Source organism: Streptomyces sp. RKAG293 (assembly GCF_023701745.1).
Lineage (GTDB): Bacteria > Actinomycetota > Actinomycetes > Streptomycetales > Streptomycetaceae > Actinacidiphila.
In genome coordinates this window covers 7354397-7467525 of record NZ_JAJOZB010000001.1, presented here as the reverse complement: position 1 = coordinate 7467525, position 113129 = coordinate 7354397, and the positions used below count along the sequence as shown (strand labels likewise).

The 113129-nt window shown below is 69.6% G+C and carries 103 protein-coding genes and 8 pseudogenes (2 of these 111 running past the window's edge); 60 read left to right on the top strand and 51 right to left on the bottom strand.

Going from position 1 to position 113129, the window contains the following annotated elements; all coding sequences use genetic code 11:
- Together LNW72_RS33150 and LNW72_RS33145 are read left to right on the top strand one after the other, a co-directional pair.
- A protein-coding gene (locus tag LNW72_RS33150; protein WP_250978736.1) for an NAD(P)/FAD-dependent oxidoreductase crosses the window boundary here: on the top strand, positions 1-630 show its 3' end. 945 nt of this gene lie to the left of the window's left edge; the window shows 630 of its 1575 coding nt (coding positions 946-1575); the start codon falls outside the window, past its left edge; it ends in the stop codon at positions 628-630.
- Between the two features lie 110 nt (positions 631-740).
- Complete coding sequence (locus LNW72_RS33145; RefSeq protein WP_250978735.1) at positions 741-1976, top strand: amidohydrolase family protein; 1236 nt, start codon at positions 741-743, stop codon at positions 1974-1976.
- Positions 1977-2059: 83 nt separating this feature from the next.
- Here LNW72_RS33145 and LNW72_RS33140 read toward each other — a convergent pair whose 3' ends face one another.
- The 6 genes from LNW72_RS33140 to LNW72_RS33115 all read right to left on the bottom strand — a co-directional run bounded on the left by LNW72_RS33140 (position 2060) and on the right by LNW72_RS33115 (position 8558).
- On the bottom strand, positions 2060-3052 hold the full coding sequence (locus LNW72_RS33140) for a DMT family transporter (RefSeq protein ID WP_250978734.1): 993 nt from the start codon (positions 3050-3052) through the stop codon (positions 2060-2062).
- A 203-nt stretch (positions 3053-3255) separates the two neighbouring features.
- Positions 3256-3894: a TetR/AcrR family transcriptional regulator gene (locus LNW72_RS33135; protein ID WP_250978733.1), complete on the bottom strand. Its 639-nt coding sequence runs from the start codon at positions 3892-3894 to the stop codon at positions 3256-3258.
- 75 nt (positions 3895-3969) lie between these two features.
- On the bottom strand, positions 3970-5097 hold the full coding sequence (locus tag LNW72_RS33130) for an FAD-dependent oxidoreductase (RefSeq protein WP_250978732.1): 1128 nt from the start codon (positions 5095-5097) through the stop codon (positions 3970-3972).
- Positions 5081-6361 carry a Glu/Leu/Phe/Val dehydrogenase dimerization domain-containing protein gene (locus tag LNW72_RS33125; protein ID WP_250978731.1) on the bottom strand — a complete coding sequence of 427 codons (1281 nt, stop codon included), beginning with the start codon at positions 6359-6361 and terminating at the stop codon, positions 5081-5083. The genes LNW72_RS33130 and LNW72_RS33125 overlap by 17 nt, the downstream gene beginning before the upstream one ends.
- 125 nt (positions 6362-6486) lie before the next feature.
- A complete protein-coding gene (gene solA / locus LNW72_RS33120) occupies positions 6487-7668 on the bottom strand; it encodes an N-methyl-L-tryptophan oxidase (RefSeq protein ID WP_250978730.1) in 1182 nt (393 codons plus the stop codon).
- 275 nt (positions 7669-7943) lie between these two features.
- Positions 7944-8558 (bottom strand): TetR/AcrR family transcriptional regulator, encoded by a 615-nt coding sequence (locus LNW72_RS33115; protein WP_250978729.1) that lies wholly within the window; start codon positions 8556-8558, stop codon positions 7944-7946.
- A 393-nt stretch (positions 8559-8951) separates the two neighbouring features.
- Between LNW72_RS33115 and LNW72_RS33110 the strand changes: the two genes are divergently transcribed.
- The 6 genes from LNW72_RS33110 (at position 8952) to LNW72_RS33085 (ending at position 16486) form a co-directional block, all read left to right on the top strand.
- A complete protein-coding gene (locus LNW72_RS33110) occupies positions 8952-11060 on the top strand; it encodes an acetate--CoA ligase family protein (RefSeq protein ID WP_250978728.1) in 2109 nt (702 codons plus the stop codon).
- Positions 11057-11863, top strand: a complete 807-nt coding sequence (locus LNW72_RS33105) for an SDR family oxidoreductase (protein ID WP_250978727.1) — start codon at positions 11057-11059, stop codon at positions 11861-11863. Before LNW72_RS33110 ends, LNW72_RS33105 begins: the two co-directional genes overlap by 4 nt.
- The gene (locus LNW72_RS33100; protein WP_250978726.1) at positions 11860-13455 is read left to right on the top strand and encodes a 5-guanidino-2-oxopentanoate decarboxylase; all 1596 of its coding nucleotides are present in this window, start codon (positions 11860-11862) and stop codon (positions 13453-13455) included. The genes LNW72_RS33105 and LNW72_RS33100 overlap by 4 nt, the downstream gene beginning before the upstream one ends.
- Before the next feature lie 76 nt (positions 13456-13531).
- A complete protein-coding gene (locus LNW72_RS33095; RefSeq protein WP_250978725.1) occupies positions 13532-14689 on the top strand; it encodes an acyl-CoA dehydrogenase family protein in 1158 nt (385 codons plus the stop codon).
- Positions 14690-14771: 82 nt separating this feature from the next.
- Entirely contained in the window at positions 14772-15857 is a 1086-nt protein-coding gene (locus LNW72_RS33090; RefSeq protein WP_250980412.1) for an S-(hydroxymethyl)mycothiol dehydrogenase, read from the top strand.
- A complete protein-coding gene (locus LNW72_RS33085; protein WP_250978724.1) occupies positions 15854-16486 on the top strand; it encodes an MBL fold metallo-hydrolase in 633 nt (210 codons plus the stop codon). Before LNW72_RS33090 ends, LNW72_RS33085 begins: the two co-directional genes overlap by 4 nt.
- A 151-nt stretch (positions 16487-16637) precedes the next feature.
- On the opposite strand, the gene LNW72_RS33080 is transcribed toward LNW72_RS33085, so the two are convergent.
- Both LNW72_RS33080 and LNW72_RS33075 read right to left on the bottom strand, forming a co-directional pair.
- Positions 16638-17066 carry an ATP-binding protein gene (locus tag LNW72_RS33080; RefSeq protein WP_250978723.1) on the bottom strand — a complete coding sequence of 143 codons (429 nt, stop codon included), beginning with the start codon at positions 17064-17066 and terminating at the stop codon, positions 16638-16640.
- A gap of 141 nt (positions 17067-17207) precedes the next feature.
- Entirely contained in the window at positions 17208-18485 is a 1278-nt protein-coding gene (locus LNW72_RS33075) for an ABC transporter substrate-binding protein (RefSeq protein WP_250978722.1), read from the bottom strand.
- A 364-nt stretch (positions 18486-18849) separates the two neighbouring features.
- Between LNW72_RS33075 and LNW72_RS33070 the strand changes: the two genes are divergently transcribed.
- Positions 18850-19656, top strand: coding sequence for a DeoR/GlpR family DNA-binding transcription regulator (locus tag LNW72_RS33070; protein ID WP_250978721.1), 807 nt, complete (start codon positions 18850-18852; stop codon positions 19654-19656).
- A 44-nt stretch (positions 19657-19700) separates the two neighbouring features.
- Here the strand turns inward: LNW72_RS33070 and LNW72_RS33065 are convergent, their stop codons facing one another.
- The gene (locus tag LNW72_RS33065; protein WP_250978720.1) at positions 19701-20507 is read right to left on the bottom strand and encodes a DeoR/GlpR family DNA-binding transcription regulator; all 807 of its coding nucleotides are present in this window, start codon (positions 20505-20507) and stop codon (positions 19701-19703) included.
- Between the two features lie 249 nt (positions 20508-20756).
- On the opposite strand from LNW72_RS33065, the gene LNW72_RS33060 reads away from it, so the two are divergent.
- The 8 genes from LNW72_RS33060 (at position 20757) to LNW72_RS33015 (ending at position 31274) form a co-directional block, all read left to right on the top strand.
- Positions 20757-22094 (top strand): ABC transporter substrate-binding protein, encoded by a 1338-nt coding sequence (locus LNW72_RS33060; RefSeq protein WP_250978719.1) that lies wholly within the window; start codon positions 20757-20759, stop codon positions 22092-22094.
- On the top strand, positions 22094-23083 hold the full coding sequence (locus LNW72_RS33055) for a carbohydrate ABC transporter permease (RefSeq protein ID WP_250978718.1): 990 nt from the start codon (positions 22094-22096) through the stop codon (positions 23081-23083). The genes LNW72_RS33060 and LNW72_RS33055 overlap by 1 nt, the downstream gene beginning before the upstream one ends.
- Positions 23083-23958: a carbohydrate ABC transporter permease gene (locus LNW72_RS33050; RefSeq protein WP_250978717.1), complete on the top strand. Its 876-nt coding sequence runs from the start codon at positions 23083-23085 to the stop codon at positions 23956-23958. Before LNW72_RS33055 ends, LNW72_RS33050 begins: the two co-directional genes overlap by 1 nt.
- A 62-nt stretch (positions 23959-24020) precedes the next feature.
- Positions 24021-24920, top strand: coding sequence for a sugar isomerase (locus LNW72_RS33045; protein ID WP_250978716.1), 900 nt, complete (start codon positions 24021-24023; stop codon positions 24918-24920).
- Between the two features lie 137 nt (positions 24921-25057).
- Complete coding sequence (locus LNW72_RS33040) at positions 25058-26380, top strand: alpha-glucosidase/alpha-galactosidase (RefSeq protein WP_250978715.1); 1323 nt, start codon at positions 25058-25060, stop codon at positions 26378-26380.
- Positions 26380-27330, top strand: coding sequence for a carbohydrate kinase family protein (locus LNW72_RS33035; protein WP_250978714.1), 951 nt, complete (start codon positions 26380-26382; stop codon positions 27328-27330). Before LNW72_RS33040 ends, LNW72_RS33035 begins: the two co-directional genes overlap by 1 nt.
- Before the next feature lie 167 nt (positions 27331-27497).
- On the top strand, positions 27498-30371 hold the full coding sequence (locus tag LNW72_RS41345; protein WP_285369852.1) for an AAA family ATPase: 2874 nt from the start codon (positions 27498-27500) through the stop codon (positions 30369-30371).
- Positions 30372-30467: 96 nt separating this feature from the next.
- Positions 30468-31274 (top strand): DeoR/GlpR family DNA-binding transcription regulator, encoded by an 807-nt coding sequence (locus LNW72_RS33015; RefSeq protein WP_250978713.1) that lies wholly within the window; start codon positions 30468-30470, stop codon positions 31272-31274.
- A gap of 118 nt (positions 31275-31392) precedes the next feature.
- On the opposite strand, the gene LNW72_RS33010 is transcribed toward LNW72_RS33015, so the two are convergent.
- From LNW72_RS33010 to LNW72_RS33000, 3 genes are all read right to left on the bottom strand, one after another.
- Positions 31393-33534 (bottom strand): hypothetical protein, encoded by a 2142-nt coding sequence (locus LNW72_RS33010; RefSeq protein ID WP_250978712.1) that lies wholly within the window; start codon positions 33532-33534, stop codon positions 31393-31395.
- Between the two features lie 95 nt (positions 33535-33629).
- Entirely contained in the window at positions 33630-35003 is a 1374-nt protein-coding gene (locus LNW72_RS33005; RefSeq protein ID WP_250978711.1) for a ricin-type beta-trefoil lectin domain protein, read from the bottom strand.
- Between the two features lie 85 nt (positions 35004-35088).
- Complete coding sequence (locus tag LNW72_RS33000; RefSeq protein WP_250978710.1) at positions 35089-36375, bottom strand: spherulation-specific family 4 protein; 1287 nt, start codon at positions 36373-36375, stop codon at positions 35089-35091.
- Between the two features lie 476 nt (positions 36376-36851).
- On the opposite strand from LNW72_RS33000, the gene LNW72_RS32995 reads away from it, so the two are divergent.
- Positions 36852-37217, top strand: coding sequence for a hypothetical protein (locus LNW72_RS32995; protein WP_250978709.1), 366 nt, complete (start codon positions 36852-36854; stop codon positions 37215-37217).
- Positions 37218-37540: 323 nt separating this feature from the next.
- On the opposite strand, the pseudogene LNW72_RS32990 reads toward LNW72_RS32995, so the two are convergent.
- A pseudogene (locus LNW72_RS32990) lies at positions 37541-38488 on the bottom strand (IS630 family transposase); the annotation flags it as partial.
- Between the two features lie 335 nt (positions 38489-38823).
- Here LNW72_RS32990 and LNW72_RS32985 point away from each other — a divergent pair.
- Positions 38824-39537 (top strand): histone-like nucleoid-structuring protein Lsr2, encoded by a 714-nt coding sequence (locus LNW72_RS32985; RefSeq protein WP_250978708.1) that lies wholly within the window; start codon positions 38824-38826, stop codon positions 39535-39537.
- A 40-nt stretch (positions 39538-39577) separates the two neighbouring features.
- On the opposite strand, the pseudogene LNW72_RS32980 reads toward LNW72_RS32985, so the two are convergent.
- From LNW72_RS32980 to LNW72_RS32950, 7 genes and pseudogenes are all read right to left on the bottom strand, one after another.
- Positions 39578-40198 (bottom strand): annotated as a pseudogene (locus tag LNW72_RS32980) (transposase).
- Positions 40199-40862: 664 nt separating this feature from the next.
- Positions 40863-41687 carry an alpha/beta fold hydrolase gene (locus LNW72_RS32975; protein WP_250978707.1) on the bottom strand — a complete coding sequence of 275 codons (825 nt, stop codon included), beginning with the start codon at positions 41685-41687 and terminating at the stop codon, positions 40863-40865.
- Between the two features lie 147 nt (positions 41688-41834).
- A complete protein-coding gene (locus LNW72_RS32970; protein ID WP_250978706.1) occupies positions 41835-42605 on the bottom strand; it encodes a HAMP domain-containing sensor histidine kinase in 771 nt (256 codons plus the stop codon).
- 4 nt (positions 42606-42609) lie between these two features.
- Positions 42610-43458 (bottom strand): hypothetical protein, encoded by an 849-nt coding sequence (locus LNW72_RS32965; RefSeq protein ID WP_250978705.1) that lies wholly within the window; start codon positions 43456-43458, stop codon positions 42610-42612.
- A 160-nt stretch (positions 43459-43618) separates the two neighbouring features.
- Entirely contained in the window at positions 43619-45439 is a 1821-nt protein-coding gene (locus LNW72_RS41340; protein WP_285369851.1) for a glycosyltransferase family 39 protein, read from the bottom strand.
- Between the two features lie 971 nt (positions 45440-46410).
- A complete protein-coding gene (locus tag LNW72_RS32955; protein WP_250978704.1) occupies positions 46411-46761 on the bottom strand; it encodes a PRC-barrel domain-containing protein in 351 nt (116 codons plus the stop codon).
- Positions 46762-47111: 350 nt separating this feature from the next.
- The gene (locus LNW72_RS32950) at positions 47112-47285 is read right to left on the bottom strand and encodes a CsbD family protein (RefSeq protein WP_250978703.1); all 174 of its coding nucleotides are present in this window, start codon (positions 47283-47285) and stop codon (positions 47112-47114) included.
- A 200-nt stretch (positions 47286-47485) separates the two neighbouring features.
- Here LNW72_RS32950 and LNW72_RS32945 point away from each other — a divergent pair, with 200 nt between their 5' ends.
- Positions 47486-47656, top strand: a complete 171-nt coding sequence (locus tag LNW72_RS32945) for a hydrophobic protein (RefSeq protein ID WP_138355290.1) — start codon at positions 47486-47488, stop codon at positions 47654-47656.
- Positions 47657-48225: 569 nt separating this feature from the next.
- Here the strand turns inward: LNW72_RS32945 and LNW72_RS32940 are convergent.
- Positions 48226-48576, bottom strand: coding sequence for a MerR family transcriptional regulator (locus LNW72_RS32940; RefSeq protein WP_250978702.1), 351 nt, complete (start codon positions 48574-48576; stop codon positions 48226-48228).
- A 971-nt stretch (positions 48577-49547) separates the two neighbouring features.
- Complete coding sequence (locus tag LNW72_RS32935; protein ID WP_250978701.1) at positions 49548-50018, bottom strand: SRPBCC family protein; 471 nt, start codon at positions 50016-50018, stop codon at positions 49548-49550.
- Positions 50019-50814: 796 nt separating this feature from the next.
- On the opposite strand from LNW72_RS32935, the gene LNW72_RS32930 reads away from it, so the two are divergent.
- Positions 50815-50985, top strand: a complete 171-nt coding sequence (locus LNW72_RS32930) for a hydrophobic protein (RefSeq protein WP_250978700.1) — start codon at positions 50815-50817, stop codon at positions 50983-50985.
- Positions 50986-51236: 251 nt separating this feature from the next.
- Here the strand turns inward: LNW72_RS32930 and LNW72_RS32925 are convergent, their stop codons facing one another.
- The 3 genes from LNW72_RS32925 to LNW72_RS32915 all read right to left on the bottom strand — a co-directional run bounded on the left by LNW72_RS32925 (position 51237) and on the right by LNW72_RS32915 (position 53953).
- Positions 51237-52526 carry a SpoIIE family protein phosphatase gene (locus LNW72_RS32925; protein WP_250978699.1) on the bottom strand — a complete coding sequence of 430 codons (1290 nt, stop codon included), beginning with the start codon at positions 52524-52526 and terminating at the stop codon, positions 51237-51239.
- Positions 52526-53326, bottom strand: coding sequence for an alpha/beta fold hydrolase (locus LNW72_RS32920; protein ID WP_250978698.1), 801 nt, complete (start codon positions 53324-53326; stop codon positions 52526-52528). The genes LNW72_RS32925 and LNW72_RS32920 overlap by 1 nt, the downstream gene beginning before the upstream one ends.
- A 423-nt stretch (positions 53327-53749) precedes the next feature.
- Positions 53750-53953: a cold-shock protein gene (locus LNW72_RS32915; RefSeq protein WP_250978697.1), complete on the bottom strand. Its 204-nt coding sequence runs from the start codon at positions 53951-53953 to the stop codon at positions 53750-53752.
- Between the two features lie 411 nt (positions 53954-54364).
- Between LNW72_RS32915 and LNW72_RS32910 the strand changes: the two are divergent.
- Positions 54365-54511, top strand: a pseudogene (locus LNW72_RS32910) (DUF2267 domain-containing protein); the annotation flags it as partial.
- An 85-nt stretch (positions 54512-54596) separates the two neighbouring features.
- Here the strand turns inward: LNW72_RS32910 and LNW72_RS32905 are convergent.
- Positions 54597-54821: a DUF5133 domain-containing protein gene (locus LNW72_RS32905; RefSeq protein WP_250978696.1), complete on the bottom strand. Its 225-nt coding sequence runs from the start codon at positions 54819-54821 to the stop codon at positions 54597-54599.
- Positions 54822-55206: 385 nt separating this feature from the next.
- Here LNW72_RS32905 and LNW72_RS32900 point away from each other — a divergent pair, with 385 nt between their 5' ends.
- The 5 genes from LNW72_RS32900 to LNW72_RS32880 all read left to right on the top strand — a co-directional run bounded on the left by LNW72_RS32900 (position 55207) and on the right by LNW72_RS32880 (position 59537).
- Positions 55207-56070 (top strand): RNA polymerase sigma factor SigF, encoded by an 864-nt coding sequence (locus LNW72_RS32900; protein ID WP_250978695.1) that lies wholly within the window; start codon positions 55207-55209, stop codon positions 56068-56070.
- Positions 56071-56366: 296 nt separating this feature from the next.
- Positions 56367-57422, top strand: a complete 1056-nt coding sequence (locus tag LNW72_RS32895; protein ID WP_250978694.1) for an acyl-CoA dehydrogenase — start codon at positions 56367-56369, stop codon at positions 57420-57422.
- Positions 57419-58183: a PIG-L deacetylase family protein gene (locus LNW72_RS32890; RefSeq protein ID WP_250978693.1), complete on the top strand. Its 765-nt coding sequence runs from the start codon at positions 57419-57421 to the stop codon at positions 58181-58183. The genes LNW72_RS32895 and LNW72_RS32890 overlap by 4 nt, the downstream gene beginning before the upstream one ends.
- Positions 58180-58797: a trans-aconitate 2-methyltransferase gene (locus LNW72_RS32885; protein ID WP_250978692.1), complete on the top strand. Its 618-nt coding sequence runs from the start codon at positions 58180-58182 to the stop codon at positions 58795-58797. The genes LNW72_RS32890 and LNW72_RS32885 overlap by 4 nt, the downstream gene beginning before the upstream one ends.
- Positions 58794-59537: a glycosyltransferase gene (locus tag LNW72_RS32880; RefSeq protein ID WP_250978691.1), complete on the top strand. Its 744-nt coding sequence runs from the start codon at positions 58794-58796 to the stop codon at positions 59535-59537. Before LNW72_RS32885 ends, LNW72_RS32880 begins: the two co-directional genes overlap by 4 nt.
- A gap of 28 nt (positions 59538-59565) precedes the next feature.
- Here the strand turns inward: LNW72_RS32880 and LNW72_RS32875 are convergent, their stop codons facing one another.
- The 3 genes from LNW72_RS32875 to LNW72_RS32865 all read right to left on the bottom strand — a co-directional run bounded on the left by LNW72_RS32875 (position 59566) and on the right by LNW72_RS32865 (position 62294).
- Positions 59566-60588 carry an AI-2E family transporter gene (locus LNW72_RS32875; protein WP_250978690.1) on the bottom strand — a complete coding sequence of 341 codons (1023 nt, stop codon included), beginning with the start codon at positions 60586-60588 and terminating at the stop codon, positions 59566-59568.
- A gap of 298 nt (positions 60589-60886) precedes the next feature.
- On the bottom strand, positions 60887-61573 hold the full coding sequence (locus tag LNW72_RS32870) for an HAD family hydrolase (RefSeq protein ID WP_308402063.1): 687 nt from the start codon (positions 61571-61573) through the stop codon (positions 60887-60889).
- A gap of 346 nt (positions 61574-61919) precedes the next feature.
- Positions 61920-62294 (bottom strand): SH3 domain-containing protein, encoded by a 375-nt coding sequence (locus LNW72_RS32865; RefSeq protein ID WP_250978689.1) that lies wholly within the window; start codon positions 62292-62294, stop codon positions 61920-61922.
- Between the two features lie 264 nt (positions 62295-62558).
- Between LNW72_RS32865 and LNW72_RS32860 the strand changes: the two genes are divergently transcribed.
- Entirely contained in the window at positions 62559-62897 is a 339-nt protein-coding gene (locus LNW72_RS32860) for a cation-translocating P-type ATPase C-terminal domain-containing protein (protein ID WP_250978688.1), read from the top strand.
- A 397-nt stretch (positions 62898-63294) separates the two neighbouring features.
- Here the strand turns inward: LNW72_RS32860 and LNW72_RS32855 are convergent, their stop codons facing one another.
- On the bottom strand, positions 63295-63498 hold the full coding sequence (locus tag LNW72_RS32855) for a hypothetical protein (RefSeq protein WP_250978687.1): 204 nt from the start codon (positions 63496-63498) through the stop codon (positions 63295-63297).
- 211 nt (positions 63499-63709) lie between these two features.
- On the opposite strand from LNW72_RS32855, the gene LNW72_RS32850 reads away from it, so the two are divergent.
- Both LNW72_RS32850 and LNW72_RS32845 read left to right on the top strand, forming a co-directional pair.
- The gene (locus tag LNW72_RS32850) at positions 63710-64150 is read left to right on the top strand and encodes an Hsp20/alpha crystallin family protein (RefSeq protein ID WP_250978686.1); all 441 of its coding nucleotides are present in this window, start codon (positions 63710-63712) and stop codon (positions 64148-64150) included.
- A 154-nt stretch (positions 64151-64304) separates the two neighbouring features.
- Positions 64305-66020 carry a sulfate permease gene (locus LNW72_RS32845; RefSeq protein WP_250978685.1) on the top strand — a complete coding sequence of 572 codons (1716 nt, stop codon included), beginning with the start codon at positions 64305-64307 and terminating at the stop codon, positions 66018-66020.
- 336 nt (positions 66021-66356) lie between these two features.
- Here LNW72_RS32845 and LNW72_RS41335 read toward each other — a convergent pair whose 3' ends face one another.
- The 4 genes and pseudogenes from LNW72_RS41335 to LNW72_RS32830 all read right to left on the bottom strand — a co-directional run bounded on the left by LNW72_RS41335 (position 66357) and on the right by LNW72_RS32830 (position 70577).
- Positions 66357-66491 carry a hypothetical protein gene (locus LNW72_RS41335; protein ID WP_285369850.1) on the bottom strand — a complete coding sequence of 45 codons (135 nt, stop codon included), beginning with the start codon at positions 66489-66491 and terminating at the stop codon, positions 66357-66359.
- A 728-nt stretch (positions 66492-67219) separates the two neighbouring features.
- A complete protein-coding gene (locus LNW72_RS32840) occupies positions 67220-67669 on the bottom strand; it encodes an STAS domain-containing protein (protein ID WP_250978684.1) in 450 nt (149 codons plus the stop codon).
- Between the two features lie 209 nt (positions 67670-67878).
- Positions 67879-69459: pseudogene (locus tag LNW72_RS32835) on the bottom strand (oleate hydratase); the annotation flags it as partial.
- 215 nt (positions 69460-69674) lie between these two features.
- Positions 69675-70577: a universal stress protein gene (locus tag LNW72_RS32830; protein WP_308402152.1), complete on the bottom strand. Its 903-nt coding sequence runs from the start codon at positions 70575-70577 to the stop codon at positions 69675-69677.
- 331 nt (positions 70578-70908) lie between these two features.
- Here LNW72_RS32830 and LNW72_RS32825 point away from each other — a divergent pair, with 331 nt between their 5' ends.
- Positions 70909-71367 carry a pyridoxamine 5'-phosphate oxidase family protein gene (locus tag LNW72_RS32825; protein WP_250978681.1) on the top strand — a complete coding sequence of 153 codons (459 nt, stop codon included), beginning with the start codon at positions 70909-70911 and terminating at the stop codon, positions 71365-71367.
- A gap of 33 nt (positions 71368-71400) precedes the next feature.
- On the opposite strand, the gene LNW72_RS32820 is transcribed toward LNW72_RS32825, so the two are convergent.
- Complete coding sequence (locus tag LNW72_RS32820) at positions 71401-73116, bottom strand: GAF domain-containing sensor histidine kinase (protein ID WP_250978680.1); 1716 nt, start codon at positions 73114-73116, stop codon at positions 71401-71403.
- 366 nt (positions 73117-73482) lie between these two features.
- Between LNW72_RS32820 and LNW72_RS32815 the strand changes: the two genes are divergently transcribed.
- The 4 genes and pseudogenes from LNW72_RS32815 (at position 73483) to LNW72_RS32800 (ending at position 75883) form a co-directional block, all read left to right on the top strand.
- Complete coding sequence (locus LNW72_RS32815; RefSeq protein WP_250978679.1) at positions 73483-74340, top strand: universal stress protein; 858 nt, start codon at positions 73483-73485, stop codon at positions 74338-74340.
- 254 nt (positions 74341-74594) lie between these two features.
- A pseudogene (locus LNW72_RS32810) lies at positions 74595-74774 on the top strand (DUF5133 domain-containing protein); the annotation flags it as partial.
- A 50-nt stretch (positions 74775-74824) separates the two neighbouring features.
- Positions 74825-75280: a universal stress protein gene (locus LNW72_RS32805; RefSeq protein ID WP_250978678.1), complete on the top strand. Its 456-nt coding sequence runs from the start codon at positions 74825-74827 to the stop codon at positions 75278-75280.
- Positions 75281-75397: 117 nt separating this feature from the next.
- Complete coding sequence (locus LNW72_RS32800; RefSeq protein ID WP_250978677.1) at positions 75398-75883, top strand: general stress protein; 486 nt, start codon at positions 75398-75400, stop codon at positions 75881-75883.
- Here LNW72_RS32800 and LNW72_RS32795 read toward each other — a convergent pair.
- Positions 75870-76013 (bottom strand): hypothetical protein, encoded by a 144-nt coding sequence (locus LNW72_RS32795; protein WP_250978676.1) that lies wholly within the window; start codon positions 76011-76013, stop codon positions 75870-75872. The two genes, LNW72_RS32800 and LNW72_RS32795, sit on opposite strands and share 14 nt — an antisense overlap.
- A 717-nt stretch (positions 76014-76730) precedes the next feature.
- Here LNW72_RS32795 and LNW72_RS32790 point away from each other — a divergent pair.
- From LNW72_RS32790 to LNW72_RS32765, 6 genes are all read left to right on the top strand, one after another.
- Positions 76731-77600: a universal stress protein gene (locus tag LNW72_RS32790; protein ID WP_250978675.1), complete on the top strand. Its 870-nt coding sequence runs from the start codon at positions 76731-76733 to the stop codon at positions 77598-77600.
- Between the two features lie 233 nt (positions 77601-77833).
- Positions 77834-78175, top strand: coding sequence for a metalloregulator ArsR/SmtB family transcription factor (locus tag LNW72_RS32785; protein ID WP_250978674.1), 342 nt, complete (start codon positions 77834-77836; stop codon positions 78173-78175).
- 68 nt (positions 78176-78243) lie between these two features.
- Complete coding sequence (locus tag LNW72_RS32780) at positions 78244-79899, top strand: SulP family inorganic anion transporter (protein WP_250980409.1); 1656 nt, start codon at positions 78244-78246, stop codon at positions 79897-79899.
- Positions 79896-80345, top strand: coding sequence for a pyridoxamine 5'-phosphate oxidase family protein (locus tag LNW72_RS32775; protein ID WP_250978673.1), 450 nt, complete (start codon positions 79896-79898; stop codon positions 80343-80345). The genes LNW72_RS32780 and LNW72_RS32775 overlap by 4 nt, the downstream gene beginning before the upstream one ends.
- Before the next feature lie 32 nt (positions 80346-80377).
- Positions 80378-80758, top strand: a complete 381-nt coding sequence (locus LNW72_RS32770; RefSeq protein WP_138351967.1) for an ATP-binding protein — start codon at positions 80378-80380, stop codon at positions 80756-80758.
- Positions 80759-80805: 47 nt separating this feature from the next.
- Entirely contained in the window at positions 80806-81219 is a 414-nt protein-coding gene (locus LNW72_RS32765) for an anti-sigma factor antagonist (protein WP_250978672.1), read from the top strand.
- Between the two features lie 16 nt (positions 81220-81235).
- Here the strand turns inward: LNW72_RS32765 and LNW72_RS32760 are convergent, their stop codons facing one another.
- From LNW72_RS32760 to LNW72_RS32750, 3 genes are all read right to left on the bottom strand, one after another.
- Positions 81236-82450: a pyridoxal phosphate-dependent aminotransferase gene (locus LNW72_RS32760; protein ID WP_250980408.1), complete on the bottom strand. Its 1215-nt coding sequence runs from the start codon at positions 82448-82450 to the stop codon at positions 81236-81238.
- 187 nt (positions 82451-82637) lie between these two features.
- Complete coding sequence (locus LNW72_RS32755) at positions 82638-83048, bottom strand: pyridoxamine 5'-phosphate oxidase family protein (protein WP_250978671.1); 411 nt, start codon at positions 83046-83048, stop codon at positions 82638-82640.
- A 240-nt stretch (positions 83049-83288) separates the two neighbouring features.
- Positions 83289-83486 carry a hypothetical protein gene (locus tag LNW72_RS32750; RefSeq protein ID WP_250978670.1) on the bottom strand — a complete coding sequence of 66 codons (198 nt, stop codon included), beginning with the start codon at positions 83484-83486 and terminating at the stop codon, positions 83289-83291.
- A 1050-nt stretch (positions 83487-84536) separates the two neighbouring features.
- Between LNW72_RS32750 and LNW72_RS32745 the strand changes: the two genes are divergently transcribed.
- Complete coding sequence (locus tag LNW72_RS32745) at positions 84537-84899, top strand: metalloregulator ArsR/SmtB family transcription factor (RefSeq protein ID WP_250978669.1); 363 nt, start codon at positions 84537-84539, stop codon at positions 84897-84899.
- A gap of 34 nt (positions 84900-84933) precedes the next feature.
- Positions 84934-85323, top strand: a complete 390-nt coding sequence (locus LNW72_RS32740) for a CBS domain-containing protein (RefSeq protein WP_250978668.1) — start codon at positions 84934-84936, stop codon at positions 85321-85323.
- 350 nt (positions 85324-85673) lie between these two features.
- On the opposite strand, the gene LNW72_RS32735 is transcribed toward LNW72_RS32740, so the two are convergent.
- Positions 85674-85841, bottom strand: a complete 168-nt coding sequence (locus tag LNW72_RS32735) for a DUF6126 family protein (RefSeq protein ID WP_250978667.1) — start codon at positions 85839-85841, stop codon at positions 85674-85676.
- A 286-nt stretch (positions 85842-86127) separates the two neighbouring features.
- Positions 86128-86496: a metalloregulator ArsR/SmtB family transcription factor gene (locus tag LNW72_RS32730; protein ID WP_250980407.1), complete on the bottom strand. Its 369-nt coding sequence runs from the start codon at positions 86494-86496 to the stop codon at positions 86128-86130.
- Between the two features lie 450 nt (positions 86497-86946).
- Here LNW72_RS32730 and LNW72_RS32725 point away from each other — a divergent pair, with 450 nt between their 5' ends.
- The 6 genes and pseudogenes from LNW72_RS32725 to LNW72_RS32700 form a co-directional block, all read left to right on the top strand.
- Positions 86947-87456: a flavodoxin domain-containing protein gene (locus LNW72_RS32725; protein ID WP_250978666.1), complete on the top strand. Its 510-nt coding sequence runs from the start codon at positions 86947-86949 to the stop codon at positions 87454-87456.
- Positions 87453-88034 (top strand): hypothetical protein, encoded by a 582-nt coding sequence (locus LNW72_RS32720; RefSeq protein ID WP_250978665.1) that lies wholly within the window; start codon positions 87453-87455, stop codon positions 88032-88034. Before LNW72_RS32725 ends, LNW72_RS32720 begins: the two co-directional genes overlap by 4 nt.
- A 198-nt stretch (positions 88035-88232) precedes the next feature.
- The gene (locus LNW72_RS32715) at positions 88233-88856 is read left to right on the top strand and encodes a hypothetical protein (protein ID WP_250978664.1); all 624 of its coding nucleotides are present in this window, start codon (positions 88233-88235) and stop codon (positions 88854-88856) included.
- 99 nt (positions 88857-88955) lie between these two features.
- A complete protein-coding gene (gene gap, locus LNW72_RS32710) occupies positions 88956-89972 on the top strand; it encodes a type I glyceraldehyde-3-phosphate dehydrogenase (RefSeq protein WP_250978663.1) in 1017 nt (338 codons plus the stop codon).
- A gap of 77 nt (positions 89973-90049) precedes the next feature.
- Positions 90050-90793 carry an HAD-IA family hydrolase gene (locus LNW72_RS32705; protein WP_250980406.1) on the top strand — a complete coding sequence of 248 codons (744 nt, stop codon included), beginning with the start codon at positions 90050-90052 and terminating at the stop codon, positions 90791-90793.
- A gap of 59 nt (positions 90794-90852) precedes the next feature.
- Positions 90853-91332, top strand: a pseudogene (locus LNW72_RS32700) (putative PEP-binding protein); the annotation flags it as partial.
- A gap of 67 nt (positions 91333-91399) precedes the next feature.
- Here the strand turns inward: LNW72_RS32700 and LNW72_RS32695 are convergent.
- From LNW72_RS32695 to pflB, 4 genes are all read right to left on the bottom strand, one after another.
- Entirely contained in the window at positions 91400-91891 is a 492-nt protein-coding gene (locus LNW72_RS32695) for a DUF5994 family protein (RefSeq protein WP_250978662.1), read from the bottom strand.
- 49 nt (positions 91892-91940) lie between these two features.
- Positions 91941-92429, bottom strand: coding sequence for a universal stress protein (locus LNW72_RS32690; RefSeq protein ID WP_250978661.1), 489 nt, complete (start codon positions 92427-92429; stop codon positions 91941-91943).
- A 161-nt stretch (positions 92430-92590) separates the two neighbouring features.
- Positions 92591-93319 carry a pyruvate formate-lyase-activating protein gene (pflA, locus tag LNW72_RS32685; RefSeq protein ID WP_250978660.1) on the bottom strand — a complete coding sequence of 243 codons (729 nt, stop codon included), beginning with the start codon at positions 93317-93319 and terminating at the stop codon, positions 92591-92593.
- Complete coding sequence (pflB, locus tag LNW72_RS32680; RefSeq protein ID WP_250978659.1) at positions 93316-95577, bottom strand: formate C-acetyltransferase; 2262 nt, start codon at positions 95575-95577, stop codon at positions 93316-93318. Before pflB ends, pflA begins: the two co-directional genes overlap by 4 nt.
- A gap of 232 nt (positions 95578-95809) precedes the next feature.
- Between pflB and LNW72_RS41770 the strand changes: the two genes are divergently transcribed.
- Together LNW72_RS41770 and LNW72_RS41765 are read left to right on the top strand one after the other, a co-directional pair.
- Complete coding sequence (locus tag LNW72_RS41770) at positions 95810-96307, top strand: GNAT family N-acetyltransferase (protein ID WP_250978658.1); 498 nt, start codon at positions 95810-95812, stop codon at positions 96305-96307.
- Between the two features lie 108 nt (positions 96308-96415).
- A pseudogene (locus LNW72_RS41765) lies at positions 96416-96955 on the top strand (CoA-binding protein); the annotation flags it as partial.
- 443 nt (positions 96956-97398) lie between these two features.
- On the opposite strand, the pseudogene LNW72_RS32665 reads toward LNW72_RS41765, so the two are convergent.
- Together LNW72_RS32665 and LNW72_RS32660 are read right to left on the bottom strand one after the other, a co-directional pair.
- Positions 97399-98111: pseudogene (locus LNW72_RS32665) on the bottom strand (flavodoxin family protein).
- Between the two features lie 191 nt (positions 98112-98302).
- On the bottom strand, positions 98303-98899 hold the full coding sequence (locus tag LNW72_RS32660; RefSeq protein ID WP_250978657.1) for an ABATE domain-containing protein: 597 nt from the start codon (positions 98897-98899) through the stop codon (positions 98303-98305).
- Between the two features lie 109 nt (positions 98900-99008).
- Between LNW72_RS32660 and LNW72_RS32655 the strand changes: the two genes are divergently transcribed.
- Complete coding sequence (locus LNW72_RS32655) at positions 99009-99551, top strand: carboxymuconolactone decarboxylase family protein (RefSeq protein ID WP_250978656.1); 543 nt, start codon at positions 99009-99011, stop codon at positions 99549-99551.
- Positions 99552-100726: 1175 nt separating this feature from the next.
- A complete protein-coding gene (locus LNW72_RS32650) occupies positions 100727-101113 on the top strand; it encodes a ketosteroid isomerase family protein (protein WP_250978655.1) in 387 nt (128 codons plus the stop codon).
- 177 nt (positions 101114-101290) lie between these two features.
- On the opposite strand, the gene LNW72_RS32645 is transcribed toward LNW72_RS32650, so the two are convergent.
- Positions 101291-102490, bottom strand: coding sequence for a hypothetical protein (locus LNW72_RS32645; RefSeq protein WP_250980405.1), 1200 nt, complete (start codon positions 102488-102490; stop codon positions 101291-101293).
- A gap of 249 nt (positions 102491-102739) precedes the next feature.
- Here LNW72_RS32645 and LNW72_RS32640 point away from each other — a divergent pair, with 249 nt between their 5' ends.
- The 3 genes from LNW72_RS32640 (at position 102740) to LNW72_RS32630 (ending at position 105726) form a co-directional block, all read left to right on the top strand.
- Complete coding sequence (locus LNW72_RS32640; protein ID WP_250978654.1) at positions 102740-103966, top strand: glycoside hydrolase family 3 N-terminal domain-containing protein; 1227 nt, start codon at positions 102740-102742, stop codon at positions 103964-103966.
- Between the two features lie 172 nt (positions 103967-104138).
- Positions 104139-104921 (top strand): DUF1906 domain-containing protein, encoded by a 783-nt coding sequence (locus LNW72_RS32635; protein ID WP_250978653.1) that lies wholly within the window; start codon positions 104139-104141, stop codon positions 104919-104921.
- Positions 104922-105243: 322 nt separating this feature from the next.
- A complete protein-coding gene (locus LNW72_RS32630; RefSeq protein ID WP_250978652.1) occupies positions 105244-105726 on the top strand; it encodes a hypothetical protein in 483 nt (160 codons plus the stop codon).
- 241 nt (positions 105727-105967) lie between these two features.
- Here LNW72_RS32630 and LNW72_RS32625 read toward each other — a convergent pair whose 3' ends face one another.
- Together LNW72_RS32625 and LNW72_RS32620 are read right to left on the bottom strand one after the other, a co-directional pair.
- Complete coding sequence (locus tag LNW72_RS32625) at positions 105968-106624, bottom strand: C40 family peptidase (RefSeq protein WP_250978651.1); 657 nt, start codon at positions 106622-106624, stop codon at positions 105968-105970.
- Positions 106625-106991: 367 nt separating this feature from the next.
- Positions 106992-107696, bottom strand: a complete 705-nt coding sequence (locus tag LNW72_RS32620) for a serine hydrolase (protein WP_250978650.1) — start codon at positions 107694-107696, stop codon at positions 106992-106994.
- A 781-nt stretch (positions 107697-108477) separates the two neighbouring features.
- Between LNW72_RS32620 and LNW72_RS32615 the strand changes: the two genes are divergently transcribed.
- Complete coding sequence (locus tag LNW72_RS32615; protein ID WP_374117367.1) at positions 108478-109086, top strand: polysaccharide deacetylase family protein; 609 nt, start codon at positions 108478-108480, stop codon at positions 109084-109086.
- Between the two features lie 437 nt (positions 109087-109523).
- Positions 109524-110921 (top strand): N,N-dimethylformamidase beta subunit family domain-containing protein, encoded by a 1398-nt coding sequence (locus LNW72_RS32610; protein ID WP_250978649.1) that lies wholly within the window; start codon positions 109524-109526, stop codon positions 110919-110921.
- A 312-nt stretch (positions 110922-111233) separates the two neighbouring features.
- Here LNW72_RS32610 and LNW72_RS32605 read toward each other — a convergent pair whose 3' ends face one another.
- Complete coding sequence (locus tag LNW72_RS32605) at positions 111234-111869, bottom strand: TetR/AcrR family transcriptional regulator (RefSeq protein WP_250978648.1); 636 nt, start codon at positions 111867-111869, stop codon at positions 111234-111236.
- Positions 111870-112019: 150 nt separating this feature from the next.
- Between LNW72_RS32605 and LNW72_RS32600 the strand changes: the two genes are divergently transcribed.
- Positions 112020-112778 (top strand): SDR family oxidoreductase, encoded by a 759-nt coding sequence (locus LNW72_RS32600; protein ID WP_250978647.1) that lies wholly within the window; start codon positions 112020-112022, stop codon positions 112776-112778.
- Between the two features lie 195 nt (positions 112779-112973).
- On the top strand, positions 112974-113129 hold the 5' end (the start) of the coding sequence (locus tag LNW72_RS32595) for an IS630 family transposase (protein WP_250973875.1). 936 nt of this gene lie beyond the right edge of the window; only the first 156 of its 1092 coding nucleotides appear in the window; it begins with the start codon at positions 112974-112976; its stop codon lies beyond the right edge, outside the window.

Below are 113129 nucleotides of genomic sequence, written 5' to 3'. Positions count from 1 at the left end.
CAGCTCAAGGTCAACATGCTGCTGAGCCGACTGCCGCGGCTGCGCGACACCTCCATCGACCCGCGCGAGGCGTTCTCCGGCACCTTCCACATCGCCGAGGGCTACGGTCAGCTGGAGACGGCCTACCGGGAGGCCGCCGGGGGCGCGCTGCCGTCCGCGCCGCCCTCGGAGATCTACTGTCACTCGCTCACCGACCCGACCATCCTCGCCCCGGAACTGGTCGAGCGCGGCTACCAGACGCTGACGATGTTCGCGCTCCACACCCCCGCGCGGCTGTTCGCCGAGGGCAACGACGCGAAGCGCGAGGCCCTGCTCAAGGCGGCGCTCGCGGAACTCGACGCGGTGCTGGACGAGCCGATCGCCGACTGCCTGGCGCTCGACGGCGACGGCCGGCCGTGTGTCGAGGCCAAGACCCCGCTGGACCTGGAGCGCGAATTGCGGCTGCCCCGGGGGAACATCTTCCACCGGTCGCTGGCCTTTCCGTTCATCGACGAGTCCAGGAGCACCGGCCGCTGGGGAGTCGAGACCGCGCATCAGAACGTGCTGCTCTGCGGCGCCGGCGCGGTGCGGGGCGGCGGGGTGAGCGGGATCCCCGGCCACAACGCGGCCATGGCCGTGCTGGAACAGTGAACCGCCCCGGATCCGTGGCGACTTGAGGAAGCCCGGCCGGGGCGATCCGGACCGTGCCCCGCGCGGCCCGGACCGTCCCGGCCGCGAGACCGACCCGTCGAGGAGGACTGATGGCCCTCGCACTGCGATGCGCCCGCATGTTCGATGTCGAAGCAGGTGAGGTGCTCACCGACCGGATCGTCCTGGTGGAAGGGGAGCGGATCACCGCGGTGCGGCCCGCCGCGGCGGGGGTTCCCGAAGGAGTGGAGGTCATCGATCTGGGGGATGCCTCGCTCAGCCCCGGCCTGGTCGATCTGCACACCCACCTGATCGGCATCGCCGCCTGCGGCGATCCCGCACAGGAGATCAAGCAGAGTGCCGCGCAGCAGGCGTTCGAGTCGATCGGCCATGCGCGCGACACGCTGCTGGCAGGTTTCACCACGGTCCGGGACCTCGGCACCTACCGGGCGTTCATCGACACCGCCCTGCGCGACGCCATCGACAACGGCACCGTCATCGGACCCCGCATGGCGGTCGCCGGCGCCTATGTCACCGCCTCCACGGGCGGCGGGATGATCACTGGACTCGCGCACGACGTCCAACTGCCCAGGGAATTCCGCTTCGGCTCCGTGCGCGGGGTGGACGACACGCGGGAACGGGTCCGGGAGATCCTGCACGGCGGCGCCGATGTGATCAAGCTGATCGGCACCGGTGCCGTCATGGCCGCGGGCACCGTCCCCGGCGCCCCGGAGCTCACGGAGGCGCAGGTGCGGGCCGCCGTTGAGGAGGCGTCGTACTACGGTGCGCACGTCGCCGTCCACGCGCACGGCACCGAGGGCATCAACAGGGCGGTCCGGGCCGGCGTCCGCTCCATCGAGCACGGCTGCTACCTCGACGACGAGGGCATCGAGCTCATGCTCCGGCACGGCACGTACCTCTCGGCCGACATCTGGTGGAGCGACTGGCTCGCCGAGAACGCGGACGCCGCGGGGTTCGACAAGGAGACCCAGGCCAAGAACGACCACGCCACCGAAGCGCAGCGCGAGGCGTTCACCAAGGCGGTGCGCGCCGGGGTGAAGATCGGCTTCGGTAGCGACGCCGGCGCCTTCCCGCACGGTCTGCAGACCCGTCAGCTCGCCACCCTGTGCGCCTACGGGATGACTCCGCTGGGGGCGCTGCGCGCGGCCACGCTCACCAGCGCGGAGTGCATGGGCTGGGAGGACCGGATCGGCTCGATCGCGCCGGGCAAGTACGCCGACCTCATCGCCGTGCCCGGGACCTCCGGCGACATGGCCGCGTTCACGGACGTCCGCTTCGTCATGAAGGGTGGGCAGGTCGTCAGGAACGAGCTGACGGCAGGGCGCTGAACCCGGTGGGCCGGCCCGCCGCGGAGCGACCGCGGCGGGCCGGCCCATGTCCGGGTGCGCGCCGGTACCTGCTGGGGCGGGTTCTACGGCGCGCGGGGTCCGGGCACGTCCGCGTGGCCCACCTGGTCCGGGTGGCCGGGGGCCGCGGATGGCTCGGGAATCGCGAGCGGGTCGGCGAGCGGCGGCGGGACGGCGCGGTCGGCGGAGACCACGAGGTACATCGCCACCAGGATCAGGGCGCCGCCGATGATCGTCCGGCCTGCCAGGGAGGACCCGGTGAGCAGGCTGAAGACGGCCACGAACAGCGGTTCGCAGGCCAGCACGACCGCCGCGCTGGCGGCGCTGACACGGGACTGCGCCCAGGTCTGCACCGCGTACATGCCGAGTGTCGCCAGGAGGGTGGAGTAGGTGAGCCAGCCCCATCCGGCCGGGGTGTCCGGAAGGTCGATCCCGGCAGGTATTGCCCAGCAGGCGGCGATCAGACCGGTGCCGAGGATCTGCAGGGTGGCCAGGCCGTACACCTTGTCGGGCGAGGAGTACTCCGACAGCAGCGACACCTGGATCGAGTACGAGAGCGCGGCGGCCAGGGTCAGCCAGCTGCCAATGCTCAGCGCGACCCCGCTGAAGGAGATCACGGCCAGGCCCGCTGTCGCGGCGACCACGCCGCCCCAGACTCCCCTGGTCACCTTGGTCCTGAACAGGATCCGTGCCACCAGCGGCGTCAGGACCACGAAGAGCGAGACGAGGAATCCGGACTGGGACGCCGGGATGTAGTGCTGGCCCTGGACCTGGAGGAGTGTGCCGGAGCCCAGGAAGAACGCGAGGCCCAGCCCGGCGAGGGTGTGGCGGCGGCCGAGCGAGAGGATCGCGCGGGGCCGTACCGCCACCATGAGGAGACCGGCGAGCACGAAGCGGACCGCGACCAGGCTCGCCGTGCCCATCTCGGGCAGCAGCCAGACCGTCGCCATGTAGCTCCAGCCCCAGACGGCGGTGGCGCAGGTCAGGGCCGCGATGGCGATGCGCCGCCCCGAACCCGCGCGGCCGTTGAGCCGCACTGCGCGCTGGGTGATGGTCACGGTTGCCCCCCTCTGCTGGGTCCGACGGCTGTCCGGGCGTCGAAGGGCCGGCTCACGGTAGCGTACGTATTGACTGACACGTCAGTCAATACGTAGCCGCCGGGCCGGCCGGTTCGGTGCCGCGGGGGCAGGCTTCTCCGAGGCCAGGACGGGGCCGGGCCGCGCCTCAGGGCCGGGGTGGGACAGCCGGGGTGGGACGCGTCTCAGGACGTGACGGGCTGCTGCGGCGCGGCGCGGCGCGCTGCCAGGTCCGCCGGGTCGATGCCGAGCTGCGCGGCGACGTGCTCGCGCACCCAGCGCGCGGCCTCCGCCTTCTGCAGGGCGCCGCGCCGGGCGACGAGCTGCACCGCGAGCCCGTCCAGGAAGAGGGTGATCCGCCAGGCGGCCTCCCGCGGGTCGGCGCAGCGGAACTCGCCGCTGTCCGTCCCCTCCTGGATCAGCTGCACCATGGCGGACTTCCACTCCTCGTCCATGGTGCGCATGACGTCGTGGAGTCCCGTGTCCCGCATACCGGCCGACCAGCCGTCGATCCACAGCCGCCAGCCGGCGGCCTGTCCCGTCGGCGCGTACAGCCGCAGCAGCGCCTTCATGCGCGTCAGCGCGGGTGAGGACCGGGCGACGGTGGCCCGCAGGACTTCCATCTCCCGCTGCGCCGCGTAGGAAAAGGCTTCCTCGACCAGCAGTTCCTTCGTCGCGAAGTGGTAGTGGAGCAGGCCGCTGCTCACGCCGAGCGCGTCCGCGACATCCGCGACGCGCGTCGTCGCGATGCCGCGCTGCTTGATCTGCTCCACCGTCGCGTCGAGGATTTCCTCTCGCCGCAGGACTACTTGTTTGCGAACCACGAGGGACACCTTACCCGTGTTCCTGACCGGCGTGTCAGCAAGCCCGGGGGTTCGCGCGCCGCGGCGGCGGTCCCGTCAGTGCGCGCCGGACGCGCGTGGGACATGGGCGGCGAGCCGGAAGGGCTCGGGCACCGTCGCGTCCCCGGTGACCAGACCGGTGGCGAGTTCCCCGATGAGCGGCGCGAACTTCGCCCCGTGTCCCGAGCAGGGCGAGCAGACGACGAACGGCCCGGCCCGGTCGAGCAGGAAGTCCTCGCTCGGGGTGAAGGTGAACAGGCAGCTGGTCTCGGTGCGGGGTGTGGGGTCCAGTCCCGGCAGCCACCGCTTCACATAGGCGACGACCCTCGCCCGCGACTCCGCGGTGATCACGCCGTCCCGGCCGGCGGCCGTCGTCTCCCGGCCCGCGTAGTGCTCGCCGACCTTGCGGTCGTCGGCCGGGCCGCCGTCCCGGCCGCCCGCCAGGTGGTAGATCCCGGCGCCCTGCTCGTGGAGCACGCTGGGCCATGCGGGCGCCGCCGGGTCCAGCCGCGGGAAGTGGAAGGTGTCCTGCTGGGTGACGGTCAGCGGCGGCAGCTCGACGTGTCCGGCGAGCAGCCCGGCGGTCCAGCCGCCGGCCGCGACGACGACGTGATCGGCGAGGACCGTGCCGCCGTCGGCCAGGTGGACCCGGGCGCCGTCCTTCGTCGCCTCCAGCGCTGCCACGGCGGCCCCGTAGCGGACGACCGCGCCCCGCCGGACCGCGGCGCCGGTGAACGCGGTCACCGCCGAGGCGGCGTCGACGGTACCGCCCTGCGCGTGGTGGACGACCGGGCCCTCGAAGCGCATGCCGGGCCAGCGGCGTTCGGCCTCGTCCGGGCGGAGCACCTCGTGTGCCACGCCCGCGGTCGCGAGCTGGGCGGCGACCGACCCGGCGTACTGGCGCGTCCCGAAGTCCACGCTGCCCAGCATGCGCAGCAGTGAGGTGCCGGAGTCCGACTCCAGCTCGCGCCACAGCTCAAACGACCGCCCGGTCAGCTGCGTGTACAACGGGTCCTCGTAGCCGCGCCGCACGATGCGGGAGCTGCCGTGCGAACTGCCCAGGGCGTGGCCGGGGGCGAACTGCTCCAGCAGGAGGACCGACAGGCCGCGGCGGGAGGCGGCCCAGGCGGTGGCGGCGCCCATCAGTCCGCCGCCGATCACGACGAGTTCAGCGCGGGTCGCCATGGCGGCCCCCGTCCGTGTGCGCCGCGGCGGGTTCGCCCGGCCGGCCGAACCGGGCCTCGATGTCGCCGATCTTGCGGTCGACCACGCCCAGGGCGGCCTCCCGCGGGGTGCTGCCGTACCGCGCGGCGTCGGTGAGCATGTCGGCGGTCAGCCGGCCCATGGCGTCCCGGACCTTGCGGTGCGCCTGTTCCGCGTCGGCTCCGATGTCGCCGAAGAGCGTCCACCACCACCAGGCGTTGGTGGCCGAGTTGGCCACGAAGTCCGGCAGGACGAGCGTGCCGCGTGCGTGCAGCGCGGCTTCCGCTGCGGGGAGCGTGGGCATGTTGGCGGCCTCGGCGATGATCCGGGCCGTGATTCGCGCCTGCTCGGGCACGCCGATGCAGTAGGAGACGGCCGCCGGGACGAGGATCTCGCAGTCGATGTCGAGCCACGCGTCCCCGTCCGCCTCGGTGTCGCCGGGGCGCAGTTGGGAACGGTCGATGCCGCCCAGGCCGTCGCGGGTGCGGAGGAACCGTTCCACGTCCAGGCCGTCCGGATTGACGATCACGCCACGGGCGTCGGCCAGTCCGACCACGCTCACGCCCGCGCGGGCGAGATAGCGGGCGGTGGCGCCGCCCATCGATCCGAATCCCTGGACGACGGCACGTGCCGACGTACGGCTGATGCCGAGGTGGTCGAGTGCGGTGAGCGCTGATTCCGCGACGCCGAGGCCGCCGACGAGTTCGGCGAGCAGGACGCCGTCCACCTCGACGGCGAACGCGTCCGCCAGCCGCGACCGGGCCTCGGCGGCATCGTCCAGCAGCGGGTAGATGGCCTCGATGGAGCTGTCCATGCCGAGTTCGGCGAGCACCTCGTCGATGGTGTCCTGACGCAGCCCGAGGTCCTCGCCGGTGGTCCAGTGGTGCTTGAGCAGGGACCGGACGGCGTCGAGGAAGCGGCTGAGAACGGCGCGCGCCTGCGGGTCGTGCGGGCTGCAGTCGATGCCGCCCTTCGCGCCGCCGAGCGGGATGTAGCGGTTGGCCGGGTCGTAGTGGAGTGCTTCCTTGCGGCTCATTCCGGCGGCCAGTCCGCGGACCTCGTCGAGGGTGCACCCCTCGCGCATGCGCAGGCCGCCGCTGGAGACGCCTCTGACCAGCCGGTCGATGACGACGTACCCTTCGCGCCCGGTGACGGGATCGGTCCAGACGACCTGGAGATGGGGCGCTGGGGCTGGTGCTGTCGTGGAGGGGGAAGGGCGGGGGACGCTCAGGGGGCTCGCTGTCATGGCTTCCGTCCAATGCGGGCACGCGTCACCGACGGTGCGTTCTCGGGGGTTTACGGGACGGCCGGTGCCGCCGTCCCGCGGTCGGCGTGGCGGCCGTGCGCGGGAGCGGGACGGCGGGGCGGCCGTCAGGTCATCCAGTTGACCGGGTGGTCGCGGTCGGTCAGCGCGGGACGGTCGAGCCGGAACGTGGTGTAGGGCTCGGCCGTGGCGAGCGAGGCGTCCTGCACGAGTGCGGAGAGCATCCGGCCGAGGGTCGGCGCGAACTTGAAGGCGTGGGCCGCGCCGAGGCCGACCAGCACCCGTTCGGCGCCCGGCACCGGTCCGAGGACGAAGTCGCGGTCGGGTGTCAGGGTGTACAGGCAGCGCTTGGACCGGATCGCCCGGCCGCTCTGCGGGAACCGCTCGCCCATGAAGCGGGACAGCCGGTCGAGCAGGGCAGGGTCGGTGATCCCGGAGCGCCGGTCAGGGCCGACCTCGGGGCCTCCGCAGTCCTGCCCGGCCTTCACCGTGGCCTCGCCGTAGGTCGGGAAGCCGTAGAAGCAGGGGTCGTCCAGCCAGATCCAGACGGGGAAGACCTCCGGTGCGAAGCGGGAGGGGTCCGCGGGTTCGAAGTAGGTGACCTGCTCCTCCAGCGTCGTGAGGGGAATGTCCCATCCCAGCGGTCGCAGCAGGGTGTTGGCCCACGCGTCGGTGCACAGGACGACCTTCCCGGCGGAGTAGCGCGCCTGCTCCGTGACGACCTCCACCCCGTTCGCGCCGTGCCGGATGCCGGTGACCGGGGTGTTGTCGCGCAGCTGGGCGCCGGCCGCCACGGCCAGTCGCTGCATGGCCGCCGTGGACCGCGCCGCGGGGACGATGGAGGTGCGTTCCTGGTACAGCGCCGTCGTGCCGTCGGGTACGGAGAGCTGGGACCAGCGGCCGCGCACCTCGTCCGCGTCCAGGAGCTCGTAGGAGATCCCCTCGGCGGACAGACTGCGCCAGTAGTCGTCCAGCGGCAGTGACGAGTCCGGGGGGCACAGGTCGATGCCGCCGGTTCGCGTGACGAACTGCCGGCCGGTTTCCTGTTCCAGGTGGGCCCAGTCCTCATACGCGTCCTTGGTCAGCCGTACGTAGTCGGGGCGGTGGTAGCTGTGCCGCAGGATGCGCGAGGTGTCGTGGGACGCCCCGCGGTCGTGGCCGAACTCGAACTGCTCCAGTCCGAGCACCCGCTGTCCGGCGGCGGCGAGCCGCCACGCGGTGGCGGAGCCGAGTCCTCCCAGACCGACGACGATGACGTCGAACGTCTCGGTCCCTGTGTTCACGTTCATGGAATGGGCCTCTCGACGCGGAGCTCGGCGTCGCGCGTCCGGCAGGTGGCCGGAGGGGAGGCGACGACGGAAGAGCTCGGGAACCACTCTCGGTGGTCGGATCAGCGCCCGGCGGACCGCGTGCGGCGGCCCGGAGAAGGGGTCGATACTGAATGACGATGCAGTAGCGGCTTCGCGCCTGTCAAGGGCCGGAGTCGGTCCACCCGCTGCCGGCGCGGGACCGCGGACCGTACGGACACGGCGGCGGGAGCACGGACTCCGCGGCATCCGGCCGGTCAGCCGCGCTCCAGCGCGGCCGCCCGCAGCCCCAGCTCGCGGGCGATGATCTGGCGTGCCCAGGCGGCGGTCTGCTCGCGGTCACGGGTCTCGCGGTGGACCACGGTCTGCACCGCGACCCCGTCCAGCAGGGCGGTGATCCGCCACGCGGCTCCGCTCGGGTCGTCCGCCGCGAACTCCCCCAGGTCCACCCCTTCCTGGATGATCGCGGTCAGCGCCTCCTTCCAGCGCAGGTCCAGTTCCCTGCCGACGGTGCGCATGGCGGGTTCGCGCAGCGCGGCGGCCCAGCCCTCGATCCACAGCGTCCACCCCTTGGCGCCCTTGGTCGGTGCGTACCAGTCGAGCGCGGTGGTCAGGCGGTCCAGTGCGGTGACGGAGCCGGCGGTCAGCTGGGCGAGGCGGTCCAGGTCCCGCTGCACCGCCCAGGTGAAGGCCGCGCCGATGAGCGCCTCCTTGGTGCGGAAGTGGTAGATCACCAGCGCGGGGCTGACGGCGAGATCACCGGCCACGTCGGAGATCCGCAGCGGGTGGATGCCCTGCTTCTCTATCTGGGCGACGGTGGCGCGGAGGATCTCCCCGCGCCGCAGGCCTGCGTCCTTACGGTTTCGGGTCACCCCCCGAGCGTAGGCCACCCCGGCCGGCCCGGAGGGCCCCCGACAGCACCGTCCCGCCGGCTCCGCCATCGCCGTCATGTACTGACGCATCAGTCAGTAAAATCGCACGGAAGGCATTGACAAAGCCTCGTTGGCCGACGCAGGCTACCGAGTATTCAACTGTACGGCTGGTCAGTAAGAGCCGGTCGGCAAGCCCGTGACCGGTCGGCCGGGACACCAGGACCGCACTCGTCGCCCGGGGTACGGCATCCGAGCCGGCCCACGGACCGCACCGGCCCGATCCGCGGCCGCCGCACCCCGCCGGAGACCCACCCCACCGGACGCCCGCCTCGCCGGCACGCGGCCGGTCGGGACCCCCACCCGCCCTCTTCGCCCAGAGGAGATGCCACCACGATGTCTGAGATCCCCCGCCGCTCCCCCGGAACCCGGGACAGCGGCCTCGCCGTCTTCCGCGACCCGGCCTCCGTGGCCGTCGTCGGGGCCTCGGCCAACCCGGCCAAGTGGGGGTACTGGCTGGCCCGCGGCGCCCTCACGGGCCGCGACCGGCGTGTCGTGCACCTGGTCACGCGCGGCGGCGGCGAGATCCTCGGACACCCCACCGCCGCCTCACTGGACGACCTGCCCGGCGTACCCGAACTCGTCGCCTTCTGCGTTCCCGCCTCCGAGGTGCCCGGCGTGGTCGGCCAGGCCCTCGCCCTCGGGGTGCGCGGGCTGCTGGGCATCACCACCGGAGTGCCCGACGAGCCCGCGCTCGCCGCCCGGGTCGCCGCCGCCGGCGCCCGGATGATCGGACCCGGCAGCCTCGGGCTGTACGACGCCGAGTCCTCCCTCCAGATCGCCTGGGGCGACTTCCCGCCCGGCCGGCTGGCCGTGGTCTCCCAGAGCGGTCAGGTGGGCAGCGAGATCGCCCTGCTCGCCCAACGGGCCGGCCTCGGCATCTCCCGCTTCGTCTCCGTGGGCAGCCAGCTCGACGTCAGCACGGCCGACCTGCTGGAGGACCTCGTCGACCACCCCATGACCCGCGCCGTCGGCGTCTACCTCGAAAGCTTCCAGCACGGCCGGCGGATCTTCGACGCGATAGGGGCCCTGCGCGCCGCGGGCAAGCCCGTCATCCTGCTCGCCGTCGGCAGCAGCGACGCCGGCGCCCGCGCCGCCCGCTCCCACACCAGCGCCCTCACCTCCCCGATGGAACTCGTCGACGCCGCCTGCCGGGCCGCCGGCGCGCTGCGGGTGGGCACCCCGTCCGCCCTGGTCGACGTGGCCGCCTGTCTGCTGGGGGGCGGCCTGCCGGCCGGGCCCCGGGTCGGGATCGTCAGCGACAGCGGCGGACAGGGGGCGCTCGCGGCGGACCGCGCGAGCCGCCGTGGCATCCGGGTACCGGAGCTGAGCGCACCGCTGGCCGCCGAGCTCGCCGCCTTCCTGCCCGCAGGAGCCGCCACCGCCAACCCCGTCGACCTGGCGGGCGCGGGCGAACGGGACCTCGGCACGTACCGCGAGGCGGCCGTCGGGCTGCTCCGGTCGGGAGAGGTCGACAGCGTCCTGCTGTCCGGGTATTTCGGCCGGTACGGCCTCGACAGCCCGGCGCTCGCCGAGGCGGAGCAGCGCGTCGCGGCCGAACTGGCCGAAGCCGCCCGCGCGAGTGGCCGGCCGCTGCTGCTGCACTCCATGGGCGCCGACGGCGACACGACCCGCGTCCTGCGCGACGCCGGGGTTCCCGTCTTCCCCACCATCGACGCCGCCACCGACGCGCTCGCCGGCGCGGTCGCGCTGCGGGCACATCCTGGCCGCCCCCTCGCCGCCGCCGAGGAGTCCGTCGCACCGGCGGCGGGCGCCGGATACTGGCCGGCCCGCGCCCTGCTGTGCGGCGCGGGCATCACCTTCCCGGCGGCACGCCAGGTCGCCGACGCCCGGCAGGTCGCCGACGCCGCGCTGGAACTCCGTGCGCCCTACGTCCTCAAGGCCGGCTGGCTGGAGCACAAGAGCGAGGCCGGCGGCGTGCGCACCGGCCTCACGGACGGGCCGGGCGCCGTCCTGGCCTTCACCGATATGCACGCCCGGCTCGGCGACGGACCGTACGTACTGGAGGAACAGGACGTGCGGCCCGGCGTGATCGAGGTGATCGTCGGCGGACGGCGCGACGCCCACCTCGGGCCGATGGTCACCCTCGGCGCCGGTGGCACCGAGGCCGAACTGCACCGCGACACCGTCACCGAATGCGCGCCCGTGGACCGGGAACAGGCGCACGCGATGCTCCGCGCCCTGCGCTGCGCGCCACTCCTCGCCGGGTGGCGCGGACGGCCGGCGGTGGACACCGAATCCCTGGCCGCCGCCGTGGTCGCGGTGTCCCGCCTGGTCGCACGGCTGTCCGGCGACGGCACCGAACTGGAGATCAATCCCCTGCGCGCCGGTGCCGACGGTGCGATCGCCGTCGACGCGCTGCTCGTCACGCGCCGGGACGACCACGCCCCCGACACCGACCCCGACACCCAGGGAGAGTCATGACCTACCACGTACAGCCCGACGAGTTCAGCGGCCGGGTGGCCCTGGTCACCGGGGGCGGATCGGGCATCGGCCGGGCCGTGGCCCGGCGTTGGGCGGCCGGCGGCGGGCAGGTGACGGTCCTCGGCCGGCGCGAAGACGCGCTGCTGGGCACCGTCGAGCTCATCGAGGCGGCCGGCGGAAAGGCCGACGCGGTGCCATGCGACGTACGCGACGCCGCCGCCGTGGACGCCGCCGTGGACGAAGTGGCCGCACGGCACGGCCGCCTCGACGCTCTGGTGAACAACGCCGCGGGCAACTTCGTCCTGCCGGGCGAGCACCTGTCGCCGAACGGCTGGAAGGCGGTCATCGACATCGTCCTCAACGGAACCTTCCACTGCACCCGGGCCGCCGCCCGGCACATGCTGCCGCAGGGCAGCGGCGCGATCCTCAACGTCATCGCCAGCTACGCCTGGCACGGACACCCGGGCACCGTGCACAGCGCCGCCGCCAAGGCGGGCGTGCTCGCCATGACGCGGACGCTGGCGGTGGAGTGGGCGCCGCGCGGCGTCCGCCTCAACTGCATCGCCCCCGGCCCCACCGAGACCGAGGGCGCCGCGGCCGCGCTGTGGCCGACCGCGGCCGCCCGCGAACGCGTGCTCGGCAGCGTCCCGGCCGCCCGGTTCGCCACCCCGGAGGAAGTGGCCGAGTCCGCGGCGTTCCTCATCGGCGACCGCGCCGCCTACATCACGGGCGACGTGCTCGTCGTCGACGGCGGCCAGTGGCTCGGCAAGTCCGTCTACACCAGCGAAGAGTCCAGCGCATGACCGCCACCGTGACCGGTGGCGAAGCGCTCGTCGCCGCCCTGGAAGTCCATGGCGCCGAGACGGTCTTCGGTATCCCCGGGACCCACAACCTGCCGGTCTACGCCGCTCTAGCCCGGCACGGCATCCGGCATGTCTCGCCCCGCCACGAACAGGGCGGCGCCTTCGCCGCGGACGGCTGGGCCCGTGCCGGCGGGCAGCCCGGCGTCTGCCTCACCACGACCGGCCCGGCCCTGCTCAACGCCGCGACGGCGGCCGCCCAGGCGTACTCCGACTCGGTACCCGTGCTCCTCGTCTCCCCCGGCCTGCCGCTGCGCCACCCCGGCCGCGGCAACGGTTACCTGCACGAGGTCAAGGACCAGCGCGCCGCGATGGACGCCATCGTCGCGTACAGCCACCGTGTCACCAGCGTGGCGGAGATCCCGCTGGCCGTGGCCCAGGCGTACGCCGCGATGACGACCGGCCGGCCGCGGCCGGTACATCTGGAGATCCCGCTCGACCTGCTCGACGAGCAAGGTCCGCTCCAGCTCGTCGCGCCGGTCCCGGTGCCGCCGGCCGCGCCGGCCGCCGAACAGGCGGCGGCCGCCGCACGGGTGCTCGGCGCGGCCCTGCGGCCCGTGATCATCGCGGGCGGTGGGTGCAGCGGAGCGGCCGCCGAACTCCTCGAAGTGGCCGAACGGCTCGGCGCTCCCGTCGTCACCACCGCGAACGGCAAGGGCGTTTTCGGCGACGGACACCCGCTCGCCATCGGTGCCGGGCTGCATCACGAGGCGGTGCGCGCCCTCGTCGCCGACAGCGACGCGGTCCTCGCCGTCGGCACCGAACTCGCCCCCGCCGACCTGTGGAACGGCCCGCTCGACCTCAACGGGCCGCTGGTGCGGATCGACGTCGACGTGCGGTCCGTCATCACCAACGCCCGGCCGGACGTCGCCGTCGTCGCCGACGCCGCCCTCGCCCTGCGGGCGATCGCCGACCGGCTGCGGCCCGCGGCGCAACCCGGGCCGGGGCACGACCGTGCCGCCGCCGCCCGTACCGTGTTCGCCGCCCAGGCGCGCGCCGAGGGAGCGGACTACCTCGGACTGACCACGGCCCTCGCCGAGGCGCTCGGGCACGACGGATTCCTCGTCGGGGACTCCGCCATGGCCTGCTACTACGGCGCGCTGTCGAACCTGCCCGCCCACCACCCCCGGTCGTTCCTCTACCCGACCGGCCTGGGCACCCTCGGCTACGCGCTGCCGGCCGCCATCGGGGCCAAGCTCGCCCGCCCCGACGCACCGGTGGTGGCGCTGCACGGGGACGGCGGGGTCATGTTCACCATTCAGGAACTCGCCTCGGCGGCCCAGTTGCGCATCCCGCTGCCCGTGGTGGTCGTGGACAACGGCGGCTACGGCGAGATCCGCAACGAGATGACCGCCCGCGAGGACCCCGTCCACGCCGTCGACCTGCCCGGCCCCGACTTCCCCGCCATCGCGCGGGCCATGGGCTGCCGCGGGGTACGGGTCGACGGATCCGCCACGCTCGCCCGGTCCCTGGAGTCCGCGCTCGCCGCCGACCGCCCCACCCTCATCCACCTGCCCGAAGACGCCGCCCGATGAGACCCGGCGGGCTCAAATGCACCCCGAGCCCGCCGAACGCCGGCTCACGGCCCCACCCCAGCACCGGAGGAAGACCATGAACACCCTCGACGAACCGTGGCCGCTCACCGACGAACAGCGGGCCGTCGTCCGGTTGTGCCGTGACTTCGCCCGCAACGAGATCCGCCCGCGGGGCCGCGAGGTCGACGAGGCCGACGTCGTCACCCCCGTCGACATCTGGCGCAAGGCCGCCGAGGTCGGGATCACCGACTTCATGCTGCCCGCGGAGCTCGGCGGCGGCGGGTTCACCGACGTGTTCACCCAGTGCCTCGTGCAGGAAGAGCTCTGCTTCGGCGATCCCGGCATCGGCAACCTGATGTGTTCCAACGGCTTCTTCGCGGACCCCGTCCTGGAACTGGGCACCGAGGAGCAGAAGCAGCGCTGGCTCGGCCCGCTCACCGGCCCGGACGCGCCGATGACGGCGCTCGCCGTCACCGAGCCCGGCTCGGGCTCCGACGCCGCGTCCATCAGGACCACCGCCCGGCGCGTCGACGGCGGGTACGTCCTGAACGGCCAGAAGGCGTGGATCTCCAACGCCGGAGCGGCCCGGTTCTACGTCGTCTTCGCCAAGACCGACCCTGCCCAGCGGTCCCGGGGCGTCACCGCCTTTCTCCTGGAGGCCGGCACCGAGGGGTTCAGCACCGGCGAGCCCATGCGGAAGATGGGGCAGCGCGCGATCGTCTGCCGGGAGCTGTACTTCTCCGACGTCTTCGTGCCCGAGGCGAACCGGCTCGGCGACGAGGGCCAGGGATTCCACGGCCTGATGCGGACCTTCGACATCTCCCGCATCGTGCTGGGCGCGGCCTCCGTGGGCGCGGCGCGGGCCGCGTACGAATACGCCCGGGACTACGCCCGGACCCGCAGCCAGTTCGACAAGCCCGTCATCGAGCACCAGGCCGTCGCGTTCCGGCTGGCCGACATGGCGAACCGGATCGAGGGGTCGCGGCTGCTGGTGCTGCGCGCCGCACGGGCCGTGGACAGCGGTGCGGACGTGACCGGCCTGGCCGCCATGGCCAAGCTGACCGCCTCGTCGACCGCGATGTTCTGTGCCTGGGCCGCCGTCCAGACCCTCGGCGGATGGGGCTACTCCCGCGAGTTCCCGGTGGAACAGTGGATGCGGGACGCCAAACTCGAGGAGATCGAAGAAGGAACGTCGGACATCATGCGCCTGGTGATCTCGCGTCACCTCCCCTGACGCCGCTCAGCACTCGCGGCGGGGGATTGTGAACCCGGGCAAGGAACGGCACAAGAACCGCACCATGAGAGAGGCCCCGCACATGGCACAAGAGGTACGCGGCGTGATCGCCCGGACGAAGGGCGCGTCCGTCGAGTTGGAGACGATCGTGGTGCCGGACCCGGGCCCCGGTGAAGCCGTGGTGAAGATCCGGTCCTGCGGGGTCTGCCACACCGACCTGCACTACCGCGAGGGCGGGATCAACGACGCGTTCCCGTTCCTCCTCGGGCACGAGGCGGCCGGCACCGTCGAGTCCGTGGGCGAGGGCGTGACGGAGGTGGCCCCCGGTGACTTCGTGGTGCTCAACTGGCGTGCCGTCTGCGGCCGGTGCCGCGCCTGTCGGCGCGGCCGTCCCTGGTACTGCTTCGACACCCACAACGCGAAGCAGCGCATGACGCTGACGGACGGCACCGAGCTGTCTCCGGCCCTCGGCATCGGCGCCTTCGCCGAGAAGACGCTGGTCGCGGCCGGCCAGTGCACCAAGGTCGACCCGGCCGCCTCCCCGGCCGCCGCCGGTCTGCTCGGCTGCGGCGTGATGGCGGGCATCGGTGCCGCCATCAACACCGGCGGGGTCGGCCGCGGCGACTCGGTCGCCGTGATCGGCTGCGGCGGCGTCGGCATGGCGGCCGTCGCCGGGTCGGCGCTGGCCGGCGCGGCGGTCGTCATCGCCGTCGACATCGACGACCGCAAGTTGCAGACCGCGCGCCGGCTCGGCGCCACCCACACCGTCAACTCCCGTTCGCAGGAACCCGTGGAGGCGATCCGCGCGCTCACCGAGGGACACGGCGCCGATGTCGTCATCGAGGCCGTCGGCAGACCGGAGACGTACAAGCAGGCGTTCTACGCCCGTGACCTGGCCGGGACGGTGGTCCTCGTCGGAGTTCCGACCCCCGAGATGCGCATCGACCTGCCGCTGCAGGACGTGTTCGGGCGCGGCGGAGCGCTGAAGTCCTCCTGGTACGGCGACTGCCTGCCGTCCCGCGACTTCCCGATGCTGATCGACCTGTACCAGCAGGGACGCCTGGACCTGGACGCGTTCGTCACCGAGACCATCGAGCTGGACGGGGTCGAGGAGGCGTTCGCGCGAATGCGCGGGGGCGACGTGCTCCGATCGGTGGTGCTGCTGTGACCGGGATTCGCATCGACCATCTGATCACCTCCGGGACCTTCTCGCTGGACGGCGGCACCTGGGACGTCGACAACAACGTGTGGATCGTGGGCGACGACCACGAGGTCGTCGTCATCGACGCGGCGCACGACGCCGGCGCGATCGCCGAGGCGGTGGGCGGCCGCAGGGTGACCGCCATCGTGTGCACCCACGCCCACGACGACCACGTCAACGCCGCTCCCGCCCTGGCCGAGCGGACCGGGGCGCCGATCCTGCTGCACCCGGACGACCGGGCGCTCTGGCACATGACTCACCCCGACCGGAAGCCGGACGGTGAACTGACCGACGGGCAGGTCCTGCCCGTCGCCGGTACCGGTCTGACGGTGCTCCACACACCCGGGCACGCACCCGGCGCCGTGTGCCTGTACGCACCGGACCTGGAGACTGTCTTCACGGGAGACACCCTCTTCCGGGGCGGCCCCGGGGCGACCGGCCGGTCGTTCTCCGACTTCCCGACGATCATCGAGTCGGTCCGGGACGAGCTGCTCACCCTGCCGCCGTCGACCACGGTCCGGACCGGCCACGGAGACAGCACCACCATCGGCGACGAGGCACCGCACCTGCCGGAATGGGTGGCCCGCGGGCACTGAGCCGTGCCGCGGAGCCCCCGGGTCGCCCGTCAGCGGCGGCCCGGGGGCCGTACCTCCGGACGGGCCGATACCGGCGTCCGGCGGTCTGGGGTCTGCGGTCTGCGGTCTGCGGTCTGCGGTCTGCGGTCTGCGGTCTGCGGTCTGCGGGGCATCATCCGGTGGTCAGGCGCGCCCAGCGGGTGGTGCCCCGGGTGCCGTGGGCTTCGCTCACGGCGGCGACCAGAGTGAGGCCCCGCCCGTGTTCGTCGTCGTGGCGGGGCGCGGCACACGGGCCGGTGCGGGGCGCCGGTCCGCCGTCGGTGGCCTCGATCCAGATCTGGCGGGCGGTGGGATCGTGGCGCAGGTGCAGTTGCAGGGGCGGCAGCCCGTGTTCGATCGCGTTGGTCACCAATTCGGAGATGGCCAGCAGCGCCACGTGAACGGTCTCCTCACCGAGGTGCAGGTCGCGAAGGAACCGGCGGCCGATCCGCCGGGCGTCACCCGCGGACTCGGGGCGGTGGTCGAGCTGCCAGGTTCCGTGGTCGGCGAGCAGGCGTGTGGGTCGGCCGCCGGCACGGCGAGTCGGTCGACGGTGACGCATATGGCGAATCCCATCCGAACAGCACGGGGGTGACCCTGAAGTCCTTCCACCTTCCGGTTTACACCGATCCGCCGAGGCAAACCCCAGGGAATTACCCTAAATCCGGCCGCTCACGCCACGAATCCACACCGGGCGGCGGGGTCAGGAGTCTCCCTTGGCCAGCGCGATGTTCGACAGCCGGACCGCCTCCTGGAGCGCCTGGGCCGGATCGGCTCCACCGCGCAGCGTCAGGGCTATCGCATTTCCCAGCGCCTGGGAAAGGCCCTTGTAACCGGGAACCGTAGGGCGGCCTACCTTGGCGTTCTGCAGATTGTCGAAGAAGGTCCGCGCGCCGGGGTACTTCCGGATGAACTCAGCGAATTCGGGACTGGACGCCTCGCTGGAGCGCAGCGGCAGATTTCCGGCGGCCAGGTTGAACTCGGGGTCGACAGCGCTCGACGTGAGCCATGCGGTGAACTCGAAGGCCCAGTGGGAACGGTTCTCGTCCTGGTGATCGAAGAGTGCCCACAGATCCGGGGCGGAGATCGTCTGATGATTTCCGTCGCCGAATGACGGCAGATAGCTCACCCCGTAGTCGAGCCCGGCGCGGAGCACGTCCGCCAGCTCCCACGGACCGCTCATGACCATGCCGATCCGACCGGAGGTGAAGAGCTCGATGTATTTCTCGTCGTCGGGCGAGAGGTATACGGATCTGTCCTTGACGGCCATCGACCGGAGGAAGGTGAGCGCCGAAATCCCCGCATCGGAATCGAATACCGCTCTCTTCTCGTCTCCCGACAGCACGCTCCCGCCGTTCTGCCAGAACAGCGGCCACAGGTGCCATGTGGTGTCCTCGGAGCCCGACACGGGATAGGCCGTGCCGAAGACGTGGTGTACCGGGTCGGTGAGCTTCTTCGCGGCGGACCGGAAGTCCTCCCACGTCCAGTCGTTCGTCGGGAACGGGATGCCGGCCGCGGCGAACAGCTTCTTGTTCCACAGCAGGCCGATGTTGTCGACGACGGCCGGGAAGCCGATCACCCGGCTGCCGGGGGACGCGGTCTGCCGGGCGGCTTCCGGGAACTCCTCCCACCGCACCCTCGAGTCGGCGACCTCGCGGGTGAGGTCGAGGGTCTTGTCGCTCTGGCGCAACGCCGAGGCCCAACTGCCGTACGCGTAGGAGATGTCGGGGTAGGTTCCGGCGCCGAACGCCGCCGTCAGCCGGGGCAGCAGCTCGTCGGTGGTCGGGGCACCGCGCGACATCCTGATGGTGACGTCCGGGTGCAGGGCGTGGAACTTCGCGGCCAGCCCTTCGAGGATCTTCTCCGGCCCCGGGTCCTGCCCGGTCCAGACGGTGATGACCACCGGGCCCGCCGCCCGTGCGGCGGGGCCGCGTCCGGCGTCCGCACTCGAACAGCCGCAAGCACCGATCAGCCCGATCACGGTCCCGAGGGCCAGAAGGGCCCTCCTGCCAAAATGCCGGGTATTGCCCGATCTGGAGTCCATCAGCTGACCTTCTGGAGCGTTCCGGATGAAGCGTGCCCGCTCGGGCACCTTCGGCTTGGGACCCGTTCTATGGGCGCACCGCGCATTCGGACCGCGGAACCCTCCAAATGAACAAAATCGCTGCACACTATGCGGCCGATCGATTCGATATATCCAATTTGCCCCGGGACGGCCACGTGGTGGAGCAAATTCGGTGGCTATTTTGTGCACCGGCGTCCGCGTGAGGAATCCGTTCGGGCCGCAGCAGGCAAATACGCCCGCGTTCATTTCAGAAGTCACCGAGTAATGGTTGGAGGAGTGGATGACAGCCGTCTCCCCTTGGCCCAACGCCGCGCAGCAGTCCCGCCGGGTGAGTGCGATCCTGGCGCGCCTGGCGTCGGCGGGTTCGGTCAGCATCGGGGCGGTCGCTGCCGAGCTGGGGGTGTCCAGGGCGACGATCAGGCGCGATCTGACCGCGCTGGAGGAACAGAACCTGCTCACGCGCACCCACGGCGGAGCCGTCGCCAGGGAGGGCGCGGCCGAACTCCCGGTGCGCTACCGCACCAGCCAGGGGCAGCAGCAGAAACAGGCGATCGCGCGGGCCGCGATGCGCGGGCTGCCGGCCGGCCCCTACGTGGTCGCGGTGAACGGCGGGACCACGACGCGGGAGGTCGCGCGGCTGCTGGCGTCCCGCACCGAGCTGACCGTGGTCACGAACGCGCTGAACATCGCCATGGAACTCGCGATGCGGCCGCGGGTGCGCCTGGTCGTCACCGGCGGCCGCGCCCGCAACCGGTCCTGCGAACTCGTCGGCCCCTGGGCCGAGCGCACGCTCGGGAGCATCAACATCGGCACGGCCTTCATCGGCGTGGACGGGATCAGCGCACGGGACGGGGTGTCGACCCATGACGAGGTCGAGGCGCGGGTCAACGCGGTCATGATCGAGCGTTCCCGCCGGGTGGTGGTGGTCGCCGACGGATCCAAGATCGGCCGCAACCTCCTCGCGCACGTGGTTCCGGTCACCGCGATCGACGAACTGATCACCGACTCCGGCGCGGACGCCACCGAACTCGCCGCCATCCGGGCGCGGAACGTCACCGTCACCATCGCCGACACCCCGGTGCGCTGAACACGGCGGATCGCCCTCCGCACCACGGCAACCCGCGTTCCGGGTCAGCGGGCGGGGAGGTCCGCGACCGTCACCCTGACGCCCTGGTCCCGGACGGCGTCGAGTTCGGCCGGGTCCGCGCCGGAGTCGGTGATCAACTCGTCGACGGCCGTCAGCGCCGCGACGTGCGCGAGCAGTTTGCGGCCGACCTTGGACCCGTCCGCCACCACCACGACGCGACGGGCGCGACTGATCATGACGGCGTTGATGTGCGCCTCGATCTCGTCGTGGGTGGAGATGCCGGCCTCCGCGCTGATGCCGTCCACCCCGACGAACGCGGTGCCGACGTTGATGCCCCCCAGCGTCCGTTCCGCCCACGGGCCCACGAGTTCATAGGACTTCAAGCGCGCCACACCGCCGGTGACGACGAGCTTGACCCGTGGCCGCGTCACCAGCTCCATCGCGATGTTCAGCGCGTTGGTCACCACGGTCAGTTCGGTGCGGGAGGCCAGCAGCCGGGCAACCTCGCTGGTGGTGGTGCCCCCCGATACGGCAACGACGTAGGGGCCGCTGGGCAGCGTCCGGACCGCGGCACGGGCGATGGCCATCTTCTGCTGACGGCCACGGGTGTTCCGGTAGCGCACCGGCAGTTCGTAGGCGACGTCACAGGCGACGGCTCCGCCGTGCGTCCGGGTCAGCAGGTTCTGTTCGTCGAGCGTGCGGAGGTCCCGCCGGATCGTCGCCCGCGAAACGGAGAATTCCCTGGCGACCTCGTCCACGCTGACGGATCCCTTGGCGGCCAGTTGGTCAAGTATCGAGGTGACCCGATCGGATTGGTGCGCGGACTCAGGATTCCTGCTCGGCGTGGTCACCGGAACCTCCTTCACTCAGGTGGCGGCGAGCATACGCACACGTTCCCGCATGCGGAACGTGCGAAGGTGCGTGAATCCGGCCCCATGGACGGCAGAGCCAGGTGAAATGAGCACGAGCGCCGGAAACGCGCATCGTCCGTGCGCGTTACGAGCATTTCATTGCTCTGCCGCCGAGCTCGCACGTAGAACTGTCGTCACTTGGGGAGCAGGCATCGCTCAAGCCCAGCGGATCGTTCGGAAGGTCATTGCATGGACACCGGATCGGCAAGAACCACCGGCTTTCGCGCAGGAGGTGCGATCGCCCTGGCGACCGCCCTGGCCTGCGGAACACTCGCCGGGTGCAGCAGTTCGGGCTCCTCGTCCGGGGCCGCCCCGGACGCCACGAAGCCGGTGACCATCACCATGTGGACCGGGCAGAACCTGGGCCCGCAGAAGATACTCGAAGGTCTCGCGGCGAAATTCCACCAGCTGCATCCAAACGTGACGATCGAGATGTCGACCGGAGCACCGACGACCGATGACCTGCTGCCCAAGCTGACGGCGGCATTCATCAGCAAGACGTACCCCGACATCTCCTATACGTTCGGCAGTTGGGCCACCTCGCTCCAGGAGAGCGGAAGAACCCTCGATCTGACGAAGCAGGTCGCGGATCCCGCCGTCGAATGGAATGAGTTTCCGGGCGCGGCGCGTCAGACCGCGACACCCAACGGCCAGGTCATCGGATTCCCCGCGGTGGTCGACAATATCGGCGTCCTCTACAACAAGAAGCTGTTCGCGGCCGCCGGGCTGGCCGAGCCGAAGAACAACTGGACCTGGGACGAGTTCCGGGCCGACGCCAAGAAGCTGACCGATCCGTCCCGCAACGTGTACGGGACCGCCTACTCGGTCTCCGGGACGGAGGACACGACCTGGCACCTGTGGCCGCTGCTGTGGCAGAAGGGCGGGAACGTCCTGACGCCGGACGGCAAGAAGACGGCGTTCGCGTCGCCGGCCGGCGGCTCCGCCCTGGGTTTCCTGCAGCAGATGGCGGTGACCGACAAGTCCATGTACCTCTCCCAGGACGACCAGAAGTACGCCGACCTCTTCAAGTCCGGCCTGATCGGCATGATCATGAGCGGGCCGTGGCAGATGGCCGACAACGTGGCCGCGAAGCTCGACTACGGAGTGGCGTACCTGCCGACGTTCGACGGCACCAGCCACCAGACGATCTCCGGCCCGGACCTGTGGACCCTGTTCGACCACCAGGACGCCGATCGCGCCTACTGGTCCACCGCCTTCACCCAGTGGCTGACCTCCGCCGAGATCGACCCACAGTTCAATCTGGCGACCGGCAACCTCCCGCTGCGCAGCAGTGAGTCCGCCAGTGCGGAGTTCAAGGAGTTCACCCGCAAGTACCCCGGAGCCCAGACCTTCGTGGACAACCTGCGCAACGCCACGACGGGCCGGCCCACCGTGCCGGGCTACACCGGCCTGTCCCAGGTGGTGGGCAAGGCCGTCGCCCAGGTCCTGCAAGGCGGCGGGGACCCTGAGCAGGCGCTGCGGAAGGCGTCCGCCGCAGCCGACACCGCACTGTCCCAGGGCGACTGATGAAACTCGGCATCCTCCTCCCCGACCGCGAACGGGTGAGCCCCCGCCGGCCGCGAAGCGCGAAGTCCGCCGGCGCTGTCCCCGGCCCGCCGGGGCCCCGGCACACCCTGCGGCGCCGGCGGCTGGTCGCGAGCCTGACGGGCTGGTCCTTCGCTCTGCCGGCGACGCTGATCATCGCCGCGCTGACCCTCTTCCCGGCCGTCTGGTCCTTCCTCATCTCACGTGAGCGCTGGAACGGGTTCACGCCGCCGAAGCCGGTCGGCTGGGCCAACTACCAGGCGATGGCGCACGACCAGGACCTGCAGTCGGCGGTCAACCACACCGTGCTGTTCACCGTGCTGTACGTACCGGTCGCCCTGCTGCTGGGACTGTTCCTCGCCAGTGCCCTGAACCGCAAGATCCGCTTCATCGGGTTCTACCGGACGGCGATCTTCGTTCCGCTCGTGATGTCCGCCGCGGCCTCCGGCATCCTCGCGAAGTTCGTCTTCGACCCGCAGTTCGGCCTGGCCGACAACGGCCTGCGCGCGCTGCATCTGCCGGCGCAGGGGTTTCTCACCGACCGGCACCAGGTGATGTGGGTCATCGCCCTCATCTATCTGTGGGGAGATCTGGGCTTCTCCGTCATCGTCTACCTCGCCGCGCTGCAGGACATCCCGAAGGACATCATCGAGGCCGCCACCCTCGACGGTGCGAACCGCCGGCAGATCTTCCGGCACGTCACCCTGCCGAGCGTCGCTCCCGTCACCCTGTTCATCGGGGTCTGGGAGACCATCTCGGTCCTCCAGATCTTCGAACTGATCCTCACCACCACCAGAGGCGGCCCGCTCGGCGCCTCGCAGACCGTCGTCTACTTCATTTACAACCAGGCGTTCCAGCTCTCCCGCTACGGCTACGGCTCGGCGATCGCCTATCTCCTCTTCGCCGCCACGCTGCTCCTGACGCTCGGCCTGCTCGCCTACTCCAAGCGCACCAAGAGAGAGGCCTTCTGATGGTGCTGCCCTTCGCCGGCCGCTCAACGAAACAGGCCCCCGACTGCGCCGGCCCGCGAGCCCGGCGCCGCCCCAGTGGCTGGCACCTCCTTCTCGCCCCGCTGTCCGTGCTGTTCCTGCTGCCGCTGGCGCAGATGCTCATCACCTCGTTCACCGACAACGGGGAGATCAACCGCTACCCGCCGCGATTCCTCCCCTCGGCGCTGCACATCGCCGGTTACACCCGGTTGTTCACGGACGCGCCGGTCGCGCGCTGGATCATGAACTCGATGATCGTCTCGGGCATCGCGGTCGTCAGCCACCTGGTGCTGTGCTCACTGGGCGGCTACGCCTATGCCCGGCTGTCGTTCCGCGGCCGCACCGTGGGGTTCGTGGCGCTGCTGTCGACCATCATGATCCCGACGCAGATGCTGATGATCCCGACGTACTTCATGTTCTCCCGGCTGGGTCTGATCGACACCCTCGCCGCGGCCTTCGTGCCCTTCCTGACCTCGGCCTTCGGCGTCTTCCTGATGCGGCAGTTCTTCCTGTCGGTGCCGAAGGAACTGGAGGAGGCCGGGCGGATGGACGGTCTGTCGACGGTCGGGGTCCTGATACGGATCGTCCTGCCGCTGGCCAGGCCGGCGCTGACCACCCTGGCGATCTTCACCCTGCTGAACTCGTGGAACGACCTGCTCTGGCCGTTGATCGCGATCAACGACCCGCAGCTCTACACGATCCAGCTCGGGCTGCTCAACTTCCAGGGCGCCCACCACATCGACTGGCAGGAACTGATGGCCTGCAACGTCGTGGCCAGCGCACCGCTGATCCTGGGGTTCGTCTTCGCGCAGAAGCAGTTCGTCCAGACCATGAGCCTCAGCGGCGTCAAGGGCTGACCGCGCCCGCCCCGCGCCCGGCCGCTCTCCCCTCTCCCTCCCCCTCCACGAACGGAGTCACCGTGACGACCCATGTCGAGCGCGAGATAGCCGGGCAGCCCGCCTGCTGGCGGCAGGCCGCCGCGCCCGCCCCCGACGAGTCCGCGGGCCTGCCACGGCGCGGAGAACGGGTCGCGGTCGTCGGCTGCGGCACCTCGTACTTCGTCGCGCAGTCCTACGCCCGGCTCCGTGAGGAGGCGGGGCACGGGGAGACGGATGCGTTCGCCGCCTCCGAGCTGCCCCGGGGACGCGTGTACGACCGTTGTCTGGCCCTGTGCCGCTCGGGGACGACCACCGAGGTCGTCGACCTGTTGGGCCAGGTGTCCGCGCCGAGCACGGTGATCACCGCGGTCGCCGGTTCCCCCGCGGTCGCGGCCGCCGGCCAGGCCCTGGTCCTGGACTTCGCCGACGAGCGCTCCGTCGTGCAGACCCGGTTCGCGACCTCGACGCTGATCCTGCTGCGAGCCCACCTCGGCGACGACGTGCTCCCCGCCATCGCCGACGCGGAGGTGGCCCTCCGGCAACCGCTGCCCGACGGAGTCACCGGCAGAACCCAGTTCACCTTCCTGGGCGCCGGGTGGACGGTCGGGCTGGCCGCCGAGGCCGCGCTGAAGATGCGCGAGGCGGCACTGAGCTGGGCCGAGTCCTACCCGGCGATGGAATACCGGCACGGACCCATCGCCGTCACTGATGAGCGCTCGGCGGTCTGGATGCTCGGAACCGCCCCCGCCGGGCTGGCCGCGCAGGTCACCGCGACGGGTGGGATGTGGATCGAGCAGGATCTCGACCCGCTCGCCTCCCTGATCGGAGCACAGCGGCTCGCCGTCGCCCTCGCCCACGCCCGGGGCCTGAACCCGGACGCCCCCCGCCATCTGACCAGGTCCGTCATTCTGCCCCCGGCCGTCACCGGCCGGGATCTGTGACCGCGATCCTCAAGGACATCCATGCCATTCGCCAACACCGCGGCGACGGGCCCGCGCGGCCACCTCGGGGACGGCCGCGACGCGGTCACCGCTGACGCCCTCCGCCTCATCACCATTCTTCAGAAGGGCTGACATCCATGGTTCGCATCGCGTTCGTCGGAGCGGGTTCTGTCGTGTTCACCCGACAGCTGCTGCGCGACATCCTGTCCTATCCCGAGTTGTCGGACGTACAGCTCTCCCTTCACGACATCGACCCGGACCGGCTGGACGTCGCGGAAGGGCTGGCCCGTCTGACGGCCCGCCAGTTCGGTGCCCGGCCGGTCATCACCGCTTCCGCCGACCGCCGGAAGGCTCTGGAGGGCGCGGATGTCGTGGTCAACATGGTCGCCGTCGGCGGTCACCCGGCCACCATGACCGACTTCGACATCCCGCGCTCCTACGGCCTGCGGCAGACCATCGGGGACACCCTCGGCATCGGCGGCATCTTCCGGGCGCTGCGCACCTTCCCGCTGCTCCGCGGGCTGGCGGCGGACATGACCGCGGTCTGCCCGCAGGCGTGGCTGCTGAACTACACCAATCCCATGGCGATGAACCTCCAGTACCTGACGTCGATCGCACCGCGGCTCAGAGCCCTCGGACTGTGCCACTCGGTGTACTGGACGGTGCGCGACCTCTGCGGCATCGTCGGCGTCCCCTACGAGGAGGTCGACACCCTCTCCGCCGGCGTCAACCACCAGGGGTGGATCCTGCGCTGGGAGCACCGGGGCCGCGATCTCCACCCGGCGCTCGACGCGGCGCTGGCGTTCGATCCGCAGCTGCGCAGGCGCGTCCGGATGGACATGTACCAGCGGCTCGGGTACTTCCCGACGGAGACCAGCGAGCATTCCGCGGAGTACGTGCCCTGGTATCTGCGCGATGACGGCGAGATCGCGCGGCTCCGCATCCCCCTGGACCACTACACCCGTACCAGCGCGGCCAATCTCACCGAGTACGCCCAGGTCCGCGACAGCCTCGCGGCGGGCCGCGACCCGGAGCCGGCGCAGGAGGAGGATGCCACCGAGTACGCCCCTCAGGTCATCCACAGCCTCGTCACCGGCGAACGCCGCACCATCCAGGTGACCACGGCCAACACCGGACTGATCACCAACCTCCCCACCGGCGCGGCCGTCGAGGTTCCGGCGACGCTGGACCGTCTCGGCGTGCATCCGCACCACGTCGGCGCCCTGCCCCCACAACTCGCCGCTCTCAACCGGAGCTTCCTCAATGTGGTGGAGCTGACGGTGGCCGCCGCGGTCGAGGAGGATCCGCGGCACATCCGGCACGCGGCGATGTCCGATCCCGCCACGGCAGCCACTTTGACGGTCCCTCAGATCTGGGCGCTGTGCGACGACATGGTCGCGGCGCACGGCGGGGCACTGCCGCCCGCGCTGCGCGGCGCGCTCTCCCCTGGCGCCGGCTGATGGGGCGCCCGGACCTGCTGGTGGTGGGAGACGCCAACCCTGACGTCCTGGTCACCGGCGCTCCGCTGACGCCGCCCGGCGGCCAGGCCGAGATCCTGGTCGACGGTGCCGTCCTCGCGCTGGGCGGATCGGCCGCGATCGTCGCCCACGGCGCGGCACGGCTGGGGATGTCGACCGCGCTCGCGGCCATGGTCGGGCGGGACGCGGCGGGCGACTTCGTGCTCGACGTCCTGTCGTCGGCCGGTGTGGACATCAGCGGCTGCCTACGTCATGAGTCCCTGCCCACCGGGCTGAGCGTGTGCCTCAACCGGCCCGGCGGGGACCGGGCCATCCTGACGGCACCCGGCTGCCTGCCGCACTTCGCTCCCCGCACGCTGCCGGCCGCCCGGCACGTGCACGCCGCCTCCTACTTCCTGCAACCCGCGCTGGCCGGCCGGCTGCCGGCGCTGTTCCGTGCGGCGCGCGCCGGGGGCGCCTCCACCTCGCTGGACACCAACTACGACCCGGCCGGCTCATGGCAGCTGGCCCCCGGGCTGCTGGGGGCGTGCGACCTCGTCCTCCCCAACGCGGCGGAGGCCCTGGCCCTGACCGGCGCGGGCACGGTGCTCGGTGCCATGAGCGCGCTGGCCGGTACGGGCGCCGTCCCCGTGGTCAAGCTGGGCCGCCGGGGGGCCGTGGTACAGGACTCAGCCGGACCGCTGCTCGTCAGCGGGACCGAAGTCGACCCCGTCGACACCGTCGGCGCCGGCGACAGCTTCGACGCGGGTTTCCTCGCCGGCTGGCTGGACTCCGGCGACCTCGTCGCGGCGGCGGCGCTGGGCTGCGCCTGCGGGGCCCTGTCCACCCGCGCCGCGGGCGGCACGGCGACCCAGCCCGGCCGCCCGGAGGCCGCGGGGCCGGCCGCCCGCGCCCAGGCGGGTGCGCGGCGGATCGGAGCCCACGACATGTGAGGCCCCACAGGGCAAAGGACACCCTGACCCTCCCCCTGGGGAATGATCCCGATCGCCGCCCATGACGAGGAAGGGAAGCGGCCGAGCGCTCTCGAGCGGCGGTGGTGATCGTGGCGGGCGTATTCTTCAAGGGTGACGGTGGCGCGGCCACACGAAAGGTCCGCACTATGGGTGTCCCGCAATCCAGCGCCGGGCCCCCCGCTCCGTCCGCGAGCCAGTCCGAATTCCTCGGGCGTCGCACGGCGCTCCGCCGTCTGCGGGCCGCCGCGGCGGACGCGCGGGAGGGTGTGCCCTCGCTGCTCGTCCTCCAGGGAATGCCGGGGGTCGGCAAGACGACTCTGCTGCGACACTTTCTCGCGGAGTCCACCGATTTCTCCTCGATGACGGCGTCAGCGGTCGCGGAGGAACGGAACCAGCCCTTCGCCCTGCTGGACCGGCTCACCGCCAGGGTCGACCAGAGCGCCGGGGTCTCCCGCTCCCCCGGACCCACCTCCCGCGCCCCGGCGGACCGCACCCCGCTGAACGCCGGGGCCGACATCCTGCGGCTGATCGACGACGAACGCCGTCACGGCCCCCTCGCGGTGATCGTCGACGACGCGGACTGGGCCGATCCGATGTCGGTGCGGTCCCTGGCCTTCGCCCTGCGGCGCCTGTGGCGGGACCGGGTGCTCACCCTCATAGCGGTGCGCAACTGGCCGCCGGACTGGGACGAGTCGGCGGTGCAGGCCCTGGAAGGGGTACAGCCCTTCAGCCGTCTGACCCTGGGAGGGTTCTCCGGAGCCGACATCGCGCGGATGGCGGTCGCCGTCCGGGGCCGTCCCCTGTCGTCCGACGCGTGCGAACGCCTGCTCACCCGCACCCAGGGGCACCCCCTCTACGTACGGACCCTGCTGGCGGAGCTTCCCCCCAGCTGGGAGGACGGTCCCGTCGACGCCTTCCCGATGCCCGCGGACCTGTCGGCGGCGGTGCTGCGCCAGGTGACGGCCCTCCCGTCCACGGGCCGGCAGCTCGTCGAGGCGCTCTCCGTCCTGGACGGCGCCACGCCGCTGCGCCTGCTGGCCTCGGTCGCCGGGGTGCGGGACGCCGCGAGCGCGTTGGACGGCCCGGTCCGTGCGGGCCTCCTCGACCGGCCGGCGGACCCCGTCGACCCGGCCGGACCGGTCGCGTTCCGGCACGCCCTGCAGAGGGAGGCGGTACGCCTCTCCCTCGCTCCGGCCCTCCGACGGCGACTGCACCTCGCCGCGGCCGGTGTACTGGACCCGCAGGCGGCCCTGGTGCACCAGGTCGCGGCGGCGGACGGCCCCGACCCGGCGCTGGCCGAACGCCTGCGGGAGCTGAGCGTCCGGGAGGCCGGCGAGAGCCGGCTGGTGGCGGCTGCCACGCACCTCCTGTGGGCGGCCCAGGTGGCGGGTGCGGACCAGGAGGGCGAGGAGTTCCTGTTCCGCGCGGTGCGGCTCCTCTTCTGGGCCGGCATGGACGCCGAGCTCCTCCGCCACCGCGCCGAGGTGCTGGAGAGCCGCCCGTCGCCGCTCCGGGACGAGTCCCGGGCGCTGCTGGAGTTCGCCCTGGGCCGTCCGGTGCGAGCCCGCCCGCTGCTGATCCGGGCGCGGAACGGCCTGCCGCCGGACGCGCGGGCCGGGGACCAGGTCGCGATCGACACCGAACTCGCGGCGGTCGGCGCACTGATCGGCGACGGTGCCGAGACCGAGCGCACGGCGCGGGCGGCCCTCGACGCGGCGGCCGCCCTGCCCGTCCTTCCACCCGGCCGGCCGCGGCCCGACGCCTACGGCACCGGCATGCCGCCTGGTCTGACGGGAACGGCCGGCGGGTTCGCGGCCTACGGGCGGGCTCTGACGTCGGGCGCCGCCGCCGGTCTCACGACGCTCGCGTTCCTTCCCGAACGACCTGACGAGGTACCGGAGGAGGAGCTGCCCGGACTGGTGTACCGCGGAATTCTGCGGGGTGCCGCGGGGCGGTTCGCCGAGTGCGAGGCCGACCTGACCACCGCGATCGCCCGCGCGCGGCCGGACAGCGTGCGGATCCTCGGGCTCAGCAGCCGTATCCATCTGTGCATCTGCCATTTCATGTCGGGAAACTGGGCGCGGGCGGCACGCGACGCGGAGATCGGCCTGACCATGGTGGAGGCCCGTGGGCGCAGCTACGACCGGGCGCTGCTCTACTCGCTGGCCTCCACCCTGGCGGCCGCCCAGGGGGAATGGCGCAATGCCGAGCGGGATCTCGACCGCGGGGTCGAGGAGGCCCGGGGCCTGGACTACGAGGGGCCGTACTTCCACCTCTCCGTGGCGCGCGCCGCACTGGCCCGCTGCCGGGGTGACCACGACAGTGCGCTCGACGCGCTGCGCCGCGTCACGACCGGATCCGCGTACGCCGAACGCTCCCGGCTGTTCTCCGCCTGGTGGCAGCCCCTCCACGTGGAGGCTCTCGTCAACTGCGGACGGCCGGCGGAGGCACGGCGGGCGTTGGCGCTGCTGATCCCGGATCCCGCGTCGGTCGATCCCCGGAACGGTGCGCTGACCGTCGCGCGGGCCTGGCTGGGCGGGCGGATCCAGCAGGCGGAGGGCGACCTGCCGGGCGCCCTGGCGTGCTACTCCGCCGTCCCGCCCCCGGCCGGTGACCGGCAGGACGCTCCGCTGTACACGGCCCTGTTGCGGCAGAGCCACGGCTCCTGCCTGGCGGCCGCCGGCGAGACGGAACAGGCGGTCGCGCAACTGCGCTCGGCCGAACGGATCCTCGCCGCGCTGGGTGCCGCGCCCTTCCTCGACCGGTGCCGGGCCGACCTCGCCGCACTCGGCGGTACCGCGCGCGAGGACGGCACGGCGCTGGACGATCTCAGCGCCCGCGAGCGCGAGGTGGCACGGCTCGTGGGACGCGGACACACCAATCGCGAAATAGCCGCCGCCCTTTTCCTCAGCGCGAAGACGATCGAATACCATCTGCGAAACGTATTCGCGAAAACACGCGTGCATAACCGCAGGGAATTGCGCGACCTGGTTCAGGACGCCCCCTGGGAGAATGACTGACCGGTTGGCCTCCGGCCCAAGACTGGGGATTTTCCCTAGTTCTTCCACAGTGAATGCGCACATATGCTCGTTCAGAAGTAACTGTTGGAGGAACGGATGACGAGTGGACCGCCGTGGCCCACCGCTGTGCGGCAGTCCCACCGGGTCAGTACTCTCCTGGAGCGCCTGGCGGCCACGGGCTCCTTCAGCATCGCGGGAATCGCCGTGGAACTGGGGGTGTCCAGGGCGACGATCCGGCGTGACCTGGCCGCGCTGGAGGAACAGGGCCTGCTGACCCGTACGCACGGCGGAGCCGTAGCCCGGGGGGGCTCGGTGGAGCTGCCCGTGCGCTACCGCGCCGACCGGGATCGCGGGCAGAAGCAGGCCATCGCGCGGGCCGCGATGCGCGCACTGCCGTCCGGTCCCTGCGTGGTCGCCGTGAACGGCGGGACCACGACGCGTGAGGTGGCGCGGCTGCTGGCGAGCCGCAGCGAGCTGACCGTGGTGACGAACGCACTGGACATCGCGATGGAACTCGCGTTGCAGCCACGGGTGCGGCTGGTCGTCACCGGCGGCCGCGCCCGCAACCGGTCCTGTGAACTCGTCGGCCCCTGGGCCGAACGCACGCTGGGAAGCATCAACATCGACACGGCCTTCATCGGCGTGGACGGCATCAGCGCGCGGAACGGGGTGTCGACCCATGACGCGACGGAAGCCCACATCAACGCGATCATGATCGAACGCTCCCGCCGGGTGGTGGTCGTCGCCGACGGCACCAAGATCGGCCGCGATCTGCTCGCGCACGTCGCCCCGGCCTCCGCTGTCGACGAACTGATCACCGACTCCAGCGCGGCGGCGCCGGAACTCGCCGCCATGCGCGCCCAGGACATCACCGTCACCATCGCCGACCTGCCCGCCCACTGACATCACCGGGTTCCTCTCCCCGACGCCGGTGGGCGGGTGGCTCCGGAGTCCCCGGAACCGCCCGCCCACCGGACGTTCACCGTGCGGGCCGGCCGTCACGGGCCGTCCCGGTCTCCGCTCAGCGGGTGGTCAGGACCACCTGGCTGGAACCATTGGGCAGACCGGCGATGCCGACCTGGTCCCCGGGGAACGTTCCGGCTCCCTTGAGGCCGCTCACCGGCTGGAAGGCCGTCCAGTCACCGTTGCCGCCGCGGATCGTGTGGTAGACGTTCCCGTCGAGTCCGACCGCCAGGAGCTGGCTGTCGCCGTTGGGCATACCCGTCAGGGCGATCGAGTGCGCGCCCATCGTCGGGGTGGTGACACCGCGCGGGGCGCCCCAGCCCTGCCAGGCACCGTCGGCCCGGTGGATGGTGTGCCAGACGTTGCCGTCATTGCCGATCGCGGCGATCTGGCTGTCCCCGTTCGGCAGGGCCGCGATCGTGAGCGCCGAGCCGGAGAAGTCCGGTGCGTTGACGCCCCGCACGATGGACCAGTCGGTCCAGGATCCGCTCGCGGCGCGCGTGCTCAGCCGCATCCTGCCGTCCTTGCCGAAGACCAGGACCTGAGTGGACCCGTCCGGCATGCCCGCTGCCGCGACCCGGGTGGCCTTGAGCTGACCGGTGCCACCGTCGCCCGCCAGAACGCGCCAGCCCTGCCACGAGCCGTCCGTACGGCGGATGTTGTGGTAGACGTTGCCGTCCAGACCCACGGCCACCGTCTGCGCCTCGCCGTTCGGCATACCGGTGATGGCGGCGTCGGGGCTGCCGAAGTTCGGCTTGCCGACTCCTCCCATCCCGACCCAGCCCTGCCACGTACCGTCGGCCCGGTGGATGTTGTGGTAGATGTTGCCGTCCAGGCCCGTACCGATCAGCTGAACACCGCCGTCGGGCATCGCGGCCACGGACTCCCGCGCACCCGCGAACCGGAACGCGTCACCGACACCGGACAGCGGCGCCTCGGCGGTCCATGAACCGTCGGCGTTGCGCGCCGCGTTGTAGAACATGTGCGGGGTCGGCCGCGGAGCGTTCAGCGCGATGATCGCTCGCTGCAGCTCGCCCGCGTGCACCCGGGAGTCGTTCTGGTTGACGTCGTCGGTCATGACGATGTTCATGTTCTCCGCGATACCGGAGTAACTCCAGGCGCCCTGCATCCGCGCCAGGACACGGGCGTTGAGCTGGTCCTCCAGGAACAGCAGGTACGCGGACGACTCGGCCGTGGTTCCCAGGGCCTGGAGGAAGACCAGGTCCGGGATCGACAGGCTCGGGTCGATGATGTCCTGCAGGACGAAGAACCTGCCGGCGTCGGCACCCGGCGCCTTGTCCAGCACCCGGTCACCGCGCTTCAGCACGGCGTCGAACGTCTTGTCCAGGAGTTTCGGGTCGAAGATCGCCTTGACGAAGTCCGTCCACGCGGTCTCCGCCTGGACATAGCTTCCGCGGTAGGTCATCGCCGCGTCGTCCCAGGCCCACGGATAGGTCGAACTGTCCGTGGTGTCCATCAGGACGACGTGCTTTCCGGCGTCGACGTACTGGTTGTACGTGGAGGTCGGGCTCAGTGATCCGTCGGCTATCGCCGGGTTCCCGATCGCGCCGCCACCGAGCGCGTCCCCGAGCTGGGCGACGGCTTCATGGTTGTCGGCCGCGGCCGTGGCCGGCGACACGGCCGTCGACAGCCGGATGATGACGATCTCCTGCGGATGCCGGTCGACCCAGTCCGCGAGCTGGTCGACCTCGCCCTTGACGATGCCGTTCGGACCCTGGGTGTCGAAGAACTGAAGGGATCCCATCGGTCCGCCGTGGTAGGTGAACCACTTGTCGCCCTGCTTGCACAACCGCAGGTCCAGATACCGGGAACCGCCGTCGAGCTGCTGCACCAGGTTGCCGCTCTGGCTCTTGGAGATGCTCGTGGCGATCGACGGGAACTTACGCGCCAGGCTGGCCTGGTCCCCGTAGCTGCACACACCGCTGTTCTTGGTGATGCTCCAGGTCCCCGCGTCATGGCTGCCGGGCATGACGATCTGGTTCAACGGCCGGTCGCCGATGGTGCTCCGGAGCCCCTGCATCCAGGAGCCCAGTTGAACGTCTGTCGCCGCCGCCGGGGCGCCGACCGCTGCGGCCGGCCCGGCCGCCGCGGGTACTCCGGCGACGGCTGCGAGCCCTGCGGCGACCAGCCCCGCGACTAACCCGCCCCACCCACGGCTGATCCTGTGTCGCACACGCATGTCGGTTCCTCTCGGTTTGATGGTTTCGAACGTCCGGGGAACCTCCCGTGGGCCGCTGCCCACGGGAGTTCCCGGTTCTCGGCGGGGTCAGCTGCTCACTGGTCGTGGAAGTCGCCGTACTTGGTCCACCACTTCTCGTTCACACCGCCCCAGCAGTCGAAGAGTTCCAGGTTCGAGTAGCCGCTCTGAGCCACTGCGCCCTTGACCTCGAGGCAGCGGCCGGAGACTGGGTTGTACACCTGTCCGGACCGGCCGAGTATCCATTTCTGGTTCGCCCCCCCGTTGCAGGTGAAGAGCAGCACGTTGGTGCCGTTGGCCGTTCCGCCGCCCTGGGCGTCCAGGCAGAGGCCGTCCGCCCGCAGGGTGTTGTCCAGTCCGACGATCCAGTCCTGGGCGGTTGACAAGTTGCAGTTGTAGATCTCGACGTCGGCGGGGGACGTCCGGTTGTTGCCCGCGTCGTCCAGGCACAGGGTCCCGTGCTTGTCGCTGTAGGCGAGGGTGGTGTGGACGTCGCCGTTCGGCTTCAGGGTCGCGTCGATGTTGCTCACGGACGTCGCCGTGGAGCTACCGGAGTTGGTACTGACGATCTGGAGCGCGCGGAAGACGAAGTTGGACTTCGCCAGCCCGTCAGGATTGACGTAGGCGGCGTACTGGTCGAACAGCGCGTTGATGTCGTCGCTGACGGGGGCTTTCTGCGCGTCGGCCAGCATGGGTGTCGGGCTCTTCACCATGACCCGGCAGCCGTATCCCGCGTCACACTTCTTGGTCACCGGATCCAGGGTGCTCCACACGACCGCGGGCTTGGAGCCCGTGAAGGCGTTCTTGCCGTCGTAGTGGACGACGGAGATCAGAGCCGTCTTCCCGTGCGCCACGTCGTCGAAGATGAAGTCCGTGGTGAGGACCGCCCGCTTCTCCGGGCAGGTGAAGTCCCCCGTCTGGTGCACGGAGGCGTTGTAGGAGACGTTGACGTGCCCGTCGGCCAGGGTGAGCTTCTTGCGGTCGCTTCCGTACCGCAGCTGCGAGCTCTGGTAGGAGTAGCTGACATTGGTCTCATGGAGGGCGCAGGTGCCTCCCGCGGCGTTGTTCGTCATGTTCACCGTCTTGGACCCGGTCTGCGCCGAGAGTGAGAACCCCGGGGTGGTTCCCCACTCCGAGTTCTTCCAGCCCAGACTGCCCATGTCCCAAGTGGGCGTGGTCTGAGGGCTGTTCATGTCCCGCTGGAACTCCTTGTCCGGGGCGAAGGCGCCGCAGCCGGACGTGTTGCGGTGCGGCGCGTCGCTCGTGTCCGTGACGCCTTCGACGACTCTGCCCCAGCAGTCGTGCGAGGGGCCCGGGTCGTACAGCAGCTCGTAGGACCCGGCGTCGGCCGACGCCGGCTGGCCCACGGGAGACACGAGCGGCCACATCAGGGAGACCAGTCCCACCAGCACAAGGGTCACGGTGCGCGGTGGCGCGAGGGTGAGCTTCATCGAACGCTCCGATGGTTGGAGGAGTCGCAGGTGGGGATCCATGAGCGGTCACCGGCCGTCTCGGATCCCGGTCGCTGGACGGGTGTTACGGCAGGGTCCACTTCTGGTTGTTGCCACCGTTGCAGTCGTAGATCTCGAGCTGGTGGCCGTCGGTGAAGAACTGCGGGTCGTCCAGGCAGCGGCCGGAGCCGGCACCGACCAGGGTGCTGCCGACGACGTTCCACTTCTGGTTCGACTGGCCGTTGCAGTCGTAGAGATCGATCATGCTGCCGTTGGCGGTGGCGTTGTACCGGACGTCCAGGCACTTGTTGTTGATCTTCAGTGTGCCGTCGGTGCCGGTGGTCCACTGCTGCTCGGCCGAGCTGTTGCACGCGGCGACCGAGACGATGGCGCTGTTGCTGGCAGAGTTGCCGGGCACATCCAGGCAGTAGCCGGCGATGCCCGACTTCACGGGTCCCACCTTGCCGGTGGCGGTGCTGGTGCCGGCGGAGGCAGCGGTCACCTCGGCGGACCAGTAGGAAGGCAGGGTGTCCCACGGGTTGTCCAGCACGTCGTTGGTGACGTAGACGTAACCGGCGTTGCGCTGCTTGGACAGGGTGATGGCGGCCTGCATCTGCGACTGGCTCGTGCCGTAGACGAGGTGCCAGACCTTCTTCGGGTCCGCGGCGGCCTCCCAGTCCGGGAGGGTCGCGCCCGCGTAGTCGCTGTAGCTGCCCTCATAGGTGATCAGCGTGTCGGCGGCCTGCGTGTAGCACTGGGCGACCCATCCGCCCGGGTTGTCCACCACCATGGCGCCGGCGTGCTTGGTCTTCACGTAGGACTGCAGGGTCTTGTAGGCGTCGACCCAGGTGGTAGAGCTGGCGGAGGGTCCGCAGTCCCCGAGTACGTCGTCGAAGAAGATGCCGTCCAGCCCGGAGCCACCGTAGAAGCTGTACCAGGCGTCGACGCTCTGCTCGGCGTACGTGATCCAGTCGTTCAGGTTCGTGCTGCCGGTTCCCGGCACCTTGCGGTTGTTCGGGGAGGTGCCCAGGTAGCCCGTGTCGACGTAGCCCAGCACCTTCGTACCGGCACCGTGCGTCGTCTGGATGGCACTGGCGTAGCCGCTGTCCTTGCTGCCGCCCGCACCGTTCGAGGGGTTGGCTACGGCAAGCCCGGCGCGGGACGTCGCACTCGACAGCTGAGTCCACGCACTGCCCGGCCCGAAGTACGCGGGCACCGCGACACTCTGCTTGATGGGCGTGCCGGCCGCGGACGCCTGACCGGTAGGTATCGCGGCGAAGACACCTGCGGCCAGGGCGACACCTCCGGCGACGGCGCCCAGCCGCCGCCACGCGCGATCTCTGCCCCGGCCGGTGTGCGCTGTTCTTCTCATGGCGAATGTTCCTCCGCTTTCACGTGCTGAGCTTGCAATCTCGCACCCGGCTGACCGCACGAAGATGCGGCGGCGTGAGAACCGGATCGCTCCCACACGACGGACGATGTGGGGTAGATCAGATCTAGCTCCTCGGCGCACGACGGGGTCAAGGTGCGGGACGCGAAGTGCGCACGTCGACTGAGCGTTTTCCGCACTCGACCAGGGGTGCTCCGTGCTTCCCGAGCTGGCCGAAAACCGCGCCGGCCCGGCCTCGTCCGGCCTGCTCCAGGGTGCGGATGAGGTGAGCTCGTGGTCGGCTCTGGTGGGAGCCGGCCGTGCTCCGCCGCGTGCCGGGTGGCCCATCGCCTGCCGCGTCGCTGCGGGCCCGTTCTGTGCGGCTCCGAGTGTGGTTCTGCTTCCGGTTCTGCTGTCCGGTTCCGATTCCGGTTCTGCCCGAGTGTGGGCGCGTTTCCTATGTGTGAGGGGTTCGATCCATGAAGTTTCGTCGTGCAGCCGCTACGTCCCTGGCCGCTTCGGTACTGGTGCTCAGCGGTGGGCTGTTGACCGCACCGCCGGCCGCTGCCGCTACGGTTCCCCCTGATGCCGCAGCCTGCGTGGGCCTGCTGAAGGACGCGGCCACCAAGGCCGCTGCCTTCGCGGCCGCCAACGTCACCGCGGCGGCCAGCATGGCCGCCGCCCTGGTCATCGCCGCCGACCCGGCCGCCGCGCAGGCCACGGCCGCGGAGGCCCTCAAGGCGCAGGAGACGGCCAACACCGCTGCTGCCGAAGCCCTCAAGACCGCGGCGGCGGCCGCGGGCTGTGTACTGCCGGTCGCTGTTCCGCCGCTCCCGGCGCCCTGACCCTCCCGGCACCTCAGCCGGCGCGGCCTCCGGCGCTTGGGTCGACCGCTGTTGAGAAACTGTTGTCGTTCCGCATCTGAGGGCGATGTTTTCGCTGGTCAGGCATAGGGTCGGCGATCCGGTGGGAGTGGTGGCATGTCGTGTCGTCACTCCCCGGAGGTCACGGATGCCGCCGGTGGTCGGACTGCTGGAACAGCACGAGCTCGCTGCTCGTCGTCGTGTCGAGGGGTTGCGTGAGGAAGCCGATCGCATCCGTCCCGGTACGGCGTGAGGGACTGGCCTGGTCGGTGCTGTCGGTGGACCATCAGCGCATCCTCACCGCGCTAGTGTCCTGAGTCGGTAATTCGTCGACAGTATGAGGCGAGGGATTCGAGGATCTGGTCGGCTGTCTTCGTCCAGACGAAGGGCTTGGGGTCCTGGTTCCAGGTGGTGATCCAGGTGCGGATGTCCTTCTCGAGTGTCGGCACGGATTTGTGCACTCCGCGCCGTATCTGTTTGTTCGTCAGCTCTGCGAACCATCGCTCGACGAGGTTCAGCCAGGAGGAGCCGGTGGGCGTGAAGTGCAGGTGGAATCGGGGGTGGGCCAGGAGCCATTTCTTGATGTCTGCGGTCTTGTGGGTCGCGTAGTTGTCGCAGCCGAGATGAACGTCGAGTTCGGCCGGGAGCTCTCTATCGAGCTTGGACAGGAACTTCTTGAACTCTGCGGCGCGGTGGCGTCGGTGGAGGGATCCGATGACCTGGCCGGAGGCGGTGTTGAACGCGGCGAAGAGGGTGGTGGTGCCGGCCCGCACGTAGTCGTGAGTGGCCCGTTCCGGCGCTCCGGGCATCATCGGGAGGACCGGCTGGGACCTGTTAAGGGCCTGGATCTGCGACTTCTCATCCCCGCACAGCACCAACGCCCGTTCTGGCGGGTCAAGGTACAGACCGACGACGTCGTGGACCTTGTCGACGAAGAACGGATCCGTGGACAGTTAGAACGTCTCCGAGCGGTGCGGCTGCAGCCCGAAAGCACGCCACACACGCGAGACCGTCGACTGGGAAAGGCCCGTCCTTTTCGCCATCGACCGAGTCGACCAATGCGTCGCGTTCTCCGGCGTCGATTCCAGCGTCCGTGCGATCAGATCCGCAACCTGCTCATCAGAAACGGTACGAGGCCTGCCGGGCCGCGGTTCGTCCTCCAGGCCCGCCAGCCGATCCTGCAGGAATCGCCGGCGCCATTTGCCCACCGTTTCCCGCGTCGTCCCCATCCGATCTGCGACCGCGGCGGTCGAAACGGGGAACCCGTCCTCACCCACCGAGCTTCGGACCAGGACGAGTCATACAAGAACACTAGGCCAACTACTGACTCAGGACACTAGGGAGTGCTTTAGAAATTGGCGGTGTGCACGTGGGGGCGAGCCGTCTACCGTAGATGGTCTGCGGAAACGCGCTCCGCGTCAGTCACTGTCAGTAGGCCCGCATACTGTTCTCCAATGGATCATCAGCTGTCGTCGCCTCGCCAAGAGGACAACTTCATAGTGCGGGCGACCGGGCAACGCTCCTCGCGAGCCGGCGAGATGGGCGGGCCTACTCCAGGGGTGTGCGCATTCTGCCGGGGAGACCACACATGAGCGGAGCCTCGATGCACGAGACAGGAGACGTGAGAGAGGCGTGGGGCCGGATAACCGCGTGGCTTGAACGCAACGACCCTGAAGCTCTCGCTACGCTCGGCCGCCCGGGGAGCCATGCGGCCATCCGGGAAGCCGAACTGCGCATGGGTCTGGACCTGCCGAGGGAAATGCGGCAGTGGCTGCTGGCGAACGACATCGATGCCGGCAGGCATCCCGACGATCAGTCCAGTCTGGTGGCGCTGGGTTGCGAGATAGACATCCCGGGCGGCCATCTGCTTCTCGGGCTGACGGATATTCAGCGGGTCTACCTCAGCCGGATGAGCCTGGAGGAGATGGAGCCGTCCGCAGATCCCGACCACCCGTTCTGGCGTCGTGAGTGGGTGCCCATTGCCGCGGAGCGCGACGGTCTCTACGGAACGTTCTTGGACACGCTCAGCGGAACCATCGGATCCTGGGACGAGGCGTGCGGTCCCGAGGAGGGCGCATACGCTTCGTTGTTCGCCTTCTTCCAAGAAACAGCGGACCGGCTCGAAGGTGTGTCTACGGGCGACTGGAGAGGCCCTGGCCGGACTGCCCGACCCCGTAGGCTCGATCCCCGTCCGGAAGACGAGTCGATACGTCTCTGGGCACGCGCCAACGGATATCTGGTAAATGACCGTGGGCGCATCCCTACGTCCATCCGCGAGGCTTATGAGGTATCACAGAGGTGAGCACCAACTCCGGCTGGGCCGGTCGGCGACCATCGGTAGGTCACAGCCATTCGTTGATCGCGGCACTGAGGACGGTGGCCTCGAAGCGGACCGCGAGTTTGTCGAAGCGGCAGGCCACCGACCGGTAGCGCTTGAGCCGGTTGATTCCGCATTCGACCGCGTGCCGGGCCTTGTAGTCCTCGCGATCGAAAGCCGGAGGCCACCCGCCGGCCTGCCCGCGTCACTTGCGGTTGGCGGCCTGGTCGGCAGGCTCCGGGATCGTGCACAGGATTCCCCGCTTTCGCAGGTAGGCCCGGCTGGCTCGGGACGAGTACGCCTTATCGCCCCGCACTCGCAGGGGGCGGACACGGGGACGTCCGGGTCCGGTGCGGGGAACCCGGATTGCCCGGCAGATCGTGGAGTCGACGTTGACCTCACACGTGATCTGCCCTGCCGCATCCGCCCGGGCCTGCAATCGGGTCAGCAGTTCGGACCAGGTGCCGTCACGTTGCCAGCGGCGGAAGAGCCCATGGACCGTCTGCCACGGAGCACCGGTACGAACGCGCCACCGCATCCCATCGACCAGCCTCCTCCGCCCCACCGCCGGCCTGCCCCGCATCGCGACCGGCAGCATCGGCTCCAGCACGGCCCACTGATCGTCAGAAGGATTCCCTCGCCCCACACCGCGATCATCACGGCGCAGGACGAACGATGAAGCCCACTTCTAAAACACGGCCTAGGGTCTGTCGTCTGGATCTCCGTGGGGGAAGGAGCGGTGTCCGGTGCGTGCAGCTGCAAGGCGGAGGAGGGAGGCGACGCGGAGCGTCGTCGACCGACGACAACGCGGCAGATGTGCGTGCTGGACACCGCGACGCCGCGGAGATCCAGACGACAGGCCCTAGCCCGACGCGGCGGGGGATCGCTTCCTCGCACACTGGGCCGTTGAGCGGGACAGCCCGAACCGGAACCTCCAGTGCATGTGCCATCCGCACAGGAAGCTCTCGGTCCCGCTACGTCCTTGCCTCCTCGGTTGAGGTGCAGCGAAGTAGCACTGCTTAAGGAGGACGGGTCTGATGCAGGTTTGGGTGGCAGGTTCGGTCACGCGGCCTGGAGGGCCGGTGTCGTCATGACGGTCTCGAATTCGACGGGGGTCAGCCGGCCGGGTGCGGCTTGCGTCCGTGGATCGTGTTGGTCGACAGCGCATGGCGCCAACTCGATCCACGGACGCAGGCCGAGGCCGGGAGGAGGCGGGGCTCCACCGTTGCCGCGCTGCTGGACTTGCTATCCGATCGTGCCGCTGGTGTCGTCCGCCGAACGTCTCGCGGTCGCCACCAACTGCGCGGTGGTCAGGACTGCAGGAAGGCCAGCAGGTCGGCGTTGATGGTCTCGGCCTGGGTGGTGGGCATTCCGTGGGGGAATCCGGGGTAGGTGTTCAGGGTGCCGTTCTGCACGAGCTTCGCGGACAGTGGCCCGGAGTCGGCGTAGGGGACGATCTGGTCGTCATCGCCGTGCATCACCAGGACCGGAACCGTGATCTTCTTCAGGTCCTCGGTGAAGTCGGTCTGGGAGAAGGCGACGATGCCGTCGTAGTGTGCCTTCGCGCCACCCATCATTCCCTGGCGCCACCAATTCGCGATGATGGCCTCCGAGGGCTCCACACCGGGCCGGTTGAAGCCGTAGAAGGGCCCCGACGGCAGCGCCCGGTAGAACTCCGGACGGTTGGCGGCCAGCTGAGCCTGCATGTCGTCGAAGGCGCTCTTCGGCAGTCCGCCGGGATTGGCGTCGGTCTGCACCATCAGCGGGGGCACCGCGCTGATCAGCACCGCTTTGGCGACCCGGCTCTCGCCGTGCCGGGCAATGTAGTGCGCGACCTCGCCACCACCGGTGGAGTGCCCGACGTGCACGGCGTCGTGCAGATCGAGATGTGCGGTCACGGCGGCGAGGTCGTCGGCGTAGTGGTCCATGTCGTGGCCGTCGCCGGTCTGGGCGGAGCGTCCGTGCCCACGACGGTCATGGGCGATGACCCGATAGCCGTGCTGCAGAAAGAACAACATCTGGGCGTCCCAGTCGTCCGATGACAGCGGCCACCCGTGACTGAAGACGATCGGCTGTCCGGAACCCCAGTCCTTGAAGAAGATGTCGATGCCGTCAGGTGTCGTGATCGTGCCCATGGTTCGCCTCCGCGGATTCCAGGATGTGGTGCGTTGCCGGAACATCATGTGACGCTGGTGCCATGTCGATCGTGGGGCCTGGGACCGGTTCGCGCGAACGCTGGTCGTCCCATGGTGGTCACGGCTTCGGCTCTCCTGAGCCACCAGTTATCCGGCGGGAAGTGAGACCACGAAGCAGGGGCCGCCTTCGGCAGGAGCCACCACGATCTCACCGCCCGCTGCTCGCGCGATGCGGCGCGCGAGCGGCAGACCCAGCCCGGCACCGTCGTGCCCGCTGCCCGGATCCGCCCGGAATCCCGGTGCGAAGACGGCCCCCCACAAGACGGCCGGAATTCCCGGACCGTCGTCGGCGACGGTGATTTCCACGTTCCGCCCAGGAACGGCCGCGTACTCGATCGCTACACACCGCACCGCGTAGCGACGGGCATTGTCCAGGAGCGGCACCAGGATCCGTTGCAGAAGCGAAGCGGAGATGCCCACGGTGGCCGACTGCCCGCCGATGCAGGCGCGCAGCACAACCGGCGGATCCTGGGGATGGTCTTCGGCGCTGCGGCGCGCGACCTCCCCGATCACCTCGTGCAGCGAACATCGTCCGGACGTCTCGAAGCCGCGGGTGCGCGCTTCGGTGAGCAGCGTTTCGACGATGTCGTGCATGCGGGCGGCGCCGGACGCGATGGCGCGGTGCGCGGTCTCCTGCTCCTCGGTGCCGCGCGGTCTGGCCTGCAGCCATTCGACCTCGGCGGTGAGAGCGGCCAGTGGGGTGCGCAGCTCGTGTGACATCTCTCCGGTCAGCTGCTGCTCGTGCCGGAGCACGGCGGCGAGCCGGTCCAGGAGTCCGTCGAGTGTCCCTGCCAGGTCGGCCAGTTCCGCCGGGCGCCCGGACGGCGCGTCGCGGTGGGAAGGGGTGTGAACGGCCACGGGGTCAGTATTGCCCGGTTTCCGAGGTGTCCCGGACGAGGTCACGCGCGACGGGTTCTGCGGCTCCGGGGTCCGTCTGGTCCTTGCGGGTGAAGGAGAGGAAGGCGACGAGAGCGGAGATCGTCACGAGGAACAGTGCGCTGGTCCCGACCGTCCCCAGGCCGAGGCCGCCCTCGTCACCGGGCTGCGAAAGGTAGTCACCCAGTGAGGCGCCGAGGGGGCGCGTCAGGATGTAGGCGATCCAGAAGGCCACCACCGCGTTCAACCTGATGCCGGTGTGCGCCAGCGCGACAAGAGCGATCAGCGCCCCGAAGACGACCGTCGACACCCAGTAGCCCAGACCGAGCTGCTCCGCGGTGAGATCGCCCGCGGCAGTGCCCAAGGCGAAGGTGAACAGAATGGCCGCCCAGTAGAAGGCCTCGCGCCGCACCGTGACGATGCTGTGGATGGACAGTGTCTTCTCACTCGCGAACCAGATCGCGAAGGTGGCGGCCAGCGCGACGGCGAACAGGACGGCGGTGGTCGCGAGCGGAACCCCGAAGTTGTCCGTGAGATTGTCGGTGACCAGCGTGCCGACCACGCTGATCAGAACGACCGCCATCCAGTAGATCGCGGGCACGTACTTCTTCACCATGAACTGGAAGAACAGTGTGATGATCAGCAGGCCGGCCATGATGTAGGTCGTGTTGGTCAGGCCGAGGTCGAGATTGCTGTTCAGGAAATCCGCTGCCGTCTCGCCCACGGTGGTGCAGAGCACTTTGATGATCCAGAAGTAGACCGTGACTTCCGGCACCTTGTTCAACATCTGGCGGCGCGTGGGCGCGGCTCCGGACCATTCCGTAGTGATCGTCATGGCGCGAGGCTGGCACGACTCACCTGAACAGAACCTGACTGTCCGTCCCAGCCGCCGGCCGGGTTCCGGGCCACGGCAACCCGACCCCGCACACCGTGGGGGTGGCGGGTACGCCGGAGCGGGCCGGCCCCTCGCCGGCACCGGCACAGGGGTCCGGTGCTCACCGGGTAGGTGCGCAGCGGTACAGCTGCAACGGCGCGCCGTCGGTGGCGTCGGTGACCGTGCCGCCGTAGGCGCTGTCCGGGACCCGGGCGCAGGACGTTCGGACCCAGGAAGCGACGCGGGCGGCGGGTGTTGCGGAGGCACCCCGGTGCACCGGGCGGAGCAGTACGTAGCGCAGCCGGCCGGTGGCTACGTACTGCTGGATCTCGCCCGGGGTGGGTGACGGGGCCTGGCCCATGTATCCGCCGATGGGCAGCACGGCGTCGCCGGTGGCCCGGAGGTACGGGGAGGCGATGTTCCAACTGGCGGTCGCCACGAGGTAGTCGGTGCCGCTCCGGTTGGTCTGCAGGTAGCTGAGCAGCCGCCGCCGCGCGCGGGGACCGGGGGCCGCGGTCCGGTCACCCGGGGCGGCGACCGCCGGGGCCCGCAGGCGCGTGCGATCCGCATCGCTGTCGGGACCTACGGTGCCCTTGGCGGACTGGCTGTAGCGGGGCATGACGACCGAGACCGACCATGCCGCAGGGGCCAGGAGAATGGCGGTCAACCCCACCAGGAGCCCTGCCACCGCCGCCCGGTGCCCGACCCGGTGCGGCGGTGCCCCACCGCTCGGGCGGCTCCAGGCCAGCAGTACCAGCGCGGCCACGCAGAGCACCAGAACAGCGAACCCCAGACCGGGCCAGAAGCGCGGCCAGGCGCCGGCCACCACGGTGCCCCACACGGCGGTGCCGCCGATCAGCGCGGACAGCGTCCACGCGCGAGAGCCTCCCGCCTGGTGGGCGCGCCAGCACTGGACGGTGCCGATCCCGGTCAGGGCCGCGAGCGGGGCTGCCACGACCCCCATGTAGTAAGTGTGTCCCGCGACCGTCCCCGCGCTGAAGACGGCGAGGAACGTCGTCAGCCAACCGCCCCAGAGGAGCAGGGCGGCCCGCTGGGGGTCGGTGCGCGGTCTTTGCCGCAGCCACACCAGGCCGCAGCCCACCGTCAGGGCCGCTGCCGGATACAGCCAGCCGGTCTGCGAGGCCAGGGGTGCGCGAACCATCTTGGTCCAGCCGCCCTCGTCGCCCGTGGCAGCGGCCGGCCCGGGTCCGCCTCCTGACGACCCCTTCGCCGCAGGGCCGCTGGGTACGGAGTTGACGCTGCCCGTGTCGGCGGGCGTCAGTCCCAGCTGAGGGAAGCGGTTGAGGAAGTTGTACCCCGCCACCATGCTCACCGGCGAGTTGTTCGTGGTCCCGTCGATGTAGGGCCGGTCGCCTGCGGGTATCAGCGCAACCACCAGGACCCAGGACGCCGACACAGCGAGGGTCACGGCGGCCGCGACAGCCGTCCCGGCCACTCTGCGGCGCAGCGTCGTGGGCGCCGCGATGAGGAAGACGCCCGCCAGGACGGGCCCGAGGGCCCACGCTTCCAGCATCTTCGTCTGGAAGGCGAGCCCTACCCAGACAGCGCTCCAGATGAGCGGGCGCAACCGCGCCGTACCGGCCGCCCGGAACGCCGCGTCGGCGGCGAGCAGCAGCAGGAGCGTGAACGGTGCGTCCTCGACAGCCGAGCGGAACAGTCCGGTCGCCGCTGGGGTGCTCGCGAACGCGGCTGCGGCCACCAGCGCCGCATGGGCTCCGGCCTGCCTGCACACCAGCCGGAACAGCACCAGCACACTCAGCGCGCCCTCGATCACTTGGGGCAACGCCAGCGCCCAGGGATGGAATCCGAAGAGCCGCGCGGAGACCGCCTGCGGCCACAAGAAGCCGGGCAGTTTATCCAGAGTGATGGAGTTGCCGGGCTCGAATGAACCGAAGAAGAACGCCTTCCCGTTCCTGCTCATACTGAGCACGGTGTCGGCGTAGAACGGATGAAACTGACCACGGTCGATGTTCCACCCGTACAACGCGGTAGCGACGGCCGTGATCACCAACAGCAAGGGACGCACGTACGCGGGCTGCCCGGCGGGCGAACGCCATGGGCGGCGGCGGGTAGGGGCGCTGCACGTCACAATGCGGGACGCCTGGGTGACCACAATCGAAACCATGGAGACGATCTTCAGACGAAAACGCCCACCGTGTGGTCTGTTTACGACATCTCGCCTTACGACACCTCGCCGTTCACCGGTCAGTCGGCTCGGCTCTGAGCCATTGGCGCCCCCGAGTGTGCCACGCCCTCCCGCGCCTGCCGAGCAGCCCCGGCGCCTGCTCCTGAGACTCGCACCCCCGGCCCGCGGTTGCGCGAGGCGTTGCTTCGGACCTCCTCTGCCGGAGTGCCGCTTCGCCTTGTCTGGGCCGAGCGGGTGGTGGTTGTGCCGCGCGGCTCGTTGCGCCCCGGAAGCGGTGGTGATCGCTGCTACTTTCGCCAGCCTTCAGAGCACCCGACGAGCACCGGGAGCAGGCAGGCCCGGTGCGACGAGTGGAGGCAGCGTTGACAGGTGCAACGAGCGACCCGGCCAAGCCGGAGGCTTCCCCGTTCAAGCGCAGGAGTTTCGTGGCGGCGGCAGCCCTGGCGGCCGCGCCGTTCTCGACTGGCTCGCCCGGCAGGCCGGACACGTGGGCGAGGACCGCGGCCTCGTCGCCGCTCTCGAACGCGGCGCGCACCGGGTACTGCGCACCGCGGACTGTGCTGTGGTGACGTCGGCCCGCCTGCGCGCCCGGGCCTCGGGAGGCTTCGGGGACTACCTGGTCACGCTTTCGATGTCGGAGGGGGCCGAGGCTGAGTCAGCCGGCTGACGCCTCCCACGCGCACGCCCCGCCTCCCAGAATCTCAGATTTTGGGAGGCGGGGCGTCGTGGTTCGGTGCGGCCTACGCTCAGGCCCGGTGGGAACCGTAGTAACCCTCGACCTGCTGGTGATAGCCCGGGTCACCGGCGTGCTTGTCCTTGTCGAACTCCGGGGAGTCCTTGATCTCGTCCTTGTCGCGGGCTACGTAGATCTTCCGCTCCGCGATGTCGATGGACTGGATCGTCCCCGCCGGGAGCAGGACGTGCTTACCGAAGATCCACACACCGGTGTCGACCACGATGTACGCGGAGCCGACCTCATCGGAGTGCTTGTCGACCTTGCCGATGCTGCCGTTGGTCGCCTCGACCTTGAACCCGGTCAGATCCGTACCGGCCTGGTGACCCGATGCTGCCGGGTATCCCCACATGCTGTCCGTCACAAGAAGCCCTTCCGTCGTCGTGCGGTGTTTCGAGAGATCCCTTCCGGCAATTCGGTGGGAAACCCTCGAAAAAACGCCTGCCCCACAACCTCCGGCAGACACGTACGTCCCCCACCTTGGGACAATGTGCCGCGAATCGCTCGCATTGGACGGCGGTGACACCCCGAAGGCGCGCAGCACGTCAGCGGATCCTTGGAGGCGGGCGGCCCGGTGCCGTGGCGCCCGGACTCTCCAGGCCGTGGAGGAAGTATCGGCCGGAACAGGAGGTGCGGCCGGACGCCGCAGCCATCCCTGGCCGCGCGTGGGCCGCAGCCACGGATGGCTGCGGCCCGGTAGCGCAGTACATCCAGTCAGTGCTTGAAGGCGTCCTTGATGTGCTCGCCGGCCTGCTTCACATCACCCTTGGCCTGATCGGCCTTGCCTTCGGCTTCGAGACGCTCGTTGCCGACCGTCTTGCCGGCAGCTTCCTTGACCTTGCCCTTGGCCTTGTCCGCGGTGTTCTCAGCCTTGTCTTCGGTGCCCATGAGATGTCCTCCAAGATCGGTGCGGATGGTGCTTCTGGCCGCCTACCCCGGTCGGCCACGTCAATACCAGGCGATACCGGGCGCTTGAAGAATCGCCCGGTACTCCGTCGCGCCAGGAAAGACGGGCCGCTCAATGGGCGCAAAATTGTATGACTGAGCGATCCATCCTGGGGTATCCGCTGGTCAGGAGGTCGAAAACCATGGGTCCTTTGCTTCTGGTTCTACTGCTCGCTCTGATTCTGTTCGGCGCCGGTTTCGCGCTGAAGATCCTGTGGTGGGTCGCCGTCGTCGTACTGGTGGTCTGGCTGCTGGGCTTCGTCATGCGCGGCACGGGCGCCTCCGGCAGCCGCGGCCGCTGGTACCGCTGGTAGGCGGCCGCACCGCGTCGCAGGTCATCGTCAGGCCCCGGCCCCGCCGGGGCCTGACGCATGTCCACACGGGCTGGGCCACGCGCGCCGACCCGCGGCGGATCGGGCGGGAGCACGACCGGCAGAGCAGTACTGGAATCCCATACCGTCACCACCGCACGGCGAGTGCTTCCCGCAAGATCCAACAGGGACTGCCTGTGCGTAGCGTGCGGCGTTGGTCAGCGGCTCCGTGACAACGAGCATCACTGCGAGGCGGAACGCTCACTGCCGGTCCTGGTGAAGTCCGCGGCCAGACAGCCGAGAAATTCACCGGCCGACTGCAGGGGGCGGCGCCGAGGCTGCCGGGCTCACCGCCGCGGTTTCCGGCCCGGTACATCAACGCCGAACCGACCATTTCCTCAACGGCCGCCACGGCGGCGGGAGCGTCGGCCTCGGCCAGTGGACCAGATGGACATCAATCCCCGCCCTCGAACAGCATCCTGCGATGCGCCAGCATCTCCCCGGCTACCCCGCTGACCTTCCTACGGTCCACTTGCGGTCTCAGACCACCTGATGCGTGCCCGGGCCTTGGCTTAGCCGGCGGGATCACTGGAACGGTTACGCAGCTGTTCGTTGAGGGCCAGGGCTTCTTCGAGTTGGTCTTCCAGGGCGACGATGCGGCAGGCGGTTTCGATCGCGGTGCCCTGATCGACGAGTTCGCGGGCCCGGGCGGCGATGCGCAGTTGGTAGCGGGAGTAGCGGCGGTGGCCGCCCTCGGACCGCAGCGGGGTGATCAGGCGGGCCTCGCCGATCGCGCGGAGGAACGCGGCGTTGGTGCCGATCATCTCGGCTGCCCGGCCCATGGTGTAGGCGGGGTAGTCCTCGTCGTCGAACCGGTCGGACGGGCTCGGGCCGGCGGGATTCGTAGGGGGCTGGTCGGTCATTACGCCTCTTCGTGTCTGATGGTCATGCGGCCTCCTGGGGAAACGCGTGGAGGGGCCCCGGGAGCCGTACTGGCTTCCGGGGCCCCATGGGGCGGATCAAACACCATCTACTTCTACTACCGGCGTGTGCGTGCCGGTCCTGCCGTATTCGCATCGCCGCGTCGGGGGAACACGGAATGCAGGGATCTTGAATGCCTGACCGGGGACCACCTTCCAATCCGGGGCCTTGCGAGTGCCCACACACACCTGCCGTGCGGGCGATCCTGATGGTGTCGCTCCGAACCTTTCCTACTCGTACCTGAACGATGAAAGCTGCTGACCTGCTGGTACTTCAGATACTGCGGTCCTGCGGTCCTGCGGTCACAATTCAACTGCTACTGCGACCTACTGGTGGCATTCAACGCGCCACCCTCCGGCAGCCAGCCCCGTCGCCCGTCCTACGTCTGCTCTGGCTTGGAACCCCACTGCCGAACCTCCCGGCGCGCGCGTCCGCAGCCGACGCCTTCACCGAGGTGCTGCTCACTGACTTCCACTGCTGGGTGCTGCGAACTGCACTTACGGGTACTACCAACTGCGTTACCTGCGGTCCTGCTCACGGCGGCCCCTGATTGCTGCGGGCCACCCGGTCCGGTCGTCAGTCCCGTCGCCGTCCTGCAACTGCTCTGGCTTCGAAACTCCACCACCGCACCGTCCTGCGAACTGCAACTACGTGGACTGCTGCCCGGCAGTTCATCTCTGCCAGGCCCTACTGTCTCTCTGGGATACGAGAGAAACCATAACCACGCAGCTGCCCAATGTCTACTCCAGCCAACATAGATTTCTTGCTTGTTCGACCACGAGGTATCCGATGACCACGGCATCGCCACGTGCCGCTCCTGCGACGCTTGGCAGTGAGCCGGCGAGTCCGGTGGGAGCCCGACATGCGAACGAGGGACGCCGTCCGGTGCGAGTGGAAGGATGGAACGGCACGCTCAGGAGGCGGACCGAGCCGGTCCTTGCTCGCGGGGGGCGGATTCCTCAACGACCGCGGCCAGCCGCTTGAGCATGGTGCGATGCCGTACTTGGAGGAACGCGTCGACGGCGACATTGTGCAGCGACCCGGCCGCGCCCCGTAGCGGGTGTTCGTCGACGACCACAATGCTGTCTGCACGGCCCCACGGCCGGATCTCCAACGCGATCCTGGCTGTGCCGAGCGGACCGCTGTCCGCTTCCAGTTCCAGGATGTGCGGCGCCTCCGAGCGGCGGACGACGGTGCGGCCACCGCCCTTCCAGGGACCGAGCACCACCTGGTACTTGAGGTCCGCGCCCATAGCGGGCCAGTCGCCCCGGCCGGGCGCGGAGTCGGCGACCCCGACCACCCACTCGTCGTAGCGCGTCGGATCGGCCAGCACGGCCCACACCTGTTGCCGGGAGCGCTCGATCAGTTGCTGCCGTACCGCCATCGGTCCTCCAAGGAAATCCGCCGCCCGTGCGAAGAGGTCGCCAGGCTGGTTCGTTCGCCGGCCCGGCCAAGGAACGGCTACCTGTCGCCGCGCCTGGAAGGGGCGGTTCTTGGGCGGAGGACGGCGGCACACAGGCGAGCAGAGTGGTTTCCACCGCCTACTCCTTCCTCGCCGTCATGACCGCTGACGTACCGCGCACTGCACAGCGCCGAGTGCGGCGTGGTCCGCCCGCAAGCGCAGAGCCAGGCACCATTCCTGTCGCGGTTCGTCCGCATCTTGTCGTTCGACCAGCAGGACGTGCGGCCCCTTGTAACACTGAGTGTGCGGGTGGCTGCCACGATGCGCATCTCCTCAAGCGTCGCGGCTTGGTGGTCGTCGCGCCCCAGCAGGGTGTCCAGGTGGTAGGCGTAAGGCCGGGCGTCGGTCTCAGCCAGTGCACGCAGGTTGCGCCAGCATGATGCCTTGGCCCGCAAGCCCAGCGGCATGGATTCCAGCTCGGGACGTCGCTGAGAGGGGAGCGGGAGGAGAAGTGGCCGTTGGGCTTGAGGCTGCCGGCCTTGTTGCGCCTGCGCGGCTCGCGGTGGCGGCGTAGCCGTCCTCGGCTGGCGCGTGAGTGGGGATGGTTCCGTGGTCGGCGAATGTCCGGGCGGCGCGGGGCCGCGATCGTGAACGGTTCCGGCCCAGGGGCATGCGCTGACCGGACAGGGGGCACGGTGCGGCGCAGTGCGGCCAACGGAAAGCCAGGGGGAATGACCCGTTCACGACAGGGCATGCGCTGGTCAGGAGGTTGATAACCATGGGTCCACTGCTTTTGGTTCTGCTGCTCGCGCTCATTCTGTTCGGTGCAGGCTTCGCCCTGAAGATCCTTTGGTGGGTCGCGGTCGTCGTCCTGGTCGTGTGGCTGCTGGGCTTCGTCATGCGCGGCACACACTCCGGTGGCGGCCGTAACCGCTGGTATCGCTGGTAGCCACCAGGGCACCCGAACACCGTATGGCCTTTGCGGGCCCGGACAACCGTCCGGGCCCGCAGGCATGTCCGCGCCCCCTGCCCATTCCAGAGCGGATACTCCCCGGCCAGGTGGGCCAAGGCTCCGCGGGGGTAGACGCTGGGTGTTGGGGGCGGAGTGGGCGCGCCACCCATGGGCGCATACCTCCAGTACCGCTCCGCCTCCGACACCATGCGAGGGCGCAGAGCGTGGGGCTTCCTCCCGCCGGACTGTCAGTCCGCCGCTTCGTAGCTACCTGGCCCAGGCGTGCAGAAGGCGGGCACGCCGAGGGCGAGCAGCGCGGTGTCGTCGTCGAGTCCGTCGCCGAAGCCGGTGAGCAGCCCGGTCAGCGCGGTGATCAGGGCCTGTGGTCCTGCTGAGGGCTGGGTGGCGGTGAAGGCTTGCAGGGCCTCGTCTCCGTACAGCTCGCGTTGGGGTCCCGTGCGGGCTTCGGGTAGGCCGTCGGTGTAGAGCAGGAGGGTGTCACCGGGGAAGAGCCGGGTGCGGGCGGGTGTGAACTGTGCCTGGGGCAGGACGCCGATGAGCATGCCGCCCGGGGTGGGCAGGTAGTGCGCTGTGCCGTCGGCGCGTTGGATCAGCGCGGAGGGGTGGCCGCCGGAGGCCAGGTGCACGCTGACGTCGTGGTCGCTGCCGGGGCTCAGGACGCCGAATATGGCGGTGCAGTAGCGGGTGTCGCCGCTGGTGTACCGCTCGTGCAGCACGGTGTTGAGGGTGGTCAGTACGGTGACGGGGTCGGGGTCGTGCAGGGCGGCCGCCCGCAGGGTGTAGCGGGTCAGCGAGGTGACCGCGGCAGCCTGGGGGCCTTTGCCGCACACGTCGCCGAGGAAGAACGCCCACCGGTCCGCGCCGAGGGGGAACAGGTCGTAGAAGTCTCCGCCCAAAAGATCCGGAGAGGCCGTGTGGTAGTACGAGACGGCTTCCAGGCCCGGAACCATGGGCAGCTCGGCAGGCAGCAGGCTCTGCTGGAGGACAGCGAGGACTTCCTGGAGTCGTTCACGGTCGGCCTCGGCCTGCCGGCGTGCTTCTTCAGCCGCCTGGCGGGCGCGCAGCAGCTCAGTCTCGTAGGCGCGGCGGTCGCGCGCGTCGAAGATCGTGGTGCGAATCAGCATCGGTTCGCCGTGGTCGCTGGTCTTCACCTTCGAGGTGACGAGCACCGGCATCCGCTGCCCGGTGGCCGTTTTGATGTCCAGGGCGACACCGCCGACCTCGCCCTTCATCTGCAACAGCGGGGCGAAGTGCGTCTCGTGGTAGAGCTTGCCGCCCACGGTGAGCAGATCGGCGAACCGCATGCGGCCTGCCACCTGCCGCCGGGACAGGCCCAGCCACTCCAGCAAGGTGGTGTTGATCTTCACGATGGTGCCGTCCATCAGCGTCGACAGATAGCCGCACGGAGCCTGCTCGTACAGCTCCTCCGCGCTGTCCTCCAGCAGATCGGTGAAGGCCACGTCGGAGGCGTCCACGTCCTGCTCCCCGTCCGGGGCCTGTTCGGTGCGGCGCATCATCAGGCCGTTCTGATGAAGTCGGTGATCGCCTCCGCCGTGGCCTGCGGTGCGCTCAGCTGAGGGCAGTGCCCCGTCGCCTCCAGCGTGACCAGGCGGCTGCCGGGGATCGCGGCATGGACGTAGGCGCCGACCTCGCGCGGGGCGATCACGTCCTGCTGGCATTCCAGCACCAGCGTCGGCACCGTGACCGACTTGAGGTCGTCACGGCTGTCGGACAAGAACGTCGTACGGGCGAAGACCCGGGCCATGTCCGGGTCGGTCGCGCAGAACGAGGTCGTCAGCTCCTGGCCGAGTTCCGGCCGGTCCGCGTTACCCATGATCACTGGGGCCATCGCCGCCGACCAGCCCAGGTAGTTCGAATCCAACGACTCCAGCAGCTCACCGATATCGTCCGCGCTGAACCCGCCCCGGTACCCGTCGTCGTCGATGTAGCAAGGCGACGGAGCCACCATCACCAGACGGGAGAACCGCTGCGGCGCATCGGCCGCCGCGAGCACCCCGACCATGGCACTGACCGAATGCCCCACGAAGATCACATCCCGTAGGTCCAACTCCTCGCAGACATCCAGCACATCACGGGCGTAGCCCTCCAACGAGCTGTAGCGCTGCTCGCTCCAGGCCGAAGGATCCGCACGGCCGGAGCCCACGTAATCGAACAGCACCACCCGGAAGTCCGCGGCCAGCATGGGGACCACCAGACGCCACATGTTCTGGTCGCAGCCGAACCCGTGCGCCAGCAGAACCACCGGTCCGTCCGCACGGCCGGTGACGGCGACATTGTTCCTGCGACGAATATTCATGCCCGCCGAATCCCCATCAGTCGATGCGGGCGACCCCAATAGGCCGCCCCGGCCAGAACCGGCGCCGAAACCGGGGTCGCCGGAATGACTGCGACTTCGGGAGGAATGGCCGTTCGTACGCCTGGGATCCATTCAGAACCTTCCTTGATGCAACATGTATAAAGGACTTCCCGCAGCCGGAGAGCAGCACGAGAAATCGAAAGAACGGGTCGAATTGGATACGAGGGCGGAATCTGACCTGGTGCGGCCGCTGCGGGCAATGAAATGGGCGACGTCAACGACCTGAGATCCAGGACCGCATGCGCGTAGCTCCGCCGTCCGCGGGGGCCGGGCCGGCGTCGTACCACAGGGAAACCCGCTGCGGGAATACCAGCGGGCCCGCGCCCGGATGGATGCGAGCCCCGGCTATGACCCGCGCGCCAGTCAGGCGGGAGCGATGTTCTCGGCCGTCGGGCCTTTCTGGCTCGGCGCGATGTCAAAGGTGACCTTCTGACCTTCGAGCAGCTCACGGAAGCCATGGGCGGCGAGGTTCGAGAAGTGGGCGTATACGTCCGCGCCGCCATCGTCCTGCTCGATGAAGCCGAAACCCTTTGCCGCGTTGAACCATTTCACGGTGCCAGACGCCATGTCATATCTCCTTCGGGGCAGTACGCCGGTCCGCGATGAGCGGAATCCGGGTCGCCGCGATGACGCCCTCTCCGGAACATGACCGGAAATACAAAAACGCTCCCAGCGGCGGAAAATTCCGACGGAGGCGCTGGAAATCTCGGGAATCACGACTGCAACTGCGATCGACAGTAGCATGCCATAGTGGCCGGGGTACGTTAAGAAATTCCGTTCTGCTCATTGCGATAAGAACGCTCCCCGCATGGCACATGAAATCCTTACGTCGCGGTCCCAGATATTGATCCACCCGCAGCGCAATGTTTCAGAAAGAGCGGTTCATCCAAGGGCGGTGGGTACGGCGACTCCGGTGGCACGATGAGATGATCCGCAACGTTCCGCCCGACGCTCACACCAGGCCGATTCGCAGTGGCCATGCGGCGCGAAGCGTTCCTCGAGCAGGTCCATTGACGTGGCAGGTACCACACTCGACGGGAAGCCGAACAGGGTGAACGGACCGTTCTGGCGTTGCTGGGCGCGCACTTGGTGGGCGGCGAGGTCCAAGCCGAGATGGCCGCCCAGCCGATCGATTCTTGGTGTGGCCTGTCAGTCCGCACCAAGAATCGACGGCACGCCTGCGACAAGAGGACCGCGCTGACGGCCCGCGTCAGGCCGCGGTAGTCATCTGCCGCGCCGATGCATGGCAGTAGCGGCGAGCAATATGCAGCCCGTCGGTGATGTTCCGGGTGCCGGTGGAGACACACAGCGTGTAGACGGTGTCCTCCAACCGGCGGCGTTCCTCAGTCGTCGCAGCCCCAGTGGCCTCGCGTGCCCGCAGCTCGTCGTATCGGTCGATCAGCTGCTGCAGCGTGGCGGGGTGAGGCATCAACATGACGGTGTCTCCTTCGGCGCCGAATCTTCGCTCATCAACTGGCTGGGCTCGAGCGGGGGACCCAGGCGCCGTTGCCCGGCCGCTACGTGGGAACCCCAAGCCGGCGGTTCCCATGAGTGCGCATCTCCCGCATCGCTTCTACCCGACTCCCAGGGCAACACACAGCTCACTGAGCTGCGGCCCGCAGCACAGGACTGTAGCCAAGGGGATTCAGATTGTCTATTGCGTTCACGATAGGTTTTCGCGCATCATGAGAATAATCTTGGTCGCGCACGGTGGACGACCCAGGACGCAGGTGCCGCCGGCAAGGGCTGGGGTTCCCACCAGGCCGGCACAAAGTGGCCCGGCGGAGGCCGGGCGCAGAGAGCACGACAGGAGGACAGTCATGACGATCACCACGGCAGCACAGTCCACCATCACCGCTCCTGCTTCGCCCACCGGGGCGCTGCCGTGGATCGAGGATGCGGGCACGGTCGCCCCGGCCGACGCACGGGAGCTGTCGAGGCTGTTCTTCGACCGGTTGCAGTCGCTGGAGGAGGGCACCCGGGAGTACCAGTACGCCCGCAACACCCTCATCGAGCTGAACATCGCCGTGGTCACGTTCGTCGCGCGGCGCTTCCGCAACCGCCCCGAGCCGCGCGAGGACATCATCCAGGTCGGCACGATCGGCCTGATCAAGGCCATCGACCGGTTCGAACTGAGCCGTGAGGTCGAGTTCACGACCTTCGCCATCCCCTACATCTCCGGCGAGATCAAGCGGTTCTTCCGCGACACCAGCTGGGCCGTCCACGTACCGCGACGACTCCAGGAACTGCGGCTCGAGCTCGCGAAGGCCACCGAAACACTGTCCGACCGGCTGGAACGGGACCCGACCACCGCGGAGCTCGCGGCCTTCCTGGAGATCACGCCGGAGGAGGTCACCGAGGGCCTGGTCGCATCGAACGGCTACACCGCCGGAACCCTGGACCTGCCCCTCGGCGGCGACGACAGCGGCGACAACGACAGCATCCTGGCCGACCGCATCGGCGACATCGACCCGGCCATCGAGGGGGTGGAGAACCTCCTCGCCCTCAAGCCGCTGATCGCCGCCCTGCCCGAACGCGACCGCCGGATCCTGAACATGCGCTTCGGCCAGGAAATGACCCAGGCCCAGATCGGCGCCGAACTCGGCGTCAGCCAGATGCACGTCTCCCGGCTCCTCAACCGCACCCTCACCCACCTGCGCAACCACCTGACATCCACGGCCTGAGCGCTGCCGCGGTGCAAAGGAGCGCACGGCGTCCCCCTCGACGTCGCGGGTAGTCGGCGAATGACCAGCATCCTTCCCCCCCGGATGCAGCCGCCCGGTGGCCGGGTCAGAGTAGGGTGCGCCGGTTCCTGCCGGGCAGTGGTCCGAAGCCCTGAAGTGCACTGTGTCCCCGCCGCTGCCGCATCCACGTGTGCCGAGCGCGTCCACTACGGCGCACGCGATCCCCAGCGCCCTACGACCCGCACACCCACCGCAGGCTGTGCGTGGCGCAGGGCCCCCGACGTCGAGGAGTACTGATGCCGGACACGACCTACCCAGCGGCCGCGACGCCGACCGAGGGCTCGCCGGCGGACGGTGCGCCCGCTGCCGGGTTCACGCCCCAAGCTGCCCGGCAGGAGACGGCGCAGGGCTTCTCGCGGCTTGTCGAGTCGCTCGCGACCGGGGACCTCGAATTTCCGCTGCCCGGGTCGGGACGTACCGGTGACCGCTTCGCCGCCCTGCGCTCCGTCGCCGAGCGGGACCTGTGCCTGGCACGGCTGGCCGAGGGGCACGCGGACGCGCTGGCGATCCTCGCGGAGCTGGGCGGCCCGGCGCCCGGTCCGGCCGAGCGGTGGGGCGTGTGGGCCGCGGAGCCGCCGGGCGGGGGCGTGACCGCTACCCGGGTGGGCGACGGGTGGGAGCTCAACGGGCTCAAGCAGTACTGCTCCGGAGCGCACAGCTGTACGCACGCACTGGTGACCGCCACGGCCGAGGACGGCCGCCGGCTCTTCGCGGTGGAAGTGCGCGCCCCCTTCTGCAGCCCGGTCGAGGACTCGTGGCAGGCCATCGGTATGGCCGGCAGCGACACCCCTGATGTGAGGTTCCAGGCCGTCCCCGCGGTGGCGGTCGGGAAGCCCGGGGAGTATCTGACGCGGCCGGGCTTCCAGCACGGCGGCATCGGCGTGGCCGCCTGCTGGTACGGCGGCGCCCGCGCGGTGGCCGCGACCTTGCGCCGGACAGCGGCTGGGCGCGGGCCGGATCCGCACACCGACGCCCACCTAGGGCACATCGACATGCAGTTGCACGCCGCACAGGCCGTGCTGGAGCGGGCCGCGGCCGAGATCGACCAGGACCCGCTGGATCTCGCGGGCGGGGCAAGGGTGCGCAGCCTGCGGGTACGGGCCGTGGTCGAGGCGGTCTGCACCGGGGTGCTGACCCGGGTGGGCCGGGCCACCGGAGCCGGGCCGCTCTGCCACGACGTGCGCCATGCCCGGAACGTCGCCGACCTCACCGTGTACATCCGCCAGCACCATGCCGAGCGGAACCTGGCCGAACTCGGTGCGCTCGTCGCGCGCCCGGAGGAGTCCCGATGACGTCCCCCGGTGGACAGGCGGCCGCGAACGCGATCGACGCGCCGGGGACGGATGAGGCCCTGTGGCGGGCTTGGCCCGGTCTGCGCTCCCTGCCTGCGGCCGCTCTGCCGGTCCGGGGCCGGGTCGTGATCGTGGCCGCCCATCCGGATGACGAGGTGCTGGGATTCGGCGGTTCGATCAGCCTGCTGGCCGCGGCAGGGGTGGAGTTGACGGTGGTGTCCGTCACCGACGGGGAGCGGTCGCATCCGGGCAGCCGGGTCGTCGACCCGGTCTCTTTGGCCGCGATTCGGGCCACCGAGACCAGGGCCGCGCTCGATGAGCTGGGAGCCGATCGGGCCCGGGTGATCCGGCTGGGCGTACCCGACACCGACGTGGCCGGCCATGAGGTACCGCTGGCCGCGAAGCTCACCGGGCTCCTGCGCGGGGCGGCGCTGTGCGTGGCGCCCTGGACCGGCGACCTGCACGCCGACCACGAGGCGGCCGGGCGGGCGGCCCTGCGGGCGGCTGACGCGGCGGGTGTGCCGTGTCTGCTGTATCCGGTGTGGATGTGGCACTGGGCCCGGCCGGACGATCCGCGGGTGCCGTGGGAGAGCGGCGCCCGCATCGGCCTGCCCCCGGCGGCGCTGGCCCGCAAGGCGTCCGCCGTGGAGCGGTTCGCCAGCCAGATCCGTCCCCTGGGACCCGCCCCCGAGGACGCGGCCATCCTGCCGCCGGAGGAGACGGCCCACCATCTGCGCGACCTGGAGGTCGTCTTCCGTTGAGTACCGCCGCTTCCTACTTCGATGACATGTACCGCGGCTCCCGCGACCCGTGGAGTCTGGCGAGCCGCTGGTACGAGCAGCGCAAGTACGACCTCACGGTGGCTGCCCTCCCGGAGCCCCGGTACCGTTCGGCCTTCGAACCTGCCTGCTCCGTCGGCGAGTTGACGGCCAGGCTGGCCGAGCGGTGCGACGCGCTGCTGGCGTGCGACCGGGTCGGGAGCGCGGTGGCCTCCGCCGCGCGGCGGACCGCCCACCTGCCCCAGGTGGCCGTCCGGCAGCTGACCCTCCCCGACCAGTGGCCCGACGGAACCTTCGACCTGATCGTTCTGTCGGAACTCCTCTACTACTTCGACACCCCTGACCTGACGTGGCTGCTGGACCGGGCGGTGGAGTCGCTGGAGCCGGGCGGAACACTGGTCACGGTCCACTGGAACCATCCGGTGGAGGAACACCTGCGGACCGGTGACGACCTGGCCCTGATCCTGTCCGGCATCCCGGAGTTGGCGCTCCTGGCCGACCACCGGGAGGACGACTTCGTCCTGCAGGTCTTCTGCCGCGCACAGGCCGATGGCTCCCGTCCGGCCTCACCCGCCGCACGGGAGGGCCTGGTGTGAAGGTCACCGCGATCGGCGTCGTCGTCCCGGCGCACAACGAGCAGGTGCTGTTGCCCCGCGCCCTCAACGCGCTGGAGGTGGCCCGCCGCCACCCGGCTCTCGCCGGTGTGCGGATCGTGACCGTGGTGGCGGCCGACAGCTGCCGGGACGACACGGCGGCGCTGGCCCGCCGGGCGGGTGCGGAAGTCGTCGAGCTCAGCGGCCGCAGCCCCGGCGCGGCCCGTGCCGCGGGGGTCGCCCACGCGCTGGCCGTGCTCAGGACGCCTGCCGCGGAGACGTGGATCGCGACGACCGACGCGGACAGCGCCGTTCCGCCCGACTGGCTGGCGCGGCAGGCCGAGTACGCGGGTGCCGGTTGGGAGGCGGTGGTCGGCACCGTACGGGTGGAGAACTGGCCGCCGCACGCCGCCGGGGTCGCCGCCCGGTTCGAGGAGTTGTACGAGGCCTCCCGGCCGGCAGCCGGGCTGCACTGGGAACATCCGCACGTCCACGGCGCCAACCTGGGCGTCGCCGCCGGGACCTATCTGCGCATCGGGGGATTCCCGCCGCTGACCGTGGGCGAGGACCGGGGCCTCGTCGCGGCTCTCGAACGCGGTGCCCACCGGGTACTGCGCACGGCGGACTGCGCGGTGGTGACGTCGGCCCGCCTGCGCGCCCGGGCCAGGGGCGGCTTCGGGGACTATCTGATCGGGCTCACGAGATCGGCGGAAGCGGAGGCGGAAGCCGGAACGGCCGGCTGACCCGCCACGCAGCCGATGGGCCGGTGGGTCAGGCCGCGTCGAGTTCGGGGAAGGCGACCTCGTCGAGCACCAGGTTGATCGCCACCGCCACCGGAACCGCCACCAGCGCGCCGATGATCCCGAGCAGCGCGCCCCCGGCCAGCACGGCCACCACCGTGACGACCGGGTGGACGTCGACCGCGAAGCGCATCGCGCGCGGCATGATCAGGTAGTCCTCCAACAGGCGGAAGGCGATGTAGAAGCCCGCGGTCGCCGCCGCGACCGGCCAGGAGACCGACAGCGCGACCAGGCTCACCACGGCTCCGGCGATCGTCGAACCCACCATCGGGATCATGTCCATCAGCGCGGTGAAGATGCCCAGCGCCGCCGCGTAGGGCACGCCCATCGGCGCGCACCACGCGAACGTCGCCACTCCCGCGATCGCGGAGGTGACCACGTTGCCGAGCATGAACCTGCCGATGCGCACCAGGATCTCCTCGGTGATCTGCTGTGTTCGGGCCCGGCGGCTGCCGGGGACCAGCTGGTAGGCGAAGCGTTTGATGGCGGGCATGCTCACCATGAAGTACACGGTCAGCGTCACCACGACGACCGTGGCCGTGATCGCGCTCACGACGTACAGCCCCGCGCCCAGCAGTCCGCCGAACACGCTGGAGCCACCCGATCCGATCTGCGTCCTGGCCTTGTCGGTGAGGTGGTACCGGTCCTCGAGGCGTCCCAGCGTCGAGTGGTGGTCGTGCAGTTGCTGCAACCAGCCCGGTACGGCGTGTACCAGGGCGTTGGCCTCGGTGACCACCGGCGGGATCACCACCGCGAGGAGCCCCGCGACCAGGATGAAGAACCCGGCGATCACGATCAGGACCGCGCGACCCCGGCGAGTCCCCCGTCCCACCAGCCATCCCACCAACGGCTCCAGGCTGACGGCGATCAGGAACGCCAGAAGTACCAGGAGCAGCACCTGACTGGCCCGGAGCACCGCCTGCGCGACCTGCCAGGCCAGGAACGCCCCCAGCGTGAAGGTGAACCCGGCCACGAACCACGACCGGCGGCGCATCCCGCGCACGCTCAGCGAAGCGGGCCCCGTGCGAGCCACGTCCGCCGGTATCCCGGCGGGGTCTTCCGCGGGCCCGATGGTCGACGACAGGATGTGTTCCTCCGCTTTCTGCGCCCCCGCACGGCATGCCGTCACCGCGCGGGGATCCCGGCGGCTCGGCGGCGACCGCCGGAGAGGCACAGCGGTCACCCGGCCGGGTTCCCCCTCCGGACCGATCCAGCCCTGCGGACGCACGGCAGTTGAGCCGTGCGCCCGTGCGGATTGCCGACGCCGGGGGCTCGCCGGCGCGCCGGTGCGGCTACAGCCGGTTCGGGTCGCCCAGCGCGCTGTCGTCGAGCCGGGTCAACAAGTCGTCCGGGCCGTCGTAGACCTGCTCGGCTCCCGCGTCCAGGAGTTCCTGACGGGAGATCCCGCCGGAGAGGACCCCGAGGCAGCGGACCCCCGCCCGCTGTGCGGCCTGGGCGTCCCAGACCGCATCGCCCACGAAGACGGCCCGGTCGGCCGCCACCCCGGCGCGCTGCAAGGCCACCTGCACGAGATCGGGCGACGGCTTGCTGGCGTCCACGTCATCGGCCTTGGTACTCGCGTCGATCGCGTCGTCCGCGTCCAGGGCCTTCTTCATGACGTCGAACTCCCTGCCCGAGGCGGAGCTGGCCAGGACCACAGCCCAGCCTCGTTCCGCGCAGGCGCGCAGCAGCTCGGCCGCGCCTTTCAGCGGAGTCAGCCGCGACCAGTACTGGGCGTAGAGCGCGTCGTGCGCCGCACGCAGCCCGTCGTCCTCGTCGTGGTCCCGTCCGTCGCCGAGCAAGCGGTCGAGCAGGTGGTCGGAACCCATGCCGATCGAGCGGTGGATCGACGCCATGGGCACCTGGTGCCCCTTCTGCCGAAAGGCCTCCCACCACGCCACGGTGTGCAGGTAGACCGAGTCCATCAACGTGCCGTCCACGTCGAAGAGCACGGCACCGCCCGCCTGCTGCGCATCCACGAGCACCTCCGTTGTCCGTGAGCCGGGCGACTCTGCCGACGTCCCATCTCGTGTACCCGCGGCCCGCTCCCGCAGTCACAGCGGGAACGCCAGGCCACCCGGACAGTGGAACCGGGCGCCTGCCCGGTCGATGCCAGGACTTCCGCCCTGGTGAGGTGATGACCAAAGCCCGATCTGGGACCTCTCCGGCATGGCAGCCGTACTGGGCCGCCGTCCCCTGCCGAGTGGATTGCGCCATGACGACCGCGATGGAGATGTTCCCAAGGAACGCCGAGAACGAGGCTGCCCGGGCGGGAGGTCTGCCGGCGGGGTCAGCGAGGTGGCCAGCCTCACGCGCGGCCCGGCTTCACTTGCAGTAAGGCACCGCGGCGAGGTTCTGCACGTAACGCGCCGCCACCCAGCCCGGCTTGCCGGCGCCGAGCCTGTACCAGAGCTTGTTGCCGTCCACGTTCTGGCCGGCCTTCTTGCACTGCAGGGCCACGACGGCGCCCTGCGACAACAAGTTGAGGCGCTTGGAGGTGGTGTTCGCGTCCTGGTGCACCCACAGACCGCCGTTGGCGACCACCTTGCCGCGCGGCTCCGCCGCCTTGGTGACGACGTGGCTGGAGTGGGCAACGGTGGTAGCGGTGGCGGGCGTTGCCGCCGCAGCCCCACCGGCGCCCGCAAGAATGCCCGTTCCGGCGAGGGCGGTGACCACACCGGCGGTGGCAACACGACGCATGACAGATGAATACATTATGTTCCCTTTCGTTCCCCTTGGGATGTACACCCTGTATGACGGCCGATCATAGGTATTGGTTGCCCACACCCGCGCGACTCGCCCAAGATCACCCGCTTGGGCCGGATCCGGGCACCTACCGTCCCGTCACCCTGCCCCACGACCTCGCCGCGAACGCCATGCTGCGGCCGCCTCGCCCGCCCCACCAGCATGTGCTCGGGGACGGGCTGTGGCAGCGGGTGCTTCGTCTGGCAGCACTGGTCACCGTTGCGAGCCTCGCGGCGGCCGCATGGGTCCGGCACTCCGGACAGCCCGTGGCAGACCACCCTGTTTCTCGCTCTGCTGATCGCCCAGCTCGGCGTCGTACTCGGTCTGCGCGAGCGGCTGTTCACCCGGGAGAACCCCTTCCTGCCCGCGGCTGTTCTGGCCTCGGTCGCCCTGGGTGCTGCGGCGCTGTACCTGCCGTTCCTACAGACTGTGCTGCAGACCTCACCGCCGTCCTGGTCCGGTCTCACGGCCGCCGTGGCCGCCGGCCTTGCCGGCTTGTGTGCCGCCCGCGTCGAGAACCGGTCCGCACGGATCGGTTCTCGACGCGGGCGGCGGTGACGGCGGAGCGGAGAGCACATCGATGGGGCAATGGGGAACTCCGGCGAGTTGACAGACCTCGTGGCGGCCGGCCGGGATCGCTGATGGGAAACCCCGGTTCGACCGACTGCGGGCCGACCTGCGGGTACAGGCGTTCTTGACCGGAGCCGGTCCCGCGGTGATCGGTGCGATCGCCGGGTCCGCGATCCCGCTGGCTCTCGCGATGCAACACGTGTGGCAGTTCGGCGTACTCGCCACCGCAGCCATCTGATTGCTGACCGGGCGCCGGAGTGTGGTCACTGCCCTGCTGGGGGCAGGGGTGCTGGGGGTGGCCTTGGCACTGGCCGGCTGGCCAGTGACCTGACAGCCCCTAATGACGGCCGGTCAGCAGTTCGGTCCTTCTGCGCCGCACCCGTGCTCAATGGTGCGTGTGGTGCGGCTGCCGGGGCCGGGCCAAGACCACATCCGGGATCCGACGGATCTGCGACCAACGCGTGTGCCGGGCGGACAGACGGTCCACGAACGCCTCGGCGGCGAGGGTCGCAACCAGCACCAGCACCATTGCGGCGCACAGCAGGCACACGAAAAGCTTCCAGAAGTCCGCGGTCAGGGTCGTATACACGGCGGTCATCTCCTCACAGCTGATCGTCAACAAGAGCTTCTGCCCTCAGACTCCCCCCGTCGCGAGCCCTCCGCCCGGGGCCGGAAGGGTCATTCGGGGCCCGTACGGCCGGTCATGTGTGGGCCGTACGGCCCCTGATGCGGTACAGCAGGGAACAGGATCCTGGAATCGCACCCGACAGTCCGTGAACGTTCGACGCGAGAAGGAAGCGATGAGTGCGAAGCTGGAACGGCGCCACGGATGGCTGCCGCCGCTGCCGGAACTGTTCGACTGGATCGAAGCCGGCATTCGCGCCGTTCCGGGCATGCGGAACGTGCCCGGACTGCACGGCATCCGCATCGAGCAGCAGCTGGCCGATGGCACGTACGTCGTGAAGGCCGAGCTGCCCGGAATCGACCCGGACCAGGACGTTGAGATCAGCATCGACGGTGATGTGCTGACGATTCGCGCCGAGCGCGCGGAAAAGACCGAGGCCAAGCACCACTCGGAGTTCCGTTACGGCACGTTCGCCCGCTCCGTCCGGCTGCCCGCGAGCGCCCGGGCGGACGAGACCACGGCCGACTACAAGGACGGCGTCCTGACCGTGAACGTCCCGGTCGCAGAGCCGAAGACGGGGGCGCGCACCATCAAGGTGCAGCGCGCCGACGCGTGAGAACCCAGTGATTCCTAGGCACGGCCGGAACAAGGGACGACGGCCGCCCCGAACGCGCGACTCCGGTCCGCGGTCGGGGCGGCCGCACGCTCCCAGAGATACCCGTCCCACGCCAGGATCCGCAGGCGGCGACCATCCACCAGAGCAGGGGGACTTGCGTGCCCGGGTGGCCGAGGCCGGCAGGCACTTGCTGCCGGGGCTTGTCGTGCTGTCCGGCTACCGGCGGGCCTGGCTGCGCGGCGACCTGTTGGCAGGGGCGACCGCAGCGGCTTACCTGATTCCTCAGGTGATGGCGTATGCGGGGCTGGCAGGACTGCCACCGGTCGCCGGCCTGTGGGCCATCGTGCTGCCGCTGTTGCTCTACGCGCTGCTGGGCTCCTCCCGCAAACTGTCGGTCGGGCCGGAGTCCACCACCGCACTGATGACCGCCACCGTCATCGGACCGCTCGCCGCCGGGGACCCGGCCCGGTACGCGGTTCTGTCCGCCGCTCTCGCGGTCGCGGTCGGGCTGCTCTGCCTCGTCGCCTGGGCGGCGCGGTTGGGCTTCGTCGCCGATCTGCTGTCCCGGCCGGTTCTCGTCGGCTACATGGCGGGCGTGGCCCTGATCATGATCGTGGACCAGCTGCCCCGGCTGACCGGCGTGCCCGTGCACGGGACGGAGTTCTTCCCACAGCTGTTCTTCTTCGCCCGGCACCTTCCGCAGGCCCATCTGGTCACGCTGGCCTTCACCGGAGTAGCCCTCGTCTTCCTCTTCGCAGTGCAGAGGTACTTCCGCCGCCTACCAGGGCCGCTGCTCCTCGTCGTCCTGGGAACCGCCGTTGTCGCCGCCTTCGGGCTGGAGCACCACGGAATCACCGTCATCGGCGCCATCCCCTCGGGGTTGCCCCGGCCCGCACTGCCGGACCCGGGCGATCTGCCACAGCTGATGCTGCCCGCGCTCGGCGTCCTGCTGGTCGGCTACACGGACGTCATCCTCACCGCCCGGGCCTTCGCGACCCACGATGGCGGTCACCGGCTCGACGCCAACCAGGAGCTGCTGGCACTGGGCGCCGCGAACCTCGGCGCCGGAGCCCTGCACGGCTTCCCGGTGAGCAGCAGCGCCAGCCGTACGGCGCTCGCCGACGCGGCGGGCAGTCGCACGCAGGCGTACTCTCTCGTGGCGCTCGGGGCCGTGCTCGCCGTGCTGCTCGTCGCGAGCCCGCTGCTGGCCCACATCCCGGGGGCCGTGCTGGGCGCCATCGTCGTCTATGCCGCTCTGCGGCTGATCGACCTGCCCGGTTTCCGGCGGCTGGCCGCGTTCCGCCGCAGAGAGCTGTTGCTGGCACTCGGCTGCCTCGTCGGCGTTCTGACCCTGGGCATCCTCTACGGCGTGCTGGTCGCCGTCGGCCTCTCCGTCGCCGAGATGCTGGCCCGGGTGGCCCGTCCGCACGACGCGATCGAGGGGCGGGTCCCAGGGATGGCCGGGATGCATGATGTCGACGACTATCCGCAGGCTCGTACGATCACCGGGCTGATCGTCTACCGCTACGACTCACCACTCTTCTTCGCCAACGCCGAGAACTTCCGCCGCCGCGCTCTGTCCGCCGTCGACGAACGCCCAGGGCCGGTGGCCTGGTTCGTCCTCAACGCGGAAGCCAATGTCGAGGTCGACATCACCGCACTGGACGCGGTCGAGTCCCTGCGGAAGGAACTCGGCCGGCGCGGCATCGTGTTCGCTCTGGCCCGCGTGAAGCAAGAACTGCGCGATGACCTGGACGCATACGGGCTGACCGAGGCGATCGGCCCGGAAAGGATCTTCGCCACGTTGCCCACTGCCGTGGCGGCCTATGAGGACTGGCTCGCGAAGCACCGCCCGGCAAGCGCTCCTTGAGAAGGAGCACTACGGGCAGCGGGAGTTTTGCGGCAGGGTTGTCAGGAGGCCGCTCCGACCACTCCGCGGACCAGCGCCGTTGGATCGTGCGCGCCCTCGAGGACCGGCGGGGAGGCCTTGGCAAGAGTGAGTGACGCCACCTGGCGACCGCACATGAGCGCGGAGACCCGCTGTCTCCGGCGTCACCAGATTCACTCATCCGTCGATCATGTCCGAGCGGCGCCGTAGCGGATCGGAGCGCCAACGCCACCGTCGCCGGGTTCCCTGCACGGTCTCGTCGCCTCAGTGCCGTGCCGCGTTTCCTCATCGACCCGGTCCTGTCACCGGCGGCGTGCGTCAGACCGGAACGAACGCCACCGGGCTCTCCGCGAACTCGGCGACCGCGTGTCCCACCGGGCCGAGCCCGTCCGGTCCGCGTCCCAACACGACCAGTCCCGCGTGCGCGGACGCGCGGACTGCGGTGCAGCTCAACCCCCGCAGGCTCGGCCGGTGCCCTGAAAGTGCGAGGGCCGGCGAGCGCCCCCGGTTACACGCCGCGGACAGCCCGGCAGCCGCAGGGTGCCAGCAGTACCCACAGCCCGGAGGACAGGCGGGCGGAGACGGTGTGCTCGGACTGTCCCAGGATCGTGGAGGTCCGGGCGCAGGATCGGTCCCCCAAGAGGTCGAGGGCGAGCTCGATCCGGTCCACGGGAGACGCGTCCTGAGGACAGCTGTGGTGGGATGTGGAACCGGTGTCATGGCTCTGATCCTGTCGGAGCCGCCGAAGGACCCGGTCCGGTGAATCGGCGAGCAGGTCGGCCCATGCCGAGGCGATGACACCTGGGTGATCCGCCGAAGGCGGAACGAGACCGCACAGTGCCATCAAGTGGCAGTCGCACCATGCGAAGACCGCACGTCTGCGCGCAATGAGTTCCTCGTCCCGCCGATGGGCAGGATCCCTCGGGGACTTCACCCGGGGAACGGTCGGCCGGCTCTCGTCCACCGACGACGCCTCGCCACGGCGCCTCGCGCTGACCGGCAGGTTGGGGGAGTCAATGGGCGGTTGGGCTATCGCGTTCACGTATGGCTCCCGGATGCGGTCGCGTCCAGCGTGCTGCTGAACAGTGAACACGTCGGGGTCCGGGACGTCGAAGCCCCATTTTACTCTCATCGTGCTGGCCGTCGAGGAATCAATGGCTCAATCGCGCCTGTCCTGGCTCCTACCTCACGCCACACCACGCAGGGGCAACAGGCGCTACGTCAGCAAGCTGACACGTCGCCTCGTACAACGCGACCGGACGCAAGGACCGACCGTGCGGGACCGAAACAAGCGGCGGAACGAGACCGACGAGCGGTGTCAGGAGAAGAGAGGTGAGGCCGGTCAGGGCGAAGAGCCGGGCCACGGCCTCACTGGGGTGGTGCAGGCACAAGGCCCCGCCGGCAGCGGCAGTGCGCCGGCGGGCGGACAAGAAGAGGTTCAGCCCAGTGCAGTCGCAGAACGTGACGGCGCTCAGATCGACGTCGATGGTGCGGATACCGTCGAGCAGGCACTGCTCCAACGACGCGCGCAGCAGAGGAGCAGAGTCAAGGTCGATGTCGCCGGCAACGGCGATCAGCGTCCGGCTCCCGTCGTCGTGACGATGGACATTGAGCAGGGACGGGACGGGCATGATGCCTCGGTTCCACAGACCGGCCGGTCCAGTGCCCCGGTGGAGCCGGAACCCCGGACCCGCCTGGCACTTCCGGTACATCCGTACTTCGGGATCGGCGGGCGAGAGAGCCGCTCCAGCAACCTGCGATACGGGCCGCGGAACGCAATTGATTCGCCTCTGAGATACGCAGGCCCGGTCTGCGGCAGGCCGCAGACCGGTTGGGAGCATTACCGCTGATGCATCGTGGTCAGGGCGTTCATGAGCACCCGCGGGTCGCGTTGGCCCTTGTAGACCGGCGGCGGCTCGTTGCCGAGCTTGAGGAGGGTGTCGACGGCGGTCCAGGCGGTGCGTACCGAGTACTCCACCGTGAACACCACGTCGTCGGGAACCTCGGCGAACTGGCCGATGAAGGCCAGGTTGGTGGAGCCCTTCGGCACCACCTGCGGCCGGTCACCGTGCTCACGGACCAGGAACTGGCTCGTGATGTAGGGCATCAGGCACGGGATGACGGTCGAGGTCTCCGCGATCCGGTCCAGGTTCGCTTCGAACTTCAGGTGGTGCAGGACCTCGCGCAGGATCTCCTGTCCTGTGCAGTCGGTCATCGGCTTGCCGACGTAGTCACCGGGGCGATCCGGGAAGAGCCCGTAGCCCCACCAGACCGTGACGCCGTCGGGCTGCTCGCGGTACACCGGCTGGTGGTTCAGCACGATGGTGAGCAGCCAGCTGGAGGACGGGAAGGTCATCAGACCGCCCTCGCCGGCCTCGCGCCCGCTCAGCGCCTCCATCAGCTCGACGAACAGCGGGTCCTTGCAGGTGACCGTGAAGGATTCCCAAGTGGAGTCCTTCACGCTCCGGTCGAAGACGTGAGGGTTGCCGAAGTCGTCGCGTCCTCGGGCCAGCCACTGCCACAGCCGCCAGGAACCCGGCTGTTCGGAGGCGGCAGTGACGGGTATCGGGGCCGTGGTGTCGGACCCCAGACTGGAATTGGCGGTCATGGATCCGTTGGTGACGAGAACGAGGTCGTCGGGCGCTACGTGGATGTCTTCTCTGAGGCCACCGCGGGTGTACAGGATCCGCTCGACGGTGGTCGCCTCACCCGGTGCGAACGCCAGGTCGGTGACCAGGCACCCCGTGCGGATGGTCACCCCTTGGTCGTCCAGCCACTTCTGCAGCGGACGCACGATGGAGTCGTACTGGTTGTACCGGGTCCGGTAGATCCCCGACATGGAGCCGAAAGTCGGGAACAGGTGGACGAAGCGGTTGAGGTAGCGGCGGAACTCGATGGCACTGTGCCACGGCTCGAACGCGAAGGTCGTGCACCACATGTACCAGAAGTTGGTGGTGAAGAACGCTTCGCCGAAGCAGTCGGAGATCCGCTTTCGGTTCAGGAAGTGCTCAGGTGTGGCCATGCAGGCGACCAGTTCGAGGCGGTCGCGTTCGGAGAAGCCCATGGACCGGACATCGATGATCTTCCCGTCGCCGTCGACCAGGCGGGCCGCATCGTCCCAGGGAAAGGCGGCGTGAGCGGCGAAGGTGTCCTCGGTGACCGACTTCGACGGGTCGTCGATGGAGGGGATGGACGACAGCAGATCGTAGGTACAGCGGAACTGGCCCTCGAACATCCGGCCGCCCCGCATCGAGTACCCGGTCTCCACGGTGCCCGCCGCATCCAGGCTGCCACCGATCACCTCCTGCTCCTCCAGCAGATGGATGTCACGGCCCGCGAATCCGCCGTCGCGGATCAGGAAAGCGGCGGCCGACAGTGCGGCGATACCGCTCCCCACAAGATATGCCTTGGCCACAACATGCTCCTCTTCATCGTCAGTGCGCCCACAGCTGTCACCGGCCGAAACGCCATCTGCTGCGGGCCGCCGGCGGCTCGTCCCCCGGGATCACCACTCTTCGCGGTGATCAATGCTGCGGCCAGGGCCTATTGGTGACCCCGGCCCGTCCGACCGGCCCAACGGTGCTCAGGAGATCGGGCTGCAGGGCCCGGAGCCGAGCCCGCTCGCGCCAGGGCCGCTCAGGCGTGCGGTACCACCGCGACCGGTGCCGAACTGTGGTGGAGCACGGCCAGGGTGATGGGGCCGATGTGCCTGCCGATCGGTGAATGGCTGGTGCGCCGGCCGACGACCAGAAGTGACGAGTCCGCAGAGGCTGTCACCAGGTGTTCGGCAGGCCTTCCCGGCACGGACTCCGCCATGACCTCGACGGCGGGATACTTGTCCCGCCAGGGACGCAGCATCTCGGTCAGGGCATGCGCCTGTTGAGCTGCGAGAGCGGATTCCGGAGTGCTGCCGACCGTTGCGTCGCGGTACTTGTAGGCCGACGGCATCTTCCAGCAATGGATGACGCGCAGCCCCGCGGAGCGTTGCAGCGCGGCATCGAAGGCGAACTCCAGCAGCTCGTCGCATGGCCGCGCGAGATCGAGGCCGAGAACCACATCGCGGTACGGAGTGTCGGTCGACGGAAGCCCGGCCTTGTCGGGTTGATGTTCGTCCTCTGCGCTCTCACCGGCTCGTACGAGAACCACCGGCCGCTCGGCGCAGGCGACCGTTGCCAGCGATGCTGATCCAATGAGGAAGCCCGAAATACCCTTGATCCGGGGGGACCCGAGGACCAGGAGTTCGGCCTCTTCCGCGACGACCGGAAGAACAGCCGCGGGTTGCCCTCCCACCTGGTCGATGACGATCTCCAACGCGGGGTACTGCCGGGTGAGCTCAGCGGCGGCCTCGCGCGGTATCCGCTGGGCCCAGTGGCGTTGTGCTTCCAAGCCGTCAGATGTCTCACCGGGATGGGGATGCCAGTTCCAGACATGGACGAGCCGCACCGGCAGGTTCCTGCGCAGCGCGTCACGGGCTGCCCAGCGAGCGCCGGCCATGCTTTCAGGGGAGCCGTCCAGGCCGACGGCAATGGGAGCGGACACGAGAGCTACCTCCAGAAGAGAGTTCCGGTGAACTCGTTCGACAGCAGCCTCCGGCTCTCCACACGCCCGGTACAGGGGCCGCACGGCCCGCTCCGGGGCCGATCGGCCTTACCCGCCGCCTTCTGGCGCGTGATCACCGGGATCATGGGGGCCGGTCGGGCCCTTGACAGGGCCCTGCGGCCCCTCCCCCCGCGGGTTCACGGCCTTCACGCTGGAATGGAGCAGGTCCGCCGACCCCGGCGCTCCGGTGTTGAAAGGAGTCGATCACGATCGACAGCAGAGGTCCGAGGGGCCCATCATCTCTTCCACCGACGCTACTGAGGAGTGAGCGATGCACCGACACAACGGTTTCCGGGAGCTGGATCGCCGGGAGAGTCTGCGTCTGCTGTCTCTGGTGACGATCGGCCGGGTCATCTACACCGAGGATGCCCTGCCCACGATTCTGCCGGTGCACTTCCTCCTGGACCCGGACGGTGCCGTGCTGTTCCAGGCGTCCGCCGCCTCGCACATGGCCCGCGCGGTCCAGGGTGCGGTGGTCGCGTTCGAGGCGGACCACTTCGACGAGGCGGGCCACACCGGTTGGAGTGTGGTGGTCACCGGCCGGGCCTCCGTCGTCACCAACCCGGTCAAGGACGCGCGGTTGCGGTCGAGCGGTCCGCGGCCGTGGCTGGAGACGGATGACGGAGTCTTCATCCATGTCGAACCCGAACTCGTCGCAGGGCGCGTCGTGGACGGAAATGGCTACGTTCCGGCGGAGCAGGTGAAACTGTCCGCCGCCGACATGCCCTGACAACGAATCCGGAATGCACCCGCCCCGAACCGGCTATCCCCTCGGTACTGGCGTGTGCCAGACAAGGGTCGTTCCGCCGTCCGGCGGGCACATCAGCTCCATGTCCCCGCCCAGCTGCAGGGCGCGCTCCCGCATGTTCCGCAGGCCGTTGCCGTTCCGTTCCGCCGGGAGCCCGACGCCGTTGTCGGTCGTCGTGAGGACGACGTGCCGGCCGTCGGTCTCCAGGGCCACCTGCGCCCGGGTGGCGTGGGCGTGCTTGGCGACGTTGGTCAGTGACTCCGTGAGCACGGCCAGCACATGGTCGGCGACCTCCCGCGGCACCTGGGTGTCGAGCAGCCCTTCCATCCGCACGCTCGGAGTGAAGCCGAGGACGGCGGAGGCATCGGAGGCGGCCCGCACCGTACGGGCCCGGAGGGTGTGCTCAGCGCCGGTCTCACGGGACCGCAGACCGAAGATGGTCGATCGGATGATCTTGATGGTCTCGTCCAGATCGTCGACAGCGCGCCGGACCCGCTCCGAGGCCTCGGGGTGCTCGATGAAGCGGCCCGCGCTCTGCAGCGTCATCCCGGTGGCGAAGAGGCGCTGGATCGCGAGGTCGTGCAGATCGCGGGCGATCCGGTCCCGGTCCTCCAGCAGCGCGATCTGCTCGGCGTCGGTACGCCGTTCGGCCAGCTCCATCGCCACCGCCGCCTGCCCGGCGAACCCTTGCAGGGGCTCGATCTCCTCCTCGACAAAAGCTGTTCGTGTGGACCCGCGGGCCAACAGCAGCACACCGCGCAGCCCGTCCCCGATGCCGATGGGAACCGCCACCGCGGCCTCCAGCCCTGCGATGCGGGGCAAATCCACGGTAATCCGCTCGTCAGTGTTGATGTCTGCGCTGGTCAGAGGCTTTCCTACAGCGTAGGCCGCACCCACCAGACTGCCCTCGATCGGCACCATCAGACCGCGAATCGCTTCCGCGTCGCGTCCGATGGCCAACTCGACCGAGAGCATCAACGGGTCCGGGACCGGCAGCGCGACGAGGGCCAGCTCCGCGCCGGTGATCTCGCGGGCGCGTTCGGCGATGAGGCTGATGACCGCGCTGCGCGGACTGCCGGCCATGAGCGTGTGGGTGATCTCCGCGTTGGCCTGAAGCCACCGCTCGCGCCGCCTGGACTCCTCGTACAGCCGCGCGTTGTCGATCGCCACCCCGGCGGCCACAGCCAGCGTGGCCAGGACGGACTCGTCCTCGGCGTCGAACTGCCCACCGCCGCGCTTCTCCGTCAGGTACAGATTGCCGAAGACGTGGTCGCGCACCCGGATCGGTACCCCCAGGAAGGAGTCCATCGGCGGGTGGTTCGGCGGAAAACCGTACGAGGACGGGTGATCGGAGATCCGCGGCAGCCGCAACGGGTGCGGATCGCGGATCAGCACACCCAGGATTCCGTGCCCCGACGGGTAGGCGCCGATCGCCGTGATCTGCTCGGGCGTGAAACCGACCGTCAGGAACTCGGCGAGCCGCTCGCCGTCCGGCCCGATCACGCCCAGCGCCGCGTACTCGGCCTTCACCAGCACGGCCGCCGCCTCGACGATATTGCGCAGCACCTGCTCCAGATCCAGCTCACGCCCGACGGAGAGCACCGCCTCCAACAGGCCGCGGACCTGGTCCCGGGTGCCGCGCGCCACGTCCAGCCGGCTCTGCAACTCCTCGAGAAGCTCATCGAGCCGCAGTTGAGGAGACTGCCCGGTGCCCTCGTCGCCGTTACCCACCGATATGCCTCCAGGTGCACGTGACGGGATGGAGTCGGTCTCTCAGCTCCTTCCACCGTACTCGCCCCTTAATCACCGCAAGGAGCCCTTCGTCCCTTCCTGGAAGCTCCGGGGGAACAGGAAGGGACACCGGCAACCGGCGGTGACCCCCGCACACTGACCGCTCGTCCCGGGGTCGGGCACCGGCCCATGCAAGGGGCCTACTGCGCGGGCGAGCGGGGCCGACCGGCCCTACCGCGTGCGGCACACCGCGTGTGAACTGACCAAAGGTGCGGTTTCGCATGCGCCGACGGATCGAGTCGAGCAACCAGTCGGCAGTCGTCGCACGCATGGCCGGAATCGGCCTGTCGAGGTGTGGAGAAGATCATGAGCATTGCATGCGTGGTGGCGGCCGTTGACGGCTCTCCGGAAAGTCTGCGAGCCGTGGACTGGGCGGTGGACGACGCCTTCCGCCGCGGAGTGGGGCTGCGGCTCGTCCACGCTTCTGCCTGGGAACAGTTCGAACAGCGAACCGTGGACGACATGGAACTCGCGCCCGAGCGTAAGGCAATCGAGGAGGTCCTGGACTCCGCGGCCGAGCGGGCGTCAGCGCGCCGGCCCGGCGTAGCGGTGGACACCGAACTGCTCGCCGAAGACGCCCTGTCCGCGCTGCTGAGCCTGCAGCGCTACTCCCCGCTGCTGGTGCTGGGAACGCGTGGCCGCGGCGGATTCCCCGGGTTGCTGCTCGGCTCGGTGAGCCTGCGGGTCGCCGCGAGGGCCGCGTACCCCGTCGTGGTGGTACGCGGTGAACGTGAACCCGCGGAGGTCGGGCGCGGCCGTGTGGTGCTGGGTGTGGGCTCGCACGATGTTTCAGCGGCGGCGGAGTTCGCGGTCGAGGAAGCGGCGGCGGGACATGCCGATCTGGAGCTCGTGCACGCCTGGCGCCCCGAGATCGACATGTCGGGGGTGTCAGTGGTGATGGACGCCGGTGCGGCAGCCGACCGCGCACAGAACCTGCTGGGCGCCGTGCCCCTTCCCGAGACGGGAGTCAGCGGTCTGCGAGTACGGCGCAATGCCGTGCAGGGCAGGTCTGCCTCCAGCTTGCTGCGTGCGGCCGCCGGAGCAGACCTCCTGGTACTCGGCGCACGCCGCCGGCACGAGCATCCGGGCCTCCAACTCGGTTCGGTGAACCACGCCATGCTGCACCATGCCCCCTGCCCGGTGGCGATCGTGCCCGCTCGCTGACCCCCGCCGCCGGAGGCAATCGCCTTGCGCCAGGGCCGTTCGGCAGCCCGGTGCCCGTTCCGCCCCTGCCGGGTGCACCGACGCGGTCCCCTTCTCAGACTGATCTACAAGGACCATTCGGCGTTCAGCGGGACCTTCGGCCCCTCACGCATCCGGGGACGGCAGAGCACGCTGGAGGCAGAACAACAGCAGCTGCACATAGTTGAGTTGGGCCGAGACGCAGAGCGAGAGGCACTCGCTCACAGCGCCACTACCATCCGGGACATTCACCGCAACTCCAGGACGTTTCGCACACGTTGTGCGTCTCCACCGGTGCACGTGACATCGACGCGGCGCTCGTCGCCGCACGCACGCAGACCCGGTCGATGCCGTCCGTCCCCCGAACACCCGCGGTGGTCCCATCAAGGCGGCAGTCCCTCAGCCCGTCCCCGTAGAGCGCGGTCGGCTCGAAAAGCCGGCAGCGAACCAATCTCAGGAGATCGACATGCCGAAGCAGACCCAGGGACCCGCCCGACGTGTGGTCGTCGGGGTGGACGGGTCGGAGTGTTCCACCTCAGCACTGCGTTGGGCGATGGCCTACGCGCAGCTGACCGACGCCACAGTCGAAGCCATCACCACATGGCAGAACCCCGACATGTACGCGTACAGCTACGGGTGGGTCCCCGGCGTCATCGACCTCGGTGACATCGCCGCCAGCATCCAGAAGAACCTCGACGAGGTCGTCGCCACCGCATCGGAGCGCCTCGACCGGCCGGTCGAAGTGCTGGCCCGTGTGGTGGAAGGCCATCCCGCAGAGGTCCTGCTGGCGGCAGCAGCGGGAGCTCAGTTGCTGACCGTGGGCAGCCGGGGACACGGCACCTTCGCCGGGATCCTCCTCGGCTCGGTCAGCCGGCACTGCGTCCAGCACGCACCGTGCCCGGTCGTCGTCGTTCCTGAATGAGGACCTGCCGGCCGGCTCCTCCGTACCGCCCCGCGAAAGAGAGCTTGGTCGGCCCCAACCCATCGCCACACCAGCGCCATCGGATCCGTACACCATCGATCATGCCGGGAGGCAGCCATGATGAACACGACAGCAGTGAAAGCAGGACGGGGACCCGTCGAACGGCATCCGGGCGAGCAGGTATCACTCGGCTCCTTCGCGACCTACGACGAGGCGCAGAGCGTCGTCGACTACCTCGCCGACCACGAATTCGAAGTGGAGACCACCCAGATCGTCGGAAGCGATCTCCGGATGGTGGAGCAGATCACCGGGCGGCTGAACTGGGGGCGCGCCCTGCTCTACGGAGCCACGAGCGGCGCATGGTTCGGAGTCTTCGTCGGCCTGCTGCTGAGCATCCTGAGCACGACAGCCTTCTGGAAGGCCATGGCCTGGGGCCTGAGCTGGGGCGTGCTGTTCGGCGGGATCTTCGCGCTGTTCCAGTTCGCGATGACCGCGGGACGCCGGGATTTCACGTCCAGAAGCGCCGTCATTCCCAGCCGCTATCAAGTACTGGTCATGGCGTCGCACGGCGATCACGCACGATCAGTACTCAGCACCCGGTGAGCACCCGGCAGGCCGAGACCACGGCCAGTGCGTGTTCGGCGGCGCCTGCGAGTTCCTCCACCGGGTGGCCGGTCAGTACCTCGTGCTTCAGCGCGACGTCCGGGTACTGCTGCGAAAAGCCGGCCGTCATCTCGGACAGCATCCGTCGCTGAGCCTGCAGTGCGTCCTCCTGGCCGCGGAGCGTGAAGATCGGCGGCTGCTGCCATACCGAGATCGCGCGCAGACCGGCTCCTCTGAGATCGGCCTCTTCGAAAGAACTCCGAGGTACGACTCAGGCGACGCGAGCCCAGCACGATCATGCGAGCCTGCCCGGACATTCGGCCGATCACCGGGGTGGGGAACCCATCGATCAGATCCACGGCCGGATCGATCCCGGGGTAGCGCTCCCGGCTCCAGGCGGCGGACACTCTGAGGACTTCCGATGCGGTCTGGTGCAGCGTGATGCTGCGGGAAGTGGCGTCAACGTGCTGCGTGTCGTGCCGCGGAGGAACAGCGACGCCGACGATGACGGAGCCGACTTCGGAGCCGCTCGTGGTGCCTTCCATGGTTCCTCCTCACCGAGAACCACCAAGGGTCCAGCTCTCACGCTGCCGCAACGGACTCTCCACGCGGAGGGCCGTTCAGGTCTCAGACGTGGGCCAAGAGTCCCCGTGTACACCCTCCTCAACAGCGTGCTGCTGCGTGCGGAGTGCGTGGATCTCGCGTCCCGGGTGGGCGGGGGGCTGGTCGGTCCGGCCAGGGGCCGTTTGGCCCCTCCTCCGCTTCCGTTTCCCGGGCCACTCTCAAAGACCGCAGACCCGCGGCTCCACCAGCTACCGCGGGAACGTGCCCCCAGGAGGTTCCCGCCATGAAACACCATGTGACCGTCGGCATCGACGGGTCACTCGAGAGCCGGGCAGCAGCCATATGGGGTGCCAGGGAGGCGTCCTTGCGGGAGGTCCCGTTGCGACTCGTCCACGCGGTCGAATGGCCCATGAGCCCTGCCATTCCGCGGTTGGGCAGGGAGAGCGCCGACCGTTGGGCCGACGAGGCGCTCACCGAGGCTTCGGAGGCCGTGCGCCGCCGGTACCCGGGCCTGGAGATCACCATCCGCTGTCTCTCCGGCAGGCCGGCCGCAGCCCTGGCAGCCGAGGCCACCGACGCAGGGCTGCTCGTCCTCGGCTCCCGCGGCCTGGGCAGTCTGGTCGGCTTCTTCGTCGGTTCGGTGGGCATGTCGACGCTCGCGGCCACGGAAACCCCGGTGGCCCTCGTGCGGCCACTGCGGGAAACCGGGGACACGGAGCCCGCCGGTTACGGCGAGATCGTCGTGGGCGTGGACATCCACGAAGCCGCCGACAAACTCCTCTCCTTCGCCTTCGAGGAAGCCGCCCGCCGCAAGTGCGCCCTGCGGGCCGTGCATGGCTGGAAGCTCCCTCCCGCCTACGAGTACATCCCCTTCTTCGACCCCGACAACGAACGGGACATCGGCCGGAGTGTCACGCAGATGCTGGACGACATGCTGAAGCCGTGGCGCGACGAGTTCCCCTCCGTTCGCGCCGACTCCCAGGCATTCATGGGACCCGCAGGCAGCCGACTGGTCCAGGCCTCGGTGGGCGCCGACCTCGTCATCGTCGGCCGGCATCTGCGCCGCTCACCCCTGGGCGCCCATCTCGGGCCGGTCGCCCACGCCGTACTGCACCACGCCACCGCGCCTGTCGCCGTCATCGCCCACGACTGACAACACGGGAGCACAGCCCCCGAACGGAGGCGGTGCGTCCACGGCCCAGGCCGTTGAGCTCACAACCGGTGTGCGCTGCGGCTGGTCGCCCTCCAGCTCCGACATCCTCATGCGCTTTGATAGAATTGCAAAAAATGGCAATTCATTACATGCTGTGAGTGCTGTGTCTGCAGTCATCGATGGCACAGGACGAAGCCCAGTCCGGTGGGAGCCGGCGATGAGGAGGGCGCGCTGTGGCGGTTCCGCTGTATCAGGCCAAGGCAGACTTCTTCCGGATGCTCGCGCATCCGGTGCGGATCCGGGTGCTGGAGCTGCTGCAGGACGGGCCCGTACCGGTCCGGAAGCTGCTGACGGCGATCGAGGTGGAGCCGTCGAGTCTGTCGCAGCAGCTCGCCGTGCTGCGGCGGTCCGGGATCGTCACGTCCAGCCGGGACGGTTCGACCGTGGTGTACGCGCTGGCCGGCGGGGACGTGGCGGTGTTGATGTCCGTGGCGCGCACCATCCTCGCGCAGGTCCTCACCGGTCAGAACGAGCTTCTTGCCGAGCTGCGGAAGAACGAGGTCGTCTCCCGGTGAGTACGGTGCTGCACGATTTCTGGGGTTCGATCCGCTCGCTGCTTCCGATCCGGGCGGACTTCTCCGGGATGCGACGGCAGCCGCGCCGGGATCTGCTGGCCGGGCTGACGGTGGCGATCGTGGCGTTGCCGCTGGCTTTGGGGTTCGGGGTCTCGTCCGGGCTCGGCGCGGAGGCGGGGCTGGCCACCGCTGTGGTGGCCGGCGCGGTGGCGGCCGTGTTCGGCGGGTCGAATCTGCAGGTGTCCGGGCCCACCGGGGCGATGACCGTGGTGCTGGTGCCGATCGTGGCCCGGTACGGGCCGGGCGGGGTGCTCACTGTCGGGCTGATGGCCGGGCTCATCCTCATCGCACTGGCTGTGGCGAAAGCCGGGCGGTACATGAAGTACGTTCCGGCGCCGGTCGTGGAGGGTTTCACGCTGGGGATCGCCTGCGTGATCGGACTGCAGCAGGTGCCGGCCGCCCTGGGTGTGGCCACGCCGAAGGGCGAGAAGGTTCTGGTCGTGGCGTGGCGCGCGGTGGAGGAATTCGCGGCGCATCCGAACTGGACGGCCGTCGGCCTGTCGGCCGGTGTAGCGACGCTGATGCTGGCCGGTGCCCGTTGGCGTCCGACGGTGCCGTTCTCCATCGTCGGGGTCATCGCAGCGACCCTCGCGGCACAAGCCGCCCACTTCGACGTGACTCGGATCGGGCATCTGCCGGCCGGCCTTCCTGCGCCCTCGCTCGGATTCCTGGACCTGTCCACGGTGTCCTCGCTGCTGGCTCCCGCGATCGCGGTGGCCGCGCTCGCCGCGCTGGAGTCGCTGCTGTCGGCGACCGTGGCCGACGGCATGACGGTGGGGCAGAAACACGATCCGGACCGTGAACTGTTCGGGCAGGGCCTGGCCAACCTGGCCGCACCGCTGTTCGGCGGAGTCCCCGCGACGGCGGCCATCGCGCGCACCGCGGTCAACGTGCGCTCCGGGGCGGGTTCCCGGCTTGCCGCACTCACCCACGCCGTGGTCCTGGCGGCGATCGTGTTCGCGGCGGCGCCGCTGGTGGCCCGGATCCCGTTGGCCGCGCTGGCGGGGGTGCTGCTGGCCACCGCGATCCGGATGATCGAGGTCGGTTCGCTGCGGGCGATGGTCCGTGCCACGCGGGGTGATGCGCTCGTCCTGATCCTCACCGCGCTGGCGACACTGGCACTCGACCTCGTGTACGCAGTTGTCCTGGGGCTGGTGGTCGCGGCGGTGGTCGCCCTGCGCGCGGTCGCCCAGCACGCCCGGTTGGACCGGGTCCCGTTGGAGCACGACCCGGCGGGCGACCACAGCGTCGAGGAGCATGAACTGCTGGCCGAGCACATCGTGGCGTACCGGATCGAGGGACCGCTGTTCTTCGCCGCCGCGCACCGCTTCCTGCTGGAGCTGACCGATGTCGCCGATGTGCGGGTGGTGATCCTGCGACTGTCACGGATCACCGCCCTGGACGCCACAGGGGCACTGGTCCTCAAGGACGCGGTGCACAAGCTGAGCCGTCGCGGGATCACCGTGATGGCATCGGGCATCCAGCCCGGCCAGCGGCAGGCTCTGGACGCGCTCGGTGTGCTGGATCCCTTGTACGCCGACGGCAGAGTCTTCAGCACCACGCCGGAGGCGATCCGCGCGGCCCGAACCCACCTGCAGCGCACGGGAGTTCTGGCGATTCCCGCGCAAGCCGCCAAAGTCCCTACCGAGGAGCCGGCCGGATGACCTCCACGACCCGCAGAATGACGGAAATGATGGGGCCCGAAGCCCTGTGGCTGCTCAGAGGCACCACCGGTGGCCGTCTGGTGTTCGTCCAACGCGGGCTGACCCAGGTGCGGCCGGCGGTCCATGTCCTGGAGAACGGTCGTCTGATCGTCCGCGTCCCGGCGCCCGAAGGCGCCCTCGCGGGACCAGCCGTTGTGACGTACAACGCCGAGGAGATCGATGCGGCACGGCGCAGCGGGTGGTCGATCAGCGTCACCGGACCGGTCGGGCTGATCGTTGACGTCAACGAGGCCGCACACTACCGCCGTACGCTCCCCGGCTGGGTCTTCGGTCCGCATGACACGCTCGCCCACATCAGCCCGCAAACCGTTCGCGGCTATCGGCTTGCCGCTGCTACCGCCGCCGCTGCGGAGATTGCCGGTTCAGGAAGGTCGAACGGTTCGTGACCCGGATCGCTGACTTGCATCACCGGCACGTGATGACCGTTCCCATGGCGCCCGGTGCGGTGGCCCGGGCGCGTGAGACCGCCGAAGACGTCTACCGCGCCTGGGGCATCAACCGGGCCCACCCGGTCATGGGACCCGCACTGCTCATCCTGAGCGAACTGGTCGCGAACAGTGTCCGGCACGCCGCTACGGCGTCCCCGCAGGCCACCGTCACGTACGCGGCCGGGGCGGATGTTCTGGCCTTCGCGGTCCACGACCGCCATCCCCATCAGCCGGACCTGGTCGAGTTCGCCGTCGCCGGTGGTGGCCTGGCGATGATCGCCGAGCTGACCGCCGAACTCGGGGGCACCTGCACGGTGCGGCCCGACGCCGACGGAGGCGGGAAGAACATGTGGATCACCCTGCCGCTGTAGAAGCCCGCCCGCAGCGGTCACATCGCAGAAGAAAGCGCGAGACTGACATGACGATCCAATGGCACTACACCACCCTCGACGGTCTGGGGCTCCTGTCCGTCTCCGGCTTCCTGGGCGCTGACTCCGTCTCACGTTTCGGCGGAGCGGTGGGCTGGGTGCAGGCGCGAGGCGCCGGCCCCGTGATTCTCGACCTGGCTCTCCTGCAGGGATGGTCAGCAGCGGGGCAGGAGGCCGTGACCGAAGCGGCCCGCCGCCTCGCTGCCGTCGGCCGGCCGCTGGAACTCGCGGCGATCCCTGCGGACGGGCTGGTCGTCCCCGCCGATTCGCATCCGCCGGTGACCATCCACTACGACCTGGCTGCGGCTCTGACCGCGCATCAGGTGTCTGCAGAGGACCCGAGCGGCCAGCAGGAGTGGAGGACCACCGGTTGGCCGAACAACGGAGTGCCGGCCACGGCCTGATCCACGGGCCGGCTTGTCAGGGCTGGCTGTATCCGTCCAGGAAGGTGCCGATGCGGGTCACCGCGTCGGCCAGATCAGCGGCGCGCGGCAGCGTGACGAGCCGGAAGTGGTCGGGCTCGGACCAGTTGAAGCCCGTTCCCTGAACCACCAGGATGTGCTGGGCCCTGAGCAGGTCCAGGACCATCAGGGCATCGTCCTTGATCCTGTAGACCTTGGGGTCCAGGCGGGGGAAGGCGTACAGGGCGCCGCGCGGCTTGACGCAGGAGACGCCGGGGATGTCGTTGAGGAGTCTCCAGGCGATGTCGCGCTGCTCCCGCAGCCGTCCGCCGGGCAGCAGAAGGCCGCCGATCGACTGCGGGCCGCCGAGGGCGGCGGCGATGGCGTGCTGGGCGGGCACATTGGCGCACAACCGCATGTTGGCCAGGATGTTGAGGCCCTCGACGTAGCTGGCGGCGTGGGCTTGGGGGCCGCTGATCGCCATCCAGCCGGAGCGGAAGCCGGCCACGCGGTACGCCTTGGACAGCCCGTTGAAGGTCAGGCAGAGCAGGTCCGGGGCGAGGGATGCGGTGCAGGTGTGGGTCGCGTCGTCGTAGAGGATCTTGTCGTAGATCTCGTCGGAATACACGATGAGGTGGTGGCGGCGGGCGATGTCGACCAGGCCGCGCAGGAGTTCGTCGTTGTAGACCGCACCGGTGGGGTTGTTGGGGTTGATGATGACGAGGGCGCGGGTGCGATCGGTGACTTTGGCCTCGATGTCGGCCAGGTCGGGGAACCAGTCGGCTTGTTCGTCGCATCGATAGTGCACGGCGGTGCCGCCGGCCAGTGACACCGCCGCGGTCCACAGCGGGTAGTCCGGGGCGGGGACCAGTACCTGGTCCCCATCGTTGAGCAGGGCCTGCAGGGCCATCTGGATGAGTTCGGAGGCGCCGTTGCCGAGGTAGACGTCCTCCGCCGTCAGATCCTCGATTCCTCGCTCCCGGTAGTGCTCCACGACCGCGCGGCGCGCGGCGGGCAGGCCCTTGGCATCCCCGTAGCCGTGGGCGTCAGCGAGGTTGCCGAGGATCTCCTTCAGGATCTCCGGCGGGGCCTCGAAGCCGAAGGCCGCCGGGTTGCCGGTGTTGAGTTTCACGACGGGGTGCCCCGCGGCCTCCAGTCGCATCGCCTCGTCGAGCACCGGCCCGCGAATGTCGTAACAGACATTCGCCAGCTTGGCGGACTGGGTCACCTGCATGCGCATCGCCTTACGGGTAATCGACGGTCAGGTCACGGATACCCGTGGACAGGTCGCAGTGGAGGACGCCGGACAGCGGAACGTCACCTCAAGGCCGTACTCGGGTCGCGTTGGGGCAGGGGGCTGGGTCATCGGGCATTCCCGCTGTTGGACTCTGCTGACCGGTGCAGCGCCCGGAGTGCGCCCGTCACCAGGCGTCGCGGGTGAGGCGGTAGCCCGTGATGCTCCGGGGGTGGATGAGCAGGAAGTGCTCGGCGTGCACCGTTGCTGTGGCACCCAGTCGGGCCCGGTAGTGCCTCAGGCGGGTGCCGGTGATCTGGTCGGCGAGACCGGTGACGATGACGGTCCATCCGGTGTGGTCCCGCATGTTGATCTGGTCGACCTGATAGGTGAGCTGCCGGGGGAAGGCGAACCGGGATACGGGGGCGGGCCGTTGCGCGCGCAGGATGAGCTGTCCGTCGTCGAGCAGGTGATGCTGGACAGGGATGGCCGCCAGGGCAGGATCGCAGCGTGTCAGCCGGCCGGCCCTGTCGGACGCCAGCAGGGACCGGGCCATGTCCGCAGAGACGGGAAGGAGGCTGGGCAGGGCTTGCATCATCGGTGGGCTCCAATGTGGGAAGCGCTCTGTGGGCATGGGGCGGCCGAGGCCGCAAAGACGCGCGGGCGAGCTCCTACGGCCGGGTCGCCTGCGGTGGATCAGGCCGGGCCGAATACCCGCGCCTGCTGTCGCGTACGAGCCCACGCCATGGCTCGGCGCCAGATCCCCTCGCCCCGGGCCCCGGCACGGGGATCCGCGGCGTGTGGCAGGAGGAGCCCGGGCCGCGGCACGACGTCAAGATCACCTCTGCCTCGCTGCGACAGGCCGCACCGGGACCGGCAATTCGACATCGTGCGCCCGTCCCAGCCGCTGCAGTTCCTCCAGGTCCACCGAGTAAACGGCGACCATCCAGACGTCTCCCGCCTCGGCGGCATCGGCCAGCGCCTGACACAGCGTGGCGGCCTGCCGCTGCAGAGCGGCCCTGAATCCCTCACCCATCAGCAACTCCCCTTGTTTTCCGCCCACACCCGGTACGGGGAACGACGGACCGGCAACAGCCAGCGGCGCACCTGTGCAGTCGGTGAAGTGGCCGCTCCGGATGTCAGGGCCTCGGAGCGGCCACTAGATGACAACCTTAGCACTTGCTAAGATTGGCAACTATGAAGAATGGAATGAAGAGGCGGATGCGGATCACACCCATCCGCGGCGACGAAGCCCCGGTCCTGCTCTGCCCCGCCTGCACCCTGTGCTGCAGGCCCGCCGCCCTCGACGGGAGCAGCCGCTGTCCGCGGTGCGGGAACGACCGCATGCTGCACCCGTTCTCCACCACCGCACGCCGTGCGGGCCGGGGCGCTCACGTGATGCCGCCGCATGAGAACGGCGAAGCCGGTGGCGACGGCGGTGATCATCACCCCTGGCCGGGATGGCTCCCGCCGACACGGGTGGGGCGGTTTCGCGACGGGCACCCGGCAGCAGGGCAACCGGTGGCCACCGCCGGCCGTGCGGGTGCGATCCCCAGCGGTGAGGGACGGGGGCGGAAGTAGCCATGGAGTGGAATTTCGAAGAGTGCTACGGCACCGGCGTGCTGCATCTGTACGGCCATCTGGGCCGGCGGGTGACCGACCGGTTCACCGGAGCGGTCGGCTGGGCCCGGGCGCGAACCACGGGAACGCTGGTGCTGGACATGTCCGGGCTGATGGGCTGGAGCCCGGCCGGAGAGGCCGCGATCCTGGCTGCGGCGCCCGCCGGTTTGGCGCTGTGCGGGCTCCGAGGTCGCCCTACCCCGCTGCTGACCGAGTCTTCCCCGACCTGGATGTCGCTTTGGCGGCTCTTGCCCAGGTTCCGGAGCCCGCGGACACCGGAACGCGGCGGCAGGCGGGGCCCTCGCGCGCCGCCTGAACCAGGAGAGCAGCATGGAATTGCTAAAGTCGGCAAGAGATCAGTTCCCTGCTTCGCCCGGGTCAGGACAGGGTGCTCGCACGCCGTTGCTGCCCGGAATCCACCGACCATGTGCCGGGACCCGGCCCCGGAACCCTGGAGGCGGCCCACGTGAGCGCCCCGCTGTACCAACTCAAGGCCGACTTCTTCAAAACCCTCGGCCATCCGGTCCGCATCCGCGTGCTGGAACTGCTCAGCCAGCGGGAACACGCGGTGGCGGAAATGCTGCCCGAGGTGGGAATCGAAGCCGCCCACCTCTCCCAGCAACTCGCCGTACTGCGCCGCGCGAACCTCGTGGTAACCCGCAAAGAGGGCTCCACCGTCTACTACCGGCTCACCAGCCCGCAAGTGGCCGAGCTCCTGACGGTCGCCCGCACCATCCTCAGCGGCGTCCTGGCCGGCCAGGCCGAGCTCCTGGAAGACCTCCGTGCCACCAATCCCACCCTGACCACCTCGCCTCCCGGACCCTCCTGACCGGCCCGCGGGCCCGAACCTTGCGGAGCCGACCATGACCGCTGCCGCCCGCCCGACCGTCGCCGACGCCATGGCGCTCCCCGCGCTGCACGTGAGCGACCACACGACCATCGACAAAGCCCTCGCCGTGCTCCACGGCGCCCGCACCGACCACGTCCTCATCCGCGACGACGAGGGTCACTGCGCCGGCATCGTCACCCGAGATCAGCTCACCGCCCACAGCGCCCAGCCCTGGTATACCGAGGCCACCCGCGTGCGCGACATCCCCCACGACTGCAGCCCCTTCGCCCGCCCCGACATGCCCCTCAGCGAGGCCGAGGCCACCATGCGCGAGAGGTCACTGGCCGTGTGGCCCGTCGTGGACGACGACGGGCTTGCGCTCGGCGTCCTCACCCTCGGTCCAAACCCGAGGACGGCGGCGTGACGGCCACCGGCGCAGCAACTGGAGGCCCCTCCGAAGAAACGCTCACCCGCCATGCCGTGGCCAACCTGCGGCCCGGGCAGGGAATTGAGCCCTACGGCCCGCAACATGCCGCCTAGAGTTCGCGCTCTCCGCAGGCCCCATAGTTGCTAACAATTGACAGGCAAGGGCCTGGATGAGTCTGCGGCGCGGGATCCGCGACACCAGGCGAGTCACGGAGGCCGCATCGCCACGACCCGGGCAGGAGCCGCACCCAGCACACCGACGTAACCCTGGTCACCGGACCATGACACGGAGCATGGCCGAACCGCTGCACCGAACCGTCGCGGCAACGCCCCAGCCTGACTGACTCATCAGTGCGAGTGGGCCCCCAGGTAGAAGAGCAGCCAGAGGAATCCGGCAAAAAGATGCCCCGCGACGACGTAGACCATCACTCGCAGAACGACTGCTTTCTCCTTGTATTTTTCGCTTCCATTTCCCGCAGTGCTGGCGTGGAGCCCACCTGTCGTCTCGCCTGTCATATCCGGTCTCCATTCGTCTGCGGGAACGAGCGTCCGAGGTCAACCCCGTCGGGCGCGTTGGCATTCGCTTCTGCGGGCCTGGGCGGATCCGCGGGGCATACCGCCTCTGCAGCACGTACGGCAAACACACCGACTTCGCGGCCCCGCACAGGATTGGTGGCACATGACGACATGGACAGCGAGCGCGATCTCTACGGCTGCCGACCGTGCTGCGCAATTGCGGAAGGCTTCGCAGACCAGCTGACCGACGACCTGCTCTGGCCTGCCGACGCTCCGCTACGACGCTTCAACGGATGACCTGATCCCCGTTGACGGCGGCATCCGCTTCCTGGTCCGCGTGAAGTTCTGCCAGCAGACCCTCCTGGCCCGCCAACAACTGCCCCAGGGTCCGCCGTGCGGCTTGCAGCAGATCCGCCACATCCGCGCCCGCCAACTCGTAGTTCACGGTTGCCCCCGAACGGCTGGCGACCACGATCCCCGAACGTCGCAGAACAGCCAACTGCTGCGAAAGGTTCGACGGCTCAACCTCAATTGCGGCCAGGAGATCCCGAACCGGCATGGGCCCATCCTGGAGGAGCTCCAGCACACGGATGCGTACCGGATGCCCCAGCATTCGAAAGAACTCCGCTTTCGCCTGATACAGCGGAATCTGCACGTTCAGCAACGTCTCGTCTCCCACCTTCTGCAGCGTTCGCTTGCGCCGAGCTCCGCCACGAACGCTGGGCAGCGTTCCCGTCCTCCGGCCGCCGCCCTCACGCCACGCGAGTCGACCTGTTCACACCTCACGTCGATGCATGGCCTCGTCACACCTCGCCACTCGATCCTCATCCATTACGCAGTCCGTTAAATGCCAAATTGAAGAACTCTTCAAGCATAAGTCATGTTGGGCCGGCCGGGCGGGCCTGCTGGTCACCCGGCCCGCCCGCCAGGGTTCATGGGGGGCCGGTCGGGCCCTTGGCAGGGCCCTGCGGCCCCTCCCCCGGCGGGTTCGCGGACTTCACGCTGGAACGGAGCCGGTCCGCCGGCCACCGGCGACCTCGGTGTCGGAACGCGCTGCCACGCCGCACCGAATTGGCCGGCTGTGAAAGCTGTCAGGAGACCTGTGATGACCGAACGCGTACTCGTCGCGTATGCATCGAAGAACGGCTCCACTGCGGGCATCGCCACGATGATCGCCGAGGCGCTGCGCGAGCAGGGTCTGGCAGCGGAGGCCCGGGCTGTCGGTGAGGTGGAGAGCGTCGGCCCCTACGACGCTGTCGTCCTCGGCGGCGCCCTGTACGCGGGCCGGTGGCGCCGTGAGGCGGTCCGCTTCGCCTGGCACCACGAGGCGGATCTGACCGAGCGGCCCGTCTGGCTGTTCAGCAGCGGGCCTCTCGACGCCACAGCCCGTGAAGGCCTGATCCCTCCGGTGCCGGGTGTCCAGCGCCTCGTCGACCGTCTCAAGGCCCGCGGACACCTCACCTTCGGCGGCTGCCTGCAGGACGGCGCCAAGGGCCGGATCGCCCGCATGATCGTCAAGTCCGGCCGGGGCGGTGACTTCCGCGACCCGGAGCAGATCCGGCTGTGGGCACGCGGTGTCGCACGCGAACTGGTCAAGGAGGTCGCGACACCGTGAAGAAGCAACTGTGGTGGCGGCAGCGGCGGAGCAATCCGCTGTGCCGTCGCTCGGACGTGATCGAGAGTTGGGTGAACCTGGTAACGGCGCTTGCGCTGTTGCTCCTTCTGCCCGCGGCCGCCTTCACCGCCGGCCGCGCCGCCCACACCGCCGGTGTCCAGGCGTCGAGGGAGCAGCGGGCGTCGCGGCACCCCGTGGCAGCGGTCCTGCTGGAGAACGCCCCGGGGGCGGTTCCGCGAGTGGGCGGCGGCACTGTGCACTATGACGTCAAGGTGCGCTGGACCGGTGTCGCCGGAACCGTGGGGACCGGCACGGTGAAGGCGGATTCCGGAAGTCTGCGCGGTTCGAGAGCCACGGTGTGGCTGGACCGGACCGGGCAGCAGGTTCCGGCGCCCGTAGCAGGCGAGGAGCTCATGTCGCTGACGTGGGTCGGTGGTGCGCTTGGCGCCGTCTGCTCGGCATTCGCAATCGTCATGGTGCGCGGGCTGGTCCGCCGGGGTGCCGATCGGCGGCGCATGGGGGAATGGGAACGGGCGTGGGCGTTGACCGCTCCTGAGTGGGGCCGGCGTCCGGTGTGACGACGAACCGCGCCTCAACGCCAGCATCTGGCAGGTCGGACTTGACGTACCCGGTCGGCTGAACGGGCCCTCGGAGTAGGGACGTTCGGCCCGGTCGTCGGGACTGCGGGCCCCTGCGCTCCCGCTCCCGACGACGGCACATTGGGACCGGACGCGGTTGCCGCGTCCCTCCTCCAGATCCCGGAAGGGATGGCCATCATGGCAGTCCACGAGCACCCGCAGCAGCGCACCGGGTTCCACCTGCCGGCACGGCGCAGGGCCGGTGCCACCGCGGCGTCCGGTACGTCGCAGGCTTTCGCCGCGATGTCGACCAGCACACGGGTCCTCGCCGGCGTCCGCATCCTGACCGGGTTCATCTTCCTGTGGGCCTTCCTCGACAAGGCGTTCGGCTGGGGTTACGCGACCTCGTCCGGCAAGGGCTGGGTCGACGGCGGCTCGCCGACGAAGGGCTTCCTCAGCGGGGTCTCGGCCGGCCCCATGGAGTCCACGTTCCATTCCTGGGCGGGCGCCGGCTGGGCGAACTGGCTGTTCATGCTCGGTCTGCTGAGCATCGGAGTGGCCCTGACGGCCGGGGTCGCACTGCGGTTCGCCGCCGTGGCGGGCACGGCCATGATGGGGCTGATGTGGATGGCGGAATGGCCGCCGGCCCGGCATGCTTCCGACGGCTCGCTGAGCATGTCCAGCAACCCGCTCGTCGACTACCACCTGCTCTACGCGGCCGTCATGATCGCCCTCGCCCTCGCCTCCGCCGGCACCGTCTGGGGCCTCGGCCGGATCTGGGCCCGCCTGCCGGTCGTCCGCGACCACCGCTGGCTGCTCTGACACCCACCCGACACCTGCCCAGCACCATTGCGTCCTGCCGCGTCGCACGACCCGGCGGGACACGACGGACCATCACCGACCGAACGAGGAGACGTCATCATGGCCATACGTGTAGGCATCAATGGATTCGGCCGCATCGGGCGCAACTACCTGCGCTGTGTCCTGGACCGGGCGGACGCCGGCACCGCCCCGGTCGAGGTGGTGGCCATCAACGACATCGCCCCGGCCGCGACACTGGCCCACCTGCTGGAGTTCGACTCGACCTTCGGACGCCTCGGACGGGCGATCAGCCACGACGAGCAGTCGATCACGGTCAACGGCAGGCGCATCGTGGTGACCGCGGTCCGCGATCCGTCGGAACTGTCCTGGGGTACCTACGGGGTGGACATCGTCATCGAGTCCTCCGGCCGCTTCCGGACCCGCGACGAGGCAGCGCTGCATCTGAAGGCCGGAGCCCGCAAGGTACTGATCTCCTCGCCGGCCAAGGACGTGGACCTCACCGTCGTCATGGGCGTCAACGAGACCGACTACGACAACGGCCGGCACCACATCGTCTCGAACGCGTCCTGCACCACCAACTGCGTCGTACCGATGGTCCACGTTCTGCACGAACGCTTCGGGATCATCAAGGGCATGATGACCACCGTCCACGGCTACACCAACGACCAGGCACTGCTCGACGGTCCTCACAAGGACCTGCGGCGCGCCCGGTCCGCCGCCGTGAGCATCATCCCGACCAGCACCGGCGCCGCCCACGCCGTGGGCATCGTGCTCCCCGAACTTGCCGGAGTCCTGGAAGGCGTCGCAGTGCGCGTTCCGGTGGAGGACGGGTCCCTGACCGACCTGACGGTGCTGCTCCGGCAGGACGTCACCTCCGAGGAGGTCAACGCGGCATTCGCCGAGGCCGCCGAGGGGCCGTTGCGAGGCGTCCTGCGAGTAACCGACGCGCCGATCGTCTCACGCGACGTCATCGGCGACCCGGCGTCGTGCATCGTCGACGCGGGGCTCACTCAGGCACAGGGTGACCTGGTGAAAGTCTTTGGCTGGTACGACAACGAGTGGGGCTACAGCAACCGCCTGCTGGACCTCACCACCTACGTCGCGGCCCGGCTGTGACGACGGAGGGCAGCGACGCGGCGCGACGGCCGAGCCTCCTGGCGGAAGAGAACGCCGACGCGGCAGCGGCGTCACCGATGCTGCCGGTCCTCAGGTCGGTGCGGGCTGTGGTGTTCGACACCGACGGGGTGATCACCGATTCGGCCCGGGTGCACGCCGCCGCATGGCGGGCCGCCTTCGACGCCTGCCTGCGGGCAGCGGGACACGACCACCCGTTCGACCCGGTGGAGGACTACCGGCGCTATGTCGACGGCAGGAACCGGCTCGACGGCGCGGCCGCCTTCCTCGCCTCGCGCGACCTGCGGCTTCCCCTGGGCGACCCCGACGACCCGCCCGGAACGGGCACCGTGCAGGCGGTCGCCGCCCGCAAGGAGCAGCTGTTCACGCGGCAGTTGCGTGCGGGGGGCATCGCCGCCTGGCCGGGCACCGTACGGGTGCTGCACGCGCTGCACGCCGCCGGCGTCCCGTGCGCCGCGGTCTCCGCTTCCCGCCACGCGCCCGAACTCCTCGCGGGCGCGGGCGTACGGGAGTTGTTCCGGACCGTGGTGGACGGCAAGGAGGCGGCCCGGTTGAAACTGGCGGGAAAACCCGACCCGGCACTGTTCCTGGAAGCCGCCCAGCGGCTGGGCGTACCGGCATCGGAAGCGGCGGTGATCGAGGACGCGCTGGCCGGTGTGGAAGCGGGCCGCCGCGGCGGCTTCGGCCTGGTGGTCGGCGTCGACCGCACCGCAGGACCGACCAGCGCCACCGACCTGCGCGAGCACGGCGCGAGCATCGTCGTCCGCGACCTGGCCGAACTGCTGACCGGCGGAGGAAGCTGAGGCGTTCCGGCCTCCGACGAGCCTCCTGTCGGCCAGGATCATCGACTCGACCAGCCGGCCTCCTCGCACAGGTCTCCCTCTCCGCGGGAGTGACGGTGACGTGCCCCATCGGCACCATGATCGAGCTTCCGAGAGCCGCCCTGACCGCCGACCGGATCGCCGAGCAGGCCGACTTCTTCTCCTTCGGCACGAACGACCTCACTCAGACCACCTGGGGATCCTCCCGCGACGACGTGGAAGGGTCCTTCTTCGCCACCTACCTCGCTCAGGGCATCTTCGCCGCCTCGCCGTTCGAGACGATCGACCGGGACGGTGTCGGCCGCCTGGTGGAGATCGCGGTACGGGAAGGCCGTGCGGCCCGGCCGGCCCTCAAGATCGGCGTCTGCGGCGAGCACGGCGGCGATCCCGACTCGATCGACTTCTTCGAGCGGACGGGCCTCGACTACGTCTCCTGCTCTCCGTTCCGCCTCCCGGCCGCCCGACTGGAGTCCGGACGCGCCGCACTGCGCGTGAACTCGCCCGAGGACAAAGGCGCATAGCCCCGGAGCCGCTGCAGCCGGGGCCGGCCCGCAGGCCGGTCCCGGCTGTTGTCGACTGCTGTCGCCCTCAGAGGGCTTCCCACGGAGCCGCGTGGGTGGTGTGCCGGACCGACCGCGGGTCGGCCATCAGCTCCCGGACGCTCTGCCGGTTGTCCCCGTCCGCAGCGGTGCACATCAGCCAGGAGGCGCGCTCGGGGTCGCACTCCGGCGGCACGATCAGCAGGTCCCAGCGCCCGACGGTGTAGGAGAGTAGCAGCAGATCGTCGGGGTCCTGCTCGGCGTCGAACCATCCGACGCTCACGGTATGGATTCCCGCGGGCACCTTCTTCGGGATCTCCGGCCAGCTGTGGGGATTCACCGCGACCCGGGTGATCCGGCCCCAGCGCTCGTCCAGGACCGCGACCAGGGAGGGCAGTTCACGGGCCAGGTCACGTGTGCGCGGCCACCAGGCACCGTCCACCATCCCCCGGTCGGCGCACTGCGGTTTCAGCAGCATCCGGACCTCGGGGGTGGCGGTCAGGTCCGGGTGCGGAGCCTGCAACAAGCTGGTGGTGGTCATGATGTGAACCTGTCCCCGGGTCAGCGACCCGGCGTCGTGGTGAACGGAGTTAGGCGGCGTCGGGCACGTCGCCCGGGACGACCAGTACCGGAAGGTGGGCGTGGTGCACGACCTCGGTGCTGGTCGAACCGAGCCTGAGACGCCCCCAGGAGCTGGCACCCCGGGAGCCGACCACCAGCAGACAGGCATCCGCGCTGGCCTCCAGCAGCACCTGCGACGGGCGACCCGGTTCGACCACGACCTCCACCTCCACCGGTGTGCCGCCGAGCTCCTTCTGGAGTTCGGCGACCGTGTCGGTCACCGCCTGCTCAGCGATGTCCCGCAGCTGTACGTACAGGCCGGCGTTGTCCGACGCGGTCAGCCACTCGTAGCCGGCGTAGCGGTCCGGCCCGTAGTCGTAGGCGCAGACGGCCCGCAGCCCGGTACCGCGCAGCTGTGCCTCGCGCAGCGCGAGAAGCACGGCGTGCCGGGCGGTCGGTGAGCCGTCCGTACCCACCACGATGGGGCGGTCAGAAGAGTTCGCGCTCGTGTCGGACATGGAGCCCTCCGGAGAGTCGTCGGACCGCGGTCGATGGGAAGTCGCGCGATGCCATGGAGTGATGTGCGGTCTCCCGCTCACTTCCAGCCTCACAGGCCCAGGAACGGATACAGAGGGGCCTTGCAGGTCCCTCCGGGGGGCCGAACGTCCCTGCCGCCGATCTACACGGCCGGCACGCCGTGCTCCCGGAACTGACCTCGCACCCGTTCCAGGAGCGCGGGCCCCGGTGCGGGGGTGTCGCGCAGCACGAAGGGAATGCCGAGGTCGTCGTACTTGTGGGTGCCCATCGTGTGGAAGGGCAGGACGTCCACCCCTTCGACGTTGTCCAGGCCGGCGACGAAGGCGGCCAGGCCGTCCACCGCGGCCCGGTCGTCGGTCAGGCCCGGCACCAGCACATAGCGGATCCGGACCGGGATTCCCAGCCGGTCGAGCCGTCCGGCGAAGCTCAGGGTGGGGGCCAGGTGGCCGCCGGTGAGCCGGTGGTAGGCCTCGATGTCGAAGGACTTGATGTCGAGCAGGACCAGGTCGGTGTCGGCGAGCAGCGCGTCACCGGCGCGGGCGCCCAGAGCGCCGGAGGTGTCCAGGGCGGTGTGCAGACCCATCTCGTGGCAGGCGTGGAGGACTTCGGCGGAGAAGTCGGCCTGCAGGAGCGGCTCGCCTCCGCTGAGCGTGACTCCCCCGCCGGCGGTGTCGATGAAGGAGCGGTATTTCGCGATCTCCTCCATCACCTCGTCGACGGACATGCTGCGCCCGTCGCGCAGTTTCCAGGTGTCGGGGTTGGCACAGTACGAGCAGCGCAGCGGGCAGCCGTTCATGAAGAGCACGAACCGGGTGCCGGGCCCGTCCACGCCCGTGGACAGGTCCCAGGAATGGATCCGGCCGGTGCTCACAGCGCACCGTGGAAAGTGCGGCTGATCACGTCGAGCTGCTGCTCGCGCGTCAGGCGGACGAAGTTGACGGCGTACCCGGAGACCCGGATGGTCAGCTCGGGATACTTCTCCGGATGCTCCATGGCGTCCTCCAGGGTGGCTCGGTCCAGAACGTTGACGTTCATGTGGAAGCCGCCGGAAGCCGTGAAGGCGTCGAGGATGCCGACCAGGTTGCGGGCACGTTCCGCGGGGTCGTGCCCGAGCCCTTCCGGGGTGATCGTCGAGGTCAGCGAGATGCCGTCACGGGCCTGCTCGTACGGGATCTTGGCCACTGACAGGGCGGAGGCCGCGAGCCCGTGACGGTCGCGGCCGTTCATGGGGTTGGCACCGGGCGCGAAGGGCAGCCCTGCGCGACGGCCGTCCGGGGTGTTGCCCGTGTGCTTGCCGTAGACCACGTTGGAGGTGATGGTGAGCACCGACTGGGTCTGCTCCGCGCCCCGGTACGTGGGATGCCGGCGCAGCTTGGCCATGAAGGTGTTCACCAGGTCGACGGCGATGCTGTCGGCCCGGTCGTCGTGGTTCCCGTACGCGGGGTACTCGCCCTCGACCTCGTAGTCCGTGGCCAGTCCGGTGTCGTCCCGGATCACCTTCACCCGGGCGTACTTGACGGCCGACAGGCTGTCGGCTGCCACCGAGAGGCCGGCGATTCCGCAGGCCATGGTGCGCTGCACGGGATGGTCGTGCAGCGCCATCTCCAGCCGCTCGTACGCGTACTTGTCGTGCATGTAGTGGATGACGTTGAGAGCGTTGACGTACGTGCCGGCGAGCCAGTCGAGCATCCGGTCGTACGCGGCGGTCAGCTCGTCATGGTCGAGATACTCGCTGGTCAACGGAGTGGACACCGGCGCGACCTGCACGCCGGTCATCTCGTCCCGGCCGCCGTTGATCGCGTACAGCAGGGCCTTGGCGAGGTTCACCCGGGCGCCGAAGAACTGCATCTGCTTGCCGACCGCCATCGCCGAGACACAGCAGGCGATCGCGGTGTCGTCACCGGTCCGCGGGCGCATCAGCTCATCGGACTCGTACTGGATGGAGCTGGTGTCGATCGACACCTGAGCGCAGAACCGCTTGAAGGCCTCGGGCAGCCGCGGGGACCACAGGACCGTGAGGTTCGGTTCGGGGGCGGGCCCGAGGTTGGCGAGGGTCCGCAGGAACCGGAAGGAGGTGCGGGTGACCAGCGGCCGACCGTCGTCGCCGATGCCGCCGATGGACTCGGTGACCCACGTCGGGTCACCGGAGAACAGGGTGTCGTACTCCGGGGTGCGCAGGAACCGGACGATGCGCAGCTTGATGACGAAGTCGTCGATCAGCTCCTGGGCGCGGCTCTCGTCGATCCGTCCCTCGGCCAGATCCCGGGCCAGATAGACGTCCAGGAACGTGGAGGTGCGGCCCAACGACATCGCGGCGCCGTTCTGCTCCTTCACCGCCGCCAGATAGCCGAGGTAGAGCCACTGGACGGCCTCGTGGGCGGTGGTTGCCGGGAGGGTGACGTCGCAGCCGTACGAGGCCGCCATCTGTTCCAGTTCGCCCAGCGCGCGGATCTGTTCGGCGATCTCCTCCCGGTCGCGGATGACGTCGGATGTGGAGGGCCGGGCGTCCAGCAGGGCCCGCTCGGCACGCTTGACCTCGATCAGCCGGGATGTGCCGTACAGGGCGACTCGCCGGTAGTCGCCGATGATCCGTCCCCGGCCATAAGCGTCGGGCAGGCCGGTGATGAGGCCGGCCTTACGGGCGCGGAGCATCTCGGGGGTGTAGGCGTCGAAGACCCCGGCGTTGTGGGTCTTCCGGTAGGTGCCGAACACCCTCGTGACGAACGGATCGGGCTCGTATCCGTAGGCGCGCAGACTGTTCTCGACCATCCGCAGGCCGCCGTTGGGCATGATCGCCCGCTTCAGCGGGGCGTCGGTCTGCAGACCGACGATCAGCTCACGCTCCCGGTCGATCCAACCGGGACGGTGCGAGGTGATGGTCGAAGGCGTCCGGGCGTCGATGTCGAGGACACCCCGGCGGCGTTCCTCGGGAAACAGCGCGGAGACCTTGTGCCATACCGCGAGGGTGCGTGTCGTCGGTCCCGCCAGGAACGAGGCGTCGCCTTCGTACGGCGTGTAGTTGGTCTGGATGAAGTCGCGCACGTCGATGCGGTCGCGCCAGGACCGGCCGGAGAACCCCCGCCACGCGGCATCGGACACGCCCATGGTGGATGGCGTTGTCACAGTCATCGTCGCCTCACTCCTTCACAGTTCAGGTGTCTCCATGCTCGTTCGCCGACGAGAGGGCGCCCAGGGTCCGCCGGTCCCCGCGGAGCAGCCGTTCGGCCCTGCCCGACGCCCAGCTGTCGGGACCTCCGCACCGATCAGGGCCGGAACGGCCCTCGCGGCTGCCCCGGCCAGCCCCTGCGCGCTGCCCACCGTCGGCAGGATCGTGGAACGGAACGCGAGGAGAGGGACCGTGATGACGGACACCGCACACCCCGTGCAGGAGACCCACGCGCTGCTGGCCGACGGCTGGACCGTCGAGATACGGCCCACCCGGCCGGAGGACCATGCCGCCGTGGGGTGGTTGTTCGACCGGTTGTCGGCCGAGAATCTGCGGCTCCGGTTCTTCGGAGCGAGCCGCCGGGCCGGCCGGCAGGCCGCCGACCGCGTCTGCGGTTCACACTCCCGGCCTCCGGGCGCTGCTGGCCCTGCTCGCGGGACAGGTCGTCGGCCTCGCCGAGTACGAGACCGGGACCGACCCCTGCTCCGCGAGATCGCCCTGACCGTCGCCGACGACCTCCACCACCAGGGCGTGGGAACCCTGCTCCTGGAGCATCTCGTCGACCGAGCCGGACAGGACGGAATCACCACCTTCACCGCCGAGGCACTGGCCGACAACCATCCCGTGCTGAAGGTCTTCGCCGATCTGGGGCTGAACACCGTTCGCCACTTCGACGGCACCGCTGTGCACTGAGTCATCCGGCTCGAACCGGACGAGTACTGCCGGGCCGCGGTCGACACCCGCGGCCGGACCGCGGCCTCCACCAGTCTGCGAGCGCTGCTGCGCCCGGAATCCATCGCTGTGATCGGCACAGACCATGAGCCGGGGTCCGTGGGACGAGCGGTGCTGAAGAACCTGCGCCGTGCCGGATTCCGCGGTCGTCTGCGCGCGGTGGACGCACACGCCCACTCCGTCGAGCGCATCCCCTGCTACCCGTCCGTCCCCGCTCTCCCCCACCCCGTCGACCTCGCGGTCCTCGCCGTGCCCGCCGCCGAGGTGGCCGCGACGGCCGAGCAGTGTGGAGTTACCGGCGTACGAGCCCTGGTGGTCCTGGCCACCGGGCTCGACGCCGAGCAGTCCGCCGAGCTGCTGGCCGTCTGCCGGCGCTATGGGCTTCGGCTGGCCGGCCCGAACAGCATGGGCGTCACCAACACCGAGGAGCCGGTCGGGATGGACGCCACGTTCGCCGCGCACCGGACACTGCCGGGGACGGCCGGAGTCGGCGTGCAGTCCGGCGGGATCGGGATCGCGCTGCTCGCCGGGGTGTCCCGGCTCGGGATCGGCGTGTCCACCTTCGCTTCGCTCGGCGACACGTACGACGTCAGCGGCAACGACCTGCTGCAGTGGTGGGAGGGGACGGCCGCACCGATCTGGCCGTTCTGCACCTGGAATCCTTCGGCAACCCGCGGGGCTTCTCCCGTACCGCGCGCGCAGGGTCGCCCGCCGCATGCCGGTCCTGACCGTCGACACCGGCGGCCCGCACCCCGGTCGGAGTTCGGCCGCCGCCGGCAGTGCGACCGTGACGTCCCGGCCACGACCCGGCAGGCGCCGTTCACCCAAGCCGGAGTCATCGCCACCCGAACACTTGGCGAACTCCGCGACACCGCGGCCATGCTGCAGCAGCAGGGACAGGGTGATCGTGTATTGGCCCAGGCCGTGGACGGCCGGGCCGTGGCAGCGCCGAGCATCGCACCGATGAACAGAGTCGAGGCGAGCACGCCGCCGGAACCACCGATACCGATCGTCAGGCTGTTCGCCGGACCGGTCGCCAGGATCCTGTTCGGTCAGCGGTGTTCGGGGTTCTCGAAGTCGAAGCGGCAGCCCGCATCCCACTCGGAGCGCTGGTTCCCGTGCGCGGGGATACCGCCCGCGTCCTTGAGCATCCGCGCCAGGTGGAGGAGGTTCCAGGTCATGAACGTGGTGTTGCGGTTGGTGAACTCGTTGTCCGGGCCGCCCGAGCCCTCGTCCAGATAGGACGGGCCGGGGCCGGCCTCGCCGATCCACCCGGCGTCGGCCTGCGGCGGGATGGTGTAACCGAGGTGCTGCAGGCTGTAGAGCACGTTCATCGCACAGTGCTTGACGCCGTCCTCGTTGCCGGTGATCAGCCGGCCACCCGGCCGTAGTACGCGTACTGACCCGCCTCGTTCAGGAGCGACGAGCAGGCGTACAGCCGCTCGATGACCTGCTTCATCACCGAGGAGTTGTCCCCCAGCCAGATCGGCCCGGCGAGCACCAGGATGTCGGCGCCCATCACCTGGCTGTACAGGACCGGCCAATCATCGCTCTCCCAGCCGTGTTCGGTCATGTCGGGCCAGATACCGGTGGCGATGTCGTGGTCGACAGCGCGGACGACGTCGACCGCGACACCCTGCCGCTCCAGGATGCCGCGGCTGACATCGATCAGACCCTGGGTGTTGCTGCGCTCGGGGGAGCGCTTGAGCGTGCAGTTGATGACCAGGGCGCGCAGGTCGGTGTAGGAGGGTGCAGTGTCCGGCATGCGTGTGCCTTCCGCTCTCGGATGGGCAGAGTTCTGCACCACTCCACCAGGCAAACCCCTCTGACGACAGGCCCTAGGCCGGACGCGTGAGAGAACCCCGCGCCTGAGGTACTGCGCTTCGTCGGCCGGTGGCGGCATCGACGGCGCCCGCCTGCCTACCAACCGGCCCGGGAGGGCGGATCGACAGCGGCCTATCGGGCAGCCTTCGTCCTCTCGTAGTGGCGGGCCGCGCGGGCCCTGGTCCCACATCCGGCCGAACACCACTCGCGACGGGGGTGGTCCTTGACGAAATACAGGACACACCCGGGCGCCTGGCACGCCCGCAGGTCGCCGATCCGGTCACCGCCGAAGAAGTCCACTGCTCGCTGAGCGATGTCAGCCAGCGCGGCCGTTACGGATGTCGTCGCGCTGCGGGCACGAACGGACGGGCCATCGGCCCAGGAGAGTTCCCGCCATCGAGCAGCCGCACGGACCTGCCGGTTGATCACCTCCACCGCTTGGCGCGGGGGTGTCCTGCCGCAGACCGCCGCCTCCGCGAGAACACGGATCGCATCTCGCAGGGCCCGCGTGGCTCGCAGCTCTTCGGGGCCGGCGGCCAGCAGGTCCGCGTCCCCGCACTGCTCCGCGAACCGTCCCCGGTTGTCACGGAACCACGCCGCGACGTGCTCGACGCTCTGCAGCCCGTCGACCAGACGCCCCCTGACCGCATAGGTGGCATTGGCCAGCTCGATAGGCAGCGGCTCCCCCAGCGCGGGCGCGCCACCCCCCTCCAAGTCCTCAACCTTCATAACCTCACGGTAACACCGCCTTGCATCCGTGAGAAATATATGACTACTGTTCTCACGGATAAACAAGCAGTCAGCCGTGAGAATCGCTTCCGCTCCGCTGGAGGAAACCATGTCCCGACTCCCGATCGTCGAGCCCGCTCACGCCCAGGGCGCAGCCGCCGACCTGCTGGTCACAGTCCAGAAGACGCTCGGCGTCACGCCGAACATGACGAAGGCCATGGCCAACAGCCCCGCCGTCCTACAGGGCTACCTGGAGTTCTCGGGCGCCCTCGCCAGCGGCAAACTCCCCGCAACGGTCCGCGAGAGCATCGCGCTCGCCATGGCCCAGGAGAACGCCTGCGACTACTGCCTGTCGGCCCACACTTACATCGCCACCAACCTCGCGGGGCTCACCACGGAGCAGGCGCACGCAGCACGCAGGGCCGAGTCCACCGACCCCACATGCGACGCCGCCCTCAAGCTCGCCACCGCCCTCGTGCGAACCCGCGGAGACGTGACCGACACCGACCTCAAGACCGCCCGCGACGCGGGCCTGAGCGACGGCGAGATCGCCGAGGTCATCGCTCACGTGGCCCTCAATATCCTCACCAACTACTTCAACAAGGCAGCCGCTGTCGACATCGACTGGCCGCAGGTCAGTCACCTCTCCTGACCCACGTCGCCATCCACCGGAGCGGGAAGGCGGGAGCCCAGCTCCCGACAAGCGCCAGGAGGAGTCCCCACTTCGACGAGCAAGGCGGCCCACCGGAACACGACGTAGCGGCCGGCACCGCCTCCTACACACCAGGGGGCATCACCAGACCGCATCGAGCACTCCACAGCGCGACCTGGCGCCACGCGCAGAACCCCCGCGCGAGCTACCGGCGGGATTCCCCCACGTCTCGCCGCGGAGCCTCGCCGGATGCGACCGGCGAGGCACTCACCTCTCACAGGCGTCTCACCAACAACACCGACGCCCCTGGACCACAAGGTCCCGACCTGGCACTACGCCACTTCCCTGCACCCAGTGGACGCCCCCGGACGGTCGCTACGACCTGTGCCAGGCAGTACTGCGAGTGGGCCCCGAGATCAGGACCTGGACGCGCTGCGTCGCTCCAGGCGGCAGGCATGGGCTTGAACCAGGTGACCGTTCGTCAGCCGCGGGCAGCGCCAACAGGAGCCGACACCGCTGTCTCCGGAACTTCGCAGGGGCGAGGTCGTCAGAGGCATCCGTCCCCACGGTGGCCGTGGTCGGGCACAGCTGGGCAGAGGCGTGAACGGCCCTGCCTGGGGCGTCCGCCGTAACCAAGCGACATGGGTACCTGCCGAACGATCCCGGCAGGTACCCGGCAGACCGTAACCCCCCTTGCCCGAGTCAAGGTGCACCAACCACCCTGACCTGCGAGAACGGGGCGAACGACAAGTCTCAGGGACCACTTGGGACCACCAAAGCCCTGGCCAGAGGCCGCCCCCGCAATGCGGAGACGGCCTCTGGCCTGTGTAAACACCGTCAGGACGACAGGATTTGAACCTGCGACCCCTTGACCCCCAGCCGCGTGCACGGCGTGTGGTCCCAAAGTGGTCCCAAGGAACCGGCCCCGGAGGGGGCACCCCGGTGTCCGAGCGAACCCGCGAGTGCCCCGTGACGGGAGAGCCCCCAGGCGTGCGTCGGCGGGAGTGCGGCGCCTGCGCGGACAGGGAAGCTTGAGCGGCCGGTGGCCCCGCTTCCAGCCCTACAGCGGATCAAGCCCTCGCCTTCCAGCGGCATCGGCGAGATGCGCACCTGAAGTGGCTGAATCTTCACAGAGCGTGTGCGTCAACGGTGATCACACTGTTAGGTTCCGTGCCATGGCAACAAACCCGAAATACCATGACATTGGCCGGTCGTTCGTCCAGCAGTACTACGCCCTGCTCAACGGGGATGCGCACGCTCGCAAGAGCCTGGCCAACTTCTACACGGCCGACACGTCACTCATGACATTCGAAGGCCAGCAGTTCGTGGGCCAGCGAAAAATCACCGAGAGGTTCGAAACGCTCGACCTCAGAAGTCAGCACACCCTCACCGAAATCGACACACAGCCCACGCAGGAGGGAGGCGTCCTCGTGGTTGTCCTCGGCCAGGTCAAGACCGACGACGATCCGCCCCAGACCTTCAACCAGACCTTCGTACTCAAGCCCTCCGGAGAGAGCTTCTATGTCCAACACGACATTTTCCGTATCGCCCTCCAATCCTGAATCGGCAACGGCGGGAACCCAGGTGCCGACCGTCGAGCCGGCAGGAGAAGCCTCCGTCCGCGTAGAGCGGAGCATCTCCGTCGAGTAGGCACGGCTGTCGCGGTCGTGCCCAGGCACCGGCTTCGCGATGCGCGGGGCTGTGACCAACACCATCGGACATCAACGCGATGTTGTGCATCAGGATGAAGGGCGACCCTCAGCCCGACTGGGGGTTGTGTAGTCGCGCCAATCGGCGGGTCTTTCTCCTACGCCCAGGGTCCGCAGCCTCGCCAGCACTCCCTGATCCTGGGCTTCCAGCCAGTGCACCATCTGGCGGAAGGAGACGAGCCGGACGTCCGGCTTGGCCGCGATGGCGCGCAGTGCCTGCTCGACGGCCTTCATGTAGATGCCGCCGTTCCACGTCTCGAAGTGGTTTCCGATGAACAGGGGAGCCCGGTTGCTGGTGTAGGCGCGGTGGAAGCCCGCCATGTAGGTCTCGAACGCCTGACGTTGCCAGACCGGGTGCATCGCCGGGTCACCGTTGACATTGGCTCCCGGGGACTGGTTGGCGAGCATGTTGTAGTCCATCGACAGGACCTCGAAGGTGTGGCCGGAGAACGGGATGGCCTGCAGGGGAAGGTCCCACAGGCCGTCCCGCCTGCCGGGCCAGATCTGTCGTCCCGGCGAACTTGCGTCGTACTTCCACCCCAGCGACGCTGCCACGGGCCGCAGTCGATCACGTCCCAGCAGGCAGGGAGTGCGGCTGCCGATGAGTTCCCTGCGGTAGTCGAAGGGCAAGGGGGCGAGGTCGGTGAAACCGGTATTGGTCCTCCAGGTCTGTACGAACCGGACGGCTTGCTCGATCTCGCTGTGCCACTGCTCAGCCGTCCACCTCCCCACGCCATCCTTCGGCCCGCAGAAGTGCCCGTTGTAGTGGGTTCCGATCTCATGGCCTTCCAGCCACGCCCCGCGCACCTGTTGGAGGGTCGCTCTGATCTCATCGTCCTTGAGGTAGGCGATGTCGGAGGCGCCTGGAGCGTGGCCCGGGGGGCGGTAGAGGTTCTTCTTCCTCTCGGGCAGGGTGTAGATGCCGGAGAGGAAGAAGGTCATGGTGGCGTTGGTCTCCTGGGCGACCTTCCGGAAGTGGGCGAACAGGTTCTTACCCCGCTCGCCCGCGCCGTCCCAGGAGATCACCACGAATTGGGGTGGCGTCTCACCCGGTTCCAGTCGCTTCGGCACGGGTTGGTGCGGCTGGTGGCCGGTGTAGCTGGTCGAGCCGTCGCCGATCAGCAGTTCGGTGGCGGCGGCCGGCCGGCCAAACGATGTGGGCACGCCAAGAGCAGCCGCCGTTGCCGCAGCCCCACCGGCCAGAATGTTCCTTCGCGAGATCCCACCCATATGGTGCCTTCGCGCCTTCCGCCTCGTTGTGGTGCGCCGGCACATGTCCGCCCGGCCAATCGTTTTCAACGCATCGTGGTTGGGTGTCGATGAATGGGGCGGCTCCATTTTCCTGTCCCGACGCTCCGAACCTCGTCGCAACACTCTCGGCGAGGACCACGCCGTTCGATCGAGATTCCGCCGATGGAGACGAGCAGCACCTAGCCTGGGCCAGCCGGCAGAACGGATGCGGCTCGAAGGAGAGCAATCGTGGTTTCGCCCGCTCGCTGGATGAGCGCCTGCACGGTGTTGCTGCTGGCCATGTGCACGGCCGCGCGGCCATCACCGGACCAGGCCTCTCCGGCACCTCCGGCGGTTGCCGTCCCCGCCGGGTGGCAGGCGCCGGCTTGGCCCACGGTGGAACGGCGTTCATCGGCGCCGACCGCCAACGGCTCACTGCCCGCGACGGTGCGGGTGGCTACGGCAGCCGGACTGTCCTCCCAGCAGTTGGCGGGTCAACGGATCGTCTTCTCCTATCGGGGTCTCACTCCTCCGAAAGAGCTGTTCCAAGCGATTCGTGCGGGTCGCGCGGGTGGCGTCGTCTTCTTCCGCTCGAACATCACCGGGGTGGCCCAACTGCGTTTGGTGATCGAGCGCCTGAAGCAGGCCCAACAGCAAAGTCCCGTGCACGTGCCGCTGCTGCTGATGGTTGATCAGGAGGGCGGCCTGGTGCGACGGCTGCCCGGCGCACCGTTGCTGTCCGAGCGGCAGATCGGGCAGGCGGCCGATCCAGCGGCTGCGGCGGCCCAGGCCGGGACCGGAGCGGGGAAGAACCTCTCGGGCCTCGGCCTGAATGTCAACCTCGCACCGGTCCTGGACGCCTACGACACCGCAGACAACTTCATCGACAAGCCGCAACGCTCCTACAGTCAGAGCCCTGCGGTGGTCGCCGCTGCGAGCCGATCGTTCATCGTCGCCCAGCAGCGTGCGGGCGTGGCGGCGACGGCCAAGCACTTTCCCGGTCTGGGCTCAGCGCCCGCGGGGCAGAACACCGATGAGAGGGCGGTCACGCTGAGCGTCCCGCTCACCCGACTGCGGGCCGTCGACGAGGCGCCCTACCCCGCTGCCATCAACGCCGGGGTGGACCTCGTCATGCTGTCCTGGGCCGTCTACCCGGCACTCGACGGCCGTCATCCCGCCGGCCTGTCGCGCAAGGTGGTGGAGGGTGAGTTGCGCGGCCGGCTCGGGTACCGGGGCGTCACCGTTACGGACGCCCTGGAGGCCGGCGCGCTCAAAGGCGTCGGGACTGTCGGCGACCGTGCCGTCGCTGCCGCCGCTGCGGGTATGGATCTGCTGCTCTGTTCCGCTCAGGACACCTCTCAGGGCACAGCTGCTGCCGCCGCCCTCACCACTGCTCTGATGTCCGGGCGACTCGACCGCACCACGTTCGCTGACGCCGTTGAGCGCGTCCTCGCGCTACGGGCCGCCCTGCGCTGACCCCGACGCACGCGGATGACCACCTGCTCAGGAAAGGTATGCGGCCGGTGAAGTGAGGTGCCGAAGGTCGGCGGCGCGCCCTCCGGACCCTCGCGTCGCTGGCGTCTCACGATGGCGTATGGTCCTTCGATCGCGATCCACAGCGCTCATCACTTTCGCCGTTGCCCTGCTCATGGCCGCCAACAGCCCTGCCCAGGCCGCGTCTTCTCCTCTGGAGCAGTCCCGGTCGGCGGCCGTCGAGCCGACGGTTTTCATGGGCCGTGGATTCGACGCCTGCTCCGCGCCCTCGCTGAAGGCCATGCGTGCGTGGGCCCACGGGGCCTCGCCCTACGGTGCGGTGGGGATCTATATCAGCGGCCGGCAGCGCGGCTGCGAGCAAACACACCTCACCGCCGACTGGATCAGCCAGGTGCGCGAGCTCGGCTGGCGTCTGATGCCGACGCACGTCGGCCGACAGCCCCCCTGCAGCGAGCGCGCTGACAGTCAGCAGACGATCGATCCCGCCCACGCGACGCAGCAGGGCCGTGAAGAGGCCGCCGAGGCCTTTACCGCCGCGCGGAACCTCGGATTGGGGCGGGGCACCCCGGTCTATCTCGACCTGGAGGCGTACCCGCTGGGCAGCGCCGGCTGCGCGCAAGCGGTGATCGACTTCACCCTCGGTTGGACCCAGGGCCTGCACAGCGCGGGCTACTTGTCCGGTTTCTACTCCAGCACTCTTTCGGGTGTCACCGACCTGCTGGCCGCCCGCCGCGCGGGAGCCGCTCCGATGCCGGACGCGCTCTGGTACGCCCGCTGGAACGACAAAGCGGCCACGGACGGCGACGGCTTGCTCCGCGACAACGAATGGAGCGGACACCGACGGGCCCACCAGTACCACGGGAAGATCAAGGAGAGCCACGGCGGCGTCAGCTTGACCATCGACCAGAATCAACTCGACACCGTCGTCGCCGGATAAGCCGACAACCCGGCCCGGCGGGACTGTTCGCAGGATAGTGCTCGATACGTCGCAAGCGCCCCAGGTATCGCTGCACCGACGCGCATCCAATTTCCCCGTTCCCCTCGCATGGACAGCAGTTCAAGCCTGCCATCCCGTCACGCCAAGATGCACGCGACGCCACGAAATCGCTGTGGGCCCATTTGAGGCATGACCCGCGGATCCGGTGGGGCCATATGCGTGAAGGTGGGCGAAATAGTGTTCTCCTAAGAGGTATTCATCGAATATATGTCTCTGTTCGCCATGTAGCTGCCGCCGCGGCAGCCTGAAGAACGGAGCTCTCATGTCACGTCGGACCGCCGTCGCTACCGCGATGGCCCTCAGCGTGGTGTCCGTGCTGTCGATTTCCCTGTGCGCCGCACCGGGCGCCCAGGGCGCTACCCCGCCAACCAACACCTGCGGAGGGACGCCGAACGACTACACCACCACGCTGGGGCTCGTGAAGGACGGTGCGTTCACCGGAACCATCAGCGGGACCAACCCCGTCCGTACGATCACCATCGACCCGGTGGCTCCCAATAGCACCCAGATCCGGGTTGACGTCAATATCCCGGACGGTGACTCCCGCTCTGTATACGGGAACATTCGCGTGCTGGAGAACCCTCTCGGCAAGGGGACTCTCGTCTTCCCCACTCCCCTCGACGGAGCCGGGTCCAGCAAGGACGTGTTCTGCTTGGCGGGGACGACCCGTGTGACCAAGATCCTTGGCCATCTTGAAATCACGGGCGTCAAGGGACTGGTGAACTTCACCGCCACTCGCAGCTGATCCCCCCTCATTCCTTGCGTGACGCCTCAGTGAACCCGCGATTCCGTGGTCAGCTCTGCTCGTGAGGGTGACGGACGGGAAGTCTGATGGGCATCGCCGTTGTCATTGCCGGGTGATCCGGCAATGACAACGGCCACCTTCCGCTCCGTGGATGGCACCCTGTGCTCGCGTTCGTGGAAGGTCCTGGCGCCGCTTCGCCGCACCGTGCGCTGTGCTGACGGCACGGTGTCGGTTGCCTCCGTCATGGCGCGGTGGGCCGGGAGGCGCCGACGTAGCGCGGTCCCCACTTCGGATCGTGGAAGACGTCATTGAGGGTATGCACCAGGGTGCCCGTGTGTTCCGCGTGAATCATCGCTCCACCACCCAGGTAGATCCCGACATGGTGGACCGGGCCCTTGGGCTCGGCGAAGAACAGCAGGTCGCCGGGGAGCAGTTCGTTCTGTTTCAGATGCCGGCCGCGGTCCCGTTGCTTGGGGCTGCGGTGCGGAAGGTTGATGGTGCCACCGCTGGCTTGATACCAGGCGTACAGGGTCAGGCCGCTACAGTCGAAGCCGATGGTGTGATCGGCCTGGCACACACCCTTGAGGTATCCGTTGACCTTGTCGCACGATCCGAGGGTCGGGCCGTGAACGGTGCCGCCGCCCCACGAATACGGCACCCCGAGGCAGGACCGCGCCGCGGCCACCACGGCGCGACCGCGTGCGGCCTCCGTGATCTTGACGGACTCGTTGCCGCCTCCGCCGCCGGGGGTGCCCGGGGCGTCAGAATCCGATTCCGCGACGGCCAGATGATCGGTACAAGCCAGCGGCACCGCGTGCGCTGGTGCGGGCGGAGGTGCCAGCAGGAGCGCCAGGGCCAATGCCGCCGCACCGAGCAGCCCCGGAAGGTGGGGGGTCATGGAAGCGTGCACCCCGAGCCCGGACGTCACGGGCCGGCAGCGAGGAATCCTCGTGGACAACGGCTTGCCGGGCAAAGACTCGTTCATCGGATCCGTTCTCATGGGGGCTCGACGACGGCGGAACACAGGTATCGGGTGTCGGCAGCGCCAGGCGATGCGCTTTTCGAGCCCTGCCGCCGAACGGGGCTAGGGTCTGTCGTCTGGATCTCCGTGGGGGAAGGAGCGGTGTCCGGTGCGTGTAGCTGCAAGGCGGAGGAGGGAGGCGACGCGGAGCGTCGTCGACCGACGACAACGCGGCAGATGTGCGTGCTGGACACCGCGACGCCGCGGAGATCCAGACGACAGGCCCTAGGACTCTGCGTCAGTGCTACCGCACATTGAGGTCACGGTGGACGATGGCGGCGATCCGCTGGATGGTGTCGACGCCGTATGCCTTCGTGGCGTTGTTGTCGGTCAGGACGGCCATCCGGTAGTTGCGGCCGGTTCCGGTGAAGACCCCCAGGCTGTGGATCCGCCAGCCGCGAGTGGCACGCGGCGCCCAGCCGTTCTTCACCTGAACGCGGATGCCGGCAGGTACGCCGTGCGGGGCGCCCCAACGCTGGTCGGCCTGGACTTGGCTCATCAGCTTCAGTCCGTATCCCTGGTCCGACGGAGACAGGACGGTGGATTCCGAGGCGAAGACATCGAGCTGTTTCATCTCGTCGATCGCGGTGATCTGGGTCAGACCCCAGGTCTTCCCTGGGGACAGTACGGTGTCGCGCATTCCGGCGAGTCGCAGGAAACTACCCAAGCAGGCGGGCCCCAGGCTGTTCCACAAAGTGGTAGCGGCAGCGTTGTCCGACTTGATGATCATCAGCTTGAGGTTCTTCGTCTCCGCGGCGGTCAGGAGACGGTGTCCCTCTTCGGCACGGCGCAGCAGTGCACCCATGATCGTCACTTTGACGACGCTCGCGGAGTCGAATCGACGGTTGGCGTTGTCCGCGCAGGACAGCTGCTTTTCGGCGTCCCACAGCGTGAAGGCGATGGTGCTCTTGCGGCCCGCATGTGCGCGGGCGATATCAGCCGAGAGCACAGCCGCCAGGTGCGGGTACAGGGAGGACTGGCAGATACCCGAGCCGGAAGGGTCTGCGCGCGGCGCCGCTCGCGCGGTACTGCTCAGGGATGTGAGCGGAAGAACCGCCAGCGCCACCCCGAGGGCGGCCGTCAGTCGTCGGGCACCGCCACGGCGGAGCTTTGCCGCCGGGTCGCTGCCGGTCGGCACCACTGGCAGCAGGGGAGGCAAGGGCATTCGCGAGTTCGGTTTCCCGCTCGTCAGCGGTGTCGGAATGGGCACCCGACCACCCTTGCAGGTCGCCGTGCAAGGCTTCCGCGTTCCACGCCACACAGCTGGCGGGCAAAACAGACCTTCACCCGTTCGCCACGCTCACCGCCTCGAACTCACCAGCTTCTGGCGATGATTCGGCCCAGCCCGCTCCAGGCCCGATGCGATCTGGCGACTGGGTCGTGGCCGCCCCGCCAGGGGCTACCTGGAACATCTGGCGAAAGCGCATCCAGCCGCCCGCGGAAGGCGATGCCGGACGGAGCAAACGGCATAGAGTCTGCGAATGCTAGGAAAAGCGACAGGACTGCTCCTCTCGGCCCTTGTTGTCGTCGTGGGGCGCTCAGCGATCACGTCCCCACTCACTGCTCCCACCGCAGAACAGCCACCGCTTACCACCTTGTCCGCCCGATCAACTACACAGATCGATAGGGCAGTTGGGGATATCCGGTCCACGGCTGCTACGGCCGCCGCGCTGCACAAGTGGAAGATCAAGCCGCTGGCGGCGCCCCCGGCGCCGCCGAAGGTGAAGCCGGTGAAGACCGGTTCCGGGACGCCGCCGGTGGTCAGCGACGTCCCCACCAAGGAGAAGATCGTCTTCGTCACCTTCGACGACGGCGCGGAGAAGGACCCGAAGTTCGTCACCATGATGGGCGAACTGAAGATCCCCTTCACGATGTTCCTGACCGACGTCAGCATCCGGAGCGACTACGGCTACTTCAAGCCCCTCCAGGAGCTCGGCAACCCGATCATGAACCACACGCTGACGCACCCGAACCTGCGCACCGAGTCGGAATCCGCCCAGCGGCACGAGATCTGCACCCAGCAGACGAAGCTGAAGGCCGAATACGGCACCACACCCCGCCTCCTCCGGCCGCCCTACGGCAACCTCAACGAGGCCACCAAGACCGCCGCGAAGTCCTGCGGACTCCAGGCGCTCATCCTGTGGCGCGAGTCCATGCAGATCAAGGGCATGCAGTACCAGCGCGCCGACAAGAAACTGCACCCCGGCGACATCATCCTCGCCCACTTCCGCGGCCCCTCGGAGCTCAAGGGCACCTCCATGACGGAGATGACCGCCAACCTGCTGCGCATGATCTCCGAGCAGGGCTTCACCGTGGCGCGCCTGGAGGACTACGTCTGACCCATGAGGACGGCGGCCGGGGGCCGGCATCACGGACGAACCGGCCCGGTGAAACCGGTCAGTCGGCCAGTTCCTCCCCTCATGTCTGCCGTCGTCACGACCGGTAATGTGCGCTGCCACTCGAATGCCGTTGCTGAAACGATCTGCCAACACCTATCGGGCTACTCTCCTGCCTGCCCCTCGCGTGCCGGAAGGAAGATGCAGGACTGGGAAGCGACGATGGGGCCACCCGAGGGGACGACCGTTGGAGGGCACGCGTGGTGGCGCGAAGGATCGATCCGGCCGCTGGAATGAGGGGCGGCGCCGGACGGCGCCGGTTTCTGACCCTGACCGCGGGTGCGTTGGCGGGCCTCGGGTCCGCGGGCGTGCCGGCCGAAGCACGAGACGCCGCACGCACCCGGACCGCATCAGAATCCGCCGACCCGTTGGACGTGGTGGTGGAAAACGCTCGTCGAGGCGATCCGGCCTGGGCCATCATCCGGGCCGGGACAACGCAGGCCGTCGAGGGCTTTGCCGACCGGGTCAGTGTCCTGGCAGGCGAACGTTTCGGCCTCCATGTGTCCACCGTCGCGTCCGGCTTCACCGTCTCGGCCTACCGGATGGGTTGGTACGGCGGAGCCCGCGCCCGCCTGGTGTGGCGCTCGGCCGTGCTGCCCGGCCACCGCCAGCCCGCTGCCACCGTCGACGCCAAGACCCGCACTGTGCACACCGGCTGGGCACGCACCACCACCGTCGACACCACGGACTGGCCCGAAGGCAGCTACCTGCTCCGGCTGGACGCACAGGGCGGAGCCGGCCAGCGCTACGTCCCGATCACCGTTCGCTCACCGTCCACCACCGGCAGGACCGTCGTGGTCAACGCGGTCGCCACCTGGCAGGCGTACAACCTGTGGGGCGGTCACAACCTCTACGACGGCCCCGCCGGGGGCCGGAAGAACCGGTCGCTGGAAGTCACCTTTGACCGCCCCTACCAGTACGGCCACGGAGCCGGGCAGTTCCTGGTGTACGAGGCCCCGCTGATCGCTCTCGCCGAACAGCTCGGCATCCCGCTGGCGTACACCACGGGCGTCGATCTCGCCCGCGACCCGGATCTGTTGCGCGGAGCTGCCGCCCTGCTCTCCCTGGGCCACGACGAGTACTGGTCCGATTCCCAGCGCCAGCACGTCACCGCAGCCCGTGACGCGGGAACAAACCTGGCGATCCTGGGAGCGAACTGCTGCTTCCGCCGCATCAGATTCGGAGCCTCCGCGTACGGCCCCGATCGGGACATCGCGTGCTACAAGGCCGACTACCGGACGGACCCGGGTTTCCTGGCCGGCGGCGCCGCAACCCAGAAATTCCGCGCCGCACCAGGTGCGAACCCGGAGAGTTCGCTGCTGGGCGTGATCTACGACGACTACCCGGTGGACGCCGCCTACGTGGTGACCAACCCCGGCCACTGGCTCTTCACCGGCACTGATGTCACCTATGGCGACAGTTTCCCCCACCTGGTGGGGGCCGAATTCGACCGGGTGAACACCATCTGGCCCACCCCACGCCCCCTGGAGATCCTCGCCCACTCCCCCGTCACCTGCGAAGGCCGACCCAGCTTCTCCGATACGGCGTACTACTCCGCACCCGGCGGCGCCGGCGTCTTCGCATCCGGCACCATGCGCTGGGTCGAAGCGCTGGATGCCAAGGGACCAGGCGGCAGAGGAAACCACGGCATGAACGCCGCCGCAGGCGCGTTCGCACGCACCACCACGAAGAATCTGCTCCTCGCGTTCGCCACCGGTCCCGTAGGCCGATCCCGGCCGGCGCGCGACAACGTCGACGCCGTCTACCGCGCCGGCTGAACCGGGCTGGACGCCAAGGCGCATCGCGACTTCGAGCTCACCATCCACGACCTCGGTTGGGGTAGCCGGCGATCATTGACTACGTCCCGCGCCGGCGCGCTGCCGTAGGCGTCTCGGGCGAGGGCTCACCGGTAGCGTCCTGGGAGGTCTGACGGGAGGCGCCTTGTGACAGGCCACCGAGGCCGGCTTCGTCTACGACCCGCACCACGACCGGTGGAAGCGGTCAACGACACGTGCCCCACCCGGCGCTGACCGCACGTTGCGGCTCGCGCTCCCGCCCGTGCGAAGCATCGGGGGCGCGGGCGAGGGCGACTACTTCTGGTGACCGGTGGCGTAGCGGGCGAGCATCGTCTCCACGGCCTCGTCGACGGCATGGTCGGTCTCGTCGGCGGCCGGGTTCCAGTCGGTGAGCAGCATCCGGGGCCACAGGACGAAGTTGGCGATCATGCCGAGGAACTGGTTGGCGGCGCTCTCTGCGTCGGGCACACGCGCGGTGCCGGCCTCGTGCTCGGCTTGTAGGTAGGTCCGTACGGAGTCGAAGTAGGGCAGCTTGCCCAGCTGGAACTGCATCCTGCCCAGTTCGGGCAGGCGCGGCAGTTCGGCGATGACGATCCTGAACAGGGCCGTCATCCCGGGCTGGCCGACCAGCTCTGCGTAACGGTGGCCGATAACCGTCAGCCCCGCACGCAGGTCGCCGGCCGAGGGCGGGGTCGAAGCGTGACCGGACCCCTGCTTCCACGACTCGCTCACGATGGCCTCGAACAGGGCCGCCTTCGTGGGGAACTGCTTGAACAGCGTGGACTTCGACACCCCGGCCGCCTCGGCGATCCGGGCCAGTGACGTCCCTGCGTAGCCGTGGTCGAGGAACAGGGCGGTGGCGGACGAGGTGATCGCCTCCCGCTTCTGCTGCGCCAGCCGTCGGTGGTGGTCGGAGAGTCCTTCTGTCATGGAGCCAGTATGCCCGCTACGGCGAGGCGAGTCACTTGACTCGCCTCTGGGGGCGGGCCTACGGTGAAAGAGGCGAGTCGACCGACTCGCCTTCCGCGTCGGGCAGTAAGCCCTGCAGCGTTTTCCCCTTCCCTTCCGAGGAGCAGCTCCATGGACCGCAAGAAGATCGCGCTGGTGACCGGTGCCAACCGGGGGCTGGGCCGCAGCACGGCGCTGGCCCTGGCGCAGCGGGGCATCAAGGTCATCGTCACCTACCGGGGTGATGAGGACGGGGCGCGGGAGACGGTCGAGGCGGTGCGGGCGGCCGGGTCCGATGCCCTCGCGCTGCGTCTGGACATCGCCGATGTCGCCTCGTTCCCGCCCTTCGCGGCCGAGCTCGGCGAGCACCTGCAGTCCTGGGGCGCCACGCGGCTGGACATCCTGGTCAACAACGCAGGTGTGGGGATCTTCAGCCCCCTGGAGCAGGTCGGTGTCGCGGACTTCGACGCAATGATGGACACCAACGTCCGTGGGACCTTCTTCCTCATCCAGGCACTGCTGCCGCTGATGGCCGACCCCGCCAGCGTCATCAACGTCTCCAGCTCCCTGACCCGCCACACCAGCCCGGCCACCGCCGTCTACTCGGCGTCCAAGGCCGCCGTCGAAGTGCTCAGTCGCACCCTGGCCCTGGAACTGGGCCCGCGTGGCATCCGGGTCAACTCCATCGCCCCGGGACCGACCGCCACCGATTTCAACGGCGGTGCCATGCGCGATGACAGCGACCTGCGAGCGGGGCTGGCGGCGCAGACCGCTCTGGGCCGCGTCGGCGAGCCCGCCGAGATCGGCGACGCCATCGCCACGCTCGCCTCCGACGGACTGCGCTGGGTCACCGCCCAACGCATCGAGGTTTCCGGGGGCGTCCTGCTCTAGGGTCTGTCGTCTGGATCTCCGCGGCGTCGCGGTGTCCAGCACGCACATCTGCCGCGTTGTCGTCGGTCGACGACGCTCCGCGTCGCCTCCCTCCTCCGCCTTGCAGCTGCACGCACCGGACACCGCTCCTTCCCCCACGGAGATCCAGACGACAGACCCTAGTGACCTGAGTCGGAGGTTTGGCGTTAGTTCGGTATGAGCCGTCCGGGTCCGAAGATTCCGCCGTTGTTACTGACTGAGCCCCAGCGGGCCGTGCTGGAGGGCTGGGTGCGTCGGCGCACAACCGCGCAAGCGTTGGCTCAACGGTCGCGGATCGTGCTGGAGTGCGCGGACGGTCACTCGATCATGGAG

Coding starts and splice junctions, on each gene's coding strand:
- LNW72_RS32650 (WP_250978655.1), top strand. CDS start 100,727: ATGGCAACAAACCCGAAATACCATGACATTGGCCGGTCGTTCGTCCAG.
- LNW72_RS32800 (WP_250978677.1), top strand. CDS start 75,398: ATGATGAACACGACAGCAGTGAAAGCAGGACGGGGACCCGTCGAACGG.
- LNW72_RS33130 (WP_250978732.1), bottom strand. CDS start 5,097: ATGGCGACCCGCGCTGAACTCGTCGTGATCGGCGGCGGACTGATGGGC.
- LNW72_RS32925 (WP_250978699.1), bottom strand. CDS start 52,526: ATGATGCGCCGCACCGAACAGGCCCCGGACGGGGAGCAGGACGTGGAC.
- LNW72_RS32865 (WP_250978689.1), bottom strand. CDS start 62,294: ATGCGTCGTGTTGCCACCGCCGGTGTGGTCACCGCCCTCGCCGGAACG.
- LNW72_RS32975 (WP_250978707.1), bottom strand. CDS start 41,687: ATGGGCACGATCACGACACCTGACGGCATCGACATCTTCTTCAAGGAC.
- LNW72_RS32660 (WP_250978657.1), bottom strand. CDS start 98,899: ATGAAGGTTGAGGACTTGGAGGGGGGTGGCGCGCCCGCGCTGGGGGAG.
- LNW72_RS41340 (WP_285369851.1), bottom strand. CDS start 45,439: ATGAGCAGGAACGGGAAGGCGTTCTTCTTCGGTTCATTCGAGCCCGGC.
- LNW72_RS32935 (WP_250978701.1), bottom strand. CDS start 50,018: ATGGCGGTACGGCAGCAACTGATCGAGCGCTCCCGGCAACAGGTGTGG.
- LNW72_RS32780 (WP_250980409.1), top strand. CDS start 78,244: ATGCGACGGCAGCCGCGCCGGGATCTGCTGGCCGGGCTGACGGTGGCG.
- LNW72_RS41770 (WP_250978658.1), top strand. CDS start 95,810: ATGACGGACACCGCACACCCCGTGCAGGAGACCCACGCGCTGCTGGCC.
- LNW72_RS33100 (WP_250978726.1), top strand. CDS start 11,860: ATGACCGCCACCGTGACCGGTGGCGAAGCGCTCGTCGCCGCCCTGGAA.
- LNW72_RS32695 (WP_250978662.1), bottom strand. CDS start 91,891: ATGACCACCACCAGCTTGTTGCAGGCTCCGCACCCGGACCTGACCGCC.
- LNW72_RS32645 (WP_250980405.1), bottom strand. CDS start 102,490: ATGGGTGGGATCTCGCGAAGGAACATTCTGGCCGGTGGGGCTGCGGCA.
- LNW72_RS32995 (WP_250978709.1), top strand. CDS start 36,852: ATGAAGTTTCGTCGTGCAGCCGCTACGTCCCTGGCCGCTTCGGTACTG.
- LNW72_RS32890 (WP_250978693.1), top strand. CDS start 57,419: ATGACGTCCCCCGGTGGACAGGCGGCCGCGAACGCGATCGACGCGCCG.
- solA (WP_250978730.1), bottom strand. CDS start 7,668: ATGAACGTGAACACAGGGACCGAGACGTTCGACGTCATCGTCGTCGGT.
- LNW72_RS32605 (WP_250978648.1), bottom strand. CDS start 111,869: ATGACAGAAGGACTCTCCGACCACCACCGACGGCTGGCGCAGCAGAAG.
- LNW72_RS33005 (WP_250978711.1), bottom strand. CDS start 35,003: ATGAAGCTCACCCTCGCGCCACCGCGCACCGTGACCCTTGTGCTGGTG.
- LNW72_RS33060 (WP_250978719.1), top strand. CDS start 20,757: ATGGACACCGGATCGGCAAGAACCACCGGCTTTCGCGCAGGAGGTGCG.
- LNW72_RS32790 (WP_250978675.1), top strand. CDS start 76,731: ATGAAACACCATGTGACCGTCGGCATCGACGGGTCACTCGAGAGCCGG.
- LNW72_RS32740 (WP_250978668.1), top strand. CDS start 84,934: ATGACCGCTGCCGCCCGCCCGACCGTCGCCGACGCCATGGCGCTCCCC.
- LNW72_RS33125 (WP_250978731.1), bottom strand. CDS start 6,361: ATGACAGCGAGCCCCCTGAGCGTCCCCCGCCCTTCCCCCTCCACGACA.
- LNW72_RS32895 (WP_250978694.1), top strand. CDS start 56,367: ATGCCGGACACGACCTACCCAGCGGCCGCGACGCCGACCGAGGGCTCG.
- LNW72_RS32965 (WP_250978705.1), bottom strand. CDS start 43,458: ATGACGATCACTACGGAATGGTCCGGAGCCGCGCCCACGCGCCGCCAG.
- LNW72_RS32750 (WP_250978670.1), bottom strand. CDS start 83,486: ATGGGTGAGGGATTCAGGGCCGCTCTGCAGCGGCAGGCCGCCACGCTG.
- LNW72_RS32920 (WP_250978698.1), bottom strand. CDS start 53,326: ATGAATATTCGTCGCAGGAACAATGTCGCCGTCACCGGCCGTGCGGAC.
- LNW72_RS32705 (WP_250980406.1), top strand. CDS start 90,050: ATGCTGCCGGTCCTCAGGTCGGTGCGGGCTGTGGTGTTCGACACCGAC.
- LNW72_RS32635 (WP_250978653.1), top strand. CDS start 104,139: ATGGCCGCCAACAGCCCTGCCCAGGCCGCGTCTTCTCCTCTGGAGCAG.
- LNW72_RS32875 (WP_250978690.1), bottom strand. CDS start 60,588: ATGCGCCGCCGGTCGTGGTTCGTGGCCGGGTTCACCTTCACGCTGGGG.
- LNW72_RS32735 (WP_250978667.1), bottom strand. CDS start 85,841: ATGACAGGCGAGACGACAGGTGGGCTCCACGCCAGCACTGCGGGAAAT.
- LNW72_RS32765 (WP_250978672.1), top strand. CDS start 80,806: ATGACGATCCAATGGCACTACACCACCCTCGACGGTCTGGGGCTCCTG.
- LNW72_RS41345 (WP_285369852.1), top strand. CDS start 27,498: ATGGGTGTCCCGCAATCCAGCGCCGGGCCCCCCGCTCCGTCCGCGAGC.
- LNW72_RS32825 (WP_250978681.1), top strand. CDS start 70,909: ATGCACCGACACAACGGTTTCCGGGAGCTGGATCGCCGGGAGAGTCTG.
- LNW72_RS33110 (WP_250978728.1), top strand. CDS start 8,952: ATGTCTGAGATCCCCCGCCGCTCCCCCGGAACCCGGGACAGCGGCCTC.
- LNW72_RS33105 (WP_250978727.1), top strand. CDS start 11,057: ATGACCTACCACGTACAGCCCGACGAGTTCAGCGGCCGGGTGGCCCTG.
- LNW72_RS32690 (WP_250978661.1), bottom strand. CDS start 92,429: ATGTCCGACACGAGCGCGAACTCTTCTGACCGCCCCATCGTGGTGGGT.
- LNW72_RS32795 (WP_250978676.1), bottom strand. CDS start 76,013: ATGACGGCCGGCTTTTCGCAGCAGTACCCGGACGTCGCGCTGAAGCAC.
- LNW72_RS32815 (WP_250978679.1), top strand. CDS start 73,483: ATGAGCATTGCATGCGTGGTGGCGGCCGTTGACGGCTCTCCGGAAAGT.
- LNW72_RS33000 (WP_250978710.1), bottom strand. CDS start 36,375: ATGAGAAGAACAGCGCACACCGGCCGGGGCAGAGATCGCGCGTGGCGG.
- LNW72_RS32755 (WP_250978671.1), bottom strand. CDS start 83,048: ATGATGCAAGCCCTGCCCAGCCTCCTTCCCGTCTCTGCGGACATGGCC.
- LNW72_RS33010 (WP_250978712.1), bottom strand. CDS start 33,534: ATGCGTGTGCGACACAGGATCAGCCGTGGGTGGGGCGGGTTAGTCGCG.
- LNW72_RS32950 (WP_250978703.1), bottom strand. CDS start 47,285: ATGGGCACCGAAGACAAGGCTGAGAACACCGCGGACAAGGCCAAGGGC.
- LNW72_RS33055 (WP_250978718.1), top strand. CDS start 22,094: ATGAAACTCGGCATCCTCCTCCCCGACCGCGAACGGGTGAGCCCCCGC.
- LNW72_RS32850 (WP_250978686.1), top strand. CDS start 63,710: ATGAGTGCGAAGCTGGAACGGCGCCACGGATGGCTGCCGCCGCTGCCG.
- LNW72_RS33040 (WP_250978715.1), top strand. CDS start 25,058: ATGGTTCGCATCGCGTTCGTCGGAGCGGGTTCTGTCGTGTTCACCCGA.
- LNW72_RS32655 (WP_250978656.1), top strand. CDS start 99,009: ATGTCCCGACTCCCGATCGTCGAGCCCGCTCACGCCCAGGGCGCAGCC.
- LNW72_RS32940 (WP_250978702.1), bottom strand. CDS start 48,576: ATGACCGACCAGCCCCCTACGAATCCCGCCGGCCCGAGCCCGTCCGAC.
- LNW72_RS32625 (WP_250978651.1), bottom strand. CDS start 106,624: ATGACCCCCCACCTTCCGGGGCTGCTCGGTGCGGCGGCATTGGCCCTG.
- LNW72_RS32805 (WP_250978678.1), top strand. CDS start 74,825: ATGCCGAAGCAGACCCAGGGACCCGCCCGACGTGTGGTCGTCGGGGTG.
- LNW72_RS32945 (WP_138355290.1), top strand. CDS start 47,486: ATGGGTCCTTTGCTTCTGGTTCTACTGCTCGCTCTGATTCTGTTCGGC.
- LNW72_RS32985 (WP_250978708.1), top strand. CDS start 38,824: ATGAGCGGAGCCTCGATGCACGAGACAGGAGACGTGAGAGAGGCGTGG.
- LNW72_RS33080 (WP_250978723.1), bottom strand. CDS start 17,066: ATGCGTCACCGTCGACCGACTCGCCGTGCCGGCGGCCGACCCACACGC.
- LNW72_RS33095 (WP_250978725.1), top strand. CDS start 13,532: ATGAACACCCTCGACGAACCGTGGCCGCTCACCGACGAACAGCGGGCC.
- LNW72_RS32775 (WP_250978673.1), top strand. CDS start 79,896: ATGACCTCCACGACCCGCAGAATGACGGAAATGATGGGGCCCGAAGCC.
- LNW72_RS32905 (WP_250978696.1), bottom strand. CDS start 54,821: ATGTTGATGCCTCACCCCGCCACGCTGCAGCAGCTGATCGACCGATAC.
- LNW72_RS32770 (WP_138351967.1), top strand. CDS start 80,378: ATGACCGTTCCCATGGCGCCCGGTGCGGTGGCCCGGGCGCGTGAGACC.
- LNW72_RS32840 (WP_250978684.1), bottom strand. CDS start 67,669: ATGCCCGTCCCGTCCCTGCTCAATGTCCATCGTCACGACGACGGGAGC.
- LNW72_RS32900 (WP_250978695.1), top strand. CDS start 55,207: ATGACGATCACCACGGCAGCACAGTCCACCATCACCGCTCCTGCTTCG.
- LNW72_RS32760 (WP_250980408.1), bottom strand. CDS start 82,450: ATGCAGGTGACCCAGTCCGCCAAGCTGGCGAATGTCTGTTACGACATT.
- pflB (WP_250978659.1), bottom strand. CDS start 95,577: ATGACTGTGACAACGCCATCCACCATGGGCGTGTCCGATGCCGCGTGG.
- LNW72_RS32600 (WP_250978647.1), top strand. CDS start 112,020: ATGGACCGCAAGAAGATCGCGCTGGTGACCGGTGCCAACCGGGGGCTG.
- LNW72_RS33090 (WP_250980412.1), top strand. CDS start 14,772: ATGGCACAAGAGGTACGCGGCGTGATCGCCCGGACGAAGGGCGCGTCC.
- LNW72_RS32930 (WP_250978700.1), top strand. CDS start 50,815: ATGGGTCCACTGCTTTTGGTTCTGCTGCTCGCGCTCATTCTGTTCGGT.
- LNW72_RS33015 (WP_250978713.1), top strand. CDS start 30,468: ATGACGAGTGGACCGCCGTGGCCCACCGCTGTGCGGCAGTCCCACCGG.
- LNW72_RS33070 (WP_250978721.1), top strand. CDS start 18,850: ATGACAGCCGTCTCCCCTTGGCCCAACGCCGCGCAGCAGTCCCGCCGG.
- gap (WP_250978663.1), top strand. CDS start 88,956: ATGGCCATACGTGTAGGCATCAATGGATTCGGCCGCATCGGGCGCAAC.
- LNW72_RS33035 (WP_250978714.1), top strand. CDS start 26,380: ATGGGGCGCCCGGACCTGCTGGTGGTGGGAGACGCCAACCCTGACGTC.
- LNW72_RS32915 (WP_250978697.1), bottom strand. CDS start 53,953: ATGGCGTCTGGCACCGTGAAATGGTTCAACGCGGCAAAGGGTTTCGGC.
- LNW72_RS32725 (WP_250978666.1), top strand. CDS start 86,947: ATGACCGAACGCGTACTCGTCGCGTATGCATCGAAGAACGGCTCCACT.
- LNW72_RS33050 (WP_250978717.1), top strand. CDS start 23,083: ATGGTGCTGCCCTTCGCCGGCCGCTCAACGAAACAGGCCCCCGACTGC.
- LNW72_RS33145 (WP_250978735.1), top strand. CDS start 741: ATGGCCCTCGCACTGCGATGCGCCCGCATGTTCGATGTCGAAGCAGGT.
- LNW72_RS32715 (WP_250978664.1), top strand. CDS start 88,233: ATGGCAGTCCACGAGCACCCGCAGCAGCGCACCGGGTTCCACCTGCCG.
- LNW72_RS32630 (WP_250978652.1), top strand. CDS start 105,244: ATGTCACGTCGGACCGCCGTCGCTACCGCGATGGCCCTCAGCGTGGTG.